This is a genomic window from uncultured Nostoc sp. (assembly GCF_937863485.1).
Lineage (GTDB): Bacteria > Cyanobacteriota > Cyanobacteriia > Cyanobacteriales > Nostocaceae > Nostoc.
The window spans coordinates 1-104,244 of sequence record NZ_CALMFY010000104.1 but is presented as its reverse complement, the minus strand read 5'-3'; the positions used below and the strand labels follow the sequence as shown (position 1 = coordinate 104,244).

General features: G+C 42.3%; 72 protein-coding genes, 1 tRNA gene and 8 pseudogenes. 43 read left to right on the top strand and 38 right to left on the bottom strand.

Going from position 1 to position 104,244, the window contains the following annotated elements:
• Positions 1-49: 49 nt before the first annotated feature.
• Together Q0541_RS14250 and Q0541_RS14245 are read left to right on the top strand one after the other, a co-directional pair.
• Positions 50-1,189, top strand: a pseudogene (locus Q0541_RS14250) (hypothetical protein); the annotation flags it as partial.
• A 996-nt stretch (positions 1,190-2,185) separates the two neighbouring features.
• Positions 2,186-2,590 (top strand): response regulator, encoded by a 405-nt coding sequence (locus tag Q0541_RS14245; RefSeq protein WP_298911329.1) that lies wholly within the window; start codon positions 2,186-2,188, stop codon positions 2,588-2,590.
• A 109-nt stretch (positions 2,591-2,699) separates the two neighbouring features.
• Here the strand turns inward: Q0541_RS14245 and Q0541_RS14240 are convergent, their stop codons facing one another.
• Together Q0541_RS14240 and Q0541_RS14235 are read right to left on the bottom strand one after the other, a co-directional pair.
• A complete protein-coding gene (locus Q0541_RS14240; protein ID WP_298911327.1) occupies positions 2,700-3,488 on the bottom strand; it encodes a DUF4198 domain-containing protein in 789 nt (262 codons plus the stop codon).
• Between the two features lie 216 nt (positions 3,489-3,704).
• The gene (locus Q0541_RS14235) at positions 3,705-4,853 is read right to left on the bottom strand and encodes an alanine--glyoxylate aminotransferase family protein (RefSeq protein ID WP_298911325.1); all 1,149 of its coding nucleotides are present in this window, start codon (positions 4,851-4,853) and stop codon (positions 3,705-3,707) included.
• 565 nt (positions 4,854-5,418) lie between these two features.
• On the opposite strand from Q0541_RS14235, the gene Q0541_RS14230 reads away from it, so the two are divergent.
• The 4 genes from Q0541_RS14230 to Q0541_RS14215 all read left to right on the top strand — a co-directional run bounded on the left by Q0541_RS14230 (position 5,419) and on the right by Q0541_RS14215 (position 8,413).
• Positions 5,419-6,297 carry an SDR family oxidoreductase gene (locus Q0541_RS14230; RefSeq protein WP_298911323.1) on the top strand — a complete coding sequence of 293 codons (879 nt, stop codon included), beginning with the start codon at positions 5,419-5,421 and terminating at the stop codon, positions 6,295-6,297.
• 240 nt (positions 6,298-6,537) lie between these two features.
• On the top strand, positions 6,538-7,080 hold the full coding sequence (locus Q0541_RS14225) for a nuclear transport factor 2 family protein (RefSeq protein WP_298911321.1): 543 nt from the start codon (positions 6,538-6,540) through the stop codon (positions 7,078-7,080).
• Positions 7,081-7,743: 663 nt separating this feature from the next.
• Positions 7,744-8,046 carry a DUF1345 domain-containing protein gene (locus Q0541_RS14220; RefSeq protein ID WP_298911319.1) on the top strand — a complete coding sequence of 101 codons (303 nt, stop codon included), beginning with the start codon at positions 7,744-7,746 and terminating at the stop codon, positions 8,044-8,046.
• Positions 8,047-8,098: 52 nt separating this feature from the next.
• Entirely contained in the window at positions 8,099-8,413 is a 315-nt protein-coding gene (locus tag Q0541_RS14215) for a DUF1345 domain-containing protein (protein WP_366941876.1), read from the top strand.
• Positions 8,414-8,853: 440 nt separating this feature from the next.
• Here the strand turns inward: Q0541_RS14215 and Q0541_RS14210 are convergent, their stop codons facing one another.
• The 3 genes from Q0541_RS14210 to Q0541_RS14200 form a co-directional block, all read right to left on the bottom strand.
• A complete protein-coding gene (locus Q0541_RS14210) occupies positions 8,854-11,283 on the bottom strand; it encodes an ATP-dependent helicase (RefSeq protein ID WP_298911317.1) in 2,430 nt (809 codons plus the stop codon).
• Positions 11,284-12,258: 975 nt separating this feature from the next.
• Positions 12,259-13,011: an aquaporin Z gene (gene aqpZ, locus Q0541_RS14205; protein WP_298911316.1), complete on the bottom strand. Its 753-nt coding sequence runs from the start codon at positions 13,009-13,011 to the stop codon at positions 12,259-12,261.
• Between the two features lie 850 nt (positions 13,012-13,861).
• A complete protein-coding gene (locus tag Q0541_RS14200; protein ID WP_298911314.1) occupies positions 13,862-14,950 on the bottom strand; it encodes a RuBisCO accumulation factor 1 in 1,089 nt (362 codons plus the stop codon).
• A 402-nt stretch (positions 14,951-15,352) separates the two neighbouring features.
• On the opposite strand from Q0541_RS14200, the gene Q0541_RS14195 reads away from it, so the two are divergent.
• The 3 genes from Q0541_RS14195 (at position 15,353) to Q0541_RS14185 (ending at position 18,612) form a co-directional block, all read left to right on the top strand.
• Positions 15,353-16,309, top strand: a complete 957-nt coding sequence (locus Q0541_RS14195) for a response regulator (protein WP_298911312.1) — start codon at positions 15,353-15,355, stop codon at positions 16,307-16,309.
• 126 nt (positions 16,310-16,435) lie between these two features.
• Complete coding sequence (gene ubiE / locus Q0541_RS14190) at positions 16,436-17,128, top strand: bifunctional demethylmenaquinone methyltransferase/2-methoxy-6-polyprenyl-1,4-benzoquinol methylase UbiE (RefSeq protein ID WP_273767858.1); 693 nt, start codon at positions 16,436-16,438, stop codon at positions 17,126-17,128.
• 248 nt (positions 17,129-17,376) lie between these two features.
• A complete protein-coding gene (locus Q0541_RS14185; RefSeq protein WP_298911307.1) occupies positions 17,377-18,612 on the top strand; it encodes a DUF445 family protein in 1,236 nt (411 codons plus the stop codon).
• Between the two features lie 193 nt (positions 18,613-18,805).
• On the opposite strand, the gene Q0541_RS14180 is transcribed toward Q0541_RS14185, so the two are convergent.
• From Q0541_RS14180 to Q0541_RS34455, 6 genes and pseudogenes are all read right to left on the bottom strand, one after another.
• A complete protein-coding gene (locus tag Q0541_RS14180) occupies positions 18,806-19,048 on the bottom strand; it encodes a hypothetical protein (RefSeq protein WP_298911305.1) in 243 nt (80 codons plus the stop codon).
• Positions 19,006-19,185 (bottom strand): annotated as a pseudogene (locus Q0541_RS14175) (Uma2 family endonuclease); the annotation flags it as partial. The pseudogene Q0541_RS14175 and the gene Q0541_RS14180, both read right to left, overlap by 43 nt.
• Before the next feature lie 122 nt (positions 19,186-19,307).
• Positions 19,308-20,378, bottom strand: coding sequence for a cold shock domain-containing protein (locus Q0541_RS14170; protein WP_298911303.1), 1,071 nt, complete (start codon positions 20,376-20,378; stop codon positions 19,308-19,310).
• A 134-nt stretch (positions 20,379-20,512) separates the two neighbouring features.
• Positions 20,513-21,862, bottom strand: coding sequence for a cytochrome P450 (locus tag Q0541_RS14165; protein ID WP_298911301.1), 1,350 nt, complete (start codon positions 21,860-21,862; stop codon positions 20,513-20,515).
• Positions 21,863-22,025: 163 nt separating this feature from the next.
• Entirely contained in the window at positions 22,026-22,526 is a 501-nt protein-coding gene (locus Q0541_RS34460; RefSeq protein WP_366941875.1) for a hypothetical protein, read from the bottom strand.
• Between the two features lie 102 nt (positions 22,527-22,628).
• The gene (locus Q0541_RS34455; protein WP_366941874.1) at positions 22,629-22,835 is read right to left on the bottom strand and encodes a Rieske (2Fe-2S) protein; all 207 of its coding nucleotides are present in this window, start codon (positions 22,833-22,835) and stop codon (positions 22,629-22,631) included.
• A gap of 400 nt (positions 22,836-23,235) precedes the next feature.
• On the opposite strand from Q0541_RS34455, the gene Q0541_RS14155 reads away from it, so the two are divergent.
• Positions 23,236-23,892 carry a TetR/AcrR family transcriptional regulator gene (locus tag Q0541_RS14155; RefSeq protein WP_298911299.1) on the top strand — a complete coding sequence of 219 codons (657 nt, stop codon included), beginning with the start codon at positions 23,236-23,238 and terminating at the stop codon, positions 23,890-23,892.
• Between the two features lie 278 nt (positions 23,893-24,170).
• Here the strand turns inward: Q0541_RS14155 and Q0541_RS14150 are convergent, their stop codons facing one another.
• The 5 genes from Q0541_RS14150 to topA form a co-directional block, all read right to left on the bottom strand.
• Positions 24,171-26,906, bottom strand: coding sequence for an HD family phosphohydrolase (locus Q0541_RS14150; protein WP_298911297.1), 2,736 nt, complete (start codon positions 26,904-26,906; stop codon positions 24,171-24,173).
• A 487-nt stretch (positions 26,907-27,393) separates the two neighbouring features.
• Positions 27,394-28,335 carry an ADP-ribosylglycohydrolase family protein gene (locus Q0541_RS14145; RefSeq protein ID WP_298911340.1) on the bottom strand — a complete coding sequence of 314 codons (942 nt, stop codon included), beginning with the start codon at positions 28,333-28,335 and terminating at the stop codon, positions 27,394-27,396.
• 493 nt (positions 28,336-28,828) lie between these two features.
• Entirely contained in the window at positions 28,829-29,290 is a 462-nt protein-coding gene (gene aroQ, locus Q0541_RS14140; RefSeq protein WP_298911295.1) for a type II 3-dehydroquinate dehydratase, read from the bottom strand.
• Positions 29,291-29,297: 7 nt separating this feature from the next.
• On the bottom strand, positions 29,298-29,438 hold the full coding sequence (locus Q0541_RS14135) for a hypothetical protein (RefSeq protein ID WP_273767644.1): 141 nt from the start codon (positions 29,436-29,438) through the stop codon (positions 29,298-29,300).
• Positions 29,439-29,703: 265 nt separating this feature from the next.
• Entirely contained in the window at positions 29,704-32,355 is a 2,652-nt protein-coding gene (gene topA, locus Q0541_RS14130; RefSeq protein WP_298911292.1) for a type I DNA topoisomerase, read from the bottom strand.
• 335 nt (positions 32,356-32,690) lie between these two features.
• On the opposite strand from topA, the gene Q0541_RS14125 reads away from it, so the two are divergent.
• Positions 32,691-33,083 carry a hypothetical protein gene (locus tag Q0541_RS14125; RefSeq protein ID WP_298911290.1) on the top strand — a complete coding sequence of 131 codons (393 nt, stop codon included), beginning with the start codon at positions 32,691-32,693 and terminating at the stop codon, positions 33,081-33,083.
• Positions 33,070-34,119 (top strand): DUF6745 domain-containing protein, encoded by a 1,050-nt coding sequence (locus Q0541_RS14120; RefSeq protein ID WP_298911288.1) that lies wholly within the window; start codon positions 33,070-33,072, stop codon positions 34,117-34,119. The genes Q0541_RS14125 and Q0541_RS14120 overlap by 14 nt, the downstream gene beginning before the upstream one ends.
• Before the next feature lie 318 nt (positions 34,120-34,437).
• Here the strand turns inward: Q0541_RS14120 and Q0541_RS14115 are convergent.
• Positions 34,438-34,731 (bottom strand): annotated as a pseudogene (locus tag Q0541_RS14115) (iron uptake porin); the annotation flags it as partial.
• Between the two features lie 220 nt (positions 34,732-34,951).
• On the opposite strand from Q0541_RS14115, the gene Q0541_RS14110 reads away from it, so the two are divergent.
• A complete protein-coding gene (locus Q0541_RS14110) occupies positions 34,952-35,638 on the top strand; it encodes a PEP-CTERM sorting domain-containing protein (RefSeq protein WP_298911286.1) in 687 nt (228 codons plus the stop codon).
• A gap of 224 nt (positions 35,639-35,862) precedes the next feature.
• On the opposite strand, the gene Q0541_RS14105 is transcribed toward Q0541_RS14110, so the two are convergent.
• Positions 35,863-37,479 (bottom strand): iron uptake porin, encoded by a 1,617-nt coding sequence (locus Q0541_RS14105; protein WP_298911284.1) that lies wholly within the window; start codon positions 37,477-37,479, stop codon positions 35,863-35,865.
• Positions 37,480-37,770: 291 nt separating this feature from the next.
• Here Q0541_RS14105 and Q0541_RS14100 point away from each other — a divergent pair.
• A pseudogene (locus Q0541_RS14100) lies at positions 37,771-37,996 on the top strand (zinc ABC transporter substrate-binding protein); the annotation flags it as partial.
• A gap of 15 nt (positions 37,997-38,011) precedes the next feature.
• Positions 38,012-38,271 (top strand): annotated as a pseudogene (locus Q0541_RS14095) (ATP-binding cassette domain-containing protein); the annotation flags it as partial.
• A gap of 10 nt (positions 38,272-38,281) precedes the next feature.
• On the opposite strand, the gene Q0541_RS34450 reads toward Q0541_RS14095, so the two are convergent.
• Positions 38,282-38,455: a hypothetical protein gene (locus tag Q0541_RS34450; protein ID WP_366941873.1), complete on the bottom strand. Its 174-nt coding sequence runs from the start codon at positions 38,453-38,455 to the stop codon at positions 38,282-38,284.
• Between the two features lie 60 nt (positions 38,456-38,515).
• Between Q0541_RS34450 and Q0541_RS14085 the strand changes: the two genes are divergently transcribed.
• Positions 38,516-38,588: transfer RNA gene (locus Q0541_RS14085), tRNA-Phe, on the top strand.
• Positions 38,589-38,913: 325 nt separating this feature from the next.
• Here the strand turns inward: Q0541_RS14085 and Q0541_RS14080 are convergent.
• Positions 38,914-40,425 carry a BamA/TamA family outer membrane protein gene (locus Q0541_RS14080; RefSeq protein WP_298911282.1) on the bottom strand — a complete coding sequence of 504 codons (1,512 nt, stop codon included), beginning with the start codon at positions 40,423-40,425 and terminating at the stop codon, positions 38,914-38,916.
• 632 nt (positions 40,426-41,057) lie between these two features.
• On the opposite strand from Q0541_RS14080, the pseudogene Q0541_RS14075 reads away from it, so the two are divergent.
• The 5 genes and pseudogenes from Q0541_RS14075 to Q0541_RS14055 all read left to right on the top strand — a co-directional run.
• Positions 41,058-41,229 (top strand): annotated as a pseudogene (locus tag Q0541_RS14075) (DUF1822 family protein); the annotation flags it as partial.
• A 200-nt stretch (positions 41,230-41,429) separates the two neighbouring features.
• The gene (locus Q0541_RS14070) at positions 41,430-42,341 is read left to right on the top strand and encodes a beta-1,6-N-acetylglucosaminyltransferase (RefSeq protein WP_298911281.1); all 912 of its coding nucleotides are present in this window, start codon (positions 41,430-41,432) and stop codon (positions 42,339-42,341) included.
• A gap of 14 nt (positions 42,342-42,355) precedes the next feature.
• Complete coding sequence (locus tag Q0541_RS14065; protein ID WP_298911279.1) at positions 42,356-43,471, top strand: Gfo/Idh/MocA family oxidoreductase; 1,116 nt, start codon at positions 42,356-42,358, stop codon at positions 43,469-43,471.
• A 4-nt stretch (positions 43,472-43,475) separates the two neighbouring features.
• Entirely contained in the window at positions 43,476-43,721 is a 246-nt protein-coding gene (locus Q0541_RS14060) for an HNH endonuclease (RefSeq protein WP_273767688.1), read from the top strand.
• A gap of 36 nt (positions 43,722-43,757) precedes the next feature.
• The gene (locus tag Q0541_RS14055) at positions 43,758-44,003 is read left to right on the top strand and encodes a hypothetical protein (protein WP_298911276.1); all 246 of its coding nucleotides are present in this window, start codon (positions 43,758-43,760) and stop codon (positions 44,001-44,003) included.
• Positions 44,004-44,053: 50 nt separating this feature from the next.
• Here Q0541_RS14055 and Q0541_RS14050 read toward each other — a convergent pair whose 3' ends face one another.
• On the bottom strand, positions 44,054-46,768 hold the full coding sequence (locus tag Q0541_RS14050; protein ID WP_298911274.1) for a DUF3536 domain-containing protein: 2,715 nt from the start codon (positions 46,766-46,768) through the stop codon (positions 44,054-44,056).
• A gap of 546 nt (positions 46,769-47,314) precedes the next feature.
• Here Q0541_RS14050 and cax point away from each other — a divergent pair.
• Together cax and Q0541_RS14040 are read left to right on the top strand one after the other, a co-directional pair.
• Positions 47,315-48,448 carry a calcium/proton exchanger gene (gene cax, locus Q0541_RS14045; protein WP_298911339.1) on the top strand — a complete coding sequence of 378 codons (1,134 nt, stop codon included), beginning with the start codon at positions 47,315-47,317 and terminating at the stop codon, positions 48,446-48,448.
• Between the two features lie 221 nt (positions 48,449-48,669).
• On the top strand, positions 48,670-49,830 hold the full coding sequence (locus tag Q0541_RS14040; protein ID WP_298911272.1) for a serine/threonine-protein kinase: 1,161 nt from the start codon (positions 48,670-48,672) through the stop codon (positions 49,828-49,830).
• A 306-nt stretch (positions 49,831-50,136) separates the two neighbouring features.
• Here Q0541_RS14040 and gndA read toward each other — a convergent pair.
• Positions 50,137-51,558: pseudogene (gene gndA, locus Q0541_RS14035) on the bottom strand (NADP-dependent phosphogluconate dehydrogenase); the annotation flags it as partial.
• 215 nt (positions 51,559-51,773) lie between these two features.
• Here gndA and Q0541_RS14030 point away from each other — a divergent pair.
• Positions 51,774-52,511 carry a Ycf66 family protein gene (locus Q0541_RS14030; RefSeq protein WP_298911270.1) on the top strand — a complete coding sequence of 246 codons (738 nt, stop codon included), beginning with the start codon at positions 51,774-51,776 and terminating at the stop codon, positions 52,509-52,511.
• Positions 52,512-52,564: 53 nt separating this feature from the next.
• On the opposite strand, the gene Q0541_RS14025 is transcribed toward Q0541_RS14030, so the two are convergent.
• The 5 genes from Q0541_RS14025 to Q0541_RS14005 form a co-directional block, all read right to left on the bottom strand.
• Entirely contained in the window at positions 52,565-52,984 is a 420-nt protein-coding gene (locus Q0541_RS14025; RefSeq protein ID WP_298911268.1) for a hypothetical protein, read from the bottom strand.
• Positions 52,977-53,195, bottom strand: a complete 219-nt coding sequence (locus Q0541_RS14020; protein ID WP_298911267.1) for a hypothetical protein — start codon at positions 53,193-53,195, stop codon at positions 52,977-52,979. The genes Q0541_RS14025 and Q0541_RS14020 overlap by 8 nt, the downstream gene beginning before the upstream one ends.
• 355 nt (positions 53,196-53,550) lie before the next feature.
• Positions 53,551-53,973 carry a tetratricopeptide repeat protein gene (locus Q0541_RS14015; protein ID WP_366941878.1) on the bottom strand — a complete coding sequence of 141 codons (423 nt, stop codon included), beginning with the start codon at positions 53,971-53,973 and terminating at the stop codon, positions 53,551-53,553.
• A 15-nt stretch (positions 53,974-53,988) separates the two neighbouring features.
• Positions 53,989-56,292, bottom strand: a complete 2,304-nt coding sequence (locus Q0541_RS14010) for a tetratricopeptide repeat protein (protein WP_298911266.1) — start codon at positions 56,290-56,292, stop codon at positions 53,989-53,991.
• A 220-nt stretch (positions 56,293-56,512) separates the two neighbouring features.
• The gene (locus Q0541_RS14005) at positions 56,513-57,736 is read right to left on the bottom strand and encodes a glycoside hydrolase family 10 protein (protein WP_298911264.1); all 1,224 of its coding nucleotides are present in this window, start codon (positions 57,734-57,736) and stop codon (positions 56,513-56,515) included.
• Positions 57,737-58,195: 459 nt separating this feature from the next.
• Between Q0541_RS14005 and bchI the strand changes: the two genes are divergently transcribed.
• From bchI to Q0541_RS34445, 3 genes are all read left to right on the top strand, one after another.
• Positions 58,196-59,320: a magnesium chelatase ATPase subunit I gene (gene bchI, locus Q0541_RS14000; RefSeq protein ID WP_298911262.1), complete on the top strand. Its 1,125-nt coding sequence runs from the start codon at positions 58,196-58,198 to the stop codon at positions 59,318-59,320.
• Positions 59,321-59,471: 151 nt separating this feature from the next.
• A complete protein-coding gene (locus tag Q0541_RS13995; protein ID WP_298911260.1) occupies positions 59,472-59,765 on the top strand; it encodes a hypothetical protein in 294 nt (97 codons plus the stop codon).
• A 75-nt stretch (positions 59,766-59,840) separates the two neighbouring features.
• Positions 59,841-60,044, top strand: coding sequence for a hypothetical protein (locus Q0541_RS34445; RefSeq protein ID WP_366941877.1), 204 nt, complete (start codon positions 59,841-59,843; stop codon positions 60,042-60,044).
• Here Q0541_RS34445 and Q0541_RS13990 read toward each other — a convergent pair.
• Positions 60,024-60,692: an HAD family hydrolase gene (locus Q0541_RS13990; protein ID WP_298911258.1), complete on the bottom strand. Its 669-nt coding sequence runs from the start codon at positions 60,690-60,692 to the stop codon at positions 60,024-60,026. The genes Q0541_RS34445 and Q0541_RS13990 overlap by 21 nt on opposite strands.
• Before the next feature lie 662 nt (positions 60,693-61,354).
• Between Q0541_RS13990 and Q0541_RS13985 the strand changes: the two genes are divergently transcribed.
• Positions 61,355-61,597, top strand: coding sequence for a ferredoxin-thioredoxin reductase variable chain (locus tag Q0541_RS13985; protein WP_366941872.1), 243 nt, complete (start codon positions 61,355-61,357; stop codon positions 61,595-61,597).
• Positions 61,598-61,602: 5 nt separating this feature from the next.
• Here Q0541_RS13985 and Q0541_RS13980 read toward each other — a convergent pair whose 3' ends face one another.
• From Q0541_RS13980 to Q0541_RS13955, 6 genes are all read right to left on the bottom strand, one after another.
• Complete coding sequence (locus Q0541_RS13980; RefSeq protein ID WP_094329446.1) at positions 61,603-61,824, bottom strand: hypothetical protein; 222 nt, start codon at positions 61,822-61,824, stop codon at positions 61,603-61,605.
• A 113-nt stretch (positions 61,825-61,937) separates the two neighbouring features.
• Positions 61,938-62,729, bottom strand: coding sequence for a YdcF family protein (locus tag Q0541_RS13975; protein ID WP_298911251.1), 792 nt, complete (start codon positions 62,727-62,729; stop codon positions 61,938-61,940).
• Between the two features lie 182 nt (positions 62,730-62,911).
• The gene (locus Q0541_RS13970; RefSeq protein WP_298911249.1) at positions 62,912-63,418 is read right to left on the bottom strand and encodes a hypothetical protein; all 507 of its coding nucleotides are present in this window, start codon (positions 63,416-63,418) and stop codon (positions 62,912-62,914) included.
• Between the two features lie 13 nt (positions 63,419-63,431).
• The gene (locus Q0541_RS13965; RefSeq protein ID WP_298911247.1) at positions 63,432-64,976 is read right to left on the bottom strand and encodes an AAA family ATPase; all 1,545 of its coding nucleotides are present in this window, start codon (positions 64,974-64,976) and stop codon (positions 63,432-63,434) included.
• A gap of 75 nt (positions 64,977-65,051) precedes the next feature.
• Positions 65,052-65,669, bottom strand: coding sequence for a 50S ribosomal protein L25/general stress protein Ctc (locus tag Q0541_RS13960; protein WP_298911246.1), 618 nt, complete (start codon positions 65,667-65,669; stop codon positions 65,052-65,054).
• Positions 65,670-65,842: 173 nt separating this feature from the next.
• Positions 65,843-67,186 (bottom strand): adenylosuccinate synthase, encoded by a 1,344-nt coding sequence (locus Q0541_RS13955; RefSeq protein WP_298911244.1) that lies wholly within the window; start codon positions 67,184-67,186, stop codon positions 65,843-65,845.
• A 297-nt stretch (positions 67,187-67,483) separates the two neighbouring features.
• On the opposite strand from Q0541_RS13955, the gene Q0541_RS34440 reads away from it, so the two are divergent.
• Together Q0541_RS34440 and Q0541_RS13945 are read left to right on the top strand one after the other, a co-directional pair.
• On the top strand, positions 67,484-67,624 hold the full coding sequence (locus Q0541_RS34440; RefSeq protein ID WP_366941871.1) for a hypothetical protein: 141 nt from the start codon (positions 67,484-67,486) through the stop codon (positions 67,622-67,624).
• 344 nt (positions 67,625-67,968) lie between these two features.
• Positions 67,969-70,137 (top strand): PAS domain S-box protein, encoded by a 2,169-nt coding sequence (locus Q0541_RS13945; protein ID WP_298911242.1) that lies wholly within the window; start codon positions 67,969-67,971, stop codon positions 70,135-70,137.
• 281 nt (positions 70,138-70,418) lie between these two features.
• Here Q0541_RS13945 and Q0541_RS13940 read toward each other — a convergent pair whose 3' ends face one another.
• On the bottom strand, positions 70,419-70,739 hold the full coding sequence (locus tag Q0541_RS13940) for a hypothetical protein (RefSeq protein ID WP_298911240.1): 321 nt from the start codon (positions 70,737-70,739) through the stop codon (positions 70,419-70,421).
• A 492-nt stretch (positions 70,740-71,231) separates the two neighbouring features.
• Here Q0541_RS13940 and Q0541_RS13935 point away from each other — a divergent pair, with 492 nt between their 5' ends.
• The 4 genes from Q0541_RS13935 (at position 71,232) to Q0541_RS13920 (ending at position 83,353) form a co-directional block, all read left to right on the top strand.
• On the top strand, positions 71,232-72,110 hold the full coding sequence (locus tag Q0541_RS13935; RefSeq protein WP_298911238.1) for a phosphodiester glycosidase family protein: 879 nt from the start codon (positions 71,232-71,234) through the stop codon (positions 72,108-72,110).
• A 228-nt stretch (positions 72,111-72,338) separates the two neighbouring features.
• On the top strand, positions 72,339-73,115 hold the full coding sequence (locus Q0541_RS13930; RefSeq protein WP_298911236.1) for a COP23 domain-containing protein: 777 nt from the start codon (positions 72,339-72,341) through the stop codon (positions 73,113-73,115).
• Between the two features lie 616 nt (positions 73,116-73,731).
• Entirely contained in the window at positions 73,732-79,167 is a 5,436-nt protein-coding gene (locus Q0541_RS13925) for a phytase (protein ID WP_298911234.1), read from the top strand.
• A gap of 1,084 nt (positions 79,168-80,251) precedes the next feature.
• On the top strand, positions 80,252-83,353 hold the full coding sequence (locus tag Q0541_RS13920; RefSeq protein WP_298911331.1) for an esterase-like activity of phytase family protein: 3,102 nt from the start codon (positions 80,252-80,254) through the stop codon (positions 83,351-83,353).
• A 41-nt stretch (positions 83,354-83,394) separates the two neighbouring features.
• On the opposite strand, the gene Q0541_RS13915 is transcribed toward Q0541_RS13920, so the two are convergent.
• Positions 83,395-83,613, bottom strand: a complete 219-nt coding sequence (locus Q0541_RS13915; protein ID WP_298911232.1) for a hypothetical protein — start codon at positions 83,611-83,613, stop codon at positions 83,395-83,397.
• A 171-nt stretch (positions 83,614-83,784) separates the two neighbouring features.
• Between Q0541_RS13915 and Q0541_RS13910 the strand changes: the two genes are divergently transcribed.
• The 5 genes from Q0541_RS13910 to Q0541_RS13890 all read left to right on the top strand — a co-directional run bounded on the left by Q0541_RS13910 (position 83,785) and on the right by Q0541_RS13890 (position 95,324).
• Positions 83,785-86,460: an alkaline phosphatase family protein gene (locus tag Q0541_RS13910; protein ID WP_298911229.1), complete on the top strand. Its 2,676-nt coding sequence runs from the start codon at positions 83,785-83,787 to the stop codon at positions 86,458-86,460.
• A 206-nt stretch (positions 86,461-86,666) separates the two neighbouring features.
• A complete protein-coding gene (locus Q0541_RS13905; RefSeq protein ID WP_298911227.1) occupies positions 86,667-87,071 on the top strand; it encodes a hypothetical protein in 405 nt (134 codons plus the stop codon).
• Positions 87,072-87,075: 4 nt separating this feature from the next.
• Entirely contained in the window at positions 87,076-87,231 is a 156-nt protein-coding gene (locus tag Q0541_RS13900; RefSeq protein ID WP_298911225.1) for a hypothetical protein, read from the top strand.
• A gap of 534 nt (positions 87,232-87,765) precedes the next feature.
• Positions 87,766-91,032 (top strand): amino acid adenylation domain-containing protein, encoded by a 3,267-nt coding sequence (locus Q0541_RS13895; RefSeq protein WP_298911223.1) that lies wholly within the window; start codon positions 87,766-87,768, stop codon positions 91,030-91,032.
• Positions 91,029-95,324 carry an amino acid adenylation domain-containing protein gene (locus Q0541_RS13890; protein ID WP_298911221.1) on the top strand — a complete coding sequence of 1,432 codons (4,296 nt, stop codon included), beginning with the start codon at positions 91,029-91,031 and terminating at the stop codon, positions 95,322-95,324. Before Q0541_RS13895 ends, Q0541_RS13890 begins: the two co-directional genes overlap by 4 nt.
• Before the next feature lie 31 nt (positions 95,325-95,355).
• Here Q0541_RS13890 and Q0541_RS13885 read toward each other — a convergent pair.
• Positions 95,356-96,467, bottom strand: a protein-coding gene (locus Q0541_RS13885; RefSeq protein WP_298911219.1) for an IS630 family transposase whose coding sequence is annotated in 2 segments (ribosomal slippage) — positions 95,356-96,047 and positions 96,047-96,467 — 1,113 coding nt in all. Because the reading frame shifts where the segments join, the coding sequence is not laid out codon by codon here.
• 479 nt (positions 96,468-96,946) lie between these two features.
• On the opposite strand from Q0541_RS13885, the pseudogene Q0541_RS13880 reads away from it, so the two are divergent.
• From Q0541_RS13880 to Q0541_RS13865, 4 genes and pseudogenes are all read left to right on the top strand, one after another.
• A pseudogene (locus Q0541_RS13880) lies at positions 96,947-97,150 on the top strand (DUF4114 domain-containing protein); the annotation flags it as partial.
• 814 nt (positions 97,151-97,964) lie between these two features.
• Complete coding sequence (locus Q0541_RS13875) at positions 97,965-100,964, top strand: peptidase domain-containing ABC transporter (protein WP_298911218.1); 3,000 nt, start codon at positions 97,965-97,967, stop codon at positions 100,962-100,964.
• Between the two features lie 171 nt (positions 100,965-101,135).
• Positions 101,136-102,719, top strand: a complete 1,584-nt coding sequence (locus Q0541_RS13870) for an HlyD family efflux transporter periplasmic adaptor subunit (RefSeq protein ID WP_298911216.1) — start codon at positions 101,136-101,138, stop codon at positions 102,717-102,719.
• Positions 102,720-102,761: 42 nt separating this feature from the next.
• Positions 102,762-103,259, top strand: a complete 498-nt coding sequence (locus tag Q0541_RS13865; RefSeq protein WP_298911214.1) for a DUF427 domain-containing protein — start codon at positions 102,762-102,764, stop codon at positions 103,257-103,259.
• 186 nt (positions 103,260-103,445) lie between these two features.
• Here the strand turns inward: Q0541_RS13865 and purQ are convergent, their stop codons facing one another.
• Positions 103,446-104,120 (bottom strand): phosphoribosylformylglycinamidine synthase subunit PurQ, encoded by a 675-nt coding sequence (gene purQ, locus Q0541_RS13860; protein ID WP_298911212.1) that lies wholly within the window; start codon positions 104,118-104,120, stop codon positions 103,446-103,448.
• Between the last annotated feature and the right edge of the window lie 124 nt (positions 104,121-104,244).

The following is a 104,244-nucleotide window of genomic DNA, read 5'->3' as shown; positions in this document are numbered from 1 at the left end:
CAATATCCCTTATTTCCAATTTTCTTCTGCCTAGAGTGACAAAAGAGGGTTAAGCAATCGCTACCACTACTGGGAACAAGCAAAGGTGGCTCAAGTAGCTGAAAGTGTTGCAGGTGAGAAGCTCGAACAATTTGCGCCCCAAGTGCGCTACTCTATTCGAGAGCCATACTCTTATACCACTCAAGTCAATGGCAAAATAGTTAAGGTAAACCAGACACGAGAGATCAACCGCTTTTTGACGTTGGCTGGTTCGCAAATTCAAGTCAAGCTTGACCAAAGTGTAGATGTTCCAGGCCGCAGCTCAATTTATCGGGCAAATTATACTGCCGATTATAAAGTAGTTAACCAACTTAAGGATATTAATAATTTTTTCTTTGAAGCACCGCCACCCAACGGCTATACACTGCTTGCTAGCTACAAAATCGAGCGTGACAGTACTAGGTTACAACAAACCAATCCGGGAGACTATGGTTTTCCCTTCCAACTGCAACCAGGCGAAGAAACCACCTTTCGAGTCACCTATCAAGCTAGAGGTGGGCCTCGCTGGGTTTATAGTGCAGCGGGACAGATGCTATCTAACTTCCGCCTCACCGCAATTGCTAACTTTGCTCCGGCTAATTTTGCTAGTGGTATTGAACCTGATGAGATTAAATCTGACGGACGCAGTACGCAATTTACTTGGAAATTTGACGATAATGTTTCAGTCAAAAATCCATTTGGAGTGTTTACCAACACTGAACCTATTCGTCATACGGGAGTAATTCCGCGTCTTTTATTACTAGCACCAGCAATATTTTTGTGGTGGATATTGTTGTTATATTTGTCACTGTCAATGAGTTTCAAAAATGTAGCGATCGCTGGTAGTATTTTCTTTGCTTGTCTGTTGATTTTGACCTATCTAGCTCGCGTCATCAATGCTCAGTTGGCTTGGACTTTAATTTCTATCATCTTACTGATTTTGACATGGGGATTGGGTGCCAGTCGCAGTGCTTCCCTGGCTGCGATTATCTGCACTATTGCTGGAGCAGTATTACCCATCTTTGGATTATTAGTACCGTTTAGCGGCCTCACCCTCAGCCTAGCGGGTTTGCTTTCAGCCGTTTGGCTAGGAGTTCATCACTGGTATGGCTGGTACAATTTGCACCCGGAAGACCAAAGATTGCAGGCTCAGAAAAACGTTAAAGATTAGGTGATTCCGTTATGATTAGCGAAGTTTTAGCAAATAGCATTTATGGATAACGATTTACTGGCTTTCTTTGCAGCTGCTGGGTTACTTATTGTCTATCTCATCTTTTCTGCATTGACTGAAATGGGAACTAAACTACCTTGGAAGAAATAACCTAATAAGGGTATAAAGTTACTAAAATCAAAAATCTGCAAATTGAATGGGCTGGAATAACTAAAAAGTTTACACTTCTAAACCTCATTGGGCTTGGAAAAAAAGTAAATATCCTTTAGGCTGAGTTGATGTACTTATTGTTCGAGAGAGTGCCAAATGCCCGAACCACAGAAGAATCACATTAAAATCGAGCCGGCAACCCTCGTTTTAATTGTGTCTCTTTTAATACTCTTACCTCTGCTGTTTGTTGGCTTTTTGTCTCAGTGAAGCTCGTGAGAAATACTCAACAGATATATTCTCCCGATGTTTTTCACAAAATCTGAACGAGTCGGACTTTGTATTGCCATGCCATCTTAACCCAATCTCCTAAATGAAAAAAGGATATTAGTTCAGTATAGATAGCGATCGCTTATGACAGTTGCGTAAGTTTTGGTAGTAATAAAAATAACCATAATCTTCGTGCCGTACCCCAGGCGATTTTAATCGCTGCTCAATTACTTATGGTAAATCATGAGATAATATATGTGATGTCGAAATCGGATAAAGCACTACTACCCAATAGAAACGGCTAACCAGTAGATAAGAGACTGTCGCGTAGTCTCGTAGTGGGTAGAAGCAGATGATCACTGAGCTTACAGAAGTGTCGATTGCTACTGGCAAAGCAATGTGTTTCTGGGGTGTGGGGATGAGTCCATCCTCTATTAATCGTAACCGCACCTAGAGGTTCGGGGGATAGTGTTTCGGAACCTGTACAAGACCCAAACTGCTATTTCTCTTTTTCTACTAAAAGTCCACGACTAAAGTCGTGGGGAATGCGTTACAGAAAGTTAGAATAAAATGTCATTTATGGAACCTTCTGGAACTCTTACTGGTTTAGATATTCTGGTAGTTGAGGATGATAATGATACTCGCTTTTTCATCACTACTGTGTTGGAAATGGATGGAGCAAAAGTTATATCAGTAATATCAGCAGATGCGGCACGCAAAGTATTATCGGAATTGCAGCCCGATGTTTTAATTTCTGATATTGGGTTGCCTGGGGAGGATGGTTACACTTTCATCCGCAAATTTCGTGCGCTTAAACCAAAGAATGGTGGACGAGTACCGGCTATTGCTTTAACAGCATATACTGATAGTGAGGCTCGTATCCGTGCCTTGCAAGGTGGCTTTGACACTCATGTATCTAAACCGATTGATCCAGAAGAATTAGTTGAGATAGTAGCTAGCTTGGTTGCTTGTTGTAATTGGTAACGATTGTAGTGCCTGATGTCTTTAAGATTGGGAGGCACAGGTTTAGTCAAAACTATAATCTACAAAGAGGCTGTAGATACCTGCTTTTTATGATAATAGAATTACTGTGCTATTTATTCAGCAGTAACTTTTTTTTGTATAGAATTAGTAATCCAAGAAAACCTAATCCTAATAAATCTGAAGGTTCTGGGACAGAGATGCTTTGTGCTGTCAAGCTAGTTTCGTAAGAAATAGTCAGATTACTGTTAGATGGAAGTGAGTAGCTAGCTTCAATAGGTTGCTCTAGTCCTTTTTGACCAATGGGTATGGAAAAAGTGCCATTTGGGTTTTTTGCTACTACTTGACCAAGATATTCTACTGTAACATTATCAGTAATTTGTTGCCCTTTAGATAATACCTGAACTAGTAAGCTTTCGCCTGGAATGAGAGCTAAAGGGTTTTCTAGAGGTAGAATTTCTAATGGCAAATTGAATGGTTTAGCTAAAGCATCAGACCAATCATAAAAAGCTTTAGTGTATTTCAGGTAATGACCAACATTATCATAGTTATTAATTTCCGGTTCTGTGATCCGGAGATATTCATTATTCGATAGTCTGGCAAAATAGCCATTATCAAAAAACCCTTGAATGGCTGCTATATTTTTACCAGCAGTCAGAGATAAAGCATCTTGTTTTCCATTGAGATTAAAAGGAAGTATTTGTTTGTCACTATCATAAACTATTGCCTCTTTAAATCTAGAGGGTTCATAAGATTCTGGCCCCTCTTCTGGATGTCCAAACAAAATATTATATTCACCGCTTTTGTAATCAAACCAGACAACATGTGCTGATGCTGATTGGATAAAGCATGGCAAAATAGCTGCTGCTATAAGCAGTGTTTTAATTTTTTGCAGAAACATTTTAACTCTCTTGATTACTTAGTTTAATTCCTTACTAACATGTTTAGAAAACCACATTTTTTTCTTATTAACAATCCCCCTCACAGGGATAATCTTTTAATATTTAGATTTTCTTAATATTATTTAAAGAACAGCGCGATGCCTACGGTGGGCTACGCCTATGCCTTTTTTATCAGGTGCGTTAAGCTACTGTTAACACACCTAATTAACCTAAAACTACTTAGGCAAAACCTGCCGTAGTGCTGCTAAAAGTTGGTCAACACTTTCCTTACGACTATTAAAGCCCATCAATCCCACGCGCCAAACTTTACCAGCTAGTTCGCCAAGACCACCGCCAATTTCAATATTATGTTCATTGAGTAACTGCCGGGCGATCGCTTTCCCATCTACCCCTATTGGAATGCAGACAGTGGTAAGCGTTGGCAGTCTATATTCTTGCTCAACGTGCATACTCAGTCCTAAGTTCTCTAACCCTTGCCAGAGATATTCTACGTTCTTTTGATGCCGCTGCCAGGAGTTTGCTAACCCCTCTTCTGCAAGCAAACGTAGTGCTTCCCGCAATGCATAGTATAAATTAATCGGTGCTGTATGGTGATAGGTGCGTTCAGCGCCCCAATACTTGCTCAGCAACAACATATCCAAATACCAGTTTGCAACCTTAGTTTGGCGCTGTTGCAATTTTTCAACTGCACGCGGACTCATTGTAAAAGGCGAAGCACCAGGCGGGCAACCCAACCCTTTTTGGCTACAACTATAAGCTAAGTCAACTCCCCAAGCATCCAAAAACAAGGGAACACCACCCAAACTTGTGACTGAATCCACTAATAACAAAGTGCCAAATTCACCACACAAATCAGCGACTCCTTCCAACGGTTGACGTGCGCCGGTGGAGGTTTCGGCATGAACTAGAGCTAAAATAGTTGGACGGTGAGTTTTTAAGGCAGTTTGGAGTTCATCGAGGTTGAAGACTTGTCCCCAAGGTTTGGTAATGGTTCGCACATCAGCACCATAACGTCCAGCCATATCTACGAGGCGATTACCAAAGTAACCAGCTACACCAATTAAAACCACATCACCGGGTTCAACGGCATTGGCGATGGTTGCTTCCATTGCGGCTGTTCCCGTACCGCTGACTGCAATGGTGAGTGGGTTTTCTGTTTGCCATACGTAGCGTAGCAACGACTGAATTTCATCCATGAGTGCGAGAAAAACTGGGTCAAGATGCCCAACGGGTGAAGTATTCATCGCCTGGAGAACTGTAGGATGGGCATTGGAGGGCCCAGGCCCTAACAGTAGACGGGATGGGATTTCTAGCGGTGTGAGTTGCAAGCGCCCAGAGTCGTTGATGGAAATTGTTTGCGTCATAATCTGTCTTCGCCTAGACCATACTTACCGGATCATAGAGCGATGGCTTCGCCAACGCCAGAGGCGAATGCATCACCGATATTTTAGTGAATCTGTCATTTGCCAGAAGATGCGATCGTACTAAAGTATTACAGTGATTAAAACCAAAGTGTGAGAGTATACTTATTTACTTTCCCTAAGACATAATTATGGTTTTTACTCGCAAACGTCGGAATAATTTAGATGTTAACAACAGTAAATTAGTACCTTGCCCTAATTCCCCTAATTGCCTTTCTAATCAGAGTGCAGATGCAATTCACAAAATTGCACCACTGACTTTATTTTAGAGAACCAGATACTCTAAAATTGATTAATTGTAAAAAATTCCTGGCGAGAGAGCTTTTAAAAGCTTACCTTTAGTGGAATAAGTACGTTAAAGATGTTCAAGCAGGTTGCGTTCAAAAACATGAACAATTAGACTTACCGCAAGAAGTTGGAATCGAAACTAACGCGTGACGACGCACTTTTTAAAATTGCTAATAAATAGGTATTGTACTAATGCTTTATTTCTTTTAGGAGAATGCCAATGACGATTTTAGTAACTGGTGTGACTGGGAACATTGGGGGAGAAGTCATTCAGCATCTGCTGAACCGAGATGTTGTAATTCGAGGACTGGTGCGAGATCCGAAAAAAGCTGCTATTCAAGCGCAAGGGATCGAACTGGCACAAGGTGATTTCTCACAGCCACAGACTTTAGACCCTGCCCTTCAAGGCTGTGAAACCGCTTTTCTGGTTACCCCCAACGAGCCACGTCAAGTTGAGTTAGAATGCAATTTTATTGATGCAGCAAAACGGGCAGGCGTTCGCCATGTTGTAAAGGTTTCTGTGCTTCATGCTGGGGAATTACCCAGTAAATTTCAACAGTGGCATCGCCAAATTGAAGAACACTTGGAAGAATCAGGCATGGCATGGACACATTTACGCCCGAATATGTTGATGCAGAATATGCGCTGGTTTGCTCAAACGATGGCTCTTCAAGGCGCATTCTATAATTCAGTCGGAGACACAAAAATCTCTCATGTCGATGCGCGAGATGTAGCAGCAGTGGCAGCCGTCTGTCTGAGTCACTCAGGACACGAAAATCAAGCCTACGACCTGACCGGCCCCGAAGCCGTTTCATTTGATCAAGTTGCGAACTATTTTGCAAAAGTCTTAAACCAAGAAGTTAAGTACGTCAATCTCACACCTGCCGACCTCAAAGCGGCTCGACTCGCCAATGGAGAACCCGAATGGTATTTGGATGCGGAAGGGCAGTTATTTGACTGCTGGAAAGCTGGAGCAGGCTCAATGGTGACAACGCTGATCACAGATATCTTACACAAGCCTGCAACTTCATTTGAATTGTTTGCTGAGTATTACGCCCAGGTTCACGCTCAAGATTTTTCTACACCTACAAAGGGTTGATAATGCAACGTGCTTCACGAAGGTTCAGCCGTTGCTATTTTATGCAAGTTTTCCGATTACTGGGACGAATTTCACGAGCCGCCTGAAGGTGAATTTGCATTAGATGTAAAACGCATTCTGTCTGAAGGCTGGTTAGACCATTTTCCATTCTTCTGAACAAGCTATTAAATTAGCATTTGGGAATGAATTTTTCGTCGCTGACAATCTCGAAAAAGGTAAATAAAAGAAAGGAAATATATTATGAATGAACAATTTGCAGAAAAGAATATAAACACACCAGAAACAAATCTAACTACCGGAGTAGACCCAAATCTTGCTGCGACTACTATTCCCGACTCGGTACAAGACTATCTAGGGATTGCCGATACACTTTATCGTTACGGTGCCGGCATTGACCTCAACGACGCTGCCCTATTCGCTTCTGCCTTTTCTGAGAATGCCGTCGTGGATTTCAGTGCCGTCGCGCGTAAGCTGGGTCTTGAGCTTCCTCCGCTTCTCATTGGCGGCGAAAACATCGTCCAACACATTATCAGCGTTGCGGGACAGCATACCACGACCCACGTGGTGACTAACCCACGCATTCGTGTTGAAGGAGATACCGCCAAAATGCTGGCGTTAGTCGAAGCCACGCACCTGCCGCCAGATGACCACTCACGGCATTGCCTGATGAAAAACCGTTACGATGTCGATCTAATTCGTGACGGAAAAGATTGGCGCATTTGTCGGCTAACCATTGACACCGCTTGGTTTACGGGAGACCCACAAGTTCTCTTGAGCAAGTGAATGATAAGTTCTTAGTTAAATCTTAGAGTTCTTCGTCTTATTCCAGAAAATGATGGCAAATGCGCGCGGCAAAAAAGTTTTGCAGGTCGGGAAATAAAAATGAAGATAAATATCGAAGTTGCACCTCCTGTCGGACATTAAGGTACGACCAACCATTCAGTTGATCATCATCAAAATTTGAGCAAGTGAACTGATGCACAGTACGCCAACTTTGGCAGAAAATTTTTAACTGCTGCCTACCTTCTGGAGTTTAGACTAGTCAAAAGTGCGAAACTCAGAAGGTTGATTCTATAAAGCCTAAAAACCTTGGTTTTAGTTCCCGGAAACATCTTAAATCCGTATCCTTATTTTTTGGAAATTTAGTTTCGCACTCCTGACTAATCTAAACTCCAGTTATCAAGCGAGGCTTTGAAAAAGATTCAAGGTCAGCATCTTATTTTTCTCTCCTCAGAGATATAAAAGAGCGTTAACCATTAGGCGGACTACCCTTCTTTTTTGGCTGACGCTGCGCGTAGCTTGTTTCCCTACGGACTAAGGGAAGCCGCTTCTGCATAGCCGAGTCAGTGTATTGGGTGACTTCATAGACTTGTACTCCTTCGGGTTCTCCAAAGGCTAGCAATTGAAGTACAATTTCTAATCTCTATTACTTGGTGCAAGATATTTATGAACCTGAATTTATTTAAAAACTTTGACCCTCGACCGCGACTAATCATTGCTGTCGGACTCGCTGTATTAATTTCAGTAATCCTTCCGCCTTGGCTGCACTTACCCACTCACATTCTTTGCGCTTGGAACTCCGGTATAGACTTTTTCTTAGCCGTAACGTGGTGGAAAATGCTCAAGGCTACGCCAGAAAAAATTCGCCGTTATGCTGAGAATGAATATGAAGGACATTTGGCTATATTCATCCTGGTGATAGCTGCGGCTTGTGCCAGTGTTTTAGCTATTGGGTTTATTACTAACTGATAAAAAAGGGTTGTCAACAATTCTGCTCACCATACATGTCATACTTGCAATTATGACCATTGTCGGTTCCTGGTTACTAGTGCATACGATGTTTGCAGTGCAATATGCACACAGCTATTACAAATATATTAATCGTAATAATAGTCAAGAAATCATCAGAGGATTAGATTTTCCTAATAACGACTGTCCAGACTATTGGGAATTTTTATATTATTCATTTGTAGTTGGCATGACTAGTCAAGTTTCAGATGTGCAAACTACATCACCCGATATGAGGCGCTTGACTCTGTTACATAGCATATTATCCTTCTTTTTCAATACCACCATTTTGGCTATGACTATTAATATCGTTGCATCGCTGATTTAAATTGGGGAATTTCATTCTCACTAAGCAGAGATGGAATTTACCTTCCTTTTTTCACAACCCATGCCAGAGGATAGACATTTTGAACACTATATTTATTATTTAAATTATTGTTAGAAAAAATATATACGACTTATATTTTATTTTTGAAATATCCGTAGGGTGCGTTAGCAAAGCGTAACACCTCCCGAAGGTTTTGGTGCCGTACTCAAGGCAATACAGTTCAGTTAAGCATTTTTTCCTTCTCTCTGTGTTCTCGGCACCTCTGCGGTTCGTTCAAAAAATTGACTTTGATAAAGAGTTTTAACCTTAACCCAAGCGTATTGGTACTCAAGGGCAATAACACACCCTACATATTGTCTTGTTAATTGAGATGGTAGCTAGATTTATGCGCCCGCTGTATTAGAAACTGTAGATTCCATTCAATTTCTTAAGAGTTTTGATCAGGCTTGTTTGGCCATTACTGCTAAATTCGCCACACATTCAGGAAATTGGCGCTTTAATGCTGGAAACACCGGACAAGGCGCTTGTTCTTGTAAATTGTCCGGCTTACTCCAAGTAAAGGGGGCTTTCTGAGCCGCTGACATCCACACCAGACGCTTTGCTCGTGTCATGGCAACGTAGAGTAAACGGTACTCCTCAGATATTTTCAAATGCTTTGCTTGTTCCCATGCTTGCGTAACATCTGGTATGGTAGATTCACCGTGGAGAGCAGCACGAATTTGGGCGCGGGCTACTTCTGATAAGGTAAAATCCCCTAAGAACTGGCTTTGAGGAGGAACCCAAAATCTCCCAGGAATCAAGTTTTCGTGGAGAAAGGGAAGAAACACATAGTCCCAATCCAGCCCTTTGGCTTTGTGCATCGTAATAATGGTCAGTTGACCGCAACGAGTATAACGTTCTTCCGAATCCTCGGTTTCCACTGGTTCAAACCGTTCGGAACTGACAATTTCACTTAAAGCTGACAGCATTCCCCCCATTGAACTATTACCAGCTATCTGCTGGTTTACCCGTTCTGCGAGTTTGTCAGCAGTTGCCAATTCTGCCTGGTCATAATTTAAGGTTAAGGCAAGAAAGGAAATTAGCTGGTACAGGGGCAATTCCAAGCGAGCGCGGAGTAAACTGCGACACAAACGAGCGGCTTTTTGGACTGTTTCTGACTGAGGTGCTGCTAAGGGGCCAGGATACAAAAATTCTTCTGGGAGACTAGCAAGGGCGTTGAGGTCTTGGGTAGGAATTAATTGGCGCTGTACTAATGCCTCTAAGGCGGCTTTGAGATAATCGGGGGAGTGGGGGCGATCGCAAAATTGCAGTAATGCTAAAATCTCTTGGGGAACATGGGAACGGCGATCGCGTTCTCCCACATCGTAGAGTATAATATTATGCTCTTTGCATACAGGTGTCAGAGCCTCTGCTAACCATCTTCCTTGGCGATTTTCTCGCACTAAAATCGCTGCACTAGTTTTTGTTGGATCTTCACCAAATAACTCGATCACTCTTTGAGATAACAATTCAGCCGTGTGATGAATGTCACGCGGGGTATAAAGTTCCAGTCCTCGTCCTGTTGGTGCTGGGTTGGCGTTAGTTTGTGGATCACCAACTTCAACAGGGTGAATTGTCTGCAAGCGAAATGGTACTTGTCGGTTGTCAGTAGTCTGCTGTTTATTATTGGTTGTTGCTAACCACTGATTATTGATCCATTTGAGGGCAAAGTTAGCAGCTTCAATGATAATTCTAGTACTGCGTCCAGCTTGATCCATCGTTGCTAATCGTTTGATGCGATCGCACTCTTCGCAAAATTGCCGAAAATAAATCGGATCGGCTGGGGTGAAGGTGGAGTTAATCGCTTGGTTGGGGTCGCCAACTCGCACTAAGTTGAGTGCTGAGTGAGGAGAGACGCGATTAATCGCGTCTGTACTGAGGAGTGAGGAGTTATCTCCCTTGTCCCCATCACTCGCCAAAATTTCTAACAGCTGCGTCTGTAGGGGGCTAGAATCTTGGGCTTCGTCTTCAAAGACGGCGAATACTTGGTTTTGCTCGATGCGACGGGCGCTGTCGTTTTCCAAAACGCGTAGTGCAGCTAAAATCATATCGTCGTAGTCGATGAAATCACGCGATCGCATTAAGTTTTGATATTGCTCATACAATCCCGCCGCTACGCTCAAAATTGTATATTCGTCTGTGGTTTGTTTACTCCACTCCCGCAATAATTCTGGCGATATCCCAGAACTTTTTGCTTCATGAATTACCGTATTAGCCAATTCCGGTAATACTTCTGTGCGCAGCACTGATTGGCGACGCAACCTTTCTGTCTCTTCTCCGTCAAATTGATGACCTTCTAATAACCGCAAATATATTCCTGGATTATTCGCAATCCATTGCTCTACAGCTGTGCGGATAAAGCGGTGACTTTGGGTTGGTGTAATTAATGTGACATTTTCTAACTGCAAACCCGATAAATCTGAATGGCGACTGGCAATATTCAACGCTAGACCATGTAGGGTATAGACAAAAAAGCCCATCTGAGGTAAGGATAATTCTTTTAAGTCTTTGCGGATCTTCGCTTTAATATTGGCAGCAGCAGAGCGAGTAAAGGTGACAACCACCAAGTGACGGCGGGAGGATGAACGTTCATATTGACGGGCGATCGCGATCGCCGCCGCCGCCGCCATACCAGTGGATTTGCCTGCACCAGGAACGGCAGAAATAGCTAGGGGGCCAGATTGCCAGTCAGCCATTTGTTGTTGTCCAGGGCGCAGACCGTTACGGATTGCTAGAATCTTCTCCCGCAGGTTAAGAAGAGGCGATCGCTCAGATAATTCTGAATGGAGTGATTCTTGAGCCACAGAAGCAGTAAATTTAGAGTCTGACATATCAAATTTTATATTTTAAATAGATGTTGAATGTAATTCCCAAGCCACAGATATGAATAATCTTTGGTGATTCTCTGTAAATATATCTTAAGCCCCTCTTAAAAAGGGGTTGGGGGGATCTTCCGGCTCAAAATATTACTAACTAGTACAAGTCGGCGGAAGTTTGCCTAACTTTAACAAGGATATTTTGCCCCTTGTTAAGACCCAAGTACCGCAAGGCGGAAGTCAAAAGGAGCCAGTGCGTTGGGGAGCCAGCGCGGTCTTCTCCCAAAGGGAGAGGCTAGCGCCTGCCGTAGGATGCCCAAAGGGCTGTAGGGGGTTTCCCCCATGAGCGACTGGCGTCCGGCTCTGCCGACTTGTTCGCGCAGCGTCTCCGACAGGAGAAGCAACTGGCGTTCAAAAGTCAAAAATCAAAAGTATTACGGAATAGACTTTTTAGAGTTTTTAAATGGTTGCTCTATTTACGCCGTGTTGTACAAGTCTTGTTAATTGAGATGGTATGTGGATTTACACGCCCGCTGTACTAGTTAATTTGCAGATAAGTCTAATGATTAAGAATGTAGAATAATTAATAAATCGGTTGTTTACTATTAAAATAGTAATCTAAAACTTTTTAAAATAGAGAGTGTATATAGCAACCCTAAATCATTCGTGAAAAGTAAGAACCCCGACTTCTCTGAGAAGTCGGGGTTCTGGACACTGGGAATTTTAATAAATTTAAATATTCTGTCAATGCTGTGACTAAACAAATTAGCCAAGCGTTATTTGTTCAGTCACGGGATTGTTAAGAAATTTAAAAAGGAAATCTCAAGCGATGCCTACGGCGGGCTGCACCTACGCAGCCTCACCTGAAGATTGATTATAGGCACAATGCAGATCCAACTATTGCCCGTTTTGATGAACTGCTATAAAAACCAGAAATACCGGGCTAACTTGTACAGTTGAAAATGACTTTTAGACTAGCTCTTTGAGATTTTACCGTTCTTCCACAGTTGATTCACTAAAGATGGCTACGTACAACCATCCTGCTAAAATAGCCCCGAAGATAGGAGCTATCCAGAACAGCCAGATTTGCGAAAAGAGTTCTACACCTGCAAATAGAGCAACTCCAGTACTACGGGCAGGATTAACCGAGGTATTGGTTACAGGAATGCTGATTAGGTGAATTAAGGTGAGTCCAAAACCAATTGTCAGAGGTGCAAATCCTTGAGGAGCGCGGCTATCAGTCACACCCAGAATAATCAGCAGAAACATGAAAGTCATCACAACTTCAGTAATCAGGCAAGCAAACAGCGTATAACCACCTGGAGAATGAGTACCATAGCCGTTGGTAGCCAGTGGGTTGAAGCCAGTCAGCGTAAATCCAGTTTTGCCGCTAGCAATCAGGTAGATAATGCCCCCAGCAATAACTGCGCCGATCACTTGAGAGAGGATGTAAGGTAGTAAGTCAGACCCCGGAAAGCGCTTACCTGCCCATAGTCCAAACGAAACAGCGGGGTTGAAATGACCACCAGAAATATGACCAAAAGCATAAGCCCCTGTGAGGACAGTAAGCCCAAATGCCAGGGATACACCTACTAATCCAATACCCAATGGAAAAGAAGTATTCTCGCTGATTTTTGCAGCATCTTCTGTGTAGGCGGCGGCTAGAACAGCACTACCACAGCCACCTAAAACAAGCCAGAATGTACCGATAAATTCGGCCAAACAACGTTTCGTGAGAGACATTTTCGGAAAACTCCTTGTTCAGCTACAAACCAGTAATGGCTATGTTGAATAATCCTTGAGTCATTCCTGTCAATAGGAAATCCATTACGTTTGTTTCGTTATGAAACTAAATCGAAAAAATAGGAATTTGTTTTTTCCTCAATAATTGTGGTGATAAAATATGAAGAGACTGGAAAAGCTAAAATTCCCAAAAAGTGCTTAATTTATTAAGAATTTTGCTCTCATGATATAGAACTAATATTTGATTTTTGAAATATCCGTAGAGGAGCCAGTGCGTTTTTTTCAAAAATCAAGATTCTTGATCCAGTGCGTTCTATTAAAAGTTATTACAAAATTTAAATATATTTTGTGCTCTATACACTTTCAGCTTAAAAAATTTGGGTTTTTCTTGTTACGGTCGTTACTTTTTGAAATATTCGTAGGGTGCGTTATGCCAAAGGCTAACGCACCACCTCTGATTCTAGGTGCCGTACTCTCGGCGATAACACAACGCCAGTCCGCTCAAGTCGGGAAACCCGCCCAGACGGCTGGCTTCCCTACATATACTACACATACTCAGATTTTTTCACGCAATCAAATCGGATTGCTATATAACACGTTGCGTTAGGCTAAAGCCGTAACACACCCTAACTTTTGATTTACTTTATAAATGGTCTCTTACACAGATCAACCAAAAATCAAAGGTTTAGGCAAAGCATTGCGGAGCCAGTGCCAAGTTCATGTTAAGAGAATTAAAGCAACTGGCGGCATTGGCCAAACAGAAAATTGAACCAATGCCGCCAGTTGCTATCTACTGTTTGGACAGTCTTAACAGATCAGATCACGCAGTTAGCTCTGCCTAAAATTAAATTTATTCGTCAATCTGCCAGGAATCCTTAGTTAATTCTTCATCCAGAATTTTCTTAGGACGCACAATGATAATAATTTGTCCTAGTAGAGGAATTTCTGGCTCAGTTTCAAACCACTGAAAATCTAATTCACTACCATTTTCAACGACAAAATAGCTGGAGGCATCCCATTGTCGTTGGGCACGATCTACCACAACTACAACGGGCCCTATTTGGGTTTGGGTTTGGATGGGGAAGCGATCGCTATTCGCTAAAATCACTACTGGATCTTCCGCCGCCAACAGCACTTGCCAACCTGGTAAGGGTACCCAAGCTTGCTCTCCAGAAAACTTGACTAGGCGAAATGGTTCAATTTCTGTGACTATGGGCACAGCTTGCAAGTCTTCTCGTGATAATGGCAACTCGCCTACCACGGGCAAAATCCGGGGTAATTGTTCTTCAAATTCCAGGCGGTAAAAGGGTAAAATTGGCGCTGGACGCTGGGGAACGCTGGTAAAATCAGTCAGTAGCTGTTCGATTTTTTGCCTTGCTGCTGGCGTGTGAGCAAAACGCAAACCTTTGGCAATCAGGCGCGATCGCTGTTGTAAATCTGCATTTTGACGTGCCAGTTTCCAAACTTGGTGAGCAACAGCATCTCCTGGATGAGCAGAAAACCCTTCTGGCAAAGTGCGGAAATAAGAGAACTCTTTAATTGCTTTTGCTACTTCCTTCACCTCATCGGCGTCGATTTTGTGGACGAAGATCAGTTCGGCGGCGGCGGCGCGTTCTTCTTGGGTAAGCAAACGCAGTTCGTATAAAACGTCACTACCACGTGTTGCGTAGTGCGATCGCGTTTCTTCCGATACTCCAGAGTTTTCTAAAGAATTGTAAACTTGGGAACCAACAACCACCTGATTTTGTTGAATCGGCTCAAATCCAGTCGCCTCAAAAATGTCTTGGGGATTGTAACCGGTTTTTAGCAATGAGGCGATCGCCGTTCCCCATTCCACCCAGTTGCCTTGTTTTTGCCTCAGCCTTCGCAGTAATTCTTGTGCTACATCGTTGGTAGTATTTTCTTCGGGATTCTGAGCGTTGGGTGGTAGATCAGTCATAATCGGAGTGCGAGCTTCAACTTGAGAGGTTAATTAATACCTCATGAGCAAGTCTTATTCTAATCTATGAACTACCCAGACCTACTGCCTTGAGTTCATCTGTAGAAACTTATCTCGACTTTAAATGTGTGAAATACAGATTGTCGGGTAGCACAGTTAGCTGTGCATAAACTACCTCATCCATCATGAAAACCGCCATATTTAGGCTGATTTAGTTATTTTTCTCATGAAATTTTTTCTAATTCAGATATTTTGGCAGGTAAATATCCCCTGTAGCACTCATAATAAACGTATTTAAATATGCAAATCAAGTCCGTAAAAACCCTTGATTATTTCGAGCTATTCTCGACTAAACTTGGTATGGAATATAACAAGATAGTGAATATTTAAAGGAAATATCTTATGGATAAGGCCAGTCTCGAAATTGATAAAGTCCAATATCAAGTGATGACTCTCGAACGCTCAAAAAAGCTCAAAATCCTGGTAGTTGACGATGAGCCAGATAATCTCGATTTGCTTTATCGCACCTTTCGACGCGACTTTAATGTTCTGAAAGCTGATAGTGGGGTGAACGCCTTAGAAGTTTTGGCAACAGAAGGGGAGGTAGCGGTGATTATCTCCGATCAACGGATGCCACAAATGAAAGGAACTGAGTTTCTCAGCAAGACTGTACCTCAGTTTCCCGATACGGTAAGGATAATTCTCACTGGATTTACTGATATTGAAGACTTGGTAGAGGCGATTAATGCCGGACAAGTCTACAAATATATCACCAAGCCTTGGGACCCAGGGGAACTGAAGGCAGTGGTGCAAAGGGCAGCAGAAACTTACGACTTGCTCAAGCAACGTACAGAAGAATTACGCCGTGCTCATGCTCAAATGGCGCTGCTGAGTGTTTTGGTACAGATAACTCAAGCAGCTTCTAGCTTAGAGCAAACTCTCGCTCCAATTGCTAGGGCTGTGAGTCAGACTTTTGGAGCAGAAGGCTGTATCCTACAACTTACAGATGGAAATACTCTGGTTGCGACTCAAGGAACTTACAGCGATACAGGTACAATAGAGAATTGGCTATCTCATGACCCACTAACAAGGGAAGCGATCGCCACCGGACAAATGCAAGTTTCCTTAAATGTACCTAAAGACACTAAATTAGTTGATGCTATTCACTACTACAACACGGGTGTGCAAGCACATTTAGTTATCCCAATTAGCCACCGTAATGAACTTTTGGGTGTATTGTCATTACAGTGGAAACAACCCTGTACTTTGCGGGAAGATGAATTAATGCTAATTAATTTATCAGCCGAACTGCTGGCGATCGCTCTTACTAGTAGTCGCCACCATAAAACAAAAATTTAGTCAATAGTCAAGAGTCCAAAGTTGAACTCTTGACCCTTGAATTTTGAACGCCAGTTCAACGCCACTCCCCTCAACGGAGGGAACCCCGCACATGACTGGCTCCCCTTGACCCTTGATTCTTGACCAATGACTAACGAAATTCAGTCCATTTTTAACCGTATTGCTCCAGTTTATGACCAGTTGAACGACTGGTTGAGTCTGGGACAGCATCGAATATGGAAGGAAATGGCAGTTAAATGGAGTGCAGCTAAATTAGGTGATACTACATTAGATTTGTGTTGCGGTAGTGGTGATTTAGCCTTACGTTTGGCACGGCGTGTAGGAGCAACAGGACAGGTGTACGGAGTAGATTTTTCCCCAAACCTGCTAGAAACTGCTTCATTACGTTCCCAAAGACAGTACCCTCAACCTGCTATCACCTGGGTAGAAGCCGATGTGCTAAATTTACCCTTTGATGACAACCAATTTGATGCCGCAACAATGGGCTATGGTTTAAGAAATGTTAAAGATATTCCCCGCAGTCTCCAAGAGTTATACCGTGTTTTGAAGCCGGGTGCTAAAGCCGCAATTTTAGACTTTCATCGACCGAGTAATCTTCAGCTACGTACCTTTCAGCAGTGGTATTTGGACGGTTTCGTGGTTCCAGTTGCCAATTATTTAGGTTTAAAAGAAGAATATGCTTACATCAGTCCCAGCTTAGACCGTTTTCCCATCGGCAAAGAGCAAATAGAGTTAGCGCGTCAAGTTGGTTTTGCTGTTGCCACACACTACCCCATCGTGAACGGTATGATGGGAGTGCTGGTAGTCAGCAAATTTTAGATTTTAGATTTGGGATAGCGTAGCGTAAAGCCTACGGCATGGCAACTCTTAGAGACGCTCTTGCGTTCGCTTAGAGCGAGCCTGCGAACGTCTTTTGGATTGGGGACTGCGGAATAGGCAATGGCTAATGGAAAATCGTTAGTAGTTAGTGGAAAAATAACTCATAACTAATAACCGCCAATTACCAATCCCCAATCCCTAATTTCTAATCTAGAATCCAAAATCCAAAATCCAAAATTCAAAATCCTGTGGACTGGTCTCATCTTTGGCTTTATGTGTCTCCCCCGGTACTGGGTGGAATCATTGGTTATTTCACAAATGATATAGCCATCAAAATGTTGTTCCGTCCTTACCGAGCAATTTATATTGCTGGACGAAGAGTACCCTTCACCCCTGGATTGATTCCCCGCAACCAGGAACGTCTGGCTCTGAACATTTCCAAAACAATCATGGGGTCACTGTTGACACCACAAGAATTGCAAAATCTAGCGCGGCGATTGTTGCAAACAGAACGCGTGCAGGCAGGAATTCTCTGGTTGTTGCAGCTGGCGATCGAACAAATCAAAACAGATAAAAACCAGAAAAGTGCTAAAATTGTGGCGGGAATTTTGCGGGATTTGCTAGGGGAATCCTTACCACGGTTACTCAAAGTTTTGGCGCGACGTGAAGACTTTTTGGAAGCGCAGATAAATCAAATTTTTGACCAGATATTGCTGGAATTTCAATTGAGTGAAGAACAAGCCACGCGGCTTGCTGATTGGTTGTTGCAAGTAGTTCTACCGCCGGATGTGCTGCGGCAGACGATAGTTGATTTTTTGACAGATCGCACGATTCAAATTATTGATGAAGGCTTCCGCGAAAAAACCAGTGGTACTTATTGGGTAGTAGCAAATTTGTTTGGCTTACGTAATACTCTTACACGGTTACGAACTTTTTGCTTGGATGAAAAGGAGGCTACTAATACTCGCTTGCAGGAATTGACTCAAGATTTACAAATGCGCGATCGCATTAGAAAATTACTGCAAAATTTATCATTACAAAACTTGCCAATGGGTACGGTGCGTCAACTTAGAAAGACCACCCGCGAAAGTGTTCGTCATTATCTGCAAAACAGTGGCAGCGATTTTTTACAAGGATTAACTGATTCTGTTGATTGGGAAAATATTGCTGGAGTCCTGCTGAATCGTCTTAGTACTTCACCTGTTGTCAGTACTTCTTTAGAAGTCATGAGTCAAGAGTTGGCTCTACTTTTAGATAAGTATTTAGAAAAAGATTTAGAAGTAATTGTGGCGCAGGCGATTCCGATTTTGTCGATAGATCAAGTGATAGTTGATCGGGTAAAATCAACTTCACCGGCTGATTTAGAAGCTGCAATTGAGGGAATTGTAAAAAATGAATTGCAAGCGATTGTGACTTTAGGCGGTGTTTTGGGTTTTGTCATAGGGTTATTGCAGACAGTGTTTTTAATCTTAAGTCAATATTAATTTTTTGTTTTTGTCTGTAAATTTTTATCAAATTATAGTTACAAGTTACCCATATTCTGAAATGAGTGAAATTGAGCGATGTCTACGACATCGCTCTCGTTTTTATTCAGAGACACCCGGATTCATCCGTGAGGTAATAATTACGAATTACGTAGCTTGCTTCTCGCCCAAGGCGAGTATTACTAATTACCAATTATCTTGACTCACCTTTTATCTCTGTTTGCAACAACTGTACATCTTCAATTGATAACCCAGTTAATTTTATCACTTCCTCTAAAGACATTTGGCTTTTGAGCAGATTCGCAGCCACCAGGCGAATGCCTTCTGCCTTCCCTTCTGCTCTACCTCGGTAAATTTCCACCTGTTGGTTCTGGGGGTCAATTAGCCAAACTCTAACCGAGCTGTTAGTTTTGAATTCCGATTTCCGCTTTCCCATCCAGTTGGTGGCATGATAATTAATTCTCCCTCTGCCGTGCGCTCAAGTCGCAAATCTCGATTATTCTGACACAGTTAGAAGAACTGCTCATCTGTTAATTCAATGGTGGGGCTAAGGTTCAGAATCAGGGCAGTCATAGTTGCCTCTCAATCTTGCTAACTATAGCGTAGCACTTGGTTAATGTACTAGGTTGACCATCTATGGAGATAAGCTTCTAGCTTAGTAGAGAAATTAGAGTAAGTGTCATAAAAGAGTAAAATCAAGTTTTATCAATCACTGCAAGGTGTGCAGATAGTTCATCTTCTTCAAATGCATCTGAATATAGTCTTTTATTAAATATTTGAATTAAATCTTGCACTGAAATTTCCTTAATACGAATACCATCAACATCATATAATTCTCTAGTATTTTCTTGGGTAATTATCCATACTTGACGATTTTTACCTTGAATTTGGATCGTTTTTTTCCTTCCTCCACCATTTGTGAGTCTTACATCAATTGTCATCTGAGAATTCTTTAATTTATTTACATAGTTTTCAATCTGCTCTTTTTTGTGTTCATCAAAATTTTTTCTAAGCGTGCAATCATACATCACTGCAAGACTTCCTATTATAAAGAAACCATCCGCTCTCCCGGCTTGATTTTTTTTGTCATACTGATATAAGTTGTGAATACCGAGAAGCCTGAGAACCATAAATACATAATCTTCAAACTCTGCTGAATCTGAAAGCTTTATGCAATGACCCAAGCAGGAACTAATTTTTTCTTTGACATCTTTGACATTGAAAATATCACTATTATAAATAGCTCTGTTGTTCCCAGATGCCTTTTGTTTAGGTGAAATTGGAAAAATTAAACGAATTTTTTTAACAGCTTTTACAACTCTTCCATTTGGATAATTTATATTTTCCAATACAAATTCTACTTTATCTCCTTTAGAAATATTTTCGAGTGTAATTTCCTCTAAATCTTGCTTAAAAAATAGCAAATCCTTATCTTGATTTTTTAAGGGTATATCAGGTCTAATAAAACCTCTACCTTCTTGTTGATTTAGCCAGTTAATAACTCCTGTTAATCGGGTATTTTCATTCAAAAGACGTACTTCATCAGCAATTTTTTCTACAGTACCATCTTTTTTATTCCATTCTTTGACACTGAATTCTACTAAGTTGCCTCTTTCTAAATCTTCAATAGCGATCCCAATCAGCTTATCTGCAAAAAAAAGTATATTGCCTTCATGACCTGGTATTAGTGTATCAGGAGTAATAAACCCACAAGGTACTTTTCCTTGTTTGATACTAATACCCCTGATTGTTCCTGTAATTTTCATACCTCTTTACTGACAAGTGTTATAGAGTTTCAGATATAGGATTCCCTAGAAACTGAACGGTATAACACTGCTTGAAAGTTGTAGCAGTTATGCTTAACTTTTGGTTTATGTACAAAATCGAACTTTATGTCACTTTAAATATTTAGGTTGCTACCTAAAGGCTTAATATATGCTTGTAGAGTGTCCTTAGCTTTAGAAGGCTGACGAACTGGAGCGATCGCAGAATAATCCGGTTTTACTGTCCAGTCGTAATGGCGAAGCATTGTAGAAAGCACGATTTTCATTTCCATCTGAGCAAATTCCATGCCTAAACAACTGTGCGAACCATAACCAAAACCCAGTAGTGCCAAGGGATGTTTTTTATTTTCTTCACGAGGTGGTGCAAAGCGATCGGGGTCGAAGCGATCGGGATCGGTGTACAGTTCTGGTAGACGGTGAGTCAACATTGGCGAAATAGTCACAAACCAACCCGCTGGGATGCGATAGCCTGCATACTCAATATCCTTGAGGACGCCACGATTATAGGCATAGACTGGGGGATAGAGCCTTTCTGCTTCTTTTAGTACGTTGGTTAACTGTGGAAGTTGTTTGAGATGGGACAAGCTCAGGGGATTATTTCCCACAACTGCTAACTGTTCTTCACGCAGTCGCTCTCGCCACTCTGGGTGATTACCTAATTCAAATATTACCCAAGTTAGCAAAGAGGCTGTCGTCTCGTGACCAGCAAACAGTAGTAGTAATGCCTCGTTGATTATCTGTGCTTCACTTAACTTATTGCCGTCTTCATCAACAGCCGCTAGCAGCAATCCCAAAACATCTTTTGATTGCTCTAAGTTACCCTGTTCGATACGCTGTGCGATCGCTTCACGTAAAAAAGCCACTAACTTACCCCTAGCATTTTGACCGCGACCATATAAAGTAAAAGGGACATTCCATTTGAATATCGCCATACTGCCATCTAGCAGTTGTGTAAACCACTGACTGGTTTGCTCAACTTCGCTTTTATTTTGACTTCCCAAGAAGAGGCGAGTAGCAACCATCAGGGTAAGCTGGCGGAAACTAGAATTTAAGGAAATTGTTCCCTGTCCCCAATCTTTGAGGAAGTCTTGCACAATATTTTGGATGGTGTCGAAGTATGTAGTGATCGCTTTTCCGTGAAATGCTGGATACATCAAGCGACGAGTTAGCCGATGTTCTTCCCCATCTTGTAATAAAATATTGTTGCCGAATGTTGATTCTAGGAAATGCCACCCTATCCGCGACGACATATGTTCCGCTTGTTCCACCAGCACCAGGCGATTAGCATCGGGGCCAATTAAATAAGCACGTTTACGTCCCATGACGCTCGTCTTAAAAACTGAACCATGCTGTTGGAATCGTCGCCATATATACAGCTCTAAATCCCGGAATACTTCCAAAGTCTCCCCTAAGATGGGCAAGCCATAGCTACCAGGCATTTCCTCGGCGGATTTTAGCTGCCTCATATTTGAGTACCTCCAGCAGTAATTAGCTACAGTATCTACTTAATTGTAAAGTGCAGTTAGGTTTTGCAAATCCAAATTACCAATTACGGTAGAGTTTTTCTGCGTAGAACATAATCTCTTCATTTGGCAATCTAATTTTTGGTTTTTGCCGAGGATACAAGCTTTAAACTGCACTTGTATCCTGTTCAATAACTGTGGCTGCTGCTTGGAAAACTGAGTTTTTAAACAGAAATTTCATCAAAGGATTGACGACTTTGGCATACATTAAAATAAACGTCTTGGTGATTTTTTCTGTTTCCGGGTAGAGAATATGGATTTGAGCAATATCACCAATAGGCGTTTTAGCAAAAAAAGCTGTAGTTGAAGGAAAAGCGTATTCAAGTGTGTTAGCAAGCGTTTTAGGAAAGATTCCCAAAATCGGATTTTTGAGAATTTCTGCTAGCGTGTTGTTGGCTCTTGTCAAATCTTGTTTGACTGTGGCATCATATCCTTTTTGTTCAAAATAACTGACGTGACAAGATGTAATTTTAAATAGTTCTTTATGAGTACCATTTTGGTGATTATAGTCATAGTTAACCATCAGGTTAGTCAAAAACTCTCCATGAATACTTTTGTCTCCAGTCACTCCGATGAACTCGTATTCATCTACAATTTTCTGATGCAAATCATGGATGGGTAATCTTGGTTCAAATCCAGCATATGTCCAGATAGAATCATTGCTAATAATTAGCTCTAATGGTTTAGTAATTGCCTGAGTATCCTTTTTTTATCCTTGCTGTAGTCTGCCTTGTCCGTCAAATTCTAGTGCATGAAAAGGGCAAGTAATAGTATCTCTCTCTTGACAAATCCAGCCGTCTGATAAGGGTGCTTGCATATGTGGACAGATGTTATCAAGGGCAAACACTTTGCCTTTTTGGTTTTGCCAAATGACATAATCTTGTCCATTTAATGTGATTTTATTAAGTTTATTCACTCCGAGTATAAATTTGTGCGCGATTAACCAAGGCGCACCAGGTAAAATTGGTTCTATTTTTCCTCCAATATCTTGAGAAGTTGTTTATTTAAACTTCTGTAGATGCGTTAATAAAACGTCACACAATCTTGAAAGTTAAAAGTTGTGCTTGACAACCTTGTGTCACCTGTCTGACATTTTACTTTTGAATGCAAATTGGGATAAATAAAGTCTTGCCTGCAATGGACGAACTAATACTACCGGGCATTCGCTCGGCTAACTTTAGCTACTGCATCGCTGAATTAGACATTAACTAACTAATTTTTTAGTTAATGAGTATTAATGTAATAAATTTCATCTTCTATGTCAACTACTAACCAATTTTTTAGTTAAGATATTTTCGTTATGCTGATGGAGTACCGTGGGTCGTTCAACGCAGTCAAAATTCTCATCTAAAAAGCCGCGTCAGGTGCGCGATGCAGAGGCGACAAAAAAGCAGATTCTCGATGCGGCGGAAGCGGAGTTTGCCAGAAATGGACTTCAAGGGGCGCGGACAGAAGCGATCGCCAGAGGTGCAGGTATAAACACAGCGATGATTTACTACTACTTCCAAAGCAAGGAAGGACTATATCAAGCTGTTCTGCAACGTCCGGCGGTGGAAATGCACGAAGGGTTTGGGCAGCTAAATTTCGATAAGTTACCACCAGAGGAGGCTTTGAAGCTGCTTGTTAAGGAAGCGATCGCCTACGAAGCTGCTCACCCGCACAGGGGGATGCTTTGGTTCCAAGAAGCAAACCAAAATCAGGGAAAGTATTTCAAACAGGGGAATTGGCAAGAAAATTTCGCTTATCTTATCAAGATTTTAGAGCGGGGGATGGCGGAAGGTTGTTTCCGTCAACTCGATCCATTTCTCACCACCCTGCATATTATTGGGGTTTGTAATTTATACTTCAATGCTTACGAAAACATCAAGCATACTAGACCCGATTTGCAATTACTGAGTCCAGAAATGATTGAGCAGCATACTCAAGCAGCAGTTAATTTTATTTTGGCTGGTGTGCGACGCACTGGAGATTAAGGATTGAATATTGGGAAAACGTGATCGCGGTTTGTATCATTTCAGCGTCGCGTAAGAAAATGTCCTCACGATGTAGGAGAAAATATTGCCTCAATTCCTGATCAGACATGGCTGCATAATTGACTTGACTCATTAGAATACCTCTCCATCCGGCGTAATTTGGAACTAAAGATTCTCAGTGCTTCCAGCCAAAACATAAAGATTGCTGGTTCGATCAATCTATGCATACAAGATGTATAGGCTGAAGCGTAATATACTTAAGGCTCAGGTAAAGCAACTTACGAATTCCGCGCAACACCACTAGCCTTCAACTTAGGATAAGCAATCCGTTTGTGGTGAAATTGCTGCCAAACATCCACAAATATCTGGGCAATCTGTGACATTTCTTCCCGTTTTAGTCCTGAATCTACGAGTTGATTGTCTTGCCATTTGGCACGCAGAATATTATTGAGCATTGCTAAAGCTTGTTCGGTGGAGACATCTTTGAACGATCGCTTCTCTCCCACAGATTTAGCCGATGCTTGCAGCGATCGCAGCGCTGCTTCGCAAGAATCTGCTAACATGACAATTCCGGTTTCCCGTGATTGGGGAATTGGACCATCGTAGCGAAAATCTGCGTCGTCTACTGTTAAACTTGGATCTGACTGAGCCATTTGCTGGGCTTGGTGATGGAAATAGGCAATCAGCATCGTTCCTTGATGCTCTGGAATAAAAGCTTGAATCGCTGTAGGCAAAAGGTGTTTACGCGCCATCACTAAACCTTCAGTTACGTGCTTTTTGATAATTTCTACACTCTTCCAAGGGTCTTTAATCTCGGTATCGTGTTTATTCGGCCCCCCCATTTGATTTTCAATAAAGCCAAGGGGGTCGTGCATTTTGCCAATATCGTGGTATAATGTACCAGCCCTAACAAGTTCGACATTGCATCCTAGTTCTTTGGCAGCAGCTTCGGCAAGGGTAGCCACAAACAGTGTATGTTGAAAAGTTCCAGGAGTTTCAGTAGCGAGTCGTTTTAATAAAGGGCGATTAGGGTTTGCCAGTTCTGCCAAGCGGATTGGCGTGACTAAATCAAAAACTTTTTCTAGATAAGGACTCAAGCCTAAGGCTACAATACTCCAGCCTAAACCAGATAAAGCAAACAATCCGGCTTCTCGGAGGACGATATACCAGGTTGAACCAAATGCTTGACCAATTAAGATTTTAACAACTAGATAAATACCACCCTGAGTTAAGGCGATCGCAACACCTAATAATGCTAATTCTTCACGCGATCGCAATCGTTGTGCAATGTAACTACCTAATATTGCTCCCCCAACACCAGCTAAAAGCGCAGCCTTGCTTATATCCAAGCTAATGCCCAATATCGGCAACAGCAGTCCGACAACTGTCAAGCCCAAAGTGGGGCCGTAGAAGCTTCCCAACAATAAACCAAGGGCACTCCAGGTTGTATAAGGCAATCCGATCGTGATCACTCCTGGCACACTCAGAGTCAGCAGTAACACCAACAGGCGATCGCGTTGTCGCAATTCGTAATGAATATGCCGTTCTACCCAGACAAAAATACTAATGGCGATCGCAATCACGCCTGCTAACTTCACCAATTCTTGCCAGTTTAGCTCCCAGCGAATCAGGTGATAATGCTCCAACACCTCAAAGTTCCATGCAGTAATCTGCTCTCCTTTTTTGACAATCACCTCACCATGTCGGATCTTCACCATCACGGGTGGCACCCCAGCAGCAGCCTTTTGAGCGTTTTGCCTCGTTTGTTCTTCATCTTCTTGCAGATTCGGCTTCAGTACAGCTAACAACAGCTTCTTTGCCAAAGTTTCAGCGAATTCTGGTACAGAGGTCTGCAATTGTAAACTCACTGCATTCTCTAAGATATTTTTTGGCAGTCCTTGTGGGATGCCTTGGGTGAGAATCCGCTCTGCACTTTGATGGATTCCCATTTGTGTTTTTTCCCACTCCACATCTGACAAATCCAAAAGCAGGGATTCCTCGTATACTACTTCTGGGGTAACAGTCTCTAATTTTAAAAGTTTGGCAGTGGCTTGGGTGTATCTTTGGCGTGCTTGGGAAATTTGGGCAATCAGTAAAGACAAGTTTTTCTGAGAAGTTGTGACACGGTAAGATTCTAGTTCTGCTACTGCTTGAGTAAAGTCAGTGTTTTGAGAAAAATCAACTGGCTCTGTCTTTTCTGGATTCTGAGAATCAAATTTGGGTATTGGGCGCGGCTGGTGTTCCTGATTAGGTGCAGCTATAGATGATGAACGGGAGGCGGCGGTTCGTCCTGTTCCTTTCTTCTGCTGATTTTTACTATTTTCTACAGCTATTAGCAGTGCTTGCCATTCCGGGTTAGGACAAGAGCGGAGATAACGCTGGATAGAGATGGACAAAACTACAGGATCAAAAAAAGGAAAAGATCCAGCAATGGTGCGAATTTCAGAGCCATCATTCAGAAGTTGTTGCAAATTTTCGTTGATTTGTTGATTCATTCGTGCATCAACCATCAACATTTGTAAGGAACTTTTACTAACGGCTTTGCGCTCGGCTTCTGTTTTTTTCTGATCTTCAATGCTAGCTGTGTAAGGCGCTCTAATCGTTTGGGGCGCGGGATTTCCTACTTGGAGTTGAGTTTGGTTGTATAATTTATGGCCAATAACGCCTGTGAGGGAGACTACAGCGATCGCTAAAATCACCAAGAAACGCTGTTCATGCACCCAATTTAAACCGACTGTATGAATGCTACTCTTAGTTTTGACCGATTCTGCCTTTGACTTGAGCGCTGTTTCTTGTTTTTGGCGATGCCGACGGCGGGCTGCACCTACGCTTTTGTCATTAGTTTTTGATAAAAATAAGATTACATTCTTAAGAATAGTCTTTAGAAGTTCCCTTCTATGGCTTTTGCTTTTGGGACTTCTCATTAACTTTCCTTTACGGCGTAGTCCTTTGTACTGTCGCCGCCAGTGAGTCAATTGCTGGGTTAAGAACTGCAAAAATTGCTGGATTTTCATTATCTCTGCCTGCAATTGCTGACTTTGATAGCTCAAAATAAGACAATCATCAGGGAAGTTTTATCTGCGGCTGCTGCAACTACGGTGGCGGGGGCTTTTTTGTTGTCGATTTGCCACAATAGCTACCTACAGAATCAGTCTGAGGGTTTGCTGAAAAATTCTAGTATATAAGACTAGTACATTGTGGCGTCAGTTTGCCTAAGTAAGTGGGCGTGAATAATTAGAGGTTTGTAATAAGCAGCTCCAGACCTATTTTAAAGGCTGAAGGTCTTACTAGGAGCTAATTTAATTAATTTTACATTGCGTAACATAGTTTGATTTATTCTTGCCCAGTTACTTACCTTTAACAAGAACCTTAAGACCTAAGTTTTGTTTGAGATGGTAGCTGGATTTTTGGCAAGCTGTACTAGTAAGTTTTTTAGTTATTGGCTAGATTGTGTAGTTTTCAGAGTTTGGCATCCGCACTGTTGTTCGGTGAAAATTAGGATTAACGCGAGCGAATAACGCGAGGAGCTGCGTAAACTGCAAGCAAAGCCTCAGCTCCCTCCTCTGTTAACTCACTTGAATGCAGGGCAAAATTATACACTCCTGACCACACTGCCACAAATGTATCGATTAATTTTAACATTTGGGAAAAGCTAGTTAGTCCCCATAGCGAAGAATTCCTCTGCAAAAGCAAGACTTGCCAATTTACGGGAATTCCACCTGTACCGTTATATGCTCCTGATAAAGCACCAGTAATTGCACTTATAGGCTGTAAGCTTAGAGGCGTAGCATCTTCCACTTTGAAATTGCGATTGTGAGTAGCCCGCAAAACTGCAAGGCGAAAGTCTTCCAAGGTACTCAAAAAGCAGTAAAATGCCATAGCAATAGTATTACTTAGCTTTTCTTCTCTAGCAAACTCAGCTTGTGCCCTTGACAATGCAGCCCCTTGCCCTAATAAATTTTGAACTCTTAATAATTTTTTTGGTATTGATGTCGGTGTTTCTCCGAGAAAAGAAATTATTTGCGGGATGAGGGTTAGGGGGTTGAGTTTTTCAGTTAAGGCAAGAGATATTGCATATCCTACTGCTAGTGTTCCATCCCTTACTACTGGGTCATCCTCCCAGATTTTGAGTACATGCAGCAAGTTTTGTCGGAGCTTAATTGGATTTTCGTGAAAAAAAAGCGTTACTGGTAGTGTCGCAAGAATTATTTTTATCGAGATGTCATCAGTTGCTGCTAAATGAAGAGATTCTTGTTGCTGACGCCCGATCCAATCATCTAAATCTAATCTACCCAAGGCAATCAAACTTTCAGTACCCAAAACCGCCATTCTGCCCAAATCCAGGTAACTCTGAGACTTGATTTTACCACCAGTGGCTAAACTTTCCCCTAGTAATGCTCCGAGTAAAGTACCTCTAAACCGACTTATAGGAGAATAACGCATACAATTTTGGATTTTGGACTTCGGCTTCTCTACAAGACGCTCTTGCGTTCGTTCAGTTGAAGATTTTAGATTGAAAAATTTAATCCAAAGTCTAAACTCTAAGTAGGTAGACATCAATAGGGTAGCGCAGCGTAAAGCCTGCGGCATGGCAACTCTTAAAGACGCTCTTGCGTTCGCTTAGAGCTATGTTGGAGCGTCTGACTCTTGGCGCAGCCTCTCGTAGAGAACGGGCATCGTCTCCCCTTAGGAGAAGACCGCAGTGGCTCCAGGGACTTTCAGTTAAAAAAACAATCCCATCCCTGCGGGACGCTCCGCGAACGTAGGGGCGCAAGGGCTTGCGCCCCTACAAATGGACAAATAATTTTGGATAATTTATTTTTTGTCAGTCCCCCACTTCTCACATTGAGGCAGGCTAACGCCAAAAGATAAGACCGCGCTAACTTACTACAAACTTTAATTTATTTACGCCTAGCTACTTATAACTGATTCATCCTTAATCTTTTCTTAAAAAATTCACCAAAGCTTGTAAGCCTAACAAGTAACTTTGTCCGCCAAAACCACTTATTTGCCCGATTGCTACTGGAGCGATGTATGAATGATGGCGAAAATCTTCCCGGCGGTAAATATTACTCAGATGTACTTCTACTGTGGGTAAATTAACAGCAGCGATCGCATCTCGCAATGCCACACTTGTATGGGTATATGCCCCTGCATTAATCAAAATTCCCTGATGTTGTCCTAATGCCCCATGAATAGTATCTACCAAAATTCCTTCATGATTTGACTGCACAGGAAAAACTTTCGCCTGTAACTTGAATCCTTCTTCTTCTAACAGGCAGTTAATTTGAGCTAGTGTCAAAGAACCATAAATTCCTGGTTCTCGCTGTCCTAGCAAATTCAAGTTTGGCCCGTGCAGTGCCAGAATGCTTAACGGTTGTAAAGTCGAGTTCAGCACTTTCGGGCTAGTGGCGACGACGCGAGCGATCGTTCACAGGAATCGGAATCAGTTCCGGTTCCGGTTCAGCCTCTGGTCCTAACAGGCTCTCAATTAGCCTACGCGCTAATTCCTTAAGCTTTTCCACTACCTTTTCTATATAGTCCATGAACTGACCGCTCCTGAGATACTACCTCAATTTTTGATTAACAGGTACGCAGAAAATGACATATTTTCGCACCTCTGGCTTCCAACCGGGCTGATCCACAATCCCGTATTTGGGACATAAGCCACTTCTAAAATTTGGCGTTGTGTTTTCCCTTACTTTTTAGAGTATCACATTTGCACCTACCGAACTGCATCCTATTAAGGATGGATATTAAGGGTCAAGAGTTTAAGAATTAAGGATCGGACTTTGGACTCTTGACTTGCAATTAACCTTCTGTACCCTTTTTTTTCGCAGCAGCCGGTGATGACTTAGCAGTTGACTTAGATTTGGAACTCGTTGATTTACTCGTTTTGCGAGTCGATTTCGCTGTCGATGCCTTAGCTGCCAATAAGTTCAGCGCCGCAGCCAGGGTTACATCTTCTACCGATTGACCTTCTGGGATACTCACATTAGTTTTGCCATGCTTGATGTAAGGGCCATAGGGGCCATCGTAGATGTTAATTGTTTCCCCATCCTCTGGATGTGTACCCAATTCGCGTAAGGCTGCCTTGGACTTGCTGTTGGTAGAACTGCGCCCCTTTTTTGGTTCGGATAATAATTCTAATGCACGTTCTAGGTTAATTGTCAATACATGATCAGTAGCTTTCAGGGAGCGGTAGTCTTTCCCCTCTTTACCCTGGTCATGAACGACATAAGGGCCAAAGCGTCCCAAACTTGCTTGGATTTTGCCGCCAGTGACTGGATGAACTCCCAATGTCCGGGGTAATGCCAACAGACCAACAGCCATTTCCAGGGTAACGGTTTCCGGGGTGACACCTTTAAGTAGGGAGGCTTGTTTCGGTTTGGGGTTTTCGTCGGTTTTATCACCCAATTGGACATAAGGTCCATAAGCACCAATTTTCACATAAATCGGTTCGCCAGTTTCGGGATGCCGACCTACCTGGTCAGGGCCTGTAGTTTTTTGACGCAGCAATACTTCTACCTGTTTGGGGTCGAGGTCTGCTGGTGTCAGGTCTTTGGGAATTGAGGCGGTGATAACCCCCTCACCATTTCCGACTTCAATGTAGGGGCCATATTTACCAATGCGGACTTTGGCATCTAGATTCTCCAGTTCTACAGTCCTAGCTTTGGTGGCATCAATTTGACTTTCCCGTTCTTTTACCAGGGTTTCCAGCCCTTTTTCTCCCAGATAGAATTGCTGCAAGTAGGGTAGCCATTTCGCTTCACCTGTGGCAATGTCATCAAGGGTTTGCTCCATTTTCGAGGTAAAACTGGGATCAACGATGTCCGGGAAATGTTTTTCCAGCAAGTCGGTGACAGCGAAAGCGGTGAAGGTAGGAATGAGAGCGTTACTCACCAATTGGGCATAACCCTTGTCGATAATCGTGCCAATGATGCTGGCATAGGTACTGGGACGACCGATACCTTCGCTTTCCAAGGTTTTTACCAAAGTAGCTTCGGTGTACCTAGCTGGTGGTTGGGTTTCATGACCAACTGCTTCTAAATCTGTACAATTCGGATGATCTCCCACTTTCAGATTCGGCAAAATTACTTCCTGGTCTTCCAGTGCTGCTTCTGGATCGTCTGAACCTTCGACGTAGGCACGTAAGTATCCAGGAAATTCAATCCGTTTGCCAGAAGAACGGAATCCAGCGTCCTCAACTTGCAATTGCACGGTAATTTGAGTTTGGCGGGAATCAGCCATTTGACAGGCGACAGTCCGCTTCCAAATCAAATCATAAACGGCAAGTTCTCGACCGCCCAAAGCAGTTTCTTGGGGGGTGCGGAAGGTGCTACCTGCTGGACGAATTGCTTCGTGCGCCTCTTGTGCGCCTTTGGATTTGGTAGTGTATTGCCGAGGTTGGGGACTGAGGTATTGTTGACCGTAAAGCTTTTCTACACAACTCCGAGCAGCTGCGATCGCCTGATCTGACAAATGCACTGAATCTGTCCGCATATAGGTAATATACCCTTGCTCGTATAAATTCTGGGCAACCCGCATCGTGTCACGGGCTGAGAGGCGCAGTTTCCGGTTAGATTCTTGTTGCAGCGTTGAGGTGGTGAACGGTGGCGACGGTTTGCGCGTCACTGGGCGTTCTTCGATGTCGGCAACATTCCAGGTTTTCCCAGTCAGGCGTTCCTTGAGGGCTACCGCTTGGTCAACGTTTAGCAACAAGACATTGCGACCTGCGGTAATTTGTCCAGTCGTTGCGTCAAAATCGCTGCCGTTAGCTATTTTACTTCCTGCCAATGTGACCAACTGGGCACCAAAGGGGGTTTTTTCCTTTGACAAACTGGCTTTCAAATCCCAGTACGTACCTTCATGGAAAGCACGGCGTTGGCGTTCTCTAGTCACTAAAAGTCGCACGGCTACAGATTGCACTCGCCCAGCAGATAATCCCCAGGCGATTTTTTTCCATAGGAGTGGAGACAAGGTATAGCCCACCAGTCGATCCAAAATCCGCCGCGTTTCTTGGGCGCGAACCAACTGCTCATCGATATTGCGGCAGTTTTTCAGAGCTTTTTTGATCGCGTCTTGGGTAATTTCGTGAAACACCATCCGCTTAGTCGGAACTTTCGGCTTGAGCAATTGGTATAAATGCCAACTAATGCTTTCACCTTCCCGGTCTTCGTCCGTTGCCAGAATCAGTTCATCTACATCTTTGAGGGCTTCTTTGAGCTGGGTGACAATTTTCTTTTTGTCTTTCGGGACAACATATACCGGTTCAAAGTCGGCGTCCACATTTACCCCTAGCTGCGCCCATGTTTCCCCTTTGACGGCAGCGGGAATTTCACTAGCCGACTGGGGGAGGTCACGCACATGACCCATAGACGCCTCCACCCGATAGCCTGATGGCAGGTAGTTGCGAATGGTACGAGCTTTGGTTGGAGATTCGACGATGACGAGAGTTGACATGGAAATTTCAATAAAAAGAATAGCTGCTAAGCTAAACAGTCAAATTGAGGTAATTTTTGCAAATTGTCAAGATAAAAGGTCGCGCTTAGGGCGGTGATTTAATCCTCACATAAACTGCCTGCTTGGGAGAAAATGCGCTGAACTTAGGGCCCAGTCTTTCTCAGAGGATAGGGGAGGGTAACGCTGGGTGTGAATTTCCAGCTATTTCAATCTTTAACTTATCTAACGCATAATTGGCGACTACAGTTTTCAAAATACCCCGCAAGAAGTGTAATACGACGATATCTTTTGTCAATGAGGGGACTGGGGACTGGGGACTAGAGAAAATTTTTTTAATGCCCAATGCCCACTTTCATAAAGCTTGTGCCAAAATTAAACCAAACTTGAGAGCAAAAGCGAAGTGGGGTTTGTGCCCATGTCAGGAAAGCAAAACCATGCAACCGATTCGTCAAGGTGATGTAATCTTACTGCCTGTGCAGCAAATTGAAGGACAAAAAATACCTCACTTAACTTTGGCAGAAGGCGAAGTTACCGGGCATAAACATCGCATTACTGAGGGAAAGGCAGAATTATACGAAAAAGATAGCACACTCTATTTGCGTGTGTTTTCAGAGTCGGCATTGCTAGCTCATGAGGAGCATAAAGCTATTTCTATTCCCCAAGGTGATTGGATGGTGAAAATTCAGCGGGAATACGAGCCTGAAGGTTGGCGATATGTCGCTGATTGAAAAGTTAACGCCTGAGCAAGAGGTTTTGATTCCAGTTTATCGGGAAAAGTGGAGAGCGATCGCGCTTTCAACTGAGCGAATTGATCGTGCAAAAGCGGCCGAGGTGGTAAAAGCTGCTTATGTATTTGTGGGATTATCTGAGCCTGAGATTTTATTTTTTGATAGTCCCTATGCTGCTTGGGCTGCCATTAATGGTGACTTGGAGAGCAAATTGGAATATAAGTTATATCAGGGATTATGGAAGTTAATTTTTGGTTTGCGTGAGATATATCAACAGCTACATATAGAAATTATTAATAAATTAAGTGCAGAATTTTCTAGCGATGCTCATATTTTATTAAGGCAAGATTCATTGTACTTAGGTATACCTTTCATAAATGAATTAGATGATACAGAGCAAGATGTCGCATCATTAATAGATTGCTGTATTTCCCCTACAAAAATCCTTCTTAATGGAATTGATAAGGATTTTTGTATTTCAGTGTTAAATTGTACTCATAACTCAAGAAAATGGAATTTATTTCAGGCGATAATTAAGGATTGTGGTTGGATTTTTACATTTGAAAAAATTTGTATAGTATGCGATCGCCCCCTTCATCTGCGCTTTGACAATCAAAATCGCCTCCACGCTGAAGGTGAACCCGCGATTGAATTTACCGATGGATATAGCTTTTACTCCTACCACGGTGTAACCTTACCTGAAAAATACGGGAAAATCCAACCTGAACAATGGCAAGCTGAATGGCTTTTATCAGAGGAAAACGCCGAACTACGCCGAGTGTTAATTCAGGGTATTGGTTACGCTCGAATTTGCCAAGAACTACAAGCTATTGAATTAGATAATTGGCAAGAATATACACTATTAAAAATTGATAATAATGTGGATATCGAGCCGATTTATTTATTAAAAATGACTTGCCCTAGCACAAGCTTTATTCACGCCTTGCGTGTTCCACCGAATATGAACTCAGCGCGTGAGGCAATTTGCTGGGTAAATTGGGGAATAGAACCAGAAGAATTTGCTATACAAACATAACGGCTTCAGGGACTTTCCCCATTTAGAACCACACTAAAAAAGTGTAAGACTATTACCTTTCCTTCTGGTCATGGGCTAAATGAGAATGAAATAGCCCTGGAATTTCTATATTGTTTTTAAATATCAAGCCCAGCATTTTTGCTAGGTTTTATTTTTGAGATCACACAAAAAACAAAAGACGTAAAAGATAAATTTGCATCTTATTTGGAAATTTTTAAAATTATACGACTTACGCAAAAAACCTCTCAAACTCTCATTCCTCCGTGTACTCTGTGTCTCTGTGGTTCGTTCTTTCATAACCCGTGCGTAAGTCCTGAATTAGAAAATGAATGTGGTTCTGACTATACCAATGACGATATCATCGTTTTGATTGTTATGATCTGGCGCTATTAGCCAGATAACTCCTGGGATAATGCTGATATTGTCACTCAGCTTATATTGATAGAAATCTTCAATGTGATATGAAGTGTCTGGATCTTTGTTAATACCTGCATTCCTGAGAGAATTGCTCACACTGGTAACTTTAGGTTCCATACCCACAATAATGCCTGCAATGTTACCTTTTTTACCAAGATTTGGGAAAGCCAGTGTGACGGTAGAGTTCCAGATGTTAGCTCAAATAATAATACAGGTTTAATATTCATCTACGTATATATATATAAGATATTTTAGTTTGCAATTATCTTCACATCCTATATTTTGAATAGCTTTTTGCTATCTTCAGATTTATTGGCTCAATAAATAGTTTTGGTAAAAATGATTCTTGCCTACTACACAAATACTCGGATGATATGCCAAGGTATGGGTATCAAATATTTAAGGGACTAAATCAATGTCTACTGTACAAAAACTATCATTAGCCTTAGTTGGAACAGCGGTTGTTTTGATGAGTGCTAACCCAGCTAACGCTATAACCCTGAGTAAAGGAAGCACAACTCCTACTCCAAATGGGATATTCTCTACTGTTCCTGGAGCTACAACGATCGACTTCAATAACGGGATAAACGATCCAAACGGAGTTGCTACTTACTCTACACCTAATGCAATTGTCCAAGGGGATCAACCTGGTCAATATGCTGCACCGGCTGGTGATAAAAGTCCATATTTAACTATTTCTCCCCTAGACTCCAACGTTCAAGGTAACACTGGTCCTGTGACGATTAATTTTAATAAAGCACTTAATTACTTTGGCTTGCACTGGGGTTCAGTTGACACGTATAATTCGATCGCATTTTTTAACGGCAGTACTCTGTTGAGAACCTTTACTGGAAGCGATGTTTCTACTCCTCCTACCGGTAATCAGACTATTCCTCAAGACAATCTTTTCGTTGATTTCTTCGCAGATCCGGGAGAGACTTTTGATAAAATAGTTTTAAGCTCAACTGGTATTGCATTTGAAAGTGATAACCATAGCTACAGACTAGCTAGTGTGCCTGAACCTACTACAACATTGGGCTTGCTAGCGTTCGGTGTTATGAGTGCTGGTTCATTTGTGAAACGTAAATCAAAGTTGGTTTAAAATCATCTATTTACACTGTTTGAAAAACTAACAATGTCGTTCTCTTTTTAAGATATAAAACCTAGGGTTTAAAATCATCTATTTACACTGTTTGAAAAACTAACAATGTCATTCTCGTTTTAAGATATAAAACCCAGCAAAAATGCTGGGTTTTTATTTTGAAATCATCTAAAAAAGGGAAGATGCAAAGAATAAATTTGCGTCTTCAGGCAAGATTGTAAAAATTAGAAACTGAATGTGGTTCTCAGTGCGCCAATCACAACATCATCGTTGTCATTGTTATGATCTGGGGATGTTAACCAGATGACTCCTGGGGTAATGGTGATATTGTCAGTCAGCTTATACTGGTAGAACGCCTCTAGATGATAGGATGTATCCGCATCTCTATCTAGTCCTGGGACGTTAGAACTTGTCACTCTAGGCTCTACACCAGCTATGATACCTGCTAAGTTACCTTGTTTACCGAGGTCGGGAAAGCCGAGAGTGACGGCATAGTTCCAAATGTCAACATCTCCACGATTCCCATTTAATGTGCGGCTGTTGGTGTATCCAGCCCAACCACCTAAGACGATGTTATCAGTGATGCCGATAGATGCTTCGACACCGTAAGAATTACTGGAAAATCGGGAATCTAGCGCACCATCGCCATCTAAATCCAAGGGCGCGAGAGTTGCTGCATTGCTACCCGTGAGTAGTGGCTGATTATAGGAATTGATGTAAGTTAAACCAAAAGAAATGCGATCATTTGGTTTAACCGTCAGCTGCGCCAACGCCCCGTAAGAACCATTAAATAAACCATTATTGAGTGTAGGGTCATTAGCTGTACCACTCAAATACCCTAGACTCAGTGCCAATTTATCACTGAACTCGTGCGTTATTGCCAACCCCGCGCCATTTATCTGGCCATAAATTGGGTTGCGTGTACCAAAGGTGGACAAAGCACCAAAGGAGCCATCACCGTCAAAGAGATTGACAGTACTGGTAATATCATCTGCTGCTGCTGCGTTGGCAAGAGCAGTAACCTCTGTTCTTTCACCCAGAGGGAATTTGTAATACAAGGCATCTATAAAAGCATTAGTGGTACCATCACCAGCAAAGAATAAGTTACCCTCTGGTGTACCAATGTTAGGGCTGAGAATATTATCAGCCTGGATTCTGGTGAACAGCGTATCTTTCCCTGTGAAGCTGGTCACCAATTCTATCCGCGCCCGTAACCCTAAAGTTGTATTCTTATCTGTAATTTCCGCACCGTTGACTGTATTTCCTGACAAAACATCGCTGGCGACTGCGATAACTTCTCCCTGTAGTTTGGTTGTGGTTGAAAACCGATTCGCCTCCAATTCAGCACTGCGTGCTTCTACTGCATCTACACGACCTCGGAGTGTCGCAAGTTCTGCTGAAAAATCTTCTTGCAGCTTTTGTAATGTGGCTAAATCTTGTTTGTTAACTAAATTGCCAGTGGCTGTAGCAATAAGTTCGTTAACGCGGTCAAGACAAGCATTCAAACCAGCAGCAAACTCATATCGCGTTAATGCCCGATTACCACGATAAGTGCTATTTGGGTATCCGGCAATACAGCCATAGCGCTCAACCAAAGACTGCAATGCTTGGAATGCCCAATCAGTAGGTTGTACATCGGAAAATTGAGACACGGAGGTAACTTGCGCCATTGTTTGATCTGGCGCTGTGTTCGTAGCTCTTGTGTCTGGATTAGCTAAAACTTGTGCTTGATTGATTTCAGACGTGCCAGATGTTTCACCTGCAAATGTAGCAGTATTCACAAATAGCATTACACCGCAGATTGCTGGACTAACTAGCAGATATTTACAGAATTTTTGCATTTTTCTCCTCACATTGATCTCCAATTCACACCCAAACCACATTTTTTAAACGTGTATTTTATGAGAATATTTGTCAATAATCTTATCAGAAGTAAGCAAACTTTTTAACAAAAAAGTCAAGAAATCCTAATTATCCAGGGAAAACTAAATTGCAGAGGGCTGTACCGTCTGAAAAAGTTTTGTTGTTATTCATTGCACAGGAAACCCAGAATGATATTCTCTGACGATTTTAAGAATGAGAATCATTATATTGTAAAATTTAGAAAAAGGCAATCCGCTATTATCTTTGATGATGCGTTTCCATATTTAGTTAAACGCTATAACCTCAAGCAAGTTGCTGTGGTGCAAATTCCCGAAGATCAACTTTCACCAACAGATGTGTAAAATGCAGTCAATGCTGTGAAAAAGTACAAAGTTAAAGCTTTATTTAGTGAACCAGGAGTAGATAACAAATTTAACCAGCCTTTCCAAAGACTTGAAGTTAACTTTGCGTCCTTTGGATTCTCTGGAAACTGGTGGAATAGAAGTAGAAGCTTTACGGCAAACCGATGCTTATAATTTACAGCATCAAGCTATTGGTACTCTTAGCGGTGGTGAACTTAAGCGGGTTTTATTGGCTTATTGTTTGGTAATGCCTTAGAAACTGTTGGTACTAGATGAAGGGTTTGCTAGTGTTGATGTGCAAGGTTCAGCAGATTTTTACGCTTTGCTAAATGAATTAAGGCGGGAGGAGGGTTGGACGTATTGCAAGTTTCTCATGATATTTATATCGTAAATCGCCATTGCGATCGCAACTGATGAGTCACCACTTTAGCTGCTTTTTAGTCATGTCGGTGATAGTTGGTTCCATCAGCAGCATTGCTGGCATCATTGTCGCAGATATTTTCAGCCTTGTTTCTGGCCCGTTTCTGCTATTTGTAGCCGTTTTGATCTGGTTCAAGTTGAGATTGAAAGCTGCATAAATATTTTTCTCCAAAGACTTGCTATTTTCTTTGATGTTTGCTACATTTATTAATCGTGGGTCACAAAAGCCCCAGCCGGGATAGCTCAGTTGGTAGAGCAGAGGACTGAAAATCCTCGTGTCACCGGTTCAAGTCCGGTTCCTGGCATACTTTACAGCAAAATTGACTTCTGACATAACGCATAAAGTGGCATGAATCTGGCATAAAGCAAAAGCTGATTACCAGTTATGTTGGACAAATGGCTTGTAGCGTGTCGCAAATTGCATATCCCGAACTTGCTGCCCTTACTAAAATTTGAAATAATAATTTGACATCAAATGCTCCTTTGTTTTAAGCGAAATATTTTCTGATAAATATTTAATAGTGTCTGATAAAGTTTCTTGAGTTTCGATATACTCAGTGTATTTGTTAATGAATGATAGCAAAAAAGTATCGGTTAACGCAAAGAAACGCAAAGTAATCACAGTTGGGATTAAAATCGCTGACCTGTAGTAACTTCAAATCTAACTTCTCCTTGGTCGCTAATTCCTAAGTCGCCTCGAATCAGCCCAAAGGATGACTTCAGTCTCAATCCTAAGCCGTAGCCAAAGCCACTTCCAGGTTTGTCTCGCAGCACTCCTGGTTCTCCTAGCACGGTTTCGCTAGACCCGAAATCTGAGGCTAAGTCACTAAAGAGAATTCCTCCTATTGACTGAAAAATTGGGAAACGATATTCCACAGAAGCTAAACCATAACTCCGACCACTGGCAACTTTACCATAACCATAACCTCTAACAGAATTTAGCCCACCAATATTAAAAGCATCAGCTGGTGGAAAGTCTCCAAAAGTTGTGCCAATTTGTAAATTAATAGCCAACATTTCTGGATTGTCGGTTGGTCTACCATTACCTATCCAACTGACTGGTAAATATTGAATATAGTCTCCCCGTAGGCGGTTGCTGGAAATATTACCCAGTCCAATGGGAATCGCCTGTTCTGTACTGAGGGTGAGGATTGATCCTTGAGTCGGATTGTCTCGGCGATCGCGTTGATCTCTGGATACAGCAAATGATACTGTAAATAGGTCATCAATGCCAGTACCGCTGACAGATAGGGGACTCCCTAATCTATCGACCTGTGCAACGTTATACTCTTGATCGCGGAGGCTAATCCTGGTATAGTTGAGAGCCACAGATGTATCCCAGTCATCGAAAGAGCGTAAGAGTCCCACAGAAGCGCCAAACCTTCCCTCCCGCACTTTGTTGCCGTTAGCCAATCTGATATCTTCGTTGAAAGTTCCCGATACATTTCGACTACGAAAACTTCTAATGCTATAGCCTAAGCGGTTTGGTTCTTCAGGACGATAACGACTAATGAACTGACTATTAAACTGGACATCTTTAGTGCTAAACTGCACAGTTGTATCTAATTTATCGTTAAGACCGCTGATATTTGCATCTTTATAACCTACCCGACCGTATAGCCCAACATCATCGTTACTACCGCCTCCTAAGATTAGAGAAGGGAAGCGACGCTCTTTGATTTTATAAATGATATTAACACTGGAGGCATCTTCTTCTCGATCAACATCTACTTGATTAAATGACTCTAATCTCCTCAATCGTTGCAAGTCTGCTTGAAGCAAATCCTCACGGAATACCTGACCGGGTTTGAGTCTGAGCAGACCTATGATAAAATCTGTCTGAGTCCGCCCTTTAATTGACTGACCTTTGTCATCGAGTGACTCATTTTTGTGATTAATAAAACGAATCTGGATGTTTTTGACAACTTTTTGGGAAAATTCCAGCGCTTGGCTATCTCCTGAAGTCGCTCCTATATAATTACCATATTTGGCATACCCTCCCTCTATATGGATCGTAGCTTCCGGCGTCACAATACCACTAGCCCCATCCTGAGTAGAAGATTGCGAGTCTGCAAGGGCTTCTGGATTTTTCCCACCCACTAACATTACCGCGATCGCAACTACAGTTATTTGAACTCGCATATTGAAAATCTGTTAGTGTTATTAAGTTTACGACATAGAGCGAATCTATTGTGCGTAAGTCTTATAGTTCTGAAGGAGGAGGCATCAGGAACATCTCAAGAAGTGTAAAAATAGCTGCTAAATTCTGCTAAATATCTACGCAAGTATGATTATTTTACCCCGAAGTCTCTCAATACCCCAAAGATGGCAATAGACATCTGGTGAAAAAGAATGTAGAGACGCGAAATTTGCGTCGCTACAAGGGTTCTGGATAACGCATATTTAATTTCACCAGATGTCTAATGATTCGTGGGAGTGGCTTGACAATCTTACCGGAAGTCAACAACAATCCCTAATCGATAAAATTGTAGCCCAAGAAGAACGAAGTAGAATCTCTCAGTAAACAGAGATTAACAAAATTTTAGTAGTGGCGATCGCTCAACTTGAACCGCAATTACAGGAGATTGTACAACTTTACTACTGAGTGCGGCTAGGGTGCTGGGTGTTGATCAAATGCAACCAGAGGCTATTTTATCTTGTCAACTAGTCTAAACTCCAGGAATTCTTCTTGCGTTTAAATTCGTAGGTCTCAAACATGCATTAAATAATGGAACGCAAGAATCTTCTTTTCGATTATCCAAAATTTAAAGTTCGGTCAAATCTACGAATTGCTAATTATACCACAAGGCGAACCAGACGTGGCGCTTTGAGTTACGTAACCTCACTGTAGGTGCAGCCATTCCGTGTGGTTTTAAACTCCGACTACTCACTGAAGATTTACAGCCCTTTCCCAATAACGAAGATATCACTATAACCGCCGTAAAATAACTTTATGTATAAATTGCTTTAAAGCCTTTCAATAACTTATTATATCGAACTCTGGTTAGCATGATACAATCTTAAAGTTTGCCTTTATATCTGGTTCTTTTTTAAGTTTTCATCATTTCGTAATGAAGCTTAAATTAAATCCTATAGGATGAGGGTAACAAAAGAAACAAATTTGTTTCTCTACCAAGATAATTTTTATGAGAATAGCATATATAATTTTAGCACATAATTATCCTGAACAATTGGCACGGCTTATTTTTAAATTGAATACAGATGATGTTTCATTTTTTATCCATATAGATAAAAAAACAGATAAGACAATATATTCTCAGATATTTAATCAATTAAATAAATTATCCAATGTATTTTTTGTCAAGAGATATAATTCCCACTGGGGAAGTTTTAATCTGGTAAAAGCTACTTTAGAAGCAATAAATCTAATAGGGAAAACCGGGCTGGAATTTGATTATGTTATATTTTTATCAGGTCAAGACTATTTGATAAAAACAAATGCATATATCAAGAGATTTCTTGAAGAAAATCAAGGCAAAGAATTTATAGAATATTTCCCCCTACCTGATAGTCAATGGAAAGAAGGCGGTTTAATAAGAATAGAATATTGGCACATATTTTGGAATGATCAATATTTTTGTATTCCTGAAAAGCGTGAATTTAAATCTCCTATTGTATCTTTATTATATTCATTTTTAATTTTGCCTTTAGTTAAAAAACGCAAACTTCCTGAAGGCTTTGCTATTTATGGAGGTTCTCAATTTTGGTGTTTAACAGGAGAATGTATAAAATGGATAAATATTTTTGTCAAGCAAAATCCTAAGTTTGTTAAACGTTTTAATTACACTTATTGTACAGATGAGATATTTTTTCAGACACTTATCTTAAATTCACCTTTTAAAGATAAGGTAGTTAACGATAATCTGAAATATATAGATTGGGGTGGCGACATTAATGCCTATCATCCAATAATTTTAGAGAAAAAGGATTTTGAAAAAATCAGGCAATCAGAAAAATTATTTGCTAGGAAGTTTGATCCAAGGAAAGACTCGGATATATTAGATATGATAGATAAAATGATATTATTAGGTAAATAGTAACTTGTAGAAGTATGCGAGTAAAGGATGATGTGATTGGGATTGCGATCGCAGGCACTGGATTTGGTCAAAAAGTCCACATCCCTGGATTCAAAGCACATCCTCAAACTGAGGTAGTTGCTGTTTATCACCGAGATATAAATAAAGCCAAAGCGATAGCAGAATCCCATAATATTCCTCACGCTTACGATTCACTTACAGATATTGTGGCATTGCCAAAAGTGCAAGCAGTCAGCATCTCTACGCCGCCATTTTTGCACTATGAAATGGCAAAAGCTGTACTGCAAGCTGGGAAACATTTATTACTAGAAAAACCGACAACCTTAAATGCAGTTGAAGCTAAAGAACTTTATCAGTTAGCTAGAGAAAAAAGCGTCATTGCAACTGTAGACTTTGAATTTCGCTTTGTACCTGCATGGCAGTTATTTGCTGAACTATTGTCAGAAAACTATGTGGGTAAGTTGCGCTTAATTAAAATTGATTGGTTAGGTTCTTCTCGTGCTGATACTTCACGCCCTTGGAATTGGTATTCTGAAAAAGATAAAGGAGGTGGTGCATTAGGGTCTTTGGGTTCTCACGCTTTCGATTACATTCACTGGTTATTCGGGCCAGTCCGGAGATTAAACGCCCATTTAACTACTGCTATTCCCACACGAATTGACCCTGTTAGTGGGGAATCTAAGCCAGTCAATACAGATGACAACTGTATATTAACGCTGGAATTAGCAAATGGCACACCTTGCCAACTTTCGATCAGTGCGGTTGTTCATGCACCAAGAACCCATTGGATAGAAGTATATGGCGATCGCGGTACATTAATTGTGGGCAGTGAAAATCAAAAAGATTATATACATGGCTTTCGTGTTTGGGGTTCCCAGCCAGGTAAACCTCTAACGGAAATAGAAATACCGAATCGGTTAATTTTTCCTAAAAATCATGCTGATGGGCGCATTTCTGCATTTATCCGCGTAGTAGACCAATGGGTGCAAGGAATTGACCGCAATCAGGAAATTACACCATCGCTGCGAGAAGGAATTTATTCTCAGTTGTTGATGGATTTATCCCATGAATCTCATACAAAAGCAAGTTGGGTAGATGTACCCAGCTTGGAAGGATTTCTTCGCAACTAAGGAAATGAGCAAAACTCCCCGCATTCGTATCCCACTGGAAGTAAAGAAATATGTCTTTCAACGTGACAAATACCAATGCCAAAGCTGCGGTAAAACTACTGGAGAAACTAACCTGAGTATTGACCATATCATTCCCCTTGCCCGTGGTGGTCAAAACGATATCAGCAATCTCCAAACTCTCTGTCTTACCTGCAATCAGCAGAAAACAGACAACATTGATCCCCGCTTCCGGCGATATTTTCAGCTTTAAGTTAGGATCAGATGGGCTATTAGTTTCTGATTATCTATGCCTCAAAATCACAATAGCAATTCCTTAAGATTCCTCAATATTAGAACTACGATTCTCTACCTCTTCGCTGTCATAGCTGTTTTAGTAGTAGCCTTTCCTTGGCTATATGAGATTAAAACGAAAGCTGGGATCGATATATCACCTGGACGCCATGCAGGAACCTTTTTTGAGAAACATACCCACGGACTCTTCAAGTGTGAGTGGCTTTATCCATACCATTGCGATCGCCCCCAGGTTAAGTAAAAGAAGTTAAAAAGAAAAGGGGATTATCCCCTTCTCTGTGTGTGAGATTTTTATCCTAACTGATTTGAGATCATGCTGACATCAACGGCTAACTTTTTGCCCAAGTTGAGCAATTGAAGACACTGATTATCTCCTTCATTCTCAAGGCTAATGACACACACCGGCGCTATCTGACTGTGCAGACAACTAAAATATAGCTCTTGCGAGCGCTGTAGAGAAATATCGATATTTAATTGATCCCCGACATCAATCAATCGCTCCAATAGTTGGATATCTGCATTAAAACTACCATTGGCATCATGCAACAATTGCCAAAGCGATCGCGCAATTAACTGTTCTAACATCTGCTTACCGTCGGGAATATTCAGCCGACAACGCAGATGTTTTGCTTCAGTAGCGATCGCCTCCAATTCTAATATGTGATTCCAACTCTTTTGGGGATCAGCGATATCTTGCTCAAGCCATCGCAATGTGATCAGACAGCGATGCCCTAAAGCAATATCTGCTGCTACCTGCAATTCTTGCGGTACTGCTATTTCATCTCGATGAAACGCCATCAGCACCCCATAATTATCACGGTAGGCTTGGGTATACAATTGTCCTAAACGTGTCAGTGTTTCCTGACTAAGCAACTGCATAATCCGGTGGCGTTCTTCAGCAAATAGATTTTGTAAGCTGAAAGCCATTTTTCCAAATAGCTGTGTCATCACCAAGATAGTATGAGCCGCACTAGCTTGTTGCAGTGCCCCAAACAGCTTTTCTTTGATTTGGCTGTAGTCACGCCGCCCGGTAAATTGTTGAATGCAGCAGTGGAAATCCCACCCTCCTAAATGCAGAACTGCAAATACCAAATGCTCACTTTCCCAAGTAATCTCTGATACCAGCTTTAAATTTCCCACAGCCAGAGTTAGCGATCCCATGCGTTGCAGTTGGTAATCCAACTCATTGGCAGCATAGCAATAAACTTTTTTGTGGTAACGCTGAGACTGTTTGTCCGCAGCATCTTTTCTCGGCAGAGAATTGCGCGTCTCTACTAGTTTGTGATTGCTAAATAGGGAAGTAATCGCGTAATGGGCTGCTACTTGCTTAAAGCCAAGCTGGGCAGTTAACACCAGTTGCCGATAAATTTCCCCACCGTGTTTGAAGTCATCCACATTACTGGGGGCTAAACCAAGACGTTTAACGAAGCCTTTTTCCAACTGCACACCAGCCACATCCCCCGCCAATTCCAAAGCCCGGGCGGCGTAGCGCAAAATTTGCGTCCCCTCTGGACGGGAAATTTCTTCAAAAAACCAGCCGCAACTAGTGAACATTAACAAAGCGTGACGCTGCATTTCTAACAGGCGCAGGGCGTCTACTTGTTCGGCTGCTGTTAGTTTGTGGGTTTGATGACGGGAGAGGAAACGGTTGACATTGCCAGCAGAGCGATCGCGCATCACTTGGATATATTCATCTCGTGCCTGCCAGGGATCACGAAATAACTGCCTCCCATGTTCCTCATACACCTCAATTAGCTGATCCCGCAGCCAATTTAGAGCATTCCGCAAGGGACGACGCCATTTCTGATGCCAAACGCTGCCTTCTCCACCGCAACCACAGTCATCTTCCCATCTGCCGACACCGTGGGCGCAACTCCAAGCCGTGACTGACTTCAATTCCACTTCCCAACTGGGAGAATTTAAGCTCAGGTAGTGGGCGAAGTTTGTCACCGTCCAACTCTGTTGAGGAAACTCTCTGGTAAAGGCGTAGGCTAAAGTTTTCTCAGTTCCCTTCTTGTGATGTCCGAAGGTTTCCCCATCCGTCGCCACAGAGATTAACTGGGTTGGCCGATGATCCCCACGCACTGCTGAACCGATACGTCCAGCAAAGTGAGTCGAATTATAAACGACATCACTAAAACCCATGTCCCGCGATATCGGGCCATCGTAGAAAAAGATATCAATATAAGGTAATTCTTCTGTACGACTATCCTTGGGACTAGTGGGGATCGTACTCAGAGTTGAAGATGAACTGCCTAGTGTGGGCTGCAAATAACAACGATAGGGACGAGTGGAATCAATCTGACTACCACCGACTTCGATCCATTCCGGATTGGGATCATCTTGAGTGGGGAGGGGACGGCAACGTAGTGCTTGGGACGGTGCAAGGATAATGAAGCGAATACCCTCAGCAACAAGAGCTTCTAAGGTGGCATAGTCCACACCGGTTTCTGCTAGCCACATGCCTTCGGGATCGCGTCCAAAACGGGAGCGGAAGTCTTCTTTACCCCAGCGAATTTGGGTATATTTGTCGCGTTCGTTCGCCAGAGGCATGATGATGTGATTGTATACTTGCGCGATCGCATTGCCGTGACCATGCAAGCGTTGGCTACTCTTGGCATCCGCCTCTAAAATTCGCTGATAAACCTCCACATCGTAGCGTTCTAGCCACGACATCAGCGTTGGTCCAATATTAAAACTAAAATACTCATAATTGTTGACGATCTCTACCACTTCGCCTCGGTCATTTAAGACTCTGGCAAAAGCATTCGGGCGATAGCATTCCCAATGAATCCGCTCATTCCAGTCATGGAAAGGTGCAGCGCTCGGTTGGCGTTCAATTGCGTCCAGATAAGGGTTTTCCCTTGGTGGCTGGTAAAAATGACCATGCACCGTCACATAAACACCATTGGCCTTTCTCAGGGGATCGGTTTCTTTGGTGTTATTGGGATCTGAATCTAATATTAACGTTGAGCCACTAGCTGGCATTTGGTCAGCAGAAGTCATGTATATTTATCCAAAACAAAAAACTTACAGTTGCACCGAAAAGTTTGTGCATAAACCTTTCTCCAATGGTTTGAACACAAAATCCGGTATAAACAACAACTATGGAATCCAACCTAATTTTTGACAAAGCAGTCTTATTGTAGTGGGAAATCTGCGTTATCGCACAGCGTAAAGTCCGTTGGGCGGTGCCGACTATAAAGGAACTTTGTAAGACAGCCCTTTCCCTGAAGGCTCAAAATAATCAGCCATTGAACAAAAACTCAGTTAGGGGTTTTCTCTTCTTCAGCGCCAATCAAAATTTTAATTGTCTTTTAATATATTAAACCCCATTCCTGGTGTAATAATTTGGCTCAAATTCATACTTTTGCAACAAAAGATGACAAAAACTCCTTAAATCGCAATTTTATTTTACATACACAGCAGTGAACTGAAAACAGTACAATTTCTGAATTGCTCTACAGACGGTTGAGAGTATCCTATGAGAGTGCTGAATTGAAAGTTATTTTTTATTCAACACTCCAAATTTTAAACTTAGGATTGCTGGCTGTGGATGATACCCTCAACTCAAGACAACAAATGTCAACAAAAAACATTATTCTTCTGGTTTTATTGCTGTTTATCCCGGTTTCCCTAGCAGCCCACTTTCTGGAGTGGGGAGAATTGATAGTTTTCATTACAGCTGGATTAGCAATTCTGCCCTTAGCAGCTTGGATGGGTACAGCTACAGAAGAAATTGCTGTCGTAGTGGGGCCATCATTGGGGGGCTTGTTAAACGCCACCTTTGGCAATGCTACAGAATTAATCATCGCCCTAATCGCGCTGAACGCTGGGTTAATAGATGTAGTCAAAGCCAGTATCACGGGATCAATTATTAGCAACTTACTACTGGTGATGGGTTTTTCCATGCTTTTGGGAGGACTGCGCTACAAAGAACAGACATTTCAGCCAATTGTGGCGCGGGTGAATGCTGCTTCAATGAATTTGGCGGTAATTGCCATTTTGATGCCAACGGCGATGAATTACACTTCTCAAGGAATTAACCAACAAACACTGCAAAATCTTTCTATTGCTGTTGCTGTGGTGTTAATCCTGGTTTATGCCCTAACGCTGCTATTTTCAATGAAAACCCACTCCTATCTATATGATGTGGGTTTAGCGGAGGCAGAAGCAGAAGCAGAGGAAATATCAATATCTCATGCTAAACCAAATATGGCATTATGGGTTGGCGTGCTGCTAGTGTGTACCTTGCTAGTGGCAATTGAGTCAGAAATGCTAGTGGATTCTCTGGAGGTGGCTACATCTCAGCTAGGTTTGACGGCGCTGTTCACAGGGGTAATTTTGGTTCCCATCGTTGGTAACGCGGCCGAACACGCTACAGCAGTCACAGTGGCGATGAAAGATAAGATGGATCTTTCCCTTTCGGTAGCTGTGGGATCAAGTATGCAGATTGCCCTATTTGTCGCGCCTGTATTAGTTATAGCAGGGCGGATATTGGGTAAACCAATGGATTTGGATTTCAAACCCTTTGAATTAGTAGCTGTGGTTGTGTCAGTGTTGATTGCAAACACTATTAGTTCCGATGGTAGATCTAATTGGCTGGAAGGCACTTTATTATTAGCTGCCTATACAGTGTTGGGATTCGCCTTCTACTTCCATCCAGTTATGGAAGGTATGGGGTAGTTAGCTAGCAGTGCGCCTACGCTCTTGATTATGAGTAATGACCGAGCCAATTTTAGATTTTAGATTCTTTTGGCTCATGCCAGACTAACATCCCGCTACGCGCTTTCACTCCTTCTGGATGACACAAATCCAAAATCCAAAATTTAAAATCCAAAATCTGTTGATTACACCCTTTTGCCAGGGACAGGAGAAAATAAAGACATATAAGAGCGATCGCCTGTATGAGCTACTGCCTTAACCCCCATTGTCCCAAGCCGGAAAATCCTGCTAATGTGAAGTTTTGCCGGACTTGCGGTTCTAAGCTACTCCTCAAAGAACGTTACCGTGCTATCAAACCAATCGGACAAGGTGGTTTTGGCAAAACCTTCTTAGCTGTGGATGAGGATAAACCCTCAAAACCACGCTGCGTGATTAAGCAATTTTATCCCCAAGCCCAAGGCACTAACACTCTTGCAAAAGCTGTAGAGTTATTTAACCAAGAAGCGGTGCAGTTAGATGAATTGGGCAAACATCCCCAAATTCCCGAACTACTAGCATATTTTACCCAACAAGATCGGCAGTATCTTGTCCAAGAATTTATCGACGGGCAAAACTTAGCCCAGGAATTGGCACATAGAGGTGCTTTCAATGAAATACAAATCCGGCAACTATTAAATGATTTATTGTCAGTTTTGCAATTTTGTCATGCCAGACACGTAATTCACCGCGATATTAAGCCAGAAAATATTATCCGCGAAAGCGATGCCTACGGCAAGGGCGAAGCCCAACGCAAACTAGTATTAGTAGATTTTGGTGCTGCTAAATCGGCCACTGGCACTGCCTTAAATCAAACTGGTACTAGTATTGGTAGTCCAGAATATGTTGCACCTGAACAAATGAGAGGTAGGGCTGTTTTCGCCAGTGATATTTACAGTTTGGGTGCTACTTGTATTAATTTATTAACTAAGCGATCGCCCTTCGATTCCTATGATACCAACAACGATACTTGGGTATGGCAGCAATACTTGCAAACTCCCGTCAATAATCAGTTGAGTCGCATTCTCAACAAGATGCTAGAAAGTATTCCAGTGCGGCGTTACCAAACAGTAGATGAAGTTTTCAAAGACTTAAATCACCAGCCGCAAGCAGCAGCCACGCCAGCGATAGCGGCAAAACCTATCGCTCAATCACCACAAAATTCTCCACCCGCTTTTGTATCAAAATCTCCTAGTCAAATTGATCAGGAATTAGAGGAAATGAAAACCCAATTTTTGGGTGGCAACAAACCTCAAACAAATAAAATACAGCCACCAAACCCTACATCTCAGCCTCATAGTAAAAGCAAAATAGATGAAGAATTAGAAGAATTAAAAGCCAAATATCTTGGTAATAACAACTCTTAATATTAAGGTAGGGGGGAGAACATAAGCTGTTACACATTTAAGAAAGCACATTTAGGCAGCAGAGGGGCAGAGGAACAGGGGAGAAAGATTGTGCCTTTTCTCTAAAATGAAAAATATACAAGTTAAATATGCATTAGCTTAACAATGAATAATTAACAGTGATAATTGACAAAAAAAAGTGACTCTCAAAGAGCCACTTTCAAATTTACAATCTAAAACTCTCTAAATTTTTGGAGAAGTTGTAGGTGTTGTAGGTGTAGTTGGTTCTGTAGCTTGCAGCTCTCTTGGTGTGGAAGTTTGCACTGATGCTTCAGAAATCGGTGTCCATTCGGTGTGGAAGGCTCCAGGCTTATCAAGTCGCTCGTAGGTGTGCGCCCCGAAGTAGTCGCGTTGGGCTTGAGTGAGGTTTTGGGGCAAGCGATCGCGTCGATAACTGTCAAAATAATCTAATGATGCACTGAATGCTGGCACTGGAATTCCCAGTTTTGCTGCTGTTGCCAACACTTCGCGCCAAGCTGTTTGTCTGTCGAGAATTGTCTGCCTGAATTCCGGAGCCAATAACAGGTTAGGTGGCGCTGGATTTTCGCTAAATGCGTTCTTAATCTTATTCAAAAATCCAGCGCGAATAATACAGCCACCCTTCCAAATCCGCGCCAGTTCACCTAAATGCAAGTTAAAATTGTAGGTTTTTGAAGCTGTAGCCAACAATGCCATGCCCTGAGCGTAAGAACAGATTTTCGAGCAATACAGGGCATCTCGCACCATATTGATAAAGGCTTTGGTATCTCCCTCATACTTGCCAGAAGGACCTGTGAGTATCTTGGATGCTGCTACCCGCTCTTTTTTGAAAGAAGACATTATCCGGGCGTTCACCGCTGCAATCATTGTTGGTACAGCAACTCCCAAATCCATTGCAGTTTGCACTGTCCAGCGTCCAGTTCCCTTTTGCCCTGCGGCATCAACAATCAAATCGACTAAGGGTAGATTTGTTTCTGAGTCAATGTAGGGGAAAATCTTCGCTGTAATTTCAATCAAAAACGAATTGAGTTCGTCGGTGGTGTTCCATTCGGTAAAAACTTCGTGTAGCTGATTATGGTCTAGTCCAGCAACATTTTTCAGCAAGTCGTATGCTTCTGCAATTAACTGCATATCGCCATACTCGATACCGTTGTGTACCATTTTGACGTAGTGACCGGCACCACCAGGACCGCAATAGGTTACGCAAGGGCCATCATCAACTTGGGCAGCAATTTTATTAAAAATTGGTGAGAGATACTCGTAGGAGCTTTCTGTACCTCCAGGCATCAGTGAGGGGCCATTTAGCGCACCTTCTTCACCACCACTAACACCCATACCGATAAACCGAAGTCCAGCGGGTTCTAATTCCTGAGTGCGTCGTTCTGTATCTTCAAACCAAGAGTTGCCACCGTCGATAATGATATCGCCTTCGTCTAACAAGGGTTTGAGTTGAGAAATTACTGCATCTACTGGCTTACCAGCTTGCACCATCACTAGGATTTTACGAGGACGTTCCAATGCAGCCACAAATTCTTCCAGGGTAAAGGCGGCTTTAACGTTCCGTCCTGGGGCACGCTCTGCCATGAATTTGTCGGTTTTATCACGCGAGCGGTTGTATACTGCGATTGGGAAGCCATTGCGCTCCACGTTTAGAGCGATGTTCTCACCCATAACGGCTAATCCAATCACACCAAAGCTTTGTAGTGTCATAAAAAATTTCTGGCTAACTCTTGCAGATCCTTTTACTTTAAGCGTAGTCCGAGATTTTCCGTTCTCTCCTAAAGAAGACCTTAAGAGTTGAATAAACGACAAAAATCCACAACTAACACGGATAATTAATTTTAAATTGTATCTAAATCAACAATTAACTTGCAAAATTTGCAAAATTGAAATAGTCAAAGGACGTAGTAAGGAGTACCCAAATAATGCTGGCATATGTCCTAGCTTTAGTGGTCGGTCTTGGTAGTTTAGCCATTTACATAGCAGCTTTCTTTTTCCCAGAAATCCACCGCAAGAATGACTTTATCTGGAGTGGTGTAGGACTATTCTATGCCTTAGTCTTATGGGTGTTTGCACCACGCATTACTGGGGGTTTGTTGCTGGGTCATGTGGCTAGTGTGGCTCTTTTGGTCTGGTTTGGCTGGCAAACTCTATCATTACGTCGGCAATTGACTCCGCAGGCACAACAAACCCAAGTACCCAGTCCTGAGACGGTGAAAACTGGTATTCAGGAACAGGTAAATAATTTGTCCCTTCAGCAACGGCTGGGCCAGTTGCAAAAAGGTCTTGGTAGCACCTTCAGTGGCGTGAAAGATAAGGTGCAACAGACTGTGAGTAAAAAGCCATCCACAACCCCCAAACCTGAAGATATTACCTCTGTACTGACAGAGAAACCTGCTGTTGAGATTATCGACAAAACTATTTCTATACCAGAACAACCAGCAGAGAAGACAGTTACTACCGACACCGAAGCAAAAACCAAGAGTATACCGGAAGCGATTCCACCACATCCCCCATCTCCTGAATTGGTGGAAGCAGCGCAGGCAAATGTTGAAATTGAGGAAAAACAACCGATTTCCGTAGAAGAAATTGCGCCAGACGCGGTACTCGCTCCCCCAGCGGAAATACCACCGGAAGCAATACCACCGAATCAAGCTAGTTGAATGCTGTGAAACCCAACGTTGACCTAATATGATGTTGGGTTTCACTATTTCCATCAGACTATTTTAGGGCTGATTTCAAATGCTAATTCAGAACGATAGAAGCACACATCAAACGCTAAAAAGAAATTCATGTGTCCTAAAATCAATGGGGCGTTTCTATCTCTTGTCCAAGCAAAAGCTAGCTCTACTGTCGGAAATTGCTCAACATTTGCCATCAACACCAATGCTCTCGCCTCAAACCTAGCCAAATTACCACCCAATCGAACTGAGAGCCTTTGACGCTCCCAAACTGCTCCCAGCTTTAATCCGATTTCGTAGGGCAATACGTTGACACTAGAACCAGTATCTAGTAAGCCTGATACACTTACACAACGATTCTGATAAGTTAGAATTAGCGGTAGATAAGGCAGCCTACTTAATGCACCGAGTTCTGGATTTACCTCAGTAAATGCAAATCTAACTTTATCAACCATGTGTTGCCGCTTGTTCTTCTGCTAGTGCCTTTGCTAAAACAGCAGCAGCTTCAAAAGAATTATATAAGCCTTGACTAACTACTTTGTCTTGAGCATCCAATGAAACTAAACTTGATTCCTTCAACAATTCGGCTGCCAGGAAATGTATTAGCAAGAGTTTATCAGTATGGGATAATTCTTTAAGCAGTGGTATGAGTTCGGTAAGAAGCATAAATTAAAGCTTTAATAAATTTAGGTTACATAAATTTTAGAGCATAGTTTTAGGAGAAAAGCCGCCAGCTACAGTTTTTAGTGCTTTGCTGTTAGTCATAGCAAGGCTTAGAAGATGTCTGAAAACGGTAGGTTATATCATGTCCGGGTAATTAGTTACGATAAAAAATTTCCATAGTTCTTATATTTGAACATCTCAGCCTCAATTTTATCGTAAGTGTTCAGGCGGACATGATATTACGGCCCAAAATTTGGTGAATCTGCCAACACTATGTTACCTTGTACGCCTAACGCATACTAAAAATTGGATCTTTTTTTAATTATAAATACCTCACTCGTAAATGTAAGCTGCTCATTTAACTTTGCAGCAATGCCTGAAATCTTACATTGTCCCGAATGCTATCAAAATCAGGGTTAAATTTTGCTTCCCTACGACATCGACGAGGATTGAGATTAATTGCTTGTTGTAGGTTTTCAATGGCTAAATAAACATCATTTTGTAAGGCGAAATAGCAAGCTTTGCCGTAATAACTACTCTCATCATTAGCTTGTAGTTCTAAAGCTTTCTCACAACTAGCCAGTGAATCTTGGTAACGCCCTGCACGAGCTAATACAATCCCTTGGTTGGCCCACCAAAGCGGATATTCTGGTTGAAGTTTCACAGCTTTATTGAGGTTAGCTAATGCTTCATCATAACACCCCAAGAAACTTAATATCAAACCCTTGTTGTTTAAAATCTCAGGAGCATTGGGTTGAATATTTAAGAACTTATTACAGATAGTAATTCCCTCTTTCTAAGAATGTAAGAACATCAGTGTTACAACTATGTTTTTCAATACATTCAGGTCATCATCTTTAATTGCTAAAGCTTTATAGAAACTAGCAAGTGCTTCTTGATAATGCTCTAATTCTGCCAGTACCGAGCCTCGATTGTTCCAGGCATCGCAATAGTCATCTTTAATTTGCAAGGCTTTATCGTAGCTAGTGAGTGCCTCTTCATGACGACCTAATTTTACCAAGACATTGCCCTGGCAGTAATAAATTATGGGATTGTCATCTTGAATTATTAAGGCTCTGCTGTAACTCACGACCGCTTCTTGATAATTATCTAGATTATCCTGTTGATCACCTAAATTTAAAAATAGACTACTGCTGAATTCAGGATAACTAGGATAACTATCATTTGCAATTTTTTCAGCCTGCTCTGCTGCCCTCTGTAGCAAATCAACTTGCTGATTTGGTTGACTACGTATGGATTTGGACAACAGTCCTGTATATTTACCCAGTCCATCTTCCAAAAAGTCAACTTGACTAAAACAAGGTCGTAATGCTGCCTCTATTTCTTCTTTAGAGGGGCCAATCACATTCTCGTAGTTAATTTTTTCATATTTAGCTGGATTTTCTGGTAACATCATCCAACTAAAGATAAAGCCCAATTTTATGCTTTTCAGAAACTTCTCAGTTGAATCAGGCAAGAGACTATAATTCTCTACTGCTGCTTCTGCGACAACTGCGGCGAAAGGAATCATTACTACTTCAAGTTGTTTAAGATAGCGAGAAGCAAAGAAATGGGAAATAAATTGACGCTGACCCTCATTTCTTCTCGCAAAGAGAGCATGATAGAGAAATTCAGCAGTGTATTGACGCCAATCAGAGTTATCGTATTTTTCTGGTTCAGGGCTATCTGGAGCAACTTCTTGGTTAGCTCGTTTCTCAAAATATGTGGCTAGCAGTTCATGGGTTTCACGAAATCGCGTCTTGTCCTCCTGACAAAATGACAGACGAAAAATATCACGAGCTACATCATCCAGCCGATAGTGACCTTGAACAAACTCAACAAAATCGCACTTTGTTAGCCAATCAAAACAGTCGATAGTTGCATGAACACCAGTTTCAAAGTCTATTCCTTGTTTTTGCATTAAATATTGAACCAGCGACCGATCAAACCAACGACAACAAGCCGCCAATTGCACTATCTGTTTTTGCTTTGTACTCAGTCCTTGCGTTAGCAGGTCAATAATTGCTTGGTTGCCACGAGAAAAGTCAATTTCTCTACCTGCTTCCTTCTCCCCTCTAATCCAGTTGAGATAGTAGGGTAAGCCTCTAGTAGCTTTATATATTTTCTGAATATCTCCAGATTTAGTAATGCCAATATGCTGAAGATATTCCTTAGTTTGTTCTTTGTTGAATTCATCTAGTCGTTGTTCATAGATTAAATCCCGATCCTGTTGCAACTTCCGCCAACTTTCTTTTTCTAGTAAAGAACGTCGTCCTGCTACCAAAATACGTACACCATAAGACTTAAGGGGCGTATCTTCTAACAAATACTGCCACAGCCAAGTGTCAATATCTGACGATGCCTTTTCATAAGTATCTAGAACCAGTACAATCGAGCGCTTGTGTCTTTGAGTTTTCTGGATCAACCCTTGAGCAAATGCATGAGTCAACTTGGGTATTGGTTCCAGCATCAACTCCTGAAGCTCTTTGTCATTCTTCGTAGCTGGATGCTCTTGCAGCAGTTCTTGGATACGCTCTTTCGTCGGTTTGAGTGCCTGTGATGCATCTGATAACATTCCCCCAGCCTTGACCGTAGCATCCAAACCTAAACTTAATGCTGTTCCGTGATCTCCGAAGTAGCCTGCACCTGTGGCTAGTAGTGTGGCTGTTCCTAATTCAAACCAATCTTTAACTGTATTCTGTTGCTGTGTATCAACTGATTTACCTTCTACAGGTTCAGTTTTCAGCTTGTAAACAGTTTCCTGATACTGCTCATAAAGTGATATAAAAGGGTCGGGTTTAGGTAATAAATTCCTTTGCCAGAGTCCGGTAGGTTTTGGCAATAGCTCATAAAGCTTTTCCATTAGCTTCAGTGGCGTTTCAATACCTGGTGTCAGCCCAAAGGACACCTGTGCAAAGTCAGCTTGCAATTCGTGCGTCTGTTTTACTTGTTTGAGGACGGTAGTTTTACCAACTCCTCCAAACCCATAAACCTGAGACAGCAGTGGGTTAGACTCTGGAAATTCCAGTGCTTTGGCAAACTTAGCTAGAAAGTCATGAGCCTGTTTGCGAGAGATGTAGTAAGGTATTGGAGTTGTCATCTGGCAATGGAAATACTTGGTCAGATGTATAGATTTTAGCGGCTCCAACTTGAATTCAACATCTCAAATTGCCTATTTGAAGGAATTATAGAAAAATTAGATTGAACCATTGTAATTTTTAATACTAAATCTGAGCCTTTCAGGACAACAGGTGATCGCACTACCATTAGGCGTAAAAACCTTAATTTCTAGTACAGTAACCTCATCTGAAAGAGAAAAATTATTCAACTCTGGCGCGGAGTGCAGGAGATGGAAAAAGACTTTCAAATCCAGCTTGTCGCTCGTTTAAGGGTTCTAAGGCATCGTTCCAAAGACTTTCATAATAAAAGAAGGTTACGCCTAAACCGCGTTCTTGGGCAGCCCGCACCTGAGACTTAATTTGCTGCATGGGAACTGGATTATTTCGTAACCCTGTCATAATGCCAATTCCAGTTGGAATTATTTGTTGCGCTTCTTGAATTTCTGCACGGGAAATATTTGCCACAAAACTTTGCAGATTTGGACGATAAATTTGCACAATTAACTCGTCCACAATATTTTGCCGTATCCAACTCAGCCAATCTTGCAGATGAAACTTGTAAGCCAAATCATAGTAATTGGGAGCAACGGAGAAAATCGCCTGGGGTTTTTTCTGCTTCACAGCTTGGTTAAGTTGTACCATGAACGCCGTAATTTTATCTGCCCGCCACTGTACCCATACCGCATCTTGGGCATCGGTTGGGGGAGGATTATTGGTTTCTTGGGTGTACAAGGCAACTGTATATTGATCGTAGCCAAATTCGGAGGGCAAACTCATATGATCGTCAAACTGAATACCATCGGCATCATATTGGGTAATAGTTTCCAGCACGAGATTGGTGATGAACTGTTGCACTTGTGGATAGAACGGATTGAGCCACATCACCTCACCAGCTGCACTGATGGAAGTTTGGCTACCATCCCGCTTTTGTGTGAACCAATCTGGGTAATTCAGTGCCAGTTCTGAGGTTGAGGGAGCCATGAAACCAAATTCAAACCAGGGAATTACTAGCAATCCTTTGTGATGGGCTTGGGTAATCAGGTCTGCCAGAATATCATGCCCATCTGAACCTTTGTAGACAAAAGGTTGAATACCTGCACGTTGTGCTAAGGCACTGGGATACATTACATAGCCAGAATTCCACACTACAGGATAGATTGTGTTGAGGTTCATCTGTTGTAGTTGACTCACCGCATCCTGCACTTTATCGCGACTCTTGAGGGTGTCAAAATCATTGGTGGTCATCCAAACCCCGCGAATTTCCTGACGCGGTAACTGTGCGATCGCAGGGGTAAAGTTGTCTACCAGCAATACCGTAACAAAGGATATTAAAATGAGAATCGGAAAAAGATACTTGAGCAATATCTGACGACAAGCTGCTGTGCATTTACGCCGCCAACTTTGAACAAGAAAAGGTAATTTCATAGATTTGAATGATGCATTAGCTACCTACACACTCCATTGCTCGCTTTGATGATTGAATCTACTAACCATTCAGATAGTCTACAAGTATTTATGCTTACTGCGGGATTGATGAGTTGGTAGTTGTTCATTCCCTGCTTATGGAACTTTTGCACCAGAAAAACTAAAGCAGACCTAGCAAAGTTATAAGATGTTTGACGCAGCTAGTAGTCATTAGTGCCCAATGTCTATTGGGCATTGGGGATTTGTTATACTTCATCTTCCTGAACTCCCACGCTGCACGAAGCTAAAGCTACATCTCCCTCAGCCTTTTTCTTCTCTACCAGACGCTCTTGCTAGCAAGATCCCCGTAAGGGTACAATTTTGAATTTTGAATGAGTGAATTTTGAATTGATTTCTCCCACGCCCTACCTGTGTCACAATAAAGAACTGTAATAAGAAAAATATTGTTAAGGTAATTTAGTGAGTCCAACTGCTCAATCCACGGCAAGTGCGCGTCGCGTAGTATTTCCTTTTACGGCAATTGTGGGCCAGGAAGAAATGAAACTGGCGCTGCTATTGAACGTGATTGATCCCAAAATTGGTGGTGTAATGATCATGGGCGATCGCGGCACCGGTAAATCCACAACTATCCGGGCGCTGGCGGATCTGCTGCCAGAAATCTCCGTGGTTGCCAATGACCCCTTCAGTAGTGATCCTAGCGACCCCGACTTGATGAGCGATGAAGTCCGCCAACTGTTAGAACAAGGGGGCCAAATTCCTGTAGCTCAGAAAAAAGTCCAAATGGTAGACCTGCCGTTAGGAGCTACAGAAGACCGAGTTTGCGGCACAATCGACATTGAGAAAGCTTTATCTGAAGGTGTCAAAGCCTTTGAACCAGGACTGCTGGCAAAAGCTAACCGAGGCATTCTCTATGTAGATGAAGTCAACTTACTAGATGACCACCTCGTAGATGTGCTACTGGACTCCGCTGCCAGTGGATGGAACACTGTAGAACGGGAAGGTATTTCTATCCGTCACCCAGCGCGTTTCGTTCTTGTGGGTTCTGGAAACCCTGAAGAAGGCGAACTGCGCCCTCAACTGCTTGATCGCTTCGGGATGCACGCAGAAATTCACACAGTCAAAGAACCAGTCTTGCGGGTGCAAATCGTGGAACAACGGGCGGATTTTGACCAAAATCCTCCAGTATTTCTCGAAAAGTACAAACCCGAACAAGAAGCATTGCAAGAGCAAATTGTCAATGCTCAACAGCTTTTGTCAGAGGTGAAAATTGACTATGATCTGCGGGTAAAAATTTCTGAAGTCTGCTCCGAACTGGATGTAGATGGTTTGCGGGGTGACATTGTTAGTAACCGCGCCGCCAAAGCTTTAACAGCATATGAAGGACGTACTGAAGTTACAGTTGATGATATCCACCGCGTAATTACCTTATGTTTGCGTCACAGACTGCGGAAAGACCCCTTAGAATCGATTGATTCTGGTTACAAAGTCGCTAAAGCTTTTAGCCGCGTCTTTGGCGTCGAACTACCAGAAAGTGATACTGCACAAAAAAACGGCACAGGTCAAAAGTTAGGGGCTAGGGGTTAGGAGGCAATTAATTTTGGATTTTGGATTTTGGATTTTGGATTTTGGATTGAAGGAAAAATCGAAAATTTAAAATCCAAAATTGGCAGAGTCTAACTCCTAACTCAGCACGGGCTAAACCATAGCTATCCGCTAACAACATTCAACACTGACTATGAGATTTTGGTCTTTTTGGTTCAATAGCTTCGTTCTATCTAGTCAATACAATCCGCCCAGGTTTGTAGAATTATTGATGCTCTTATTAGCGATCGCTATGCTAGCAATAGCCACTATTTTACCCGACAGACCCTATTTAATCTTAGGCTTGAGCTTAGTAGTTGGGGCATCTATTTCTATCTTAGTGCGGGAAGCGATCGCCCCCTCACCCCAGACGCGAATTACCCAACTAACAGCATCGCTATTGCTTATCATCAGCCTCTATCAATTCGGGGAATTGTTTTACCAATAGTAATAAATGCAACTACGGTTATTTATGGGATCTTCTGTTGATATGTTATGGCGATCGCACCACACATAACTTTACATCATATCCCACGGTCATAGCAACTCAGTAAATGCAGTAACCCTCACCCCCGATGGCAAGCGGGTGATTTCTGCTTCAGATGACAACACACTCAAAGTCTGGAATCTGGAAACTAGGGAAGAAATTGCCATATTTTCAGCAGAGGCTCCATTTCTTTGCTGCGCTGTTGCAGCAAATGGGGAATCACTTCCACAATTTCAATAAAATCGGCAATTGATACATATCCTCAAAGACTAGCTTTGCTCCTGCGGCAATCAAAGCATCGTGATGCGAAGAATTGCCTTGATTACTTCGTGGAGTATAACCAAATACCTGCATTCGGGCGGCAGATGCTGCTTGCACCCCCGTTACCGAGTCCTCGATTACCAAACAATTTTCTGGAGTCTTACCCATTTGGCTAGCCGCATACAGATACACATCAGGAAAGGGCTTAGGGCGTTCAACATGATGAGAGCTATATAGCTTGCCATCAAATTGATGCAACAATCCCGTTAATTGTAAAACGAATTGAATATGCCGAGGACTGCTGTTCGATGCTACACATCTTGGCAGTGTAATCTGTTCTAAAACGGCAGCAATTCCCTCAATTGCTTGGAGTTCTTGTTGCAATGCAGCGATTTCTCGTTTCTTACAGCGTTCAAGCAATTTAGCAGGAACTGGTCTTCCGTAGGTTTTCTTAATAATCTCCAAACAAGTTGCCAATGACTTCCCCATAAATTGTTGGGTGACTTCTTCGTAGGTGATTGTCAATCCACCTTCAGTTAATGTTTCGGCAAAAATACGATTCACTATCGGTTCACTATTTACCAACACACCATCGCAATCAAAAATGATCAATTCCAAATTTGTCATAGCTTAACGAACAGTTACTTTTTTCAGTAATCCTAATCTAGACACTTAATTGATTCTTTAACTCAAAACCGCAACTAAGGGACTTCCACTGCAAATATTACCCCACGATTTCTTCAAAATCAGCAGATAATTTCTATCTTTGGAGGTATTGTCAAATTCTCCACAATTTTAACTTGTTACCAATGTTCCCTACTAGCGTTGGGGAGTAAGATTCAAAGCCTTTCTCCTTTTAGGAGAGAGGAATGGAAGTGAGGTCAGAGTGCATTCGATAATAACAGCGCGTCTGCTATGCACAAAAATTGGTGAGACAGTTGACCTGGGGAACATCCTAGAGTGAAGATAAAAGGGTTAGATATCTTGTCAAAGTACTAAGCACATCTGATGTCGCCTGATTTCCTTTCATTTCCCTATTTTTTGGGTAAAGACGGAGGGTAAGGGCGATACATAATTAACGCGGCAAAAAACTTAAAAAAGTACGCACGGACTGCTAGGATGTGCGGCAGTCGCTACAGCGCTGAACTCACCGCAATGCGCTGCCTTGCCTGGACGCAGAGGGTTAAACGCGCCGTATTACCCCGATGAAGCGTCAAGAAATAGCTGATTAAATCGAATTTTAAGCGATTTAATCATATATTTTGTAGCAGATACTTGTGGAAAAGCAAATGCTAGGTGTAAATGTTGTTATGAAAGTTGGCGATCGCGTCCGTGTTAAAGAATCGGTAGTAGTGTATCATCATCCTGAACATCGGAGTCAGGCTTTTGACATCAAAGGCACAGAAGGTGATGTCGTAGGTATTGCCACCGAGTGGCGAGGCAGACCGATAAGCGCTAATCTGCCGATTGTAGTCCAGTTTAGTAAAAAGTTTAAAGCCCATTTACGTGAAAATGAGTTAGAAATCATCTAAATCACTTATCGCCGGCGAAACCACTGGAAAATATTCAGTTCGCCGCGCATTCTTTTAAGCTCTTGTCGGTGCTGTTCTGCTGTTGTATAATACCATTCACAATAACGCTGAAACTCTGACCGTGACCGAACTTCGTGGTAGAACTGGTGGGTTGTTTGGTAAGCAGCAAAAGCTTCCTCAACTTGGGGTTGAGGGGATGGCATAATATAAGGTAAATTTTTAGACATAATATTAATTGAGTTAGGAGTTTGAGGTTAGGAGTTTGGAGTTTGGAGTTTGGAATTCAGGCAATTACTACATTTCATAATTAATAACTCATAACTTATAACTCACAACTTTATTAAAGCCAACCGCGTAAGCGATAAACTAAAGAACCAATGTACTCTTTTAAAGCACTGGTAAATTCGTGCAAGTTGTCGGTATCAGGTAATAAATTTAGTATAGCGGCTTTGGGAGTGCTGCCGAGTTCTTGGAGTTCACCTTCACTCACAAGAAAGTCAGTGGGTGCAGGAATGGCATTGATTCCTTGATGCTGGAAAATCTGAAGCGATCGCGGCATATGCATTGCCGAAGTTACCAATAATACTTGGCGAATGCCACGAGATGACAAAATTTTTTGGACATTCACTGCATTTTGATAAGTATTCAAAGAATCAGGTTCTTGGACAATCGCCTCAGATGGAATACCAATGGATGTGAGTATTGTTGCCATATCTGCCGACTCTGGTGAACCACTTCCACGCCAATCAATGCGACCCCCGCTCAGAATGATTGTAGGCGCTTTTTTTTGGCGATATAGTTGTGCAGCATAAATCATGCGGTCGCCTGATTCACTCAAATCGACGGTAGGTCTTGGGAAAAAAGCTGATTTGGTTGCGCCACCCAAAACCACAATTGCTTCTGCAACTGGCATTTGGGCGGGTGGGAGATTTTGCCATTCTAGCGATCGCACTAAAGATTTAGCAATCCAAGCATTACTACAAAATAGCAATAAAGTTAGGGCAAAGGAAATTGCGATCGCCGCAGTAAACGGTCGTTTCCACAACGTGACTAATGCTACTATCAAGCTCACGCAGGCTAGTCCTAGTGGATAAAAGAATAGTGGCAGTAATTTGGAAAGATATAAAAACATATTAGGGCATGGGGCATAAGCTGAGGAATAGGGGCTAAGAAAGAAGCAGGGGGGCAAGAATTTTAGATTTTAGATTTTGGATTAAAGAATTGAAATTTAATCCAAAAGACGCTCTCTACGAGACGCTCTTGCTAGCTTGCTTCTCCGTAGGAGTACGCGGACTCGCTCCCCAATGCCCAATATTACTTTTCCCAAAACTTGAAATTGAAACTACTTCCAGGAGTGCGACGGTAACGGCGGGCGGTTCTTCTTGTTTGCCGTTTGTTCAGCCTCTCGTTCGTTGGTTCAACTTCGCCCTCTTCTGACTCTTCAACTTGCAGCTGAGTTCTAGTTTCTTCCTTACTTCCCCACCAAGCAGTAATCCAGCCTGCTGCTAAAGCGCCTAATCCACCTAGCAAGATACTCATGGGTGCTGGATACCCTAAATATACAAAGCCAAGCATGAAAAATAACCAGTATTTCAATCCTGTATCAACGCCATCAGAAGAGGCTACAGTTGGGGGCTGGGCGCTATTACTGGTTAAATTTGTGATCCAGCTGAGGATGAAACCCCCCATGATTCCTAAGAAGATGCTCAGGGCTGGTGCAGAGCCGGTCATTATTAATATAAATGTTAAAAATGCCCCAAATAACAGCTGAGAAAAGAAGCTGGGAGAAATACTGAAAAAGTCGTTCTTTTTGTCTGCCATAGGGTAAAAAAACCTATTGGGGAATTACTACTTTTAATTGTGCCTGTTGTGGTTGAGTTGTATCCCAAATCTTTACGTAGGATTCTTCTTCTTCAGTGAAGGGTTCAGCTTGTTTGAGTTGTGAGTCTAATAAATCGGCGGTAGCATCAGCAATATCACCAGTGCGGTTATTCAGACGCTCTTTTAGAACTTCAAGGGGTGCTGTGCATTGGATAATCTGAAGGGGAAGTTGGTGCTTCGTAGCTTGAGCGATCGCTTCTTGCCGTAACTGCTGTCGATCATACTTGGCATCCAAAATCACTGAAAAACCTTGTTGAGCCAAGATAATTCCCAATGACAACAGCCGTGTGTAGGTTTTTTCGGTCATCTCAGGTGTATACAAATCATCGCCACCTTTTTCCCACAACGGAATTCCCCCTAAATGTTTCCGCACCGCATCAGACCGAAGGTGAATCGCTCCCAGTTGACGGGCTAAATACCTTGCTGTGGTACTTTTACCAGAACCCGACAACCCCGACATCAAAATCAGTTGTCCCAGTTTTGGTTTAGTGTACTCCCAAGCCTGTTTGTAATAATCAGCGGCGGTTTTTGTCGCTTCTTCCTTTACCGTCTCAGGTACACTCGGATCGTCTAGCAAAAATGAAGTTACCTTTGCTCGAACATAAGCCTGACGACTCAAATACAAGGGCAACACCTGTAAACCTTCCCAGTCTCCAGTTTGCTCTATGTAGGAATTCAAAAAAGCATTACCTAAATCTTGACGCTGCCATGCTTCCAAATCCATCACCGTGAACGCCACATCGTACATGACATCAACAAACCGAAACGGCTCGTTAAACTCAATGCAATCGAACAGCAAGATTTTATCGTGCCACAGCGCAATATTTCTCAGGTGTAAATCCCCGTGACATTCACGAATATAATTGTTGTGAATTCTGCTAGCAAATAATTCTGGACGTTCTGCAAAAAAGTTATCTGTATATTGCTTTGTTTCTGTAAACTGCGCCTGAGTTTGGGGGCCACCAATATACTTTTCAGTTTGCTGATAATTCTCATCAAATGCAGCCTGGACTTTTGGCACTTCACCAAAACTACGAATATAATCATTCGTCTGTGCTTGGGCATGGTATTGAGCTACGACCTGTCCCAACTCTTTTAAATGTGTCTCATTTAAGTTACCCTCTTCAAAAAGTGTACTTAATAGCGACTCTTGAGGAAACTGGCGCATCTTCAACGCGTATTCTACAGCCTCAACCGTTCCCCCTAGCTGGTATTGCTCTCCTACCTGAGTTATGGGCAAAACTTCTAAATATAGTTCACCTGCACCCCGCTGATTTAACCGCAATTCTTCCTGACAAAAATGCTGCCGCTTATCTAAGGTGGAAAAGTCCAAAAAGCCAAAATTCACAGGTTTTTTCAGCTTATAGGCGTAATCTCCAGTTAACAGCACATAAGAAATGTGGGTTTGAATTAGTTGAATGGGTTCTGTTACCGCATGGGGATAAAATCCCGCCTGCAACATTTGCTGAATTAAAGCTGGAAGAGTCGCTTCTGTCATCTCTTTCCTTTGCGAGTTCAAAAACAAAAAAACCAGGAGTTTCCCCCTGGCTATCATCAAAAATTATTATACACTTTACGTAGCTTCAGAGGCTGGTTCACCCTCTAACTCAGCCTCATCCTCAGCAGCAGCACTGATTTGTGGCTGCGAAACGCTAACTACAACTCGCTCTGTATCACCAAGAACTGTGATACCTTCAGGCAAGACTAGCTCGTGAATACGTAAGCTATCTCCAATTTGCAGGTTAGAGACATCAATTTCAATTATTTCGGGGATGTTTTCTGGCGCACAACTCACTTGTAACTCAGTGATAACGGTGTCTAAAAAACCACCTTCTTGTTTAACACCAACAGCAGTTCCCACAAAACGCAGCGGTACTTCTACAGTCGTGTCGCCGTGACCGGCAACCGCAAAAAAGCTGAGGTGGTAAGGCGTACCTTTTGCGGGATGGATTTGAAGTTCCCGCAGCAAGGTATTGCCGCGCCAAGGTGCATCAGTAATGTTTAAATCAATCAAGGTGTTGTTGACTGAAGCTCTTTTGAGCAAGCGCTCAACAGTTTTGGCATCAATGGTCAAAGAAATTGACTCTGTACCCTTGTGACCGTACAAATTGGCAGGTATCAGTCCAGAACGGCGTAAAGCTCTGGGCTTGCTGCCTTCTGGGCGTTTTTGAGATTCGACTGTAATAGCCATAGAAGTTGTTAGTTGTTAATTAGAGTTAGGAGACGCGATTAATCGCGTCTTTACAGAAGTTTGGAGTAAAGACGCGATTAATCGCGTCTTTACAGGAGTTTGGAGTTTTGATTTAATTACTTACTCTTCACTCTTCACTTTTAACTGTGAATTCCTTTACTATTCACTTTTAACTAAGCACTTAGCAAGGTAGCAGGTGTGCCGTCGGCCTGCAATAAAGCACGTTTGGGCCCGTGGATGGGGTCTTCTACGATTATGGTTTGATCGCGGCTAGCTCCTAATGAGACGATCGCGATCGGGACTTCCATCAATTCAGCGAGGAATTTTAGATAGTCCAGTGCTTGCTGTGGCAAGTCTTCTAGGGTGCGACAGTGAGTTGTTGACACTTGCCATCCTGGTAAGGTTTTGTAGATGGGGCGACATCTGGCAAATTTACGGGAACTGGTGGGGAAGTGTTCGGTGCGATCGCCATCTATGTCATAGGCAACACAAACTTGGATTGACTCTAATTCATCGAGGACATCCAGTTTGGTGAGCGCCATACAATCCATGCCGTTAATCCGCACGGCATAGCGACCGATGACGGCATCAAACCAGCCACAGCGCCGTTTACGTCCGGTGGTTGTGCCAAATTCGGCACCGCGATCGCACAACAATTCTCCCAACTCTCCATCCAATTCCGTGGGAAATGGCCCCTCTCCCACTCGTGTCGTATAGGCTTTCGACACCCCAATTACTCGGTCAATCATTGTCGGCCCTACCCCTGTACCAACGCAAGCTCCCCCGGCCACAGGATTAGAGGAGGTGACATAGGGATAAGTTCCATGATCTAAATCCAGAAGCGTGCCTTGTGCGCCTTCAAACAAAATATTGCGCCGTCGCTGAATCGCATGGTATATTTTTAACGATGTATCAATAACGTAAGGTCGCAAACGTTCTGCATAACCTAGATACTGTTCAATCACCTCTTGTGCATCTAGAGGCGGCAAGTTGTAAAGCTTTTCTAAAATGACGTTTTTATAATTAATCGTCCACTCCAACTGCTCACGCAGCCCATCAGGCTCCATCAAATCTAAAACTCGAATACCTGTACGTTCAGATTTGTCAGCATAAGTCGGCCCAATGCCCCGACCTGTTGTACCGATCTTATGGCTTCCACGTCGTTCTTCCGATGCCTGATCAATCAACCGATGATAAGGCATGGTAACGTGGGCTGTCTCAGATATCAGCAGGTGGTCAGTGGAAATATTTAATTCTTTTAGTTGGTCGATTTCTGCGATCAAAATCTGTGGATCGATGACTGTTCCACAGCCGATAATGCAATCGGTATTTGGATACAAAATACCAGAGGGAATCAAGTGCAGTTTAAAGGTCTGACCTTTTACGACAATCGTGTGTCCAGCATTGACACCCCCTTGGTAACGTACTACAACATCTGCCGAACGGCTGAGTAAGTCAGTTATTTTACCTTTTCCTTCATCGCCCCATTGGGCACCTATGACAATGACGTTAGCCAAGAGCTTATATTAAGAAGTAAAGTTTCCACAAACTATAATTATTAACATATTGTTTGAATCATGTCAAGCTTATTCCAGAATAACTTTGCTGTTTTCAATTCAGTTAAAAGGGCGCTTAGAAACCACACGCCAGTCGCTCATGGGGAGCCACTGCGGTGGACGGGTTCCCCAGCATAAAGCATATAGTGCATTGGACGGGTTTCCCGACTTGTACCCTTACGGGGATGCATTGAACAGCGCGAGAAATTTCCTCCTATCGCTCCTAATTTTGTTTTAGAGCTAATCCCATCTGATAGTTTGAGCGAGATGCAAGCCAAGATGGGCGAATATACGGATGCAAAAGTGCGACTTGGTTGGCTAATTTTTCAAAAAACACGTCGAAATTTATACATAATGACAACCAAAAGAAGTATTAAAGTCTCTCACCAGCTTGTCTAGAGAAGATATATTACCTGGTTTTGGATTTACGGATAGTGTGGAGTTAATTATAATTCCAAACAAGAGACGTAGCATTGCAACTCCAAATGCTATGCATTGGCAAATTCTCTGAACCAAACTGCATTGAGTATACTACTGTTAAAAATGAATTTATATTAAAAATTAGCGGATTTATTTTTGATTATTATGTATAAATTATCATCCCGATCAATCCAGATATTTACAACTTTAACAGATTGTCTTTTGTTACCCGTTCTATCAAAATCCTTAAAATATTCTCAGTATTTGTTTTTAATCTTTAATCTTAATTGATGGAGGTCATCTGCGGCAGAAAGGGCGATCGCATGATCAAAAAATGGTATAGAGTTCAAAATCTGAAAGCAATATTTATCCTAGCATTGGCAGTTGTATTGACTAATGCTGTAGTCTCCTATAGCAACACTGTTAAGCTGATTCACAATCAGCAATGGGTGACATCCTCCTATGAAGTTATTACCCAACTTGAAAGTATCCAATCTTTACTCAAAGATACTGAAACTGCACAACGTAATTACCTAATTACAGCAGATGCAGATGATCTACAAACCTATCTTGCAGCCTATCAACAAACTAATAGCAATATTCAGATTCTCAGCAATTTAACTACTGATAACCATCAAAAGCAGCAATGGATTTCTTTGCTGAAGCCGAAAATTACTAATAGACTCAAGATTCTGCAACAAGAAATTTACCTCAGACAAAACCAGGGATTAGAAGCAGTTCGGCAGCAAATATTATCTGATAAAGACAAGCAAATCGGCAAAAGAATCCAACAGCTGATTCATGACTCTTTAAAGGCGGAGCAAAATTTATTACAGCAGGGAATGCAGCAGTTACAAGCAAGTTCCCAAAAGGCGATAGTTACATTTTTTATCGCTGCTATTGTAGATTTGGTGCTGGTGACGCTGCTGTATGACTTGTTGTGGCGTTATATCAGGCAACTTCAGCAGACAGAACTGACCCTACGCCAAAGCGAAAATCGTTTACGAGCGATGATAGATGCAGAACCAGAATGCATCAAGTTAATTGCCAGGGATGGCACCCTTTTAGAAATTAATGCCTATGGGCTGGCAATGATGGAAGTGGAAAGTGCTGATGTCTTGATTGGTAAACCAATAGATACGGTAATTGTACCAGAGTATAGAGCAGCCTTTGCCGACTTGCATAAAAGTATCTGCCAAGGTAACAAGGGGACTTTGGAGTTTGAAATCGTTGGATTTAAAGGCACCCACCGCTACATGGAAACCTATGCTGTACCATTACGTAACGAATCTGATGGTACATTCATCTATTTGGCACTGACGCGAGATATAACCCAGCAAAAACAGGCAGAACAGAAAATCCGTGAACAAGCTGCGTTGCTGGATGTATCAACTGACGCGATTCTGGTGCGAAATATCCACAACGAAATATTATTTTGGAATAAAGGTGCTGAACGTCTGTACGGCTGGAAGGCTGAGGAAGTTGTGGGTAAAGATGTTTTGCAACTTTTGGATAAAGAGATTTCACCACAGGTAGAAGATGCTTACTTAAGGGTGATGAATACGGGTGAGTGGCGGGGTGAGTTGCATCAACTGACAAGGGAAGGTAAAGTAATTATCGTTGAAAGTCGGTGGACACTGATCCGAGATGATAATGGACAACCCAAATCCATCTTGAGTGTGAACACCCAAATTACGGAGCAGAAACAACTGGAAGCTCAACTTCTGCGATCGCAACGTTTGGAGAGTATCGGCACCTTAGCTAGTGGTATCATCCATGACCTCAACAATATATTATCCCCAATTTTAATGTCAGTTCAACTCTTGCAGAAGAAATTGCCTGATTCGCAGAGTCAGCAAATACTGCAAACTTTAGAAAATAATGTTAAACGTGGCGCTAATTTGCTCAAGCAAGTGTTATCTTTTGCACGGGGCATCGAAGGTAAACAGACAATTGTCCAAATTCAGCCATTGATGGCAGAAATTGAGCAAATTATCGCTCAAACATTCCCCAAATCCATCATTTATCAAACAGATATCCCCAAAAATCTGTGGAACGTCTGTGGAGACACAACTCAACTACATCAGGTGCTGATTAATTTAGTAATCAACGCCCGTGATGCTATGCCCAATGGCGGTATCTTGAGGATTGTGGCGGAAAATGTGGTAATTGGTGAACATTCTACCCAGATAAATATTGATGCTAAAGTGGGTTCTTATATTGCGATCGTGGTAACGGATACTGGTATGGGGATGTCGTCGTCAGTCCAGAAACAGATTTTTGAACCATTTTTTACTACTAAAGAGGTAGGCAAAGGTACAGGTTTAGGACTTTCCACGGCGTTGGGCATCATTAAGAATCATGGTGGTTTTGTCAATGTTTATAGTCAGATAAGTAGAGGTACTCAATTTACAGTGTACTTGCCTGCCTCAACATCCAGAGACACACATTTGCTGTCTCAAGAATTGGAATCAGTGACAAAAGATGGCTAATTTATTTTGGTGGTGAAAGTATCACAGACTAAAAAATCTTATCAACCAAAACTTTCTGCCCACGTTGGAAATTAGTTAATAGAAATAAAAAATATCAGTTAATATGATATGCCGTTATGACTATTCTCTTGTCTGGACTATATATGGACTCGACTCTTGGGTATTCGTTATGAATCCACCATACTTTTATTCTATTAGACTGTGCAGATGCGCTACCTGAGATTGAATATCCTGCCTGAGTCATTAAGCTTTCAAAAGTATTTGAGTCAAGAACCGTACAATTAAAAGCTGTTAGTCCCTGTATTTGATGTCTGTTTAGGGTCATAACTACCCTGGTAAGTCGTAAAAATTCTATATCCTGGTAATACTAAAGCAATTCCAGTTAACTTGTGAATTTTACCGGGATATTTATAAGGAATATCATCTGGTACGCTCCCACCAATGCGAAAACTAAAACCAAGTAGCCATATATACAAACCAGGGAGTAGTAAATCCATGCTATATGCAATAGCTCTCATTGCCTCATTTTCTTTGCAAGAAGCAGAATTTCTGGCTATAGCGAATTTTTTGGAGATATTTTTCAGGTTTGTGGTTTCTAACATGGTCTTAATTTCAATCCCCAATAGGGATTTAGTAAGTTTCAAGCGTTTCAATCTCTATGAAGGATAAGGTGTTTTGCAACGCTTGCCTCTTAATTCTAACAAGTGGATTTCATTGAGTCTGACTTTTCACGGCATCTGGAAAACCTCTCTCTAAATCTCTCTCCTTTTAGGAGAGAGACTTTAAATTTTCCCCCTTCCCGACACGGGAAGGGGGTTAGGGGGTTAGGTTTTTGGTGGACTTTTCCACATAACGTGAAAAGTCAGCCATTGAGTAGGGCTTTTGAGAGCATTTTTACCATCAGCAAAAAATTAGCGATCGCCCAATAACAATGGGAACAACACGTTTAAACGGTTAACTTTGGACTGTGTTTCTGCTACACTACGCCCTAAGCTATTTCGTTCGCTTGGGCGTGTCTAGACATTCCAAAATTCAATCAAGTTTTGCGGTACAATGTGGAACTTTGTTTGAGCTAACCGCAAGTGGGTTTAAATGTGAGGAAAATCAAACTACTGGCTTTGATATTAATTAGTTTGGCAATGGCGTTATGGTTTAATTTGCGTTCCTCAACACCGTCAATACCAACTATTGCATCTTCACCACCAAAAACTATCCGCTACTTTGAGCGCACTTTGCCCCAAAGCATCGCTCACATCCTATTAATTCCAGCTAATAGCAGATTTTTGGTAACTCCTGCATTATCACAGAAGGTAGCCACAGTAGAGGAATTTGCCCAGAAGCATCGAGCCGTAGCTATCTTGAACGCAGGCTTTTTTGACCCAGCCAACCAAAAATCTACATCATATATTGTTATACAAGGGAAGTTAGTAGCTAACCCCAAGGAAAACGAGCGGCTGGTGAACAATCCCAACTTAAAACCTTACCTGAGTCAAATTTTCAATCGCACAGAATTCCGCCGCTACTTATGTGGGCAAACTATCCGCTATTCGATTGCTGTACACAGTGAGTCACCACCAGCAGGTTGTCAGTTAGTCGATGCCATAGGCGCAGGCCCACGCCTGTTACCAGAACTCACCTTAGTAAAAGAGGGCTTTGTGGATAATGCCAATAAACGAGATGCACTTGGTAGCAACCAACTCAATGCCAGAACTGCCGTGGGTATCACCCGTGATGGCAGCGTTGTTTTAGTTATGGTGGCTCAAAAACCCTCAGTTTCCGCGAACTCTGGGGTGTCCTTGCCAGCATTAGCTGATTTGATGAAAACCTTTGGTGCTGATAAAGCGATGAATCTGGATGGAGGGAGTTCGTCTTCGCTTTATTACAATGGCAAAAGCTTTTACGGGAAGGTTGATTTAGAGGGAAATCCTATCAAGCGTCCCGTGAAGTCAGTTTTGCTGGTTCAGGAAAACTAGTATAGAACGCTATCTGAGGGAGCAAATCTTTGACTTTCACTCTTGTAGCTACAACCTTACGCCTATGAAGGAGTGGGGCATCATGCAGAAATTCAAGCACGGTGAAAAAGCTACTTGAAGATAAAAAATCAACAGAGGAAAAAAATAGCCTTTTTGATGAATCAAAAAACAAATTATTTCGTCATTTAAACTATTAATTCCCTACCTATTTTTACTGGAGGATGATTTATGTCATCACAACTGCTGCGATTTATATCTTTAGGCAGTCTTAGCTTATCTTTGTGTCTGGGCAATTCCGCAGCAATGGCGCAATATGATTCTACTGGCGAAGGTGTAGTAGTACCAACAGTACCATCAGGCGGCACATCAGCACCAGTACCAATAGATACATCGACAGGCATACCACCCTCAGCTGACGGTACAACTCGGTTTAGCTGTCAGACTTACAATGGTCAGTATACTGTCATGTATCAGCCACAAAGTCAATCCGGACAATTCTTTCCTTGGGCGGCACCTGCGGCTTTGGGCGGTGGTTGGGATGCACAAAGGCGTTGTGCAGCAATTGCCAGTCGTTTAGAACTTTATCGCCCAGATGGCTTACAAGAACTCCAGACAGCTGTAGAAAATAACGAAAATATTGTCTGCGTCACAACTGAAGCTAATCCAACCTGTAGAATTGTGTTGACAGTACCGCCTGGGAAAGACCCCTATGTTATCCGCAATAGCGTTTTCCAAAACTTGACTACTGCTGACAGTGGACAACAGACTATAGCCGTTAATACTTATGGCGATCGCAGTAGTGGAGGCAACGAATTATATAATTTAGGACGCACACTTCTAGGCAGTGGTAATAATCGGGTTAGTTCATCTAGAAGTGGGATTAATCTAAAACCTTTCCTTGATCGCAAAGATGGCGGTACCGGAAACAATTTGCGGAGTGGAGTAGCAATTCGTCGTCAGTCTCAGCCTAACGGTGCTCGTCTAAATCCTCAAAATTTCCGCTAATATCTAACCGAAATACTGAAATACAGATTTAAATTAAGGTGGGCTGTTACTCACCTTAATTTAAATCCGATGAAAAACCGCTGATTAATATTATGTCCGGTAAATTACTTCTAATCTATCTGTGATTGCGAGTGTCACGCTGAGAATAATTGCTGTAAAACAAAAGCATCCCCAAACCTGCAATTATTTTTTGTCTTAACCTTTTGCTAGCTGTTTCTTAATCTAACTGGGATAGTTTGAGGGTGCCCAATTAACAACTAATACTAAAAAGTCATGTAACTGTCTTCTGACAAGTTCTAAGAATACTGGTTTAGAAGACGTATTTTATCTTGTTCATGTTGATATTGCATTCACCGTTCCCTTGCTCTTAAGCAAGCTATGCGTAGCGGACGCACCAGAGAGTGTTGGCATAGTCATCACCCTAACTGCAAAGATGCACTTTACAGTTAACGGTCTTTTACTGGCAATAAAAATGGCATTTACACTCCAACTTCTCCACGTTTCGGATTTTGGCCAGTACTAGCCCTCAAACTTCTGATGCTGTTCGTTTCTCAGCACTACTAAATCGCTTACAGACTAATTATCGATACGGATGAATCTACTCCAGAACTAACTTATGGTAACTACTAATACAATCCGCTTTTCCCAATTCAATGCTTCCCTAAACCGCAGCACCCAAGGTCAATTAGTCACCGATTTGTCAACCCCCGATAATGCTCAGGCAAAAGCTGTTGCGGAAATAATCCAGCGTAACAACCCGGATGTGCTGCTAATTAATGAGTTTGACTACTCCCAAGAGGCAGTTAAACTATTCCGGCAAAATTATTTAGCCATCAGCCAAAACGGTGCGACTCCCGTTGACTACCCCTACTTCTATATCGCTCCCTCCAACACGGGTATTGCCTCTGGATTTGACTTGAACAACAACGGCGCAGTAGTTACAACCCCAGGCAAATCAGGATATGGCGATGATGCCTTCGGATTCGGTGATTTTCCTGGTCAATACGGGATGTTGCTGCTGTCCAAATATCCCATTGACACTGCCAACATCCGCACCTTCCAAAACTTCCTCTGGAAGGATATGCCCAATGCTTTGCTTCCCGATGATCCCACAACACCACAGCCAAATGATTGGTATTCTGACCAGGAACTCAAAGTTCTACGCCTCTCCTCCAAGAGCCATTGGGATGTACCCGTTCAGGTGAATGGGGAAACAATTCATGTCCTCGTCAGCCACCCCACACCCCCAACCTTTGATGGGCCGGAAGACCGCAACGGCAAGCGCAACCATGACGAGATCCGCTTTTGGGCGGATTACATAACTCCTGGTAAAGGTAATTACATCTATGATGATATCGGTAAAACGGGCGGTATCGTTGCTGGTTCAGACTTTGTGATTATGGGTGATCAAAATGCTGACCCCGTAGATGGTGACAGTTATGACAACGCTATTCGGCAACTGCTGCAAAATCCCAATATCAATACTAATGTCATTCCTACCAGTCTTGGTGGCCCCCAACAAGCAAACTTACAAGCTGGTGCAAACGCTAGCCAAAAAGGTAATCCTAGCTTTGATACTGCTGACTTTGCTGATACAACTCCCGGAAACCTGCGGACTGATTACGTACTACCCTCTGCTGACCTGACAATTGCCAACTCAGGAATATTTTGGCCGCTGAATACTGACCCGACATTCTCCCCAGTAGGTACTTTTCCCTTCCCCAGTTCTGACCATCGCTTAGTATTCGCAGATGTGCAAACTAGACCAACTCAAGCAGGTAAAACCATTTCTAATCTGGTCTTTGAAAGACAGACTACCTTCGCTACTAGCTTTATTCCTGCTGGTGCTGTGGGAACTGTGAATGGAGTTTCTACTCCATTAGGTGGACTGTCTGGTGTCACTTATGATGCTGCTAATAACCGCTACTACGCTATCTCAGACGATCGCTCCCAAGTTGCCCCTGCCCGTTTTTATACCTTCAGTGCTGATACTGGGGTGACTTTTACCAATGTCACGCCTCTGAAAGATACCAAAGGCAACTTTTTTGCAACCAACAGTCTTGACCCTGAAGGTATTGCTTTAACCAATAATGGGACAGTCTTCATCTCTTCAGAAGGCGAAGTCAATCCTACTGCTGGTCGCGTTACTAATCCCTTTATTAAGGAATTTTCCCTGACAACAGGGCAAGAAGTGCGATCGCTACTTATCCCCAACAAATTCCTACCAGTAGTAAAAGACACTAACGGCGATGGTATTGTAAATGCAGGTGATACGCAGATATCAGGCGTTTATAATAATTTGGCATTTGAAAGCCTCACCATTACACCTGACCAGAAAACCCTATTCACCGCCACTGAAAACGCGCTATCCCAAGATGGATTAAAAGCTTCACTCACCAGTGGTAGCCCTTCCCGGATTCTGCAATACAATCTGGTTACTGGACAGCCAGAAAAGGAATATCTTTACATCACCGATGCAATCGCCCAAGCGCCCAACCCTAGCACCGGCTCTGCTGACAATGGTTTGGCGGATTTATTGGCAATAGATAATCGTGGTACTTTCCTTGCGTTGGAACGCTCCTTTGTCCAAGGTGTAGGCACCACCATCAAAATTTACGAAGTTTCTTTGCAAGGTGCAACTGATATTAGCTTCTACGATTCTCTGAATAATTTAAGTGCCGAACAACTAGCAGCGATCGCACCCGCTCAAAAACGTCTTTTGTTGAATTTAAATGACCTGAATCTGCCTACTGATGCTAATCACCCGACTGGAGTAGATAACATTGAAGGTCTTGCCTTTGGCCCTAAACTAGCAGATGGTCGTCAGTCGATTGTGCTGGTGAGTGACAACAACTTTAGTAGCACCCAATTTACCCAAATCCTCACTTTAGGTGCAGACTTAGTTCCCACCGCTGCACCTACAGTAGAAACTCGTCCTAATTTATTTGATGATCCGGCGCCCCCCACATCTCAACGGGCTGATGCTGATGACCCTGCCATCTATGTTAATGCCACAAATGCTGCTGATAGTCTAGTCCTAACCTCAGTAAAAAATGCTGGACTGCGGGTTTATGACTTGTCTGGTAATTTGTTGCAGACACTTAATCCCGGTGGTATTCGCTACAACAACATTGACCTGCAATACGGTTTTAAATTAGGCAATCAATCTATTGATATTGCCGTAGCTAGCGATCGCGGCAATGATAAACTAGCAATCTTCAAAATTAACCCCAACCCCAGCACCCCTGGTCAGTATTTGGAAGATATCACCGATAGCAATATTGGCACTATCTTCCAAGCCTCACCTTTTGAACCTCCCTATTCCGCATCAACTCGCAGTTCTTACGGACTTATTTTATACCGTAGCCCCGTAACTAATGATTACTATGTCTTTACCAGTCGCCGCCAAACTGGAGATATAGCTCAGTTCAAACTAATTGACAAAGGTAATGGCAAAATTGGCGCTGAACTGGTGCGGGAGTTCACCATCCCCTCACCCACAACAGCAGGGCGTTCTCCCCAAACAGAGGGTATGGTGGTTGACCAAGAAACCGGCTTTCTCTACATAGCCCAAGAAGATGTGGGCATCTGGAAATTCCAGGCAGAACCAGATGGTGGCACAACAGGCAAGCTGATTGATCGCGTCCGTTTTGAGGGTGGTTCTCACATTACCGATGACGCAGAAGGGTTGACCATCTACTACGGCAAAAACGGCACAGGTTATCTGCTAGCATCCAGCCAAGGCGATAGCACCTTTGTTGCCTACACCCGTGAAGGCAATAACGAATATGTAGGTAACTTTGCCATTGGTAACAATGGGTCAATTGACAGTGTACAAGAGTCAGACGGTGCAGATGTAATTAATGTGCCACTGGGGCCTAACTTCCCATTTGGTTTATTTGTTACTCAAGATGGCTCCAATGAACCTGCTAAGACAATTGATGGTGAAAACGTCAACTCTAACTTTAAGTTGGTGCCTTGGGAAAATATAGCCAATGCCTTCCCCAATTCTCTAAATATTGACACCACAAGTTACGATCCACGCAATCCTGTTGCCCAACCCAAGCTGAGTATCTATGAATTTGAAGACCTACCCAAGTTAGGAACAACCTCTAAAGGTCAAGATATTTTCTTGGGTGGTTTCTCCGGGTTGTATTTCCAAGGGTTTGCAGCAAATGGCAACTTGAAATTTGTCACCAATACAGACCGTGGCCCCAATGGAGAATCTAATGGTTCAAACAGACCATTTTTCTTACCCAACTTCCAGCCAGAAGTAGTCAGCTTTGAACTCAACCGCAGTACAGGTGAAATCAATATTACCAACAGAACAAAGCTATTCCGCCAAGATGGGACAACACCATTAACTGGATTGCCTAATTTGCAAGCTGGGGCAAATGGTACCGCCTACACAGATGAAATTGCCGTAGACTTAGACAATCAACCCCTAGCAAACGATCCTTTGGGTGCAGACTTAGAAGGAATTGTAGTTGCAAAAAATGGAGATTACTGGATGGTAGATGAATACCGTCCGGCAATTTACCACTTTGATGTTAATGGTAAACTGATTGACCGCTTTATTCCCCAAGGAACTGCCACAGCACCCAATCCAGATCAACCAACTGGAACTTTTGGCACTGAGGTATTGCCAGCAGTTTATGCCCAACGCCGCAATAATCGGGGATTTGAAGCTGTAGCGCTGGAAGGTAATAAATTATATGCCTTTATTCAGAGTGCGATCGATAATCCTGATGTCGCCAATGATGCGACTTCCAAAGCTTCTCTCAACCTGCGAATTCTGGAGTTTGATATTGTCAGTAAGCAGGTAACAGGAGAGTATTTATATCGTCTAGAAGGTTTACCAGGAACCGATAAGATTGGTGATGCAGTCTCTTTGGCTAACGGCAAATTTGCGGTAGTTGAGCGAGACGACAATGCTACATCTGCTGGTAATAAACTAATTTACCAAATTGATTTAGCCGGGGCGACCAACATCAACAACCCTGCTAACTTTACCTTGCCAGCTGGTAAGACCATTGAACAGCTTACCACTGCTGAGTTAGCTGCTGCCAATATTACCCCTGTGACTAAGAGCTTAATCGCTAATGCTGCTCAGTTAGGTTATACCGGAGTGGAAAAATTAGAAGGTCTGGCACTGGTAGCACCCAATACTTTAGCTTTGATTAACGACAACGACTTTAACGTTACAGGTAATACGACTGCTGAAAAACTCGGCATTCTCGAATTACCCAATAACCTAACAGGTGTACAGCCTACTTTCCCAAACGGTTTTGGTTCTAGTAACAGCGATACTGTCAATATTGATCCAGGACAATCCTTTAGTGCAGGTGATGGAGCAGACTTTGTAGAAGGCACTCAAGATAACACAATCCTGGCTGGAAACGGTAATGACACAGTACTTGCAGGCAGTAACTCTTCAGTATCTGGGAATGACGGTAACGATCAGATATTTATTGGTCAAAATGGCCCGGCTCAAAATACCAATGCCGATGGTGGCAATGGTAATGATGTTATTACCGTGGTGGAAGCTAGTGCTAATAATAATTTGTTTGGGGCGGCAGGTGATGATAGTCTTACAGTAATTGAAGATTCTCGTCAATCATTATTTGGTGGCTCAGGCAACGACACCCTTAGTAGTGGCGGTAGCAATAACCGTCTCTACGGTGGTGATGGTGATGACAAACTCTTTTCCAATCTCAATGATTTCCTGTTTGGTGGCGATGGTGATGATGTGCTATTTGCTGGTCAAGGAGGTAGTGATCGCCTCAGTGGTGGTGCTGGTGCTGATCAATTCTGGATTGCTAACGCTAATCTGCCAACTAGCAAGAACATTATTACTGACTTTACAATCGGGATTGATAAAATCGGGCTTGGCGGTGTTGGCATCACTCAGTTTAGTGCTTTAACTTTATTGCAACAGGGTAGTACGACTCTGGTAAAAACAGGAAATACAGAGTTGGTTTCATTGCTGGGAATTACCTCAACTAGCTTGACTGCAAATGACTTCGTTTTCTCTGCTAGCGTCGTGCTTTAGTACAGTTTTGCGTAAAAGCGTAGCGTTTTTAACGCATCCCGATGCATTGGCATTGTAGAGGGACGCATTAACAATGTATCGGGATGCATTGGCATTGTATTGGGACGGATTAACATTGTATTGGGATGCATTGGCATTGTATTGGGACGCATTAACATTGTATTGGGATGCATTGGCATTGTAAGGGAACGCATTAACAATGTATCGGGATGCATTGGCATTGCAAGGTATTGCCAAATTTTATTCGCTACGAATTAATGAAATATGAACTGTACTTAGATTGTTCGCCTAGCGTCATCCCAAACGTATTGCCTTACAAGTAACTGTAAAATTGATGCGATGGCATAACCGCCCGCCGTAGGCGATCGCTAGTCAATTCAAACGAGAGCATCCCAATTTTGCTACTTTAACTCTCTTCCCTCACCCCCAGCCCCTCTCCCAAACGTGGGAGAGGGGAGAAATTCCCCTTCTCCCATGCTTGGGAGAAGGGGTTAGGGGATGAGGGCAATCAAGGTTTTTGCACATTTGGGATGCTCCTATTCAAACTGCAAAAATTCAAGTTTTATCCTTTGAAAATTATCAAAAATAGTTTGGATATCAAAGCATAAATATTTAGTAACTCATTTTTATAAATAAAACTTATAAATTTTCATAAATATTATTTTTTGATGGAAGTAGATTTTAATCATTTATTCTGTTGAATTTATTCTTATCTTAATCTTTTCCTGGAAATATCTTTAGTGCTAGCTAAGTTTTCTCATAACTACTACCGACAGATTGAAATTCTAAATCTCAGTCTTCCACACTCTTGACTCACCAACACAGATTAGTAGTTGACATTACATTATGATTTCTCAAGCTTTCAAAAACTCTGAGAAAATACGTTTTTGTAAATGTATTCTCAGTGTTCAGACGAAATCGGACTTAACGGACTTGCCCGAACTATATTTTTGTAATTCTCAAATTTACCCGTAATTCCGGTTTTTAGCGTGAGAACATAAGTTATTTTTCCCACAACTAATGTAATGAGAAAACTTGAATAGCTTGTGATCCAGTTAAATCAAAATTACCAAAAAACATTCTAATTATGGCAACTAAGTTAGTAGGCTTTGCCTCTTTACCCGCTGATACCTTTAGTAATGGCCCAGCTTCTGGTAAAGGCATTTCAGCCAATGGCAGAACGGGACCTTTCCCAGGACAGCCAATTCAAGGCTTCAGCGGTGTACAGTTCGCTAATAGTAACTCTTTCTACTTCTTGTCAGATAATGGTTACGGTAGCAAAGATAATAGTGCAGATTTTCTACTGCGAATCAATCGTCTAGACCCGAATTTAAAGGGAACAGAGAATGGAGATGGTAGTGTTAAAGTTTTAGATTACATCCAACTGTCTGACCCTAACAACAAGGTTCCTTTCCAAATTGTGAATGAGGGAACTACTGGAAGATTACTGACTGGTGCAGACTTTGATGTAGAGTCATTCGTCTTTGATAAAAACGGGACAATCTGGGTTGGAGACGAGTTTGGCACCTACCTGCTACATTTTGATGCTACTGGTAAGTTATTAGAGGCTCCCATTGCTACACCTGACCAATTCAAGACTCTAGATGGAGAAGCACCTAAAGTTATTGGTCATAGAGGTGCAGCTGGTTATCGTCCAGAACATACCTTAGAGTCTTATAAACAAGCAATTGAGAGAGGCGCTGACTTCATTGAGCCTGACTTGGTAGTTACAAAAGATGGCGTGTTAATTGCTCGCCATGAGCCTGCTTTAGCAGTTTTGAACGCTGATGGCACTGTCAATTTCAACAACACAACCACAAATGTTTACAAACATCCAGAGTTTGCTGATCGCAAGAAAACAGTAAGTTTAGATGGAAACACAATTACAGGTTGGTTTGCTGAAGACTTCACTTTAGCTGAAATCAAGACTTTACGGGCAGAAGAACGTCTACCTTTCCGCAATCATTCTTTCGATGATCAATTTGAAATTCCTACCCTCACGGAAATCATCAATCTAGTTAAGAATGTAGAAACGACAACAGGTAAAAAGATTGGTATCTATCCTGAAACTAAGCACCCGACATACTTGGCTCAAGAAGCTACTTATGTAGGCACGACAAACAAAATTAACCGAAACATTAGTCAGCTACTAATCGATACACTCAAGGCAAATAACTTCACTGATCCTAGTCGGATCTTCATCCAATCCTTTGAAGTGGGTAATCTCAAACAGCTGCATGATGTGATCATGCCTGCGGCAGGGGTGGATATTCCACTTATCCAACTTTTAGATGCAAGTGACATTGACATCAACGGTAAGATTATAGAAAGTCAGCCTTATGACCTGAAGGTTAGTGGTGACACTCGCACCTATGGCGACTTACGAACTCCAAAAGGCTTGGCTGAAGTTGCCACCTATGCTGATGGCATTGGCCCTTGGAAGCGGATGATTGTTAGCGTCAAAGGTACTGATACCAATGGTGATGGCAAAGCTGATGATGTGAATGGGGACGGTACAGTCAATGATGCTGACAAAACAACGTTACCTCCCACTACCTTAATTCAAGATGCTCACAACGCAGGTTTGCAGGTTCACCCCTACACCTTCCGTGCGGAAGATCAATACTTAGCAGCAGATTACAAAGGCAAGCTAGCACTAGAAATTCAGCAGTTCTATCAATTAGGGGTAGATGCGCTATTTACAGATTTTCCAGATATTGGGGATAAAGTACGAGATCAACTCAGAGATGATCCTCAGTATAATGTGGTGCGATCGCCACAAAACCCCGATGTTCTCTCAGGAGATGCTTTTGCTAACTTAGGTAGTTCCAAAGGTTTTGAGGGTGGAGCAATTAACGCCAGCAAAACCAAGCTTTACCTACTACTAGAAGGTACGGTTCAGGGCGATACTCCTGGCGCTTTGCGGATTAACGAATTTGACATTGCTAGCCACAAATACAGCAATCAATTACGCTATTACAGATTGGATAATCCGTCAAATTCGATCGGGGATTTAGCAGTCATTAATGATAATGAGTACCTAGTCATTGAGCGGGATAACAATCAAGGGGCTGCGGCTAAATTCAAGAAAATCTACAAAGTAGACCTATCTAAAACAGATTCTAATGGCTATGTAGCTAAAGAAGAAGTTGCAGACTTGTTAAACATCCAAGACCCCAACGACCTGAATGGGGACGGTAAGACCACCTTCAACTTCCCATTCCAAACCATTGAAAATGTTCTGGTTGTTGACAAAAACACCATTTTGGTAGCTAATGACAACAATTATCCCTTCTCTACAGGTCGTCCTGGCAATGATCCTCAGCATCCAGTAATAGACAACAATGAAATTCTACTGCTGAAGTTGGAAAAGCCCCTTAACCTTGCTCCTGGCTTAGGTCAACCTCAAGCTGAAAAAATTAATTTTGGCTCCACTAGCAGCAATGATATTACCGTTCAGCCAAATCAAACCCTATTCACAGGTGATGGAGCGGATTTTGTAGAAGGTACAAAAGGTAACACAATCCAGACTGGAAAGGGTGAAGACACGGTGCTAGTCGGCAGTGACTCTTCAGTATCCGGTGGAGAGGGTAATGATCAGCTATTTATTGGTCAAAATGGCCCGGCTCAAAATACCAGTGCTGATGGTGGCAATGGTAATGATGTTATTACCGTAGTGGAAGCCAGTGGTAGTAATAATTTACTTGGGGCGGCAGGTGATGATACTCTCACAGTAATTGAAGGTTCTCGTCAATCATTATTTGGTGGCTCAGGCAACGACACCCTTAGTAGTGGCGGTAGCAATAACCGTCTCTACGGTGGTGATGGTGATGACAAACTCTTCTCTAATGTCAATGATTTGCTATTTGGTGGCGATGGTGATGATGTGCTATTTGCTGGTCAAGGGGGTAGCGATCGCCTCAGTGGCGGTGCTGGTGCTGATCAATTCTGGATTGCTAACGCCAGTTTGCCAACTAGCAAGAACATCGTGACTGATTTTACAATCGGCATTGATAAAATTGGGCTTGGTGGTATTGGTGTGACTCAGTTTAGTGCCCTGACACTATTGCAACAGGGTAGTAACACCTTAGTGAAAACCGGAAATACAGAGTTAGCTTCATTAATTGGAATTACATCAACTAGTCTGACTGCAAATGATTTTGTTTTTTCTGCTAGTGTCGTTTAGCTGAAAAATGATTACAGCTTAGATTAAACATTCAAAATTAATTAAGCTGTAGCGATTTTACTAATGCAGAGGAGTGATATAGCAATCATATTTGATTTGCTATCCACCGAAAGGCTCAGATCCCCGACTTCTTCAAGAAGTCGGGGATCTTTTTGTTCATAAAGAGCCTTCTGGTTTTTGTCTAAAATCTTAACTTGCTTATAACCTTCCTTAAACATTGAACAACTATCTTTTGAGGCAGTGACCAGAGTTATATTCATTTAATTGTCTCCACCAATTTATGTGGACACTAAGTCTTTTGTCACGAAATACTACTCAGGTTTTTGTAGTCAAGAATTTTTCGCTTGGGTTGAGTGTAATTAATCGCTCAGTCTACAGACACACAATTGCTGTGATTAATCGTAGCTCACAATACTTAAGGAGTAGTCGGTATGGCTGATATAAAAGGCAACGGTAGAAATGTCATTATTTTTGTTGCAGATGGATTGCGTAACGGTTCTGTAAACCCCACTGATACCCCAACTTTATATAGTGTCCGTCAGCAGGGTGTTAGTTTTGCCAATAGTCATTCGCTGTTTCCGACATTTACCACCCCGAATGCTTCTGCGATCGCAACGGGGCATTATCTTGGTGATACAGGTGACTTTAGTAACACTATCTACACTGGTTTTCCTAGTCCTAATGCCAATGGTAGTGTGACACCATTCATTGAAAATGATTCTGTTCTGGGGGATATTGACGAAAAGTTTCCCGGTAACAACTTTTTAGATGAAGAGTCACTCCTAGCTTATGCGCGATCGCAGGGTTTCAACACAGCAGCAGTTGGTAAATTAGGACCCGTTGCCATCCAAGATGTCACACAAGTTAACCGAGAAGGTGGTACTACAGGTACTATTCCTACTCCGAATACAATAATTATTGATGACAGTACGAATGGTGCAACACCGCCGACTACAGCCGCTGGTTCACCTTCTGCTGTTCCACTTGCTCCAGATATTGTCAATCGCTTACAAGCCGCTGGTCTAGATGTAAAACCGACATTGCGAGTCCAGCCAGCTGGTAACAATAAAACTCCTGGCACCTTGAATGCCAATGTGGCTCAACAACAATACTTTGCAGATGCTACTACCAAGGTAATTTTACCCAAGTTCCAGGAAGAGGGTAAACCATTCGCATTGGTGTACTGGTCAAGAGATCCTGATGGTACTCAACACAATCAGGGTGATAGCTTAAACACCTTGACACCAGGTATCAATGGTACTACTTCAAAAGCTGGGGTCAAAAATGCTGATGATAATTTAAAGCAACTTCTTGACTATCTCAAGAGTACAGGCTTGGACAAGACTACTGATGTCTTTATTACTTCCGACCACGGTTTTTCTACCATCAGCAAACAAGTTATTGATAGCCAAGGTACAAAAACTACAAGTTATGCTGCCACTCAAACATACACGGGTGTAAATCCGGGATTTTTACCAGCAGGCTTTGTTGCGATTGATTTGGCTCATGATCTAGGTCTACCCCTATACGATCCTAACCCTACGACCCTCCCCCCAGACCTGAAGCACATCCAGTATGCGACTGTTGATGCCACACAAGGTCAACGTCCTATTTCTGGGAATGGTGTAATTGGTGGTACAGGTCAGGTAATTAATGGCCAACTTGACTCAGGCACAAAGATAGTTATAGCTGCGAATGGGGGATCTGACCTAATTTATCTACCTAATGGCAATGCTGATTTAGCCAAACAGGTAGTGAATTTGCTCTCACAAAAAGATTACATCAGTGGTATTTTTGTAAACGATTCCTATGGAACTATTCCAGGTGCTTTACCACTGAGTGCGATCGGGCTAAAAGGTGATGCTAAAACACCTGTTCCATCTATTGTGATCAACTTCAAAAGCTTTAGCACAGACCGAAATAACCCAAATAACCCTCAAGCTCAGGTAGAGATTGCTGACACAACTTTACAGCAAGGGCAGGGGATGCATGGCAGCTTTGGTCGAGGTGACACCTTCAATAACATGGAGGCTATTGGCCCTGACTTTAAACAAGGCTATGTAGACTATGCACCCGTTAGTAATGCTGATGTAACGCCTACACTTGCTAGTATTCTGGGGTTAAAAATTCCCAGTAATGGCGATTTGAAAGGTCGTGCCATTACAGAAGCATTGGTGGGAGGCCCGGATGCAGTTCCCTCCACTAAAGAAGTCTTGACTTCGGAAAAAACTACTAATGGTCAAACAACTATTCTGGATTCTCAAAGTGTAGGTAATACTCAGTACTTTACAGCAGCAGGGTTTGCTGGTCGCACTCTTGGACTAACAACATTAGATATTCAATTTGGTTCTACCACTAGTGATGATGTTACCCTCAAGCCAAATCAAACTTTATTCACAGGTGACGGAGCAGACTTTGTAGAAGGTACTAAGGGTAACACAATCCAGACTGGAAGGGGTGAAGATACGGTGCTGGTTGGCAGTGACTCTTCAGTGTCCACAGGGGATGGTGATGATAATATCTTTGTTGGTCAAAATGGTGCTGTTAGCAACACAAGTGTCGATGGTGGCAATGGTGATGACCAAGTTACCGTAGTTGAAGCCAGTGGTAGTAATAATTTGTTCGGAGGCGCAGGTGCTGATACTCTCACAGTAGTTGAAGGTTCTCGTCAATCATTATTCGGTGGCTCAGGTAACGACACCCTCAAGAGTCAAGGTAGCAATAACCGTCTCTACGGTGGTGATGGTGATGATAAACTCTTCTCCGGTGTCAATGACTCCCTGTTTGGTGGTGATGGTGATGATGTGCTATTTGCTGGTCAAGGGGGTGGCGATCGCCTCAGTGGTGGTGCTGGTGCTGATCAATTCTGGATTGCTAAGGCCAATTTGCCAACTAGCAAGAACATTATTACTGACTTTACAGTCGGGATTGATAAAATCGGGCTTGGCGGTGTTGGCATCACTCAGTTTAGTGCTTTAACCTTATTGCAACAGGGTAGTACGACTCTGGTGAAAACCGGAAATACAGAGTTGGTTTCATTGCTGGGAATTACCTCAACTAGCCTGACTGCAAATGACTTCGTTTTCTCTGCTAGCGTTGTACCTTAGTCTATTCGCATAGTGGAGCGTAGCAGCTTAACTACTTAGTTGAAACAAGGGTTTTCAATTGCGTAGACTACAGCAAATAGTTCGTGATTGTAGGGTGGGGATTGTAATGCCCACCCTACAATCATTTCGCTGGTCATATCCAACCTACCTCTGAAGAGATGCCATTACTTACTTATCGACCAATACGCTTAGATTAGTGCTAAAAAATGAAACTCGGTATAGAAATTGGCCCCCAGACTCCCTTAGTTGGAGAAGTGGCGCGGCTGATGTGTGAGTTGACCAACTTTGACCGAGCAGCCTTTTGTAACACAGGTTCGGAAGCGGTTCTGGGAGCGATGCGGATGGCACGCACAATCACAGGGCGTAACTTAATCGCCATCTTTTGTGGAGCTGATCACGGCATTTTAGATGAAGTAATTGTTCGGGGGACAAAGAAATTAAGGTCAATTCCTGCTGCTTTCGGTATTCCACCGGAAATGGTAGAGAATATCTTGGTACTAGATTATGATTCGCCTGAGTCTCTAGAAATCCTCAAAAATCGGGCTGATGATGGTGAAGTCTGTACCAGAGTTTCCCTACGGAGATTTGCTATTTTACTTGCTGCGGAATAAGGGAGTGCATACTTGGGATCATCGTCCTTGCTTCTTGACGACAGCCCATTCCGAAGCCGATCTGGCTTTTGTGATGGCAGCTTTTAAAGAAAGTATTGCCGAAATGCAGTCTGCTGGCTTCTTGTCTACACCGCCCATAAGTGCGTACTTGGTATTATAACAAGTCTATCAAAGAGATAATTATAAAAAGTATTTTAATCTTAATTTACTGGCAATTATAGCTATCACTTGGATAATTATAATTATGAATTACTACTGGCATCATTTGCGTAGCCTTCATGATTGGCTAATTTTACCAGCTTTTTTTCTACTGATTTTAGCTGTATATGTCAACAATAATGGTGTGATATCAAAAACTTTAAATTCCCGGTTAATGCTATATATCGGTACTATATATTATTCGATTTATCTGGTTTATTGGTTTGTTCAATAATGATTAAAAGTATTCGGGATTTATAAATTTCACCATGTTTTTGGCAAAAGTTTCACAGAATATGAAGCCTTGACATCTCTAGGAGTATTTCTTATGATGATCATATTGGCTGCATCATTGACATATAGATTTGTAGAAGTTCCTATGCATAATTATTTAAAGTCTCCAATCTTCGCTAAACAATGAATTGGACGCCAGTAGTTTGTCAAGAAAGATTTAAATTTAACAAAATTGAATAAACTGAGAAAATAATAGAGTTTTATGAGCCTATCACCTGTAGATTACCAATCCAGATTAACTGCGGTTGATTTTGATCCATTTGCAGATGGAGAATTACTTTTAACCGCCCCTGCCACAGAATCACAAAAAGAAATTTGGGCTTCTGTGCAAATAGGGGATGCTGCCAATTGTGCTTATAACGAGTCCCAATCTCTGCGACTAAGAGGTGAACTTGATGTCAAAGTTTTCCAGTCTGCGGTGGAAGAGTTAGTACAACGTCATGAAGCACTACGGACAACTTTTAGCACAAATGGCAATATACTCTGCATTGTTGCTTCTCGGCAAATTGAAATCCCTATTATTGATCTTTCTAGCCTGGAACTACAGGATCAACAGGAAAAATTAGCTAGTATCTTGCGACAAGAGGTAGAGCAACCTTTTGATTTGGAACATGGCCCTCTATTTCGAGCAAAAATTGTCAAATTGCAGTTGCAAGAACATCTAGCTATTTTGACAGCCCATCATATTATTTGTGATGGTTGGTCTTGGGCAGTGCTGATGCCAGATTTGGGTAAACTCTATTCTGGCTTGCAACAGGGTATTGTTCCTGAATTAGAAGAACCAGACCACTTAAGTGAATATGCGACTTTGCAGGAAGAAGAGGCGGATAGTCCAGAAGCGATCGCTACAGAAAAATACTGGTTGAAACAATTCGCTGACTCTGTACCTGTACTGGATTTCCCCAGCGATCGCCCCCGTCCACCACTGAGAACCTTTAACGCCGCCCGCGAAGATTGGCATTTAAACCCCGAACTAGTTGCCAACCTTAAACAACTAGGGACAAAACTCGGTTGTAGCTTTATGACTACTATCCTGGGAGGATTTGAGGTTTGGCTACACCGGATGACAGGCCAAAACGACTTGGTTGTAGGTATTCCAGCCGCGGGACAAGCTGCATTGGGGCAATATAATCTCGTAGGTCACTGTGTAAATTTATTACCATTGCGTAGCCAGATTAATGGCGAAAAATCTTTCAGCAACTACTTGCAAACGCGGCGATCGGCTGTGTTAGATGCCTATGACCATCAACAATTTACCTTTGGCAGCCTGGTCAAAAAATTAGTATTACCACGGGATTCTAGCCGCATTCCCTTAGTACCAATTATATTTAATGTCGATCAAGCGCTAGAGAGCGATCAACTTCCCTTTATCGACTTGGAGGTAGAATTTTTCTCCAATCCACGCACATTCGAGAATTTTGAACTATTTATCAATGCTACAGAATTGCATGGTGAACTGATCCTGGAATGTCAGTACAACACTAATTTATTTGACGCTGACACTATCCGTCGCCGGATGGCAGAGTTTGAAACTTTGTTATTGGGCATAGTTGCCAACCCTAATCAAAGTATTGCTAAATTGCCAATTTTGCCAGCAGTTGAGCAACAGTTATTAGCAACATGGAATAATACTCAAACAGTTTATCCCCAAGATATCTGCATTCACCAGCTGTTTGAAACTCAAGTGCAGAAAACTCCAGACGCGATCGCTGTAGTTTTTGAAGAAGAACTTATTAGCTACCGCGAACTGAATCTGCGAGCCAATCAGCTAGCCCATTATCTCCAAAGCTTAGGAGTTGGTTCAGAAGTTCTGGTTGGTCTGTGTGTCGAGCGCAGCTTGGAAATGGTTGTAGGAGTTTTAGGCATTCTCAAAGCCGGAGGAGCCTATGTACCGTTAGATTATGCTTATCCTCAAGAACGTTTAGCTTTCATGTTGCAAGATGCTCAGGTGTCAGTGCTACTAACGCAGGAGAAGCTAAAGGCGGGATTACCCAACCAGCAAGCAGAGATTATTTGCCTTGATACCAATTGGCAGTCCATAGATTATGGGTTGGATAACCCAACACATAACATCACTTCTAATAACTTAGCCTACGTCATCTATACATCTGGCTCGACAGGTCAACCGAAAGGCGTTCAAATTCAACATCGCAGTGCTGTTAATCTCCTGAATGCCGTCGCTGAAGAACCCGGTTTAACTGCTGAGGATACTCTCCTCTCTGTTACTAGCCTATCCTTTGATATTGCCGTTTCAGAAATTTTTCTACCACTGTCTGTAGGTGCGAAGTTGGTGTTGGTGAGCCGTGAAGTTGCGGCTGATGGCACCCAACTGCTAAAAGCGCTAACCACCTCCGGGGCAACCTTTATGCAACCGACACCAGTTACTTGGCGGCTATTACTGGCAGCCGGATGGCAAGGTAGTCCTCAACTCAAGATGATTTCCACAGGCGAAGCTTTACCTAGAGAGCTTGCAAATCAATTATTACCTAAGGGAGCTTGTCTGTGGAACCTTTACGGGCCTACAGAAACAACGATTTGGTCAACAGGCTACAAGGTGACAACGGGAAATAAAGCAATAAGCATTGGTTGCCCTCTTGCTAATACGCAGCTCTACATTTTAGACTCCCATTTACAACCCGTTCCCATTGGTATATCAGGTGAGTTGTATATTGGTGGCGAAGGACTAGCAAGGGGATATCTTAATCGTCCCGATCTGACTGCTGAGAAATTTATTTCTAATCCCTTCAACCCAAACCCTAAATCACGTTTATACAAAACTGGAGACCTGGCTCGTTATTTACCAGATGGACATATTGAATACTTGGGTCGGATCGACTATCAAATAAAATTGCGTGGTTTCCGCATAGAATTGGGCGAAATTGAAACTGCACTCCTGCAACATCCAGAAGTAAAAGAAGGCGTTGTAATTGTTCGAGAAGACACTTCTAATGAGAATAATTTAGTAGGTTATATTGTTGCGGAAACTGGTCAAGATAGCTTGCAAGTGATTTCGCAGTTGCGTCGATTCTTGAAACAACAGCTTCCTGATTTTATGGTGCCAACGATCTTTATGGCACTAGAAGCTATGCCGTTAACCCCCAATGGCAAAGTCGATCGTAAGGCATTGCCAGAGCCAGATGCTTCCCGCCCGGAACTGGAGGCAAATTATGTAGCGCCTCGCACTCCCATTGAGCAGCAGATTGCAGATATCTGGATGCAGGTTCTTAATGTCAAGCGGGTTGGGATTTACGACAACTTTTTTGAATTGGGTGGATATTCTTTAGTAGGAATTCAAGTGGTTTCTCGAGTCCGCCAAGTCTTGCAAGTAGAAATCCTGATGTCCAATTTATTTGAATTACCAACGGTAGCAGATTTGGCTGAACGAGTGGAGACTCTGCGTTGGGCAACCCAAGGTATTCAGGCGGCTGAGAATGAAACAGCTGATGATTACGAGGAAGGTGAGCTATGAAAACATTAGATGAACTACTATCTGAGCTGCGTCAGCGCGATGTCAAACTTTGGCTAGAGGGCGAAAGCTTACGCTATCGGGCGGCAAAAGACAGTCTCACGCCGGAATTGCTGACCGAGTTAAAAACTCAAAAAGCCGAAATCATCAACTTTCTCCGACAAATTACTACAGCCGCCAGTTCACAGATTCCCCCAATTGTCGCTTGTGAACGGAATGGCAACTTGCCGCTTTCCTTTGGTCAGCAACGGTTATGGTTCCTCCATCAGTTTGAACCTGATAGTTCCTCAAATAATATGCCCGTCGTGGTGCGTTTTACGGGGAATCTCAATGTTGCTGTCTTAGAAGAAAGTTTGAAAGAAGTCGTCCGCCGCCATGAAATCCTGCGGACAACTTTTCCAGCAGTGAATGGAAAGTCCACTCAAGTCATCACCACCGATGTTTCTTTGACGCTGCCAATAATTGACTTACAGCAAGTACCAAATGAACAACGCGAGGCGGAAGCTCACTTACTGGCAACTAAAGAAGCTCATCAACCCTTTGATCTAGGCAAGGGGCCGATTTTGCGGGTGTTACTGCTGCGGTTAAGCGATCGCGAGCATCTGCTGGTCTGGAATATGCACTGCATAGTTTGTGATGGAGCTTCGTCTGATCTGTTCTATCAAGACCTCACTACCATCTATAAAGCATTGTCGGCGGGGAAGGCTTCTCCTTTACCTCCCTTAGCTGTGCAGTATGCTGATTTTACAAATTGGCAATATCAATGGCTCCAGGGAGAGGTTTTAGAGTCACAGGTAAACTACTGGAAACAAAAGCTAGAAGGTAATTTACCTACTATTGAGCTACCTTACGATCATCCTCGTCCTTACGGTGTGCAAACCTATCGAGGCGATCGCGCTGCCCTGCTGCTATCAAAGGCGCTGAATCATGCCCTGACAGACCTGAGTCAAAAGTGGGGAGTTACCCTGTTCATGACTCTACTGACAGTGTTTAAGCTATTGCTCTACCGTTATTCTGGACAAGAAGACCTACTCATTAGCTTTGCAAGTGCAAGTCGGGCACAAGTAGAAACCGAAGGGTTGATTGGATTTTTTTCTAATACTCTTGTACTGCGGAGTAACTTTGCTCTTAACCCAACTTTCCGAGAATTGTTAGACCGAGTGCGTAAGGATTGCTTACAAGCTTATACCCATCAAGACCTACCCTTTGAGAGACTAATTGAAGAACTTAGACCAGAACAACAAAGTCGGAACAGTTCGCCTTTATTTCAGGTAAAGTTCTCTCTCAATCCTCCTTGGTCGAATGGTCGTGGTATGGCATCAGTAGAACTACCTGATTTGACTATCACTTCTCTATTTGGCTACATCTATCATGGTAAAACCAAATACGATCTGATATTAGTCTTGCGGGAACAGGATAATGGTCTGGGCATGGTATTTGATTACAATGCCGAGATGTTTGATGCCAGTACCATAGAGCGGATGTTGGGACACTTCAAAACTTTACTCGAAGGTATTGTCGCTAATCCCGATCAGCCGATTGCTGAATTACCCTTGTTGACAGCAGGTGAACAACATCAATTGTTGGTTGAGTGGAACGGCAATCAGGCTGATTATCCCCAGAATACTTGTATCCATCAGTGGTTTGAAAATCAAGTCAAGCAAACTCCAAATAATATTGCAGTAAGTTTTGAAAATCAGCAATTAACCTATCAGGAACTTAACCAGCGTGCAAATCAACTAGCCCACTATTTGCAAACTCTAGGGGTAAGATCAGGGGTACTCGTCGGTCTTTATGCAGAGCCTTCCTTAGAGATGATTGTGGGGCTATTGGGTATTTTGAAAGTTGGGGGAACTTACGTATCCATAGCTCCGACATCTGGGCAAGATGGTCTGGCTTTCATTTTAGAAGATGCCCAAATATCCTTAGTGTTAACCCAAAGCTCATTAATTGAGAAGCTCTCTGAGCATCAGGCACAAGTTATCTGTTTGGATAGTGATTGGGAAGTTATCGCCCTACACGCTACTGAAAATACAGATTGTTATACCACAGAGCAGACTCTCGCCTGTGTGATGTATGTGTCCGGTTACAATGGAAAACCCAACGGTATAGGCATTACCCACCGTAATCTTGTCACCCACAGCTTGGCAATTTGCGAAACTTGGGAGTTGACCCAGAGCGATCGCCTACTACTCATATCTAGTATCACAACCGATACTTTCATTGAATCACTGTTCCCTAGTTGGATTACTGGTGCTACCACAATTTTCCAGTCTCAAGAGCTACAAAACTCGGCGGCGCAGTTTTTCCCATTCATTGCTCAACAAAAGATTACCGTTGTTAATATACCTACTTCTTTTTGGTATGAGTTAGTTAAAGAGCCATCTGTGTCTTTACAAACCTTGCCAGCCATCTTGCGCTTAGTGATGGTTGGTGGTGAAAAAGTTTCACGTAATGCTTATTTAACTTGGATAGAAAAAGTTGGCAAGCAAGTACGCTGGCTTAATGCCTATGGATCACTAGAAACAACTTTAACCGCCACGGTTTACGATCCGGAAACTGCCACTGAAGTCAGTAACACTCGTTCAGAAATTCCCATAGGAAAAGCGATCGCCAATACCCAAATTTACATTCTCGATCGGCGATTGCAACCCTTGCCAATTGGCGTTACTGGCGAAATCTACATCAGCGGAATCGGTGTTGTACAAGGCTACTTTAACCGTCCAGACTTAACATCTGAGAAATTTATCCCTAACCCCTTTAGCAGCGAATCTGGGGCATACCTTTGCAGAAGTGGCGACTTAGGACGCTACTTAAGTGACGGCAATATTGAGTTTCTGGGTCGCCTAGACAATCAGGTAAAAATTCGTGGTTTTCGCATTGAGTTGGCTGAAATTGAAACAAGTTTGGGTCAATATCCAGGCGTGCAAAAAACTGTGGTGATTATCAAAGAAGATGTTCCTGGAGATAAGCAACTAAATGCTTATCTTGTTCCCAAACAAGGAGAGACTTTAGAAAGTGAGCAACTGCTGAGTTTTCTCCAGCAAAAGCTGCCTGAGCATTTGTTGCCTTCTGCCTTTGTCATAGTAGATTCTCTGCCATTGAATGCTAATGGCCAAGTTGATCGCAAAGCCTTATCTACCCTTAATCCAACTAATTCTAAAATAGAAAAAACATTTGCCACAGCAGAAAATCCATTACAACTTCAATTAACAGAAATCTGGGAAAATATTTTAGGAATTCATCCGATTGGAATAACAGATAATTTTTTTGATTTGGGTGGACACTCACTGCTGGCAGTCCGTCTGTTTTCTCAGATTGAAAAGATAGCGGGCAAAAATCTACCTCTATCTATCCTCTTGCAAGCCCCAACTATTGAGCAATTAGCTAATATTGTTGAGCAAGAAAGATGCTCAAAACCTGGGGTTGCAGCGACACCAACAGCTGATGTAAAGTCTGAAACATCAATTCCTTGGTCATCTTTGGTAGCTATTCAACCCAACGGTTCTAAGCCTCCTTTTTTCTGTGTACATGGTTTGGGTGGAGAAGTTCTACGTTTCCGTGAATTGGCATTGCATTTAGGATCAGATCAACCATTTTATGGACTACAGCCACAAGGGTTAGATGGAAAACAGCTTCCTTATACCCGGATTGAAGACATGGCAGCGCACTACATTCAACAAATCCAGACTATTCAGCCCCATGAGCCTTATTTGATCGGCGGATACTCCTCTGGGGGTATAATTGCTTATGAGATGGCTCGACAATTGCTTATGCAAGGTAAGAAAGTTGCTTTGCTAGTTTTATTTGATACTTACGGTTTTAGAAAAAGCGAATCTGTGCCATTGCAAAAGCCAGCTTCTCGCCATTGGAAGAGTCTTTTAGTAATTGCATCTAACTATGTTATTAAGCAGGTAGAAAGAAATAGAGAGCGGCTTAAGTATCAGATCAAAGAGATGATCTGGCGGTTTGTCTTTCAGTTTCACCTGACCTTTGGACGCCCCTTAGCTTACTCCTACCGGAAATTTATGGTACAAGAGGCCACCATACAAGCGCTAAGAAAATATGTTCTACAAGTTTACTCAGGTCGAGCAACCGTATTCCGAACAGAAGATGGTCTTGTAGTTGCCCAACAGGAGGCTGATCCCAAAATGGGTTGGGGTGAATTGGCATTAGGGGGAGTGGATATCTATGATATTTCTGGGATTCATAATTCCATTTTTAAAGAACCCCATATACAATCTGTGTCCGAAAAAATCAAAGCTTGCATAGATCAAACTATTGTAAAAACCTAAATCTTTCTAGTAGTCTGCCAAGCCAACTTTGCTATGTTAAATTCGGATATAAACGCTGCATTTTTCGACGAGCATCTTTGGTTTGGAAACCCCAATAGACACTAGTTTCTTGCTGATTACGTTGTTTCTCCCAAGCGGCAATCTCAGAAGTTAATGTTTCTGCATTAGGAATACGCCGTTCTAAACATTGGCGAGATAAAACGGATAATTCAATTTCTACTTGATTCAGCCAAGAAGCGTGTTTAGGAGTATAGTGAAACTCTAATTTTTGAATAATTGGACGTGCTTCTTCCGGTGGAAAAACTTCATATAATGCGCTGGGTGTATGAATATTCAGGTTATCAACTACTAAACGAACAACATCGGCATCTCGGTAGTAAACATCTACTAAATTTTTCATCTCTTTAGCAAAATCGGCTTTAGTTCGACGTTCTGTAACTTCGATATGCCGCCAGCCTGCTAAGGGTTGAAAACACGCAAATAAATTTACTGTCCCGTTACGTTTATACTCGAAATCATAACGTTCAGGTTGCTTCGGCTCTGGTGGCAAAGGAAGTCTTACTTCTTCTACTAATTGATATGGACGTTCATCAAAGCAGATTACAGGGCGTTTAGGATCATAAGGCTCATTATATAAATCCAACACATCTTCCATTCGGAAAACATATTCTGCATTAACTTCAGGGATGCACCACTGTTCTTTCAACCAGGGTTTAATTTCATTTTTTTTAAAGTCTGACGTACTGTTTCGTCTGAAATTGAATCTACTATACCAACGCTTACTAAATGATCTGCTAATAATTGCATTGTCCAGCGCACTCTTCCACTTGGTGGATTAGAACAAGCAGTCGCAATTAAGAATGCTTCTTGTTTTCCGTCTAATTTTTTAGGTTTTGGTGGATGAGCTTCATCCTTTAAAGCAAAATCTAACCCACCAATGACAAATTTTTCTCGTATCCGTTGTACTGTGGCAATGTGCGCTCTAACTGTGTCAGCGATCGCTTGATCCGTTTCTCCTTCGGAAGCCATCAAAAGAATGTTTGCACGGCTTATGGTTCTTGCCTTATGCTTACCTTTCTTAATTCTCGATTGCAGTTGAGAAACTTCATCTTCATTCAAGTCAACAATGTACTTTTTCGCCATGTTACACCCCGTTTTTGGCTATTTTACCAATTAGAGGTTTTACTTAGCAAAGTTACTTTGGCAGACTACTAGACTTATAGGAAATGTAATTCAGGCACAAAGATTATAACGTTTTGCTTCTCACCTCTGAATCCTGAATTATGCTGTAATTAAAGCTTTGCAACCTCATCTCGCTTGCGGGATGGGGTTGTTTTATTCGCAAGTAATATAGCGGTTCTCCTTTGCATGAAGTACATTTTTAAACCTCATCCCCAACCCCTCTTTGTGAGTTGGGAGAGGGGAATGTTTGCAGGCCTCAAATACGGGGTGAGGTTCAGAATGTATTGTATCGAAGTGAGAACCGCTATAATTTCCACTGACACCTTGATATATATGTAAATGCGATCGCTAATCAAGCCTTTGCATAAATCCTAAACTGGCTCTTACTTAGTGTATTTACTGAAATTTTGCTGTGAATCAGAGTAAATAATAATATATATGGTAGACCCGATGCGATTCTTGATAGTAATGCCAATAATGATCCGAAGGTTTACTTTGCATTCTTGGGTGCTAACTCAGATCAGGTAGATCACATTCGACTGTTGGAAAATAATACCTTTGGTTTTGAGGATTTACCAAATGGTGGTGATAAAGATTACAACAATGTGATTGTGCAGGTAAATTTGAGTGTCAATGCTGTGTAATATTAAAATTAGGTAATTACTTAGGAAGTTTGAACATCCTCATCCCCCTTGCGGGATGGGGCTATGTTTATGCATAACAATGAAATAGATTTGATATTAATTAAACTAGTAAATTTACTGAAGGCAGTTATTAGCTTTCCTTCATAAATTTAATAGTTAATTCCTCTATTGTGACAAAAATCTTCGCCTTTACTTCTCCAGTTAATTTTTATTAAATTAAGCTAGCAAAAAAGTGATGAAGGATTCTTTTACAATCGGGCATGGCGCTGTTTACCAAGGAAAGCTCACTGTCTTTCGCCATCAGTGATACTGTGAATCTCTATATTTAAGAATTTGTAAAAATAATTCAGAAATTTAAAGTTTTTTTATTACATAATCTTTAATTAGGGTATTTACTTAGGAAAGCATCTGTGATAGTTTCATGTTGATTATCATAAATTAAAATATGCAACACTAAGTTTAACAACCGTGTTTCTGTGTTTTTGTTTGATGAGGAGTATCCATGTTGCATACTTGCAATACTAAATATTAATTTTAAGATAGTATAAATTATGTAGTGTGAAGTAAGTGAGAAGTTTTCCTCGATTTATTTAAACTTTTGTTCTGAATAACGGATAACAGTTGTAATGTGATCTGAATGCAGGTCTGCAATTAGACGAACCTACCCTCTGTGCTTCTACATATTTAAGCACACTGAATGCCACAGAAGTATTGCTGCTGCTGGCATAAAACTAAAAACTGCCACTGTTAGTAAAAGAGATAGTCCCTAATATTTTCGACTTTATTCCTCACTTTTACCTTCGACTTGTCTTATATGACTTATATTAAGAACGCTTTTCCCGAATTTATCACTAGCCTAGAAGGGTTTGACCAATTACCAGATGAGGCGATCGCTAATCTATCAGAACATCTGCAAGCCTGGCGCTATCGCATCGGTCAGAAAATTATTGGAAAAGAAAGTCTCCCGGAACGCATCACCATAATTTATGAGGGACAAGTGCGCCTGTTGGGATATGACCCCCACACGCAAATGCCAATCACCCTAAAATTACTCCAACCGGGGGAAATTATCGGCGAAATTGGTTTGTTGCGCGATATCGCCTGTGAGACAGCGATCGCCTCCACCGAAGTAGTATGTTTAACCTTGAGTGCAGCGGCATATTTTAGTTTTATCGCTTTATACCCAGCTTTTGCTGATGCTCGCAAGAACCGCAGTTATTTGGCGGAAGTTTTCGATATTCTCAGCTCATATTGGAAACAGCAAGCGATCGCGACTTTAAATCTCAAAGAACTGGCAGAAAACGCCTTACCACATGCGAAAATTCATTACCTCCCTTTAGGGAAAACTTCATTCAACCAACTGGATAACGAAAGCGTCTGGTTTGTGAGTGGTGGTACAGTAATGAATTTATCACCTGGCGATCGCCTAGAATCATCCGATGACAGAGACAAGATCCAGGTCATAGGTCAAAACCCCGCCCGGTTGCTTGGTATACATCCGTCAGATTTGATGTTGGAAGATAGTGAGCAGATAGTACTTGCGGTAAGTGACACCAAATCAGATAGCCAAGACGAAGTAGATATTCCCTATGCGTCGGACGAAATAGTTCCACAGACAGCCCCTGATACCTCAAATAATTCGTCAAAACTCAAATACCCGTTTTTTAGTGGTAAGGGTGAATTAAATACAGCCTTCGCCTGCTTCCAAATGATCGCGAAGCATTTAGAAATGCCGTTTCGTCGAGAAGTGGTTCGCCGCATCTTAACTGAGCAAGTCAAACGTCAGGGTAGTATATCGTTTCAAGTTACTGCTTACCTGGCAGAGTTAATCGGACTTAAGGCACAGTTGATAGAGCTACCAATCGCTTCAGTGACGCGCATTCCTACACCAGCATTGATTCGCTATGATGATAGTTTTGCCGTTTTATATGCAGCGGATGCAAATACTATGGTTGTGGGTGTCCCATCCCAAGGAATTGTCCGCTGCAAACCTGCCCAATTGGTTGAACAATTAGATGTTGATCCAACCAACTTTCCGCCCCAAGTTAGGGTATTACTGCTCAGTGCTACCAAAGAAACACCCCAAGAGCGCTTTAGTTTACGATGGTTTCTGCCCTATTTGTCACGCTACCGTCGAGTCCTTATAGAGGTCTTTGTCGCTTCCTTTTTCGTGCAGTTGGCAGCGTTGGCAAATCCTCTGGTTGTCCAGTTAATTATCGACAAAGTTATCACTCAAAATAGTATTGGGACTCTACATATCTTAGGTGTTTTGCTATTGGTAGTCGGGCTATTTGAAGCAGTGCTGACTACCTTACGAACCTACTTATTTGTCGATACCACTAATCGGATCGATATGGGTTTAGGGTCGGAAATCATCGACCACTTACTACGTCTACCGCTGCGCTACTTTGAACGCCGACCGGTGGGTGAACTTTCCACTCGGATCAACGAATTAGAAAATATCCGTCAATTCTTGACTGGTACTGCCTTAACAGTGGGGTTAGATGCTCTGTTTTCGGTGGTCTATATCGGTGTGATGCTGATTTACAGTTGGCAACTTACCTTGGTAGGCTTAAGCACGATTCCAGTGTTTATCATTGTGATCTTAATCGCTTCTCCCAGCATTAGCAGACAGTTACGTGCCAAAGCCGAACGCAACGCCGAAACTCAATCTTATTTAGTAGAGGTGATGTCAGGCATTCAAACAGTAAAAGCGCAAAATATCGAATTGCGATCGCGCTTTTCCTGGCAAGAGCGTTACGCTCGGTTTGTCGCCGCTGGTTTTAAAACCGTTGTGACTTCCACCCTCGCCAATTCCACTAGCAACTTTCTCAACAAACTCAGCAGCTTACTAGTTTTATGGGTAGGAGCTTATTTAGTACTGCAACAACAATTAACTTTAGGCGAATTAATTGCCTTTAGAATTATATCTGGTTACGTCACCAGCCCAATATTGCGCTTGGCTCAACTCTGGCAAAGCTTCCAAGAAACTGCATTATCTTTAGAACGTTTAAGCGATATTGTCGATACACCACAAGAAGGAGAAACAGACCGCTACAATATACCCTTGCCTACGATTAAGGGGGCAGTGAAATACGAAAACGTTTCCTTCCGCTTTGGCACAAGTGGCCCTTTACAACTTTCTAATGTCAACCTCGAATTTGCTCCAGGGAAATTTGTCGGCATTGTCGGACAAAGTGGATCTGGTAAAAGTACGATGATGAAGTTACTGCTCAGACTTTACGAAACCGAGTCCGGCAGAATTTTGATTGATGGTTATGATATTGCCAAAGTAGAACTTTATTCACTGCGACGACAAATTGGCGTAGTTCCCCAAGAAACATTATTGTTTGACGGCAGCGTTCAGGAAAATATTGCTCTGACGAATCCCGATGCGACAACCGAAGAAATTATCGAAGCAGCTCAGGTGGCGTGTGCCCACGAGTTTGTAATGGGTTTGCCCAACGGTTACAATACGCGGGTGGGAGAACGGGGTTCTGCACTTTCAGGTGGACAACGACAAAGAATTGCGATCGCCCGCTCTGTTTTACAACGACCAAAATTATTAGTTTTAGATGAAGCAACTAGCGCATTAGATTATCCCACAGAACGGCAAATATGTCTCAATTTAGCCAAAGCATTCAAGGGTGATACAGTATTTTTTATTACCCACCGACTGAATACCGTAAGTAATGCAGATATGATCGTCGTGATGGATAATAGCAGGGTTATAGAACAAGGCAGCCATCACGAATTAATGGCTACTAAAGGTCATTATTATTACCTGTATCAGCAACAAGATGTAAACTTGTAATTAGTCATGGCTGGGGCGTGGCATCAAAGGATTTTCAGTTTGATCAACATTCCATAGATGTAGCAATCAGCGTAGACTAGGCACTGTCATAAATATCAAAATCCAGGTTTTCGGTATCGATAAATAGTGCCCACTCTAGAAAAAATCCAAAATCCAAAATCCAAAATCGTTATGACTCAACTTAATGGGAATCACCTCAACGGCAATCATAAAAACGGCAATCATAAAAACGGAGTCAAGCAAGATTCACGGGTACTTACAAAACAACAGAAAGCTGCTCAAGAGCCATTAATTAACTCAAATACTCAGGAATTTGAGCAATCAGTTGTCTTGCGCCAATCTCCAATTTGGTCGCGGACAATCATGGTCACCCTAATGGGACTAGCCTGTTTTGCAATTGCTTGGGCTTATTTTGCAAAAATTGAGCAAGTAGTACCAGCAACAGGGCAATTAAAACCGCAAGGAACAGTCAAAGATGTTCAGGCTCCTGTTAGTGGAGTGGTGAAAACGGTTTATGTTAAAGATGGACAAGAGGTAAAGCCAGGAGATCCACTCCTGACTTTTGATTCCATCGCTTCTGTTGCTGAATTAAATTCTTTTTATAAAATTCGCCTTGCATTAATTAAAGAAAACCAGATTTATCGCCGATTGTTGGGTGCAAGTACCGCCACGGGGTCTGAACTGTTATATTTGCGCGGTAATTTGCCACAAGAAACTGCTTTTTTGCTGAAAAGTCGGGCAGCTTTAGTAGGAGAAAATGAATTATTACGGACTCAATTAAAAAATTCTGGTCAAGATTCTGCGCTGGGTATTGATGAACAGCAACGTCTACGAGTCGCCAAAAGAGAATTAGATTCTCGGTCTGCGGCGGCGGAATTAGAAGTAGAAAAAACCAAAAAACAACTTAGTCAAAATAAATTTAAGCTGGAAGATAGTAAAGCAAGTTTAGCTATTCAACAGCACGTTTTAGATAAGCTGAAGATATTAGCAGAAGAAGGTGGCATTTCTCAACTTCAGTATCTCAACCAGCAACAAGAAGTACAAAACCGCACGGCAGAAGTAGCACAACTAGGTGAGGAACACAAACGCCTCCAGTTTGATATAGAAAAAGGACGACAAGAGTTAAGCAATACAGTGGCTGTTTCTGATAAAAGCATTTTGGATAAGATAGCTGAGAACAAACAGCACATTGCCGAAATCGATAGCCAATTCATGAAAGTTGTGCTGGATAATGAGCAGCATTTGGCAGATGTCAATAGTAAAATCTCTCAAGCACAGTTAAATGTTAAATATGAAGAACTCCGTGCGCCTGTAGCCGGAACAGTTTTCGATTTACAAGCAAAAAACCCTGGATTTGTAGCGACTCCGACTACAAAACTGCTGCAAATTGTCCCAAATGAAAACTATATAGCTGAAGTTTTCATTACTAACAAAGATATTGGTTTTGTGCGAAAAGGCATGAAGGTAGATGTTAGAATTGACTCCTTTCCTTACAGCGAATTTGGCGATATCAAAGGGGAAGTGATTGGGATAGGGTCAGACGCATTACCGCCAGACCAAACACATCAGTTTTATAGATTTCCGGCAAAGCTATCATTGGATAAACAATCCTTAGTAATTAAGGGTAAAAACGTCACCTTGCAATCAGGTATGTCCATCAGTGCTAATATAAAAGTCCGCGAAAACCGGACTGTGCTTAGTTTATTCACTGAATTGTTTACCAAGCAAATTGATACTCTTAAAGAGGTACGTTAATTTGTTAATTTGTAAAAGTGATGTCTACAACGGACTGTGACGATGGTTAATTCTCAACGCATCGAACCCGCTCCCGGACAAGAATCAGTTTGGGATTACCCTCGTCCTCCTCGTCTGGAGGACACAAGTAAACATATCCAAATAATCTTTAACGGAGTAATAATTGCGGATACCCACAACGCCAAACGTGTTTTAGAAACTAGTCATCCTCCTTCTTACTACATTCCCCCTGTGGATATCAAAATGGAATATTTGCAGCTGGCACCGCAGTCTAGCTTTTGCGAGTGGAAAGGAAGTGCTGGTTACTACACAATCCGGGTTGGTGAAAAAGAAGTCCATAATGCTGCCTGGTTCTACCCTAACCCTACACCAGCGTTTGAAGCTATGAAGGATTATGTAGCTTTTTATGCTCATATAATGGATAAATGCTACGTGAATAGCGAAGAGGTGCAACCACAACCAGGTAACTTCTACGGCGGTTGGGTTACCAGTGATATTGTTGGACCATTCAAAGGCGCTCCTGGTACTTGGGGATGGTGAGCCAATTTGAGATTTTGCGTAAAGTCAGAGCGGCGGCTCTCCAAGACAGATTTTGGATCAACCAAATGCGATATTAACCCAAGTTGCTAGTTATTCATTCGAGCGATCGCTATCTAAAGAAGAATCTTCATCTATCTTTCAGACAGCGATCGCTCTGTAGGTCAATGTACTCGCCCGATATTTGCTCTACGCTAATGCTGCTATTTTCTCTATTAAGCCTTGAAATAACCTCAACCCATCGCTACCCCCTAGCATCGCGTCTGATGCCCTTTCTGGGTGCGGCATTATTCCCAACACATTGCCTTGACGATCGCAAATCCCGGCAATGTTGTTCAATGAACCGTTAGGATTTTCCCCTTCATAGCGAAACACAACTTGCCCGTTATCTTCAATTTCTGCGAGAGTGGCTTGATCAGCGTAGAATCGCCCCTCTCCGTGGGCAATGGGCAAAGTGATAACTTCACCATTGGTATAAGCTTGCGTCCATGAGAGATTAGTCCGCTCAACTTTCAAGGGAACGCGATCGCAAATAAAATGCAAATCCCGATTTCTAGTCAACACCCCTGGCAAAAGTCCAGCTTCAGTTAATACCTGAAAACCATTGCAAATACCGAGGACAAACTTACCTTTTCGGGCGTGTTCCACAACCTGCTGCATCACAGGCGAAAACCGGGCGATCGCACCGCAGCGCAAATAATCTCCGTAACTAAAGCCACCAGGGATGATCACGACATCTAAATCAGCAATATCTGTTTCTTGATGCCAAACCATGCGAGTCGGTTGTAAGAGCAAATCTCTGGTTACATAAGCAACATCGCGATCGCAATTAGAACCTGGAAAAACAACAACACCAAATTTCATGATTAGTCAAGAGAGTGGGGAGTAGGGGGAGCAAGGGAGGCATGGGAGCAAGAATTTTAGATTTTAGATTTTGGATTAAAGAATTGAAATTTAATCCAAAAGACGCTCTCTACGAGACGCTCTT

Coding starts and splice junctions, on each gene's coding strand:
- Q0541_RS14245 (WP_298911329.1), top strand. CDS start 2,186: ATGGAACCTTCTGGAACTCTTACTGGTTTAGATATTCTGGTAGTTGAG.
- Q0541_RS14240 (WP_298911327.1), bottom strand. CDS start 3,488: ATGTTTCTGCAAAAAATTAAAACACTGCTTATAGCAGCAGCTATTTTG.
- Q0541_RS14235 (WP_298911325.1), bottom strand. CDS start 4,853: ATGACGCAAACAATTTCCATCAACGACTCTGGGCGCTTGCAACTCACA.
- Q0541_RS14230 (WP_298911323.1), top strand. CDS start 5,419: ATGACGATTTTAGTAACTGGTGTGACTGGGAACATTGGGGGAGAAGTC.
- Q0541_RS14225 (WP_298911321.1), top strand. CDS start 6,538: ATGAATGAACAATTTGCAGAAAAGAATATAAACACACCAGAAACAAAT.
- Q0541_RS14220 (WP_298911319.1), top strand. CDS start 7,744: ATGAACCTGAATTTATTTAAAAACTTTGACCCTCGACCGCGACTAATC.
- Q0541_RS14215 (WP_366941876.1), top strand. CDS start 8,099: ATGACCATTGTCGGTTCCTGGTTACTAGTGCATACGATGTTTGCAGTG.
- Q0541_RS14210 (WP_298911317.1), bottom strand. CDS start 11,283: ATGTCAGACTCTAAATTTACTGCTTCTGTGGCTCAAGAATCACTCCAT.
- aqpZ (WP_298911316.1), bottom strand. CDS start 13,011: ATGTCTCTCACGAAACGTTGTTTGGCCGAATTTATCGGTACATTCTGG.
- Q0541_RS14200 (WP_298911314.1), bottom strand. CDS start 14,950: ATGACTGATCTACCACCCAACGCTCAGAATCCCGAAGAAAATACTACC.
- Q0541_RS14195 (WP_298911312.1), top strand. CDS start 15,353: ATGGATAAGGCCAGTCTCGAAATTGATAAAGTCCAATATCAAGTGATG.
- ubiE (WP_273767858.1), top strand. CDS start 16,436: ATGACTAACGAAATTCAGTCCATTTTTAACCGTATTGCTCCAGTTTAT.
- Q0541_RS14180 (WP_298911305.1), bottom strand. CDS start 19,048: ATGGGAAAGCGGAAATCGGAATTCAAAACTAACAGCTCGGTTAGAGTT.
- Q0541_RS14170 (WP_298911303.1), bottom strand. CDS start 20,378: ATGAAAATTACAGGAACAATCAGGGGTATTAGTATCAAACAAGGAAAA.
- Q0541_RS14165 (WP_298911301.1), bottom strand. CDS start 21,862: ATGAGGCAGCTAAAATCCGCCGAGGAAATGCCTGGTAGCTATGGCTTG.
- Q0541_RS14150 (WP_298911297.1), bottom strand. CDS start 26,906: ATGAAAATCCAGCAATTTTTGCAGTTCTTAACCCAGCAATTGACTCAC.
- Q0541_RS14145 (WP_298911340.1), bottom strand. CDS start 28,335: ATGCGTTATTCTCCTATAAGTCGGTTTAGAGGTACTTTACTCGGAGCA.
- Q0541_RS14135 (WP_273767644.1), bottom strand. CDS start 29,438: ATGGACTATATAGAAAAGGTAGTGGAAAAGCTTAAGGAATTAGCGCGT.
- topA (WP_298911292.1), bottom strand. CDS start 32,355: ATGTCAACTCTCGTCATCGTCGAATCTCCAACCAAAGCTCGTACCATT.
- Q0541_RS14125 (WP_298911290.1), top strand. CDS start 32,691: ATGCCCAATGCCCACTTTCATAAAGCTTGTGCCAAAATTAAACCAAAC.
- Q0541_RS14120 (WP_298911288.1), top strand. CDS start 33,070: ATGTCGCTGATTGAAAAGTTAACGCCTGAGCAAGAGGTTTTGATTCCA.
- Q0541_RS14110 (WP_298911286.1), top strand. CDS start 34,952: ATGTCTACTGTACAAAAACTATCATTAGCCTTAGTTGGAACAGCGGTT.
- Q0541_RS14105 (WP_298911284.1), bottom strand. CDS start 37,479: ATGCAAAAATTCTGTAAATATCTGCTAGTTAGTCCAGCAATCTGCGGT.
- Q0541_RS14080 (WP_298911282.1), bottom strand. CDS start 40,425: ATGCGAGTTCAAATAACTGTAGTTGCGATCGCGGTAATGTTAGTGGGT.
- Q0541_RS14070 (WP_298911281.1), top strand. CDS start 41,430: ATGAGAATAGCATATATAATTTTAGCACATAATTATCCTGAACAATTG.
- Q0541_RS14065 (WP_298911279.1), top strand. CDS start 42,356: ATGCGAGTAAAGGATGATGTGATTGGGATTGCGATCGCAGGCACTGGA.
- Q0541_RS14060 (WP_273767688.1), top strand. CDS start 43,476: ATGAGCAAAACTCCCCGCATTCGTATCCCACTGGAAGTAAAGAAATAT.
- Q0541_RS14055 (WP_298911276.1), top strand. CDS start 43,758: ATGCCTCAAAATCACAATAGCAATTCCTTAAGATTCCTCAATATTAGA.
- Q0541_RS14050 (WP_298911274.1), bottom strand. CDS start 46,768: ATGACTTCTGCTGACCAAATGCCAGCTAGTGGCTCAACGTTAATATTA.
- Q0541_RS14040 (WP_298911272.1), top strand. CDS start 48,670: ATGAGCTACTGCCTTAACCCCCATTGTCCCAAGCCGGAAAATCCTGCT.
- Q0541_RS14030 (WP_298911270.1), top strand. CDS start 51,774: ATGCTGGCATATGTCCTAGCTTTAGTGGTCGGTCTTGGTAGTTTAGCC.
- Q0541_RS14025 (WP_298911268.1), bottom strand. CDS start 52,984: ATGGTTGATAAAGTTAGATTTGCATTTACTGAGGTAAATCCAGAACTC.
- Q0541_RS14020 (WP_298911267.1), bottom strand. CDS start 53,195: ATGCTTCTTACCGAACTCATACCACTGCTTAAAGAATTATCCCATACT.
- Q0541_RS14010 (WP_298911266.1), bottom strand. CDS start 56,292: ATGACAACTCCAATACCTTACTACATCTCTCGCAAACAGGCTCATGAC.
- Q0541_RS14005 (WP_298911264.1), bottom strand. CDS start 57,736: ATGAAATTACCTTTTCTTGTTCAAAGTTGGCGGCGTAAATGCACAGCA.
- Q0541_RS13995 (WP_298911260.1), top strand. CDS start 59,472: ATGAGATTTTGGTCTTTTTGGTTCAATAGCTTCGTTCTATCTAGTCAA.
- Q0541_RS13990 (WP_298911258.1), bottom strand. CDS start 60,692: ATGACAAATTTGGAATTGATCATTTTTGATTGCGATGGTGTGTTGGTA.
- Q0541_RS13985 (WP_366941872.1), top strand. CDS start 61,355: ATGCTAGGTGTAAATGTTGTTATGAAAGTTGGCGATCGCGTCCGTGTT.
- Q0541_RS13980 (WP_094329446.1), bottom strand. CDS start 61,824: ATGTCTAAAAATTTACCTTATATTATGCCATCCCCTCAACCCCAAGTT.
- Q0541_RS13975 (WP_298911251.1), bottom strand. CDS start 62,729: ATGTTTTTATATCTTTCCAAATTACTGCCACTATTCTTTTATCCACTA.
- Q0541_RS13970 (WP_298911249.1), bottom strand. CDS start 63,418: ATGGCAGACAAAAAGAACGACTTTTTCAGTATTTCTCCCAGCTTCTTT.
- Q0541_RS13965 (WP_298911247.1), bottom strand. CDS start 64,976: ATGACAGAAGCGACTCTTCCAGCTTTAATTCAGCAAATGTTGCAGGCG.
- Q0541_RS13960 (WP_298911246.1), bottom strand. CDS start 65,669: ATGGCTATTACAGTCGAATCTCAAAAACGCCCAGAAGGCAGCAAGCCC.
- Q0541_RS13945 (WP_298911242.1), top strand. CDS start 67,969: ATGATCAAAAAATGGTATAGAGTTCAAAATCTGAAAGCAATATTTATC.
- Q0541_RS13940 (WP_298911240.1), bottom strand. CDS start 70,739: ATGTTAGAAACCACAAACCTGAAAAATATCTCCAAAAAATTCGCTATA.
- Q0541_RS13930 (WP_298911236.1), top strand. CDS start 72,339: ATGTCATCACAACTGCTGCGATTTATATCTTTAGGCAGTCTTAGCTTA.
- Q0541_RS13925 (WP_298911234.1), top strand. CDS start 73,732: ATGGTAACTACTAATACAATCCGCTTTTCCCAATTCAATGCTTCCCTA.
- Q0541_RS13915 (WP_298911232.1), bottom strand. CDS start 83,613: ATGAATATAACTCTGGTCACTGCCTCAAAAGATAGTTGTTCAATGTTT.
- Q0541_RS13910 (WP_298911229.1), top strand. CDS start 83,785: ATGGCTGATATAAAAGGCAACGGTAGAAATGTCATTATTTTTGTTGCA.
- Q0541_RS13905 (WP_298911227.1), top strand. CDS start 86,667: ATGAAACTCGGTATAGAAATTGGCCCCCAGACTCCCTTAGTTGGAGAA.
- Q0541_RS13895 (WP_298911223.1), top strand. CDS start 87,766: ATGAGCCTATCACCTGTAGATTACCAATCCAGATTAACTGCGGTTGAT.
- Q0541_RS13890 (WP_298911221.1), top strand. CDS start 91,029: ATGAAAACATTAGATGAACTACTATCTGAGCTGCGTCAGCGCGATGTC.
- Q0541_RS13875 (WP_298911218.1), top strand. CDS start 97,965: ATGACTTATATTAAGAACGCTTTTCCCGAATTTATCACTAGCCTAGAA.
- Q0541_RS13870 (WP_298911216.1), top strand. CDS start 101,136: ATGACTCAACTTAATGGGAATCACCTCAACGGCAATCATAAAAACGGC.
- Q0541_RS13865 (WP_298911214.1), top strand. CDS start 102,762: ATGGTTAATTCTCAACGCATCGAACCCGCTCCCGGACAAGAATCAGTT.
- purQ (WP_298911212.1), bottom strand. CDS start 104,120: ATGAAATTTGGTGTTGTTGTTTTTCCAGGTTCTAATTGCGATCGCGAT.